A 114,347-nucleotide genomic window follows, 5' to 3' on the forward strand; every position below is an offset into this window, starting at 1 on the left:
CCACCTCGCAGCCGCGGTGGCGCGCATCGGCCAGCACCCGTGGCCGCTGGCCCTGACGCCCACGGTCGAGAGGCTGCTGCGCGGTGTCGCCGACCTCACGGGCCTCCCGTTCGACCCCCACGACCCGCAGACCGTGGACCGGCTCGTGCACGCCCTGGGCCCGGCCTCGCGCTTCGTCGGCGCCACGCTGCGCAACACCGCGAACCCCACCCAGCTCAGCGCCGGGTACAAGGCCAATGTGATCCCCGGCCGAGCGGAGGCCGTGATCGACGGCCGCTTCCTGCCCGGGCACGAGTCGCAGCTCATGTCGACCCTGCACGAGCTGGCGGGCCCGGAGGTCCGCATCGAGGTGCTGCACCGGGACGTGGCGCTCGAGGTCCCGTTCGAGGGCGAGCTGGTCGACGCGATGGCCGCCGCGCTGCTCGCGGAGGACCCAGGCGCCGCGGTGCTGCCCTACACGCTCTCCGGCGGCACGGACAACAAGTCGCTGTCCGTGCTCGGCATCACCGGCTACGGGTTCGCCCCGCTGCGGCTGCCGGGGGCGATGGACTTCTCGGCGATGTTCCACGGAGTGGACGAGCGGGTGCCGACGGACGCGCTGCGGTTCGGCGTGCGGGTGCTCGACCGCCTGCTGCAGACCGCCTGAGGCCGCTCGCCTGCGGCCGCGTCAGTCGACGTCGGCGGCCAGGTCGAGCGTGCTGCGCACCCGGATGATCTTGCGCCGGAGCCACACCTTCCGCTCCCCGCCGGCGTACAGCCGGGAGCGGGCGAGCTCCCACCGCCCGTACTCGGCCTCCTCGGTCAACCGCCGGCGGGTGTCGCCGCGGCTGACCGATCCGGGGAAGGTGAGAACCCGGTACTCGAACTGCGGGCCGGGGACGTTGCTGAGCCGCCGGCCGGGACGTCCTGTGAGCCTGTCGGTCATTCGCACCACCGTTCTCTGACAGACCGGGACAACGGCGACCGCCCCCGATCGATTCAGTGCCATTGTGCACGCAGCGGCGCTACCGTCGTGGCATGACCGCCGACCCTCGTGCTGCGCTTGACCGCTTGATCGCCGCCCTCGAAGCCCATTACCTCGCACTGGCCACCCGTCGAGGCGAGGACGACCCGGCGGTGGACGACGCCTACGACATCCTGGCGGACGCCTTCGAGGTCTACGACGACGCGCTGGCCACGGTGTACGGCGAGGCGACGCCCTTCGAGCTCGCCGACGACGATGATGACGATGACGATGACGAAGACGACGAGGATGAGGACGACGAGTCCTTCGGCGGGGCTCGCAGCGACGTCCACGTCACGGACGACGATGAGGACGACTACGACGACCTCGACCTGATCGACGGCCCTCGGAGCCAGGAGTCCTGAGCCCTCCGGTCAGCGGCGCTCGGGATACCCCAGCTCGGGCGCGCTGACCTCGTCCAGCGCGCGCAGGATCTCCGGCGGGAGCTGGACGTCCTCCGCGGCGAGGGAGGCGCGCAGCTGCGCCGCGGTGCGCGCCCCGACGATGGCGGACGACACCTGCGCCCGCACTCGCAGCCAGGCCAGCGCCACGTCGAGCGGGCTGCGGTCCAGGCCCTGCGCCGCGATCGCGACGGCCTCCACCACCGCCAGCGAGTCGGCGCCCAGGTAGGGCTCCACGAACCCGGCCAGGTGGGGGGATGCCGCGCGGGAGTCAGCGGGGATCGTGCGCCGGTACTTGCCGGTCAGGACCCCCCGCCCCAGGGGCGACCAGGCGAGCAGCCCGACGCCCAGGTCGGCGGCCGCGGGCAGCACCTCGCGCTCGATCCCGCGCTGCAGCAGGGAGTACTCCGCCTCGACGGCGGCGAGCCCCACGTCGTCGGCCATCAGGGTCGCCGCCCGGGCGACCTGCCAGCCCGCGTGGTTGGAGAGTCCGACGTAGCGGGCGCGCCCGCTCGTGACGGCGAGCCGCAGGGCGGAGATCGTCTCCGTGAGCGGCGTGCGGGGGTCGGGGGTCTGCACCAGCCACAGGTCCACGTGGTCGGTGCGCAGCCGGGCCAGCGAGGCGTCCAGCGTGTTCAGCAGCCCGCCGCGGGAGGCGTCCACGACCCCGCCCCCGGCTGTGCGACGGACGCCCGCCTTGGTGCACAGCACGACGTCCTCGCGGGACACCACGTCGCCGAGCAGGGAGCCGATCAGCTCCTCGGCGCCGCCGTCGGCGTACGACGCCGACGTGTCGACCAGCGTGCCGCCCGCGTCGACGAAGTCGCGGAGCTGCTCACGGGCCTCGTGCTCGTCCGTGTCGCGGCTCCACGTCAGCGTGCCCAGGCCGAGATGGGAGACGCGAAGACCCGTGCGGCCGACCTGGCGCTGTTCCATGAGGCGCAAGGGTAATCGTCGGGAGGTCCGGGGCGGCTATCGTTCACGCTCGTGGAGTCCGGCATGGGTACATGGGAAGCAATCGTCCTCGGGCTGGTGCAGGGGCTCACCGAGTTCCTCCCGGTGTCGTCGAGCGCGCATCTGCGCATCGTCGGCGAGCTCATCGGCTCGGCTGACCCGGGAGCGGCCTTCACGGCGATCACCCAGATCGGCACCGAGACCGCCGTCCTGATGTACTTCCGGCGGGACATCGCGAGCATCTGCCGCGCCTGGTGGCGTTCGGTGCGCGGGGACCGGGGGGCCGACCTGCGGGCCCGGCTCGGCGCGCCGCGCGGCCAGGCCCCCGACCACGAGGCCCTCATGGCCTGGTTCATCGCGCTCGGGTCCGTGCCCATCGTGGTGCTGGGCCTGGCCTTCCAGGACAAGATCGAGGGCCCGTTCCGCAACCTCTGGCTCGTGGTGCTCACCCTCGCGGCGTTCGCCCTCGTGCTCGGCTGGGCGGACAAGGTCGGAGCCAAGCAGCGCCCCCTCACCGAGCTCAACACCAAGCACGCGGTGCTGTTCGGGTTCGCCCAGGCCATGGCGTTGATCCCCGGCGTCTCCCGCTCCGGGGGCACCATCACCGGTGGGCTGCTGATGGGGTACACCCGCGAGGCAGCGGCCCGGTACTCGTTCCTGCTCGCGCTGCCCGCGGTGTTCGGCTCGGGCCTGTACCAGCTCGCGAAGAGCGTGGGGGAGTTCGGGCAGAACGGCACGCCAAGCTTCGGCGCGACGCTGGTGGCCACCGTGGTGGCGTTCGCGGTGGGCTACGTCGTGATCATCGCGTTCCTCAAGATCGTCTCCACGTTCAGCTACCGCCCGTTCGTGGTCTACCGGCTGGCGCTCGCCGCGATCGTCGCGATCCTGCTGCTCACCGGGGTGCTCGACCCGATCGGCGCCCAGCCTCCCGCGGCGCTGTAGGAGGGGCCCACGCACGGCGGTTAGGCTTCCGGCGTGCTCACCTGGCCGGCCCCGCAGATCCCCCAGCTCCCCGGACAGGGAGGCCCCGTCCGAGTGCGGGACACCACCACTGGCGAGCTCGTCGTCGCAGCCCCCGGGCCCACCGCCTCGTTGTACGTCTGCGGGATCACCCCGTACGACGCCACGCACCTGGGGCATGCCGCCACCTACGTGGCCTTCGACCTGCTGGTGCGCGCCTGGACCGACGCCGGGCAGCGCGTGCGGTACGCGTCCAACGTGACCGACGTGGACGATCCGCTGCTCGAGCGCGCCACCGCCACCGGCCAGGACTGGCGCGAGCTGGCGCGTGATCAGACGGCGCTCTTCGCCGAGGACATGACCGCGCTCGGCGTCGTGCCTCCTGACGTGTACACCGGCGCCGTCGAGTCGGTCCCGGCCGTCGTCGAGGCCGTCGAGCAGCTGGCGGCCGCCGGCGCCGCCTACCGCGTGGGCGTCCCGGACGGGACCGGCCACGGCGCGGACGACGTCTACGCCGACCTGTCCGCCGACCCCGCCTTCGGCGCGGTGGCGGGCCTCGACCCGGAGACCATGCGCGACGTGTTCGGCGAGCGCGGGGGAGACCCGGACCGGCCGGGCAAGCGCCACCCGCTGGACCCCCTGCTGTGGCGCGCGGAACGGCCCGGCGAGCCCTCCTGGGACGGCGGCTCCCTCGGGCGCGGCCGTCCGGGCTGGCACATCGAGTGCGCGGTGATCGCCCGTGACGGGCTCGGCCTGCCGTTCGACGTGCAGGGCGGCGGCGTCGACCTGCGGTTCCCGCACCACGAGATGAGCACGTCCCACGCGCGCCTGCTCGACGCCGGCCAGGGCGCCGCGCGCCACGTGCACGCGGGGATGGTCGGGCTCGACGGCGAGAAGATGAGCAAGTCGCGCGGCAACCTCGTGCTGGTCTCGCGGCTGCGCGAGGCCGGTGAGGACCCGATGGCCATCCGCCTCGCGCTGCTCGCCCACCACTACGCTGACGATTGGAGCTGGACCCGCAACGACCTCGTCGTGGCCCGCCAGCGACTCGAGCGGTGGCGTGCGGCGGTCGCGGGGAACGGCGGCCCCGACGCCACCGCGACCCTCGAGGCGATGCGCGCGGCGATCGCGAACGACCTCGACGCGCCCGCGGCGCTCGCAGCGGTCGACGCGTGGGCCGCCGAGTCGATCTCCCGGGGCAGCACCGACGACGCCGTCGAGGGGGCGCCCGGCGTGATCGCCCGCGCGGTCAACACCCTGCTGGGCGTCCGCCTCTGACCTGAGGCGGGCGGGGGCGTCCTAGCCGCCGGTGCCCTTGTCGCGACGGCGCAGGTACCGCTCGAACTCCTGGGCGATGGCCTCGCCGCTCGCCTCGGGCAGCTCGGCGGTGTCCTTGGCCTCCTCGAGCTGCTGCACGTACTCGGCAATCTCGCTGTCCTCGGCGGAGAGCTCGTCCACCCCGTGCTGCCAGGCGATCGCGTCGTCCGGCAGGTCGCCGAGCGGCACCGGTTCGCCGATCAGGCCCTCGATGCTGGTGAGCAGCGACAGCGTCGCCTTGGGGGACGGCGGGTGGGCCACGTAGTGCGGGACGGCCGCCCACAACGACAACGCGTTCAGCCCTCGCGCCTCGGCCTCGTGCTGCAGCACGCCGACGATGCCCGTGGGCCCCTCATAGCTGTTGGTCTCCACGCCGAGGCGCTGGCGCACATGCGCGTCCTCGCTCGTGGTGGTCACCGGGATGGGCCGGGTGTGCGGCACGTCGGCCAGGAGGGCACCGACGGTGACGACCGTGCGCACGCCCAGCCGCTCGGCGATGTCGAGCAGCTCGGCGCAGTAGCGGCGCCACCGCATCGACGGCTCGATGCCGTGCACCAGCACCACCTGGCGGCCGGTGCGGGGCGCCGACGCGACAGCCACCGACGTGGTGGGCCACGTGATCTCCCGGCGCCCGTCCGGCCCGGGGCCGACGATCGGCCGGTTGACCTGGAAGTCGTGGTAGTCCTCGGGGTCGAGCTCCTCGATCTGCTCCGCCGCCCACACCTCGTGCAGGTGCTCGAGGGCCTGGGTCGCCGCCGATCCGGCGTCGTTCCAGCCCTCGAAGGCGGCCAGCATGATCGGGTCCCTGGTGGGGACGTCGGTCGGGCCTTGTTCCTGCGCGGTCATCACCCCAGCCTAGGGGCGGCGTCGAGGGCCGACTGGGCAGCAGGGCCGATCAGCGTGGCCCCGCCGCCTCCGAGCAGGTCGAGGGTCCGGGCTACCATCGGCCAGGTGCCTGATCCTCTCGACACCGCCCAGCCCGCCCAGCCAGCCCAGAACCCGCGCGTGAGCCACGTCGCCGGGAGCCGGGCCGGGGCCTCGCCGGCATCTGTGACCGCACTCCCCGCAGCCGTGCTGTGGGACATGGACGGCACCCTCATCGACTCCGAGCCGTTCTGGATCGCCGCGGAGCTCGAGCTGGCCGCCGCCCACGGCGCCGTGTGGACGCACGCCGACGGGCTCGCCATGGTCGGCAACCCGATGACCACCAGCGCCGCGGCGCTGCGCAGCCGTGGCGTGGACCTCTCCGACGCGGAGATCTCCGCCTTCCTCAACGTGCGAGTGGCGGCCGGGGTCGCCGCGGGCACGCCGTGGCAGCCCGGCGCGCAGGAGATGCTCGCCGCGCTCGTGGCCGCGAAGGTGCCAATGGCGCTGGTCACGTCGTCCCACCGGGAGCTCGCCGAGCCGTTCGTGCGGTCCGCGGGCGTGTTCGACGTCTCGGTGTGCGGTGACGAGGTGGCTCGGCCGAAGCCGGATCCCGAGCCGTACCTGACCGCCGCGGCGTTGCTCGGCGTGGACATCGCGGACTGCGTGGCCGTCGAGGACTCGCCCGCGGGGATCGCCTCGGCCAGCGCCTCGGGCGCGCACGTGATCGCCGTCGAGGTGATGGTGGGACTCGAGCCGCGGCCCGGTGTCAGCAGGGTGCGGTCGCTGGCCGATGTGACCCTCGACGACCTCGGCCGGGTGCTCGGCGGCGAGCTGCTCGTGCCGCGCGAGGTCGACAGCGTCTGACGCGGACGCGCCCCTCCGGGCGCGCCGCATCCGGCGGCGGCGGGCGTGGACCGCCCGGTCGGCTCAGACCGCCGAGGCGGGCTCCACGCCGAGGGCCAGCCGCACGGCCCCCTCCGGGATCTCCGGCGGGGCGCCGCCGAAGGCGGGGCACAGGTCGCGGTGCGCGCACCAGTCGCACAGCCTCGACTTCCGGGGGCGCCAGTCCCCGCTGCGCGCGGTCTCCTCGATGCCCGACCAGATCGACCGGACGCGCGCCTCCAGGCTGAGCATCTCGGGCTCGGTGGGCTCGTGGCGCAGGATGGTGCCGTCGCCCAGGTAGACGAGCTGCAGCATGCGGGGCAGCTCGCCGCGCTCGCGCCACAGCATGAAGGCGTAGAACCGCATCTGGAACAGCGCTGTGCCCTCGTAGCCGGCCCGGGGCGAGCGGCCCGTCTTGTAGTCCACGACCCGCATGGCGCCGCCCGGGGCGACGTCGAGCCGGTCGACGATGCCCCGCAGCTGAGGGCCGTCGTCCAGCTGGGTGCGCACCGACATCTCGCGCTCATGCGGCTGCAGCCGGTTCGGGTCCTCGAGGGTGAAGTACGTGTCGAGCAGGCGCCCAGCACTCGCCAGCCACTCGTCCCACTCGGCCTCCTGAGCGAAGAGCTCGGCGTGCCGGGGCTGCTCGGTGAGCAGCTCGTGCCAGCGTTCGGGGAGCATCGCGTGCGCCGCCTCGAGGGTGCGCTGCCCCGCGGGCAGGTCGAACAGGTGCTCCAGCACCGCGTGGACCAGGGTGCCCCGCACCGCTGCCGCGCTGGGCGGCTCGGGCAGCCGGTCGACGACCCGGAACCGGAACAGCAGTGGGCACTGCAGGAAGTCGTTCGCGCGCGATGGCGACAGGCCGGGCACGGACCGCCGCACCGGCGCCTCTTCCATGACCGGCTCGGCCCCCACCGCCTCAGCCTCGGCAGATGCGGCCTCGACAGTCACCGGTCCGGGCACGCCGGGCACGAGCCCATCGGATCCCGGCGTGCTGCGCTCGGGCGGCTGGAGGGGGGTCTGCGTGGTCGGCACGCGGCAAGCCTAGGCGCCGGTCCTGACATGCCGGCTGCGCGCGCCCGGGTGACCGCTCGGGCGACTACGGGCACCTAGGCTGACCGGGTGAGCAACAGCAAGCGCCCTGGCTCCCAGGGCTGGGTGATCGGCCGCGCCGCCGGGGCGCCCATCATCCTCACCCCCACCTGGGGGCTGGCCGCCGTGGTCCTCACCCTGGTCTTCGCGCCGACGGTCGACGCCTGGGCCCCGCGGCTCGGCGCCGGCAGCTACGTCGTCGCCTTCGGCTTCGTGGTGCTGCTGTTCGGCTCGGTGCTGGTCCACGAGCTGGCGCACGGCCTGGTGGCGCGTGCCCGCGGCCAGCACGTCGAGGAGTTCGCCCTGACCGTGTGGGGCGGCCACACCACCTTCAGCCGGCCCGCGCCCACCGCGGCGACGAGCGCACTGGTCGCGGTCGTCGGCCCGCTCGCCAACCTCGCGCTGGCCCTGGTCTTCTGGCTGGCCGCCCAGACGGCCCCGGCGGGCGGCCTGCTGGCCCTGCTGCTCTTCGCCGGCGCGATCTCGAACGGGTTCGTCGGCCTCTTCAACCTGGTGCCCGGGCTGCCGCTCGACGGCGGGCAGATCCTCCAGGCCGGTGTGTGGCAGGTGACCGGCGACCGGCACAAAGGCGCCGTCGCCGCGGGATGGGCCGGGCGAGTCGTCGCCATCGGGGTGCTCGTCTGGGCGCTGGTGGTCCCCGTGGCGCAGGGCCGCCAGGGCGACCTGTTCTCGGTCGTGTGGGCGGCGCTCATCGGGGCCTTCCTGTGGAGCGGCGCCTCCGCCGCGATCGCCTCCGGGCGCACGGGCAGGTCGCTGGACCGCCTCACCGTCGAGTCGGTCGGGCGGCGCGCCACGTGGGTCTCCGCGGACGCCACCCTGGCGGACGTCGACCGCGCCCGCGGGCTCGCGCAGGTGGACGAGGTCGTCGTCCTGTCGCCCGACGGCCGCCCGGCGGCCTACGTCGACCAGGCAGCGTCCGCCGCCGTCCCCCCCGCGCACCGGGCCGTCACACCCGTGACGGCCGTGGCCGTGGTCATACCCGTGGGCGCCGTCGTGGACGCGCGCCTGCGCGGCGCCGACCTCGTGCGGGCGGTCGGGCAGGTGACCCGCGCGTCAGGGGTCGTCGCCGCCGTGCAGGACGGGCGCGTCACCGCGATCGTCCGGGCCGCGGACGTGATCGCCGCGTTGCGCTCCTAGACTCGACCCCCGTGACCGACCAGACGCCCACAGCCCACACGACCACCAGCACCGGAGCGGCCCAGCGACGCGGCCCGCTGCGGGAGGGCGACCGCGTCCAGCTCACAGACCCGCGCGGCCGCCTCCACACCATCACCCTCACGCCCGGCGGCTCCTTCCACACGCACAAGGGCTACTTCACGCACGACCAGCTCATCGGGGCCCCCGAGGGCACCGTCGTGCGGAACACCGCGGGCATCGAGTACCTGGCGCTGCGGCCGCTGCTGAGCGACTTCGTGCTGTCCATGCCGCGCGGGGCCGCTGTCGTCTACCCCAAGGACGCCGGCCAGATCGTCGCCATGGCGGACATCTACCCGGGCGCCCGGGTGGTCGAGGCCGGCGTCGGGTCGGGCGCGCTGACCATGTCCCTGCTGCGCGCCGTCGGCGACGGCGGCTCCCTCCACTCGATCGAGCGGCGCGAGGACTTCGCCGAGATCGCGCGAGGCAACGTCGAGTCGTTCTTCGGCGGACCGCACCCGGCGTGGCGGCTGTCCGTCGGCGACCTGTCGGACGTGCTCCCGACCGTCGCCGAGCCCGGATCCGTGGACCGCGTCGTGCTGGACATGCTCGCCCCGTGGGAGAACCTCGAGGCGGTCGCCGACGCGCTGGCGCCGGGCGGTGTGCTGATCGCGTACGTCGCGACCACCACGCAGCTGTCCCGCCTCGCCGAGGACCTCCGCGCCGACGGGCGCTACACCGAGCCCGAGGCGTGGGAGTCGATGGTGCGCGGGTGGCACCTGGAAGGGCTCGCCGTCCGCCCCGAGCACCGGATGATCGGGCACACCGGCTTCCTGCTCACCACTCGCCGCCTGGCAGACGGCGTCGACGCGCCGCTCCGCCGTCGGCGACCCTCGAAGGGCGCGTACCCGGCGCCCGGCTCGGAGGACGCGGCCGCCAGCAGCGCCTCCGCCGTGCCGGACGAGGCGTGGACGCCCGAGGCGCTGGGCGAGCGGCCCATCTCCGACAAGAAGATCCGCCGCGTGCGGCGCGACGTGGGGCGCGGCCCGGCAGTCGACTGACCGGCGCGGCGCTGCCGCCGACGGTGCGACACGCGTCGGCGGCAGGGCTGGGCGAGGCTGTTCGCGCAGGCTGCGCGGCTGAGGCGACCACCAGGAGAGAAACGCTCGGCACCCTGCTGCCGTAGAAGTTAGGGTCGTCAGACCAGCACATCGGTGTGCACCTCGGCGGTCGACCCTCAGGAGGACCACACGATGACGGAACCGGCAGCGACTGGCCACGACCTGCAGCGTGAGATCAACCTGCTCGCCGCGCGCAACGAGCGCATCGCCGAGGCGCTGATGGCGGCCCGCGAGCAGATCGTCGAGCTCAAGCGTCAGCTCGACGATCTGGCAAAGCCCCCCGGGAGCTTCGCGACGTTCCTGTCCGCGCGGTCGGACGGCACCGTGGACGTCATCTCCTCCGGGCGCAAGATGCACGTCGGCGCGAGCCCGACGCTCGACGTGGACCGGCTGCGCCCCGGCCAGGAGGTCATGCTCAACGAGGCCCTGACGGTCGTGGAGGCCGGCGGGTACGAGGACGTCGGCGAGCTCGTCACGGTCAAGGAGCTGCTCGGCGCCAACCGCGCGCTCGTGGTGGGCCGCGGCGACGAGGAGCGGGTGGTGAGGTTCTCCGGCCAGCTCCTCGAGGACTCGGTGCGCGTCGGCGACGCGCTCACGGTCGAGACCCGCTCCGGGTTCGTGCTCGAGCGCATCCCCCGGGCCGAGGTCGAGGACCTCGTGCTCGAGGAGGTGCCCGACATCGACTACTCGGACATCGGCGGGCTCGGGCCCCAGATCGAGGCGATCCGCGACGCCGTGGAGCTGCCGTTCCTTCACCCCGACCTCTTCCGCGAGCACGGGCTCAAGCCTCCGAAGGGCGTCCTGCTCTACGGCCCGCCGGGATGCGGAAAGACGCTCATCGCCAAGGCGGTGGCCCGCTCCCTGGCGCTCACCGCGGCCAAGGCGCGGGGCGAGGACGGGAACGAGGCGCGCAGCTACTTCCTCAACGTCAAGGGCCCCGAGCTGCTCAACAAGTACGTGGGGGAGACCGAGCGCCACATCCGGCTCATCTTCGCCAGGGCGCGCGAGAAGGCGTCGCAGGGGCATCCCGTGGTGGTGTTCTTCGACGAGATGGAGTCGCTGTTCCGCACCCGCGGCACCGGCATCTCGAGCGATGTCGAGACCACGATCGTCCCCCAGCTGCTCAGCGAGATCGACGGCGTGGAGCGGCTGGACAACGTCATCGTCATCGGCGCCTCGAACCGCGAGGACATGATCGACCCGGCGATCCTGCGCCCCGGGCGGCTCGACGTGAAGATCAAGATCGAGCGGCCCGACGCAGAGGCCGCCCGCGAGATCTTCGCGAAGTACCTGACGTCGTCCCTGCCCATCCACGCCGACGACCTGGCCGAGCACGGCGGCCAGGCGGGCGCCGCCGTCGACGCGATGATCACCCGCGTGGTGGAGCGCATGTACTCCGAGACCGAGGAGAACCGCTTCCTCGAGGTGACCTACGCGAGCGGTGACAAGGAGATCCTCTTCTTCAAGGACTTCAACTCGGGGGCGATGATCCAGAACGTCGTCGACCGCGCCAAGAAGTCCGCGATCAAGGACCTGCTGGCCACCGGCCAGCGCGGCGTGCGCGTCGACCACCTGCTCACGGCGTGCGTGGACGAGTTCAAGGAGAACGAGGACCTCCCCAACACGACCAACCCGGACGACTGGGCGCGGATCTCCGGCAAGAAGGGCGAGCGGATCGTGTTCATCCGCACGATCGTCCAGGGGAAGAAGGGCGCCGACGCGTCTCGCACCATCGAGACCGTCACCAGCACCGGGCAGTACCTCTGACACCGGGGGCGGCACGGGCGGCGCTCATGAGGCGCCGCCCACTCGGGCCGGGGCGCCGCGCACCCGGACCGACGCCCTGCTCGACTGACCCGACGCCTAGGGTGTGCCTGTGAGCGTGCGTCGTGTGATGGGCATCGAGACCGAGTACGGAATCCTCCAACCGGGGCGGCCCAACGCCAACCCCATGCTGCTGTCGAGCCACGTCGTGGCCGTGCACGCCGCAGCGCGCGAGGGAACGCGCACCCGCGCCCGCTGGGACTACGACGACGAGGACCCGCTGCTCGACGCCCGCGGATTCCACCTCCAGCGGGCGGCCGCGCACCCGTCGTTGCTCACCGACGACCCGGCGCGGCCCGCGCCGTCCGGCGACGGGCCGCAGGAGCTCGCCCGGTCGCTCGTCGATGAGTACGAGGACCCGGGCGCCGCGAACGTGATCCTCACGAACGGCGCCCGGCTGTACGTGGACCACGCGCACCCGGAGTACTCCTCCCCGGAGGTCACCGGCCCACTCGACGCCGTCCGGTGGGACAGGGCGGGGGAGCTCGTCATGCTCGCGTCCGTGCGAGCCCTCGCGTCGACGCCCGCGCTGCCCGACGTCGCGCTGTACAAGAACAACGTCGACGGCAAGGGAGCCACCTACGGCACCCATGAGAACTTCTTGGTGGACCGGGCCGTGCCGTTCACTCAGCTCGCCTCCCGCCTCATGCCGTTCCTGGTGACCCGCCAGGTGTTCACCGGCGCCGGCCGGGTGGGCCTCGGGCAGCGGGGGGAACGCGCCGGGTTCCAGGTCTCCCAGCGCGCGGACTACATCGAGGCGGAGATCGGGCTCGAGACGACATTGCGGCGGCCCATCGTCAACACGCGCGACGAGCCGCACGCCGACCCGGACCGCTGGCGGCGGCTGCACGTGATCTTCAGTGACGCGAACCTGCTGGAGGTGGCGACCTACCTCAAACTCGGCACCACCTCGCTCGTGCTCTGGCTGATCGAGCAGGCGGAGGCCGGTGGGGCCGACGTCGGCCCCATGCTCGCGACCGTCGACGCGCTGACGTTGCGCGACCCCGTCTCGGCGACGCGCATCGTGAGTCATGACGTCGCGCTGACCGCGCGCCTGGAGCTCGCGGACGGGCGTCAGATGACGGCGCTGGAGATCCAGGGCGCCTACCTCGACGCGGTGCGCCAGGCGCTCGCCAGCGTCGGCGGCGAGCCCGACGACGAGACGCGCGACGTGCTCGACCGTTGGGGGTCGCTGCTGACCAGGCTCGCCGATGACCCGGCCAGCTGCGCCCGAGAGGTGGAGTGGCTGGCCAAGTTGCGGCTGCTCGAGGGCCTGCGCCGCCGCGACCACCTGGAGTGGGACAATCCCCGACTCGCGGCCGTCGACCTGCAATGGTCCGACGTGCGGCCCGAGCGCGGCCTCTACCACCGGCTGCTGGCGGCGGGCGCCGTGGAGACGCTCGTGACTCCTGAGGAGGTCGAGGAGGCCGTCAGCCACCCGCCGCGCGACACCCGCGCCTACTTCCGCGGCGAGGCCATCGCGCGATTCGGCCCGCAGGTCTCGGCGGCGAGCTGGGACTCGGTGATCTTCGACGTCCCCGGCGCGCCGACCCTGCAGCGCGTCCCCATGCGCGACCCGTTGCGCGGCACCGAGGCGCATGTGGGCGCCCTGCTGAAGGCGAGCCCGGACGCGGGGAGCCTGCTCAAGGCGCTGGAGACGTGAGCCCGTCCGGGCGCTGACCCGCGTCAAGCAGGCAGGCGAGTCCGCCTCGCTCACAACGGGCAGACGCCTAAGTCGAGCGTGACGGCATGGGGTCGCACGACGACCGCCGCAGCACGCCGTCAGCGCATCGCCCCGACAAAGCGCACGGCGTCGCGGGCCTCCCGCAGGCGGCGCTCGTACGTCAGGCCGAGTCCGAGGAGAAGTGCTCCGCCGAATGCGAGCACCGCCCACCACTCGACGACCCGCATCGCGGCGACGGCCGCCGGGGATGCCTGGATCAGCGCGACCGCGCCCAGCACGAGGCCGCCCAGCAGGAACGGCGCCTGCCAGCGCAACACAGCGCCCGCGATCACCGCGAGGAGGGCGCCCACGGTGACGAGCAGCAGGCGCCACATGGTGGGGCTGGCCCATGCGGTGGCGAACGGCACTACGAGCATCAGCACCAGCCCGATCGTCAACGTGGCCCAGCTGTGCGCGTCCGTGTCACGTCGCAACCGGACCACGCCCAGGGCCAGCACCACGACGCCCAGGAGCACGACATAGACGTCAGCGGGCACACCCGAGGCCGAGGCCGACGCCGCGCCCGCTGCCGCCGCGACACTGGCGCTGACGACGCCGGTGGCTATCGCGCGCCCTCGTGCCGCGCCTGCCTCCACACGCACGCTCACGACGAGGGCCAGAGCGCTCCCGGCAGTCAGCACGGCCAAGGCCCGGAACGATCCGGCGCTGGTCCCGTCCACGGCCAGCACGCTCGGCGCCAGCGTCACGGCGGCCAGCAGCGGAAGCCCCCACTGTCGTGGCCCGCTGGCCGTGAACGGCCACCGCCGAGCGGCCAGGATCAGCGTGAGGGCGAGGAGCGTGCCACCCGGCAGCGACCACACCTCGACGTCGCCGACTCCAGGGGCCACCCCGTCTGCTCTGCCCGCCGCGGGAACCGCGGCGTGGCGCACAGCGACGAGGACGGACAGCAAGGCCGCGCCGAGCAACGGACCGGCGCTTGCCCGCGCCGCCCGGTCGTCATCTCGCCTGGACAGCATCAGTGCGCCCGCGACGATCAGCACCGTGGAAGCAGCGAGTGCGAGGGGCCCCCGCCAGCCAGCGGCCGGGCCCAGCGCAAGGCACGCGAGCAATGGCGGGCCGACCACCAGCCACCCGCCGCCCGCGCGTCCACTGGACGCCCACAGCGCTCCGGTGACGGTGACGACGACCCCGCATGCCACCAGCGGAAGCTCCACGCTCGGGAGGACGCCATGCTGGAGCGCGCCTGGAGTCGCCAGCGCGCAGGCGGCGACCCCGATCGCGACGAGCTGGGCGGCCCGGCCACCAGCGGGCGGCGACCACGCCGCCCACCACGCTGTCGCCGCTCCAGCGCACATGACGCAGGCCCAGCGCAGGACGCCGGGCATGTCGGGCCCCACCGCGAGCGCGGTGGGAAGCACGAGCACGAGCATGACCAGCCACGGCGCGATCTGCGTGACGGCCTGGGCGTTCCGGCCGTCGTCGGCGCGGCGCAGCGCGCGGGTGGCGGCGACGATCACGCCGCTGGCGGCGATCGTCCACAGCTCGATGTCGACCGCGGACGGTGTGTGAGGCCCGAGCGCCGCGATGGCCGCTGACCGCGCGGGCCCGGCGAGCACCAGCGCGCCACCGACGAGCACGGTCAGGCGCGAGGCCGAAGGACGGCCGAGTCGTGTGGCCGCGGCGACCAGCGCAGCGCCGACCAGGAGGGCGGCGAGCATCCGCCACGCGTCGCCCTGGAGCGCCGTCGGCAGGAGCAGGAGCCCGCCCACGCTGAGCCACGAGGCATCCCGGGCCCCGCCGCGGAGCAGCAGTGCGCCGCTGACGACGAGCAACAGCCCGAGCAGCGAGAAGGGGATGTCCCAGAGTGTGGAGGCGGATGCGGACCCCGTCAGCGCCGCGAGCCCGGCGAGCGCGAGGCCCACCGGCACTGTCGCGATGCCACCCGGCGTGCGCCAGGATCCCCGCATCGCGCCCCGGAGGGCGAGCATGGCGCACGCGGCGAACACCAGGGACCAGCGAGCGACTCCGAGCGTCGACGTGTCGACAGCCATCAGGCTGGGAATGGCCGCCGCGCTGGCTATGACTGGCAGCCCGACGACCACTGCCGCGCGACGGCTGACGGAGGTCGCGGTGGTGAGCCGCCACCAGGCGAGGCTGATCAGGGCCGCTGCCGGCAGTGACCAGGGCTCCACGTCGGGCAAGCCCTGCTGCGCGTGGAGGGCGGCGACCGCGGCATGCCACGTCGGGCCGACGAGGAGCACGAGCGCAGCCAGACACAGCAGCACGTCACGACGCGGGCCGGCGAGGGCGGGAGTCGGCTTCTTCCATGTCCCGCAGGCGACCAGCACGGCCCCAGCGCCCAGCGCGAGCGCGGGGCGGGGCAGGTCCCAGAGTGGGAGGCTCCCGCCGAGCAGAGCAGTCGGCAGTGTCGCCAGTGCTAGCCCTGAGGCGAGCAGGGGGACGTCGTCGTCTCCGCCCAGGCGACGGCGGCGCAGCGCCACGACGAGGAGGACGGCCCCTGTCGGGGCCACATACGCCTCGGGGACGCCCACGCCGCCGTGCAGCAGAAGCACCCACGTCGCCGTGACGCCGAGGCCGAGCGCCCACCATCGGGCCCACTGGCGGTCGGGTCGCAGCGACCACGCGCCCGCCACCACAGCCGCGACCACCACTGTCAGCGCCAGGCCCCCGGCGCCACCCTCGTCTCCGACAGTGGCGGCGGCCGCGAGCAGCTGGGTGCCCGCCATCGCCCACGCTGTGACCTCGGCAGCACGGCGCGCGTCCTCGTGGCCGGCGGCCATCAGCCCGGCGAGGAGGACGCAGGCTCCCGCGGCGGCCGTGACCACCACGGGCAGGGACACGCCAGGCAGGGAGCCACGGGTCGCCATCGACAGGGTGAGGAGGGTCCCCGGCATCAGCACGCCGCACGCCCCGGCCGCGGCCACCTGCCATAGCGGCCCGAGTGCGGATCGGCCGCGCCGGGCCATGGCCACCGCGGCGAGTGCCGCGGTGGCGGTGACGGCGACGAGCGTCGCGCGGTCGAGCCCGGCGGGTCGAGCAGGCAGGGTGAGGGCGCCCCATGTCCATCCGATGACGGAGATCGCCGCCGCGAGGCTCAGAGCCGAGAGACAGTCGGCGCGGGTCCACGACGACCGGCGCGCCAGTGCCATGGTGACGACGGCCGTCAGCAGCGGCACGGCGAGGGCCGCCGCCGCCGTCCCGACCGTGAGCCACTCTGCGAGGAGGACTGTGCAGCCCAGCCACAGGAGCGCGAGCGAGGCGGCGAGCAGCGCCGCCCGAGCCGCTGGCCGGCCAGACGCCCATCGACGCGCGACCCCGCCAGCGACCGCACAGGCGAGGAGTGCGAGGCCGGCCGTCAGGGCGTCGCGCGACCCGATGAGCGCCACCGCGGGCGCGAGCATGACCAGCGCGCGCAGGGGCGCTCGACCGTCGCCGTCGAGGCGCAGGCCCGCCCCGTCCGCGACATGGGCGAGGGCGGCCACACCGGCGAGCATGAGCACGAGGCCGACGGCGCCCGTCCCCGGCCGACTGGAGACGACCAGGCCGGGCAGCACCAGCACGGCGAGCGCCGTGGCCCATGCGCTGCCCGTCCTGGCTGCGCGCCACGGCGAGGCGAAAGTCGTCGCCGCGTGGAGCGACAACGCGCCCACGACGATCGCCGTCGCCGCGAGGGGACGCGGCAGCAGGCGCGCGTCGAAGAGCAGCGCGCCGAGCATTGAGAGGAGCATCACCGCCGAGGGCGTGGCAAGGAGCAGGGTGACGACGAGGGCGCCCCGCGTCGCGTGACCGGCCGACGCAGGCGCCTTCGGGGGCGTGCCGCCCAGTGCCGCGCCGACGTCCGCAGGGTCGTTGGGCTCCGCGTGAGCCGGGGTCTCGCCCACCGGCCGCCTCCCCGCCTGCGGCCTGTGAGCCCGGGAGAGGCTGATCGTGACAGCCGCTGCGCCGACCGGCCCCCACGCCCACAAGACGTCGGCCGGGAGCCCTGTGCGGACGCCCATCGCCGCGACGCCCAGCGCGAGCAGCCCGCCCGCCGTCGTCTCCCACGCCAGCGCGCCGCGCGGATGCCCGCCACGAGACCAGCGGCCCTGAAGTGCGGCGAGCATGGCGAGCACGAGGAGCGCCGCGACCGGGGACATCGGGGCCGCCGGGGATCGCAGCACGTCGATCGCGGCGACGACTGTCGCCGAGCCAGTCGCCATCCAGGCGACGCACGCCATGATCCCGCGCTCGAGGCCGCTCCATCCCCGCACCCGCTCGCCGTCCCGCGCCGTGCCGGGCGGGTGGCCGCCGGCTGCGGCGGTGACGCGCATCGCGAAGCGCGACGAGGCGAGCAGCGCGCTCCCGGCGAGGAGCCATGCGGTGTGCCCCGGCAGGAGTGGGGCCAGCAGCACCGGCGCCACGGGGAGCAGCACCGCGGCCACGGCGGCGCCGGTCCTGATCCGAGCCAGGTGTCCCCAGGCCCCGAGTAGCAGCGCGCACACCAGGCACGCGGCGCCTGCGTACAACGCGCCGCTGCTCGGGGCGACGAGCCCGGTGGCGTGCACGGCCCACGCGTCGAGCAGGAGCATCACCGTGCCGATGCCGCCCACAGCCTCGGCGCTCGACCCCAGTCGCGCCCGTCGCAGGGCTGACGCGGCGACGAACACCACGACGGTGCCGACCCCGATGACAGCCGCACGGCCGACCAGGCCCAGCCATCCCCAGCTGAAGAGCAGGAACACGACGCAGGCGGCGGCGATGAGGAGGGCGCCGAGCACCTGGAGCACAGTCTGGACGCGCCACGCCGCCCGTGCGGGCGCTGGCGCCAACGGGGGAGTGGCCGGATGCGAGGAGGTCGGGCGCACCGGCATGGGCGGGCCAGAGGAGGACGACGGCGGCGGGGGAGTCGGCGAGGGGGCCGTCGCGACGACGGACGGCAGAGGCGCCGGCAGTGACGGGGTGGCCCACGCCGCTGGCGAGGCCACCGCAGCGGCCGAGGCGGGCGCCAGCTGGGCGGCGCGGGCGGCACGGCGCCGATGCTGCTCGGCCCGCATCTCGTCGAGGTGCTCGGCCCGGCGGTCGAGCGCGCCGATGGCCTCCTGCGAGAGGTCCCAGAGGCGGCGCCCGGCCGGGCCCGTCAGATCGAGGCCGCACGCGTCGCATGTGCCCGTCGTGAGCCAGGCCCCGCAGGACGGGCAGGCGGTGGCGTTGGCCAGCGCCCCGCGAGCCACCTCGATGAGGTCGCGTGGCTGGTCAGGGCGCTGCGGTGAGGGCATGTGGCACATCGTGGCGCACGCCGGGGGCCCGCTGTGCGGGTATTCCACAGGCGTCGTCTGCGGGGCTGTCCGCAGGGTGGACCGCTTCAGTCGGACCGGGTGCGGGGCAGGGCCTAGTGTGGGAGCAGCACGACTCGCTCAGCACACCGGGAGGTCACGATGGCTGGTCAGGAACATGGTCGGGTCCGCCGCGACGAGGACGAGCCGGTCGACGGCCCGGAGGTCCCCACGCCGTCGGCGCCTGCGGCCCAGACCCGCGACGCCGAGGTCGACGCCCTCCTCGAGGAGATCGACGAGGTCCTGGAGTCCAATGCGGAGCAGTTCGTGCGCGGGTTCGTGCAGAAGGGCGGTCAGTGAGCGCCGATGGGCATGGACCACGCTGCCTCCCCGGGGAGGTTGCCGGGCGCGTTCATGACGCCGGGCTCCTCGTCGTTCGTCGACTTCCTGCAAGGGCACGCGCCCACACTGCTGCCTGGCATGCGGGACCTCACCGGGGGTGAGGCCCCGGCCACCCCGCACGGGACCACGATCGTCGCGCTGGCCTTCGACCGCGGCGTCGTGATGGCGGGGGACCGCCGCGCCACGATGGGCTCGATGATCGCCCACCGGGAGATCGAGAAGGTGTTCCCCGCGGACGAGTTCTCCGCCGTGGGCATCGCGGGGACCGCCGGGCTCGCCGTCGAGCTCGTCCGCCTGTTCCAGCTCGAGCTCGAGCACTACGAGAAGATCGAGGGCACGCTGCTCTCGCTCGACGGCAAGGCCAACCGGCTGTCCACGATGATCCGGGGCAACCTGGGACTGGCCATGCAAGGCCTGGCGGTCGTCCCGCTCTTCGCGGGCTACGACCTGGACCGGGGCGTGGGACGGATCTTCTCGTACGACGTGACCGGCGGCAGGTACGAGGAGCGCGACCACCACTCGGTCGGGTCGGGGTCCGTGTTCGCCCGTGGCTCGCTCAAGAAGCTGTGGCGGCCCGGCCTCGAGGCCACCGCGGCCGTGCGGGTCGCCGTCGGCGCGCTGGTCGACGCGGCGGACGACGACTCGGCCACCGGTGGCCCGGACGAGTCCCGCCGGATCTTCCCGGTGGTCGCGAGCGTGACCGCCGCCGGATACGTCCGGGTGCCGCAGGACGAGTTGGGGCGCATCGTGGAGGACGTGCTGGACGAGCGTCGCGCGGAGCACCGACGTGACCGCCGCGAGACAGGGGGCATCGACCGATGAGCATGCCGTTCTACGTCTCGCCCGAGCAGCTCATGAAGGATCGGGCGGACTACGCCCGCAAGGGGATCGCCCGCGGTCGGTCCGTCGTGGTGCTGCAGTACGAGGACGGCATCGCATTCGCGACAGAGAACCCATCGCGCGCCCTGCACAAGATCTCGGAGATCTACGACCGCATCGCGTTCGCCGCGGTCGGCAAGTACAACGAGTTCGAGAACCTGAGGGTCGCCGGGGTGCGTTACGCCGACCTGCGCGGGTACTCCTACGACCGCAAGGACGTCAACGCGCGAGGGCTGGCGAACGCGTACGCGCAGACCCTCGGCACGGTGTTCACCACCGAGTCCAAGCCGCTCGAGGTCGAGCTCGTGGTCGCGGAGGTGGGGGACAGCCCTGCGGGGGACCAGATCTACCGGCTGTCCTACGACGGCTCGGTGGCTGACGAGCACGGGTACGGGCACGTGGTCATGGGGGGCCAGGCCGAGCGGCTCGGCACCGTGCTCGCCGAGGAGTGGCGCGCGGGGATGTCGCTCCCAGAGGTGCTGTCCGTGGCCGTCCGGGTACTGGGATCGGCCGGCGAGGGCGAGCAGGGCGAGCCGCGGGCCATCGCCGCCAGCCAGCTCGAGGTCGCGGTGCTCGACCGGACACGGCCCCGGCGGGCATTCCGCCGGTTGACCAGCTCGCTGCTCGAGGAGCTGCTCGCGGTGGCGCCGCCGCCCGCGTGAGCCCTCAGCTCGCGCGCAAGCCAGTCTGACCACAGGGGGGCGAACCATGGACCGTCGGATCTTCGGGCTCGAGACCGAGTACGGCGTGACGTGCGCGTCGGATGACGGGCGCGGGCTGTCCGCGGACGAGGTCGCCAGGTACTTGTTCCGCAAGGTCGTCTCCTGGGGCCGCTCGTCCAACGTGTTCCTGCGCAACGGGTCGCGGCTGTACCTCGACGTCGGCTCGCACCCGGAGTACGCCACCGCCGAGTGCGACGACGTGCGACAGCTCGTGGCGCACGACAGGGGCGGCGAGCGGATCCTCGAGGGCCTCGTGCAGGACGCCCAGCAGCGGCTCGAGCACGAAGGGCTGAGCGGGCGGATCCACCTGTTCAAGAACAACACCGACTCGGCGGGCAACTCCTACGGCTGCCACGAGAACTACCTGGTGCGGCGGCAGGGCGACTTCGCGCGACTCTCCGACGTGCTGGTGCCGTTCCTCATCACCCGGCAGGTCCTCACCGGCGCCGGCAAGGTGCTGACGACCCCTCGCGGCGCCGTCTACTGCCTCTCGCAGCGCGCCGACCACATCTGGGAGGCCGTCTCGAGCGCCACGACCCGTTCGCGGCCCATCATCAACACGCGTGACGAGCCCCACGCCGACGCGGAGCACTACCGCCGGCTGCACGTGATCGTGGGCGACTCGTCGATGTCCGAGACGACGACCATGCTCAAGGTGGGCTCGACCGACCTCATCCTCCGGATGATCGAGGCGGGCGTTCCGATGCGTGACATGGCGCTCGAGAACCCGATCCGCGCCATCCGCGACATCAGCCACGACATGACGGGGACCCGTCCCGTGGTGATGGCCAACGGGCGCACGGTCACGGCGGTCGAGCTCCAGGAGGAGTACCTGGCTCGGGTCAAGGACTTCGTGGACAGCGAGGTGGGCCCCACCCCGGTGGTCAAGCAGGTGGTGGACCTGTGGGAGCGCGGCCTGGTGGCGCTGCGCACCGGGGACCTGGCCCTGGTCGAGCGCGAGCTGGACTGGGTGATCAAGTACCGCCTGATCGAGCGCTACCGCGCCAAGCACGGCCTGGACCTCTCGGACGCGCGGGTGGCCCGGCTCGACCTGGCCTACCACGACATCTCCCGCACCGAGGGCCTGTACAACCTGCTGGCCGCCCGCGGGCTGGTCGAGCGCGTCACCACGGACCTGGAAGTCTTCGAGGCCACCGCTGTGCCGCCGCAGACCACCCGGGCGAAGCTCCGCGGCGACTTCGTGCGGAAGGCACAGGAGGCCCGGCGCGACTACACGGTCGACTGGGTGCACCTCAAGCTCAACGACCAGGCGCAGCGGACGGTGCTGTGCAAGGACCCGTTCCGGAACGTCGACGAGCGGGTGGAGCGGCTCATCGAGTCGATGTGACGCGTCGTCGTGGACCCTGCTCGGGGCTCTAACGCCCCGCCCCGTACAGTGGGTGCGGATTTCACGACGGAAGGAACACTGTGCGACGTCAGGTTGTCGCGTGCCTCGCTGCCGCGATGCTGCTGCTCACAGGGTGTGTGTCATCGCCGGACGAGCCGCCCGAGGTGGTGGTCTCCGGGAATCCCGGCGAGAAGCCGACGGTGACGTACCGCACCCCCCTGGCGGTCAGCGAGACGCTGACCCAGGAGGTCTGGCCAGGCACCGGCCCTGAGCTCGTCGAGGGCAGCCCCGTGCTGGTGGACTTCTGGCTCGAGAACGCCACCGACGCGAGCGTCGTGACCGAGAGCTATTCCTCGAACCCGACGCCGCGGGTGCTGACCGCCGAGGACCTGGGCAAGGACCTCTACGAGATGCTCCGCGGACAACGGGTCGGCGCGCGCCTCGTGCAGATGAGCCCGGCGCCGGGGAGCGGCTCGGCCAACTACCCGACCGTCACCGTGATCGATGTGCTGAACACCCGCGCCGACGGGGAGCCGGTTCCTCCGCGCGAGGACCTGCCGGCCGTGACGCTGGCCGAGAACGGGGCGCCGTCGATCACGCCGCCTGCCGTCGATCCCCCCACGGACCTGGTGATCCAGCCGCTGCTGCGGGGCATGGGGCAGCAGGTCGCCGCCGGCGACTCGATCACGGTGCAGTACACAGGCTTCGCGTGGTCGACCGGCGAGGGCTTCGACGGGACGTGGGAGAACGGCGTGCCCGCCATCTTCCCGCTCGAGAGCGTCGCCGTGTGGTCGGAGCTCGTGGAGCAGCCGGTGGGCAGCCAGGTCATGCTCGTGGTGCCCCCGACCTACCCGATGGGCGCGACCGACAGCGAGGAGCTCGCCGGCCAGACCATCGTCTTCGTGATCGACATCCTCGCGACGGGCCCCGCCTCGGGCGCCGGGACGGGTGGCTGACATGGGTGTCGCGCTGCGGGTCATCCCGTGCCTGGACGTGGACGCGGGCCGTGTCGTCAAAGGGGTCAACTTCGAGAACCTGCGCGATGCCGGCGACCCCGTCGAGCTCGCGCACCGCTACGACGCCGAGGGCGCCGACGAGCTGACTTTCCTGGACGTCTCCGCATCCTCCGGCAACCGGGAGACCACGTACGACGTGGTGCGCCGCACCGCCGAGGAGGTCTTCGTCCCGCTGACGGTCGGCGGCGGCGTCCGCTCGACCGACGACGTGGACCGGCTGCTCCGCGCCGGCGCGGACAAGGTGGGCGTCAACACCGCGGCGATCGCGCGCCCGGAGCTGATCGCCGAGATCGCCGAGCGATTCGGCAGCCAGGTGCTCGTGCTCTCGGTCGACGCGCGCCGGGTCACCGGTGGCACGCGCACCGACTCGGGCTACGAGGTGACGACCCACGGGGGCCGGACCGGCACCGGGATCGACGCCGTCGAGTGGGCGGCTCGCGCCGCGGAGCTCGGGGCCGGGGAGATCCTGCTCAACTCGATGGACGCCGACGGCACCACGGGCGGCTTCGACCTGGACATGCTGCGCGACGTGCGGCGCGAGGTCCGCGTGCCGTTGATCGCCAGCGGGGGAGCGGGAACCGTCGAGCACTTCGCGGAGGCGGCGCGTGCCGGCGCGGACGCGGTGCTCGCGGCCTCCGTGTTCCACTTCGGCGCGCTGACGGTCGGCCAGGTCAAGGACCACCTGCGGGCGGTCGGGATCACCGTCCGGTAGTCGCGCCACCGCCCGGGAACGCGCCCTGGAGGGCCTCGACCGACAGGGGATCGCCCTCGACGGCCACGTCGGCCCGGGCCCCGCGACCGAAGGCGTGCAGCACCAGCTCGCCCACCTCGCCCCGGACCACCACGGCGCCCTGGTCGCCGGTGGGCCGGCGCACCGCGCGTCGGACGCCGTCGGGCCGCACGAGCACGACCCCCGCGCCCGCGCGCCGGTAGGCGAGGGGGGCCATGCGCAGCAGGTGGCCCCACAGCGCCTCGACGCGCTCCGGGTCCAGCGCGCGGGGCTCGATCTGGCCCGCGCCGCGGCGCACGTCCTCGGTGTGCACGAAGAACTCCAGCACGTTCGCCAGCTCGGCCGCCCACGACAGCGGGTGCCACCGGCGAGGGCCCTCCGCGATCTGCGCGACGAGGGCGTCGAACCCGTCGGCCGTGGCGGCCCGCGCGGCGGCGTCCTCGATCGCCTGATCGGACCGCTCGGCGAGCCGCCCACCGCCGACCGGCACGAGCAGCGAGCGCTCCCGCAGCACCACGTGGGCGGCGAGGTGGCGGCCACGCCATCCCTCGCACAGAGTCGGCGCGTCCGGCCCCGCCTCGGACAGTGAGCGGACCAGGTCTGCGCGCTCCAGCGCGTGCCACGACGTCATCCGCGCATCGTCCCACGCCAGCAGGCCTTCCGGGTCGGTGTCGGCGCCGCGTGAGAGGATCCTCAGACCCCGCCCGCCGGTTGGAAGGACAGTCGTGCCCGCGCGCCCCGCACCACCGCGTCAGGTGGCGCTGACCGGATCCCTCGCCCGACGATCTGTCCTCCTGCTGTGGCGTGGCATCGCCTCCCAGCCGCGCACGTACGTCCTCGCGATCGGCGCCTCGGCGGTGTTCGGCGCCTCGACCGTGGCGGTGAGCACGGTGCTGGGCATCGTGACGGACGATGTCGTGGTCCCGGCCCTCGGCGGATCGGCGGAGGCCCGCTCGCGGATCTGGCTGGCCGGCCTCGCGCTCGCCGCCGTGGCGGTGACCCTGGCGTTGAGCGTCGCCGGCCGTCGGGTATTCGCGGGGATCGGCGTGGCTGATCAGCAGGCCGGGTTCCGCACCCGGGTCACCCGTCAGTACCTGCGCCTGCCCTTGCCCTGGCACCGCCGCCACCCCACCGGCCAGCTCCTGTCGAACGCCAACGCGGACGTCGAGGCCGCGACGTCGGTGTTCAACCCGCTGCCCTTCGCGCTCGGCGTGGTGGTGATGATCGGCGTCGCGGCGGTGCAGCTGCTGCGCACCGACCTGTGGCTCGCGCTCGCCGCCCTGGTCGTCCTGCCGCTCGCGCTCGCCGCGAACGTGGTCTTCGAGCGCAAGATGTCGCCGGCCGTCACCCGCGCGCAGCAGCTGCGCGCCGAGGTCTCCGACATCGCGCACGAGAGCTTCGAGGGCGCCCTGCTGGTCAAGTCCCTCGGCGCCGAGGACCGCGAGGAGCGGCGCTTCACCGCCAGTGCGCAGACCCTGCGCGACGCGAACATCCGCGTCGGCGTCATCCGCGCGTTCTTCGACCCGGTGATCGACATGCTCCCGGGCCTCGGCACCCTGCTCGTCCTGCTGGTCGGCACGGTCCGCGCCGCCGACGGCGCCGTGGGGCCCGGCGACATCGTCTCCGCCGCCTACCTGCTGACGCTGATGGCCGTGCCCGTGCGGGCGTTCGGCTGGGTGCTGGGCGACCTGCCGCGCACGCTCGTGGGCCACGACCGGGTCGCGCGCGTGCTCGACGCGCGCAGCACCCTGGAGCCCGGCGACGGCACGCTCGAGCCGTCCACGGCCGGCGCCCGGGTGACGCTGCGCGACGTGGGGGTGAGCGTGCCGGTGGGCAGCGGCAGCGCCGAGCTCCTGACCGGCGTCGACCTCGAGCTCGCGCCCGGCCGCACCGTCGCGCTGGTGGGGCCCACCGGCGCCGGCAAGACGACGCTCGCCTCGATGCTGAGCCGGCTCGTGGACCCGTCCAGCGGGGTGGTCGAGATCGACGGGCACGACCTGCGCACGCTGCGCGCCGACGCCATCACCTCGCAGGTGGCGCTCGTGGCACAGACGACCTTCGTGTTCGAGGACACCGTGCGCGCAAACGTGACGCTGGCCGACGTCGACGAGCCCGGCGCCCCGAATGACGACGAGGTGTGGGCGGCGCTGCGGCTCGCACGGGTCGACGACGTCGTCCGAGCGCTGCCAGGCGGGCTCGACGCCCCGCTCGGCGAGCGCGGCTCGAACCTGTCGGGCGGCCAGCGCCAGCGGCTCGCCTTGGCCCGGGCGCTCGTCCGGCGCCCCCGGCTGCTGGTCCTCGACGACGCCACGTCGGCGGTCGACCCCGGCGTCGAGCAGCAGATCCTCACCGGCCTGCGCGCAGGGGCCACGCCCGCGGGCACGGCGTTCGCGCCGACGGTGCTGATGGTCGCCTACCGGATGTCGTCGGTGAGCCTCGCCGACGAGGTGGTGCACCTCGAGGGCGGCAAGGTCGTCGACCGGGGCACGCACGCCGAGCTGCTCGCCCGTGACCCCGGCTACCGCGAGCTGGCGACTGCCTACGAGCAGGAGACGGCGCGGCGCGCCGCGGAGCTCGATGACGCTGCCGCCGACCAGACGACCGGAGGCGGACGATGAGCACCACCACCACCGAGAAGGCCAAACCCGCACGGCCTGCCAGCGCGGACGCCGGCGGGATCGGCGCCTCGACGCTCGGGGTGTGGGGGACGCTGCGCCGCGGCGTGCAGGTCTCACCCGAGCTGCTCGACGGCATCACGCTCACCTTGTTGCTGGCCCTGGCCGCGGCGTCGGGGCGCATCGTGGTCCCGATCGCCGTGCAGCAGACCATCGACTCCGGGATCCTGTCCGCCGGCGGACCCGACGTGCGTCGCGTCGTCACGCTCGTGGCGCTGGCGGTGGCCGGCCTGCTGGCCGGCGCGGCGTGCTCCGCGGTCGTCAACGTGCGGCTGTTCCGGGCCAGCGAGCGGGGCCTGCTGGCCCTGCGCACCCGGGCGTTCCGGCATGTGCACGACCTGTCCGTCCTCACCCAGAACACCGAGCGGCGCGGCTCTCTCGTCTCCCGGGTCACCTCGGACGTCGACACCATCTCGATGTTCGTCCAGTGGGGCGGCATCATGCTGCTCGTCTCGCTGCTGCAGCTCACCGTCGCGACCGTGCTCATGGCCGTGTACTCGTGGCAGCTGACGATCCTGGTCTGGCTCTGCTTCCTCCCGTTGCTGGTCGCCCTGCGGCCCCTGCAGAAGCGGGTCAACGCGGCGTACACGGCGGTGCGCGAGCAGATCGGCGCGATGCTCGGCGCCATCTCCGAGGCCGTCGTCGGCGCGGAGACCATCCGGGCCTACGGCGTGCAGGCGCGGACCCAGCGCAAGATCGACCGCGCGGTGCGGGGCACGCGGAACGCGATGGTGCGGGCGCAGAACACCGTCGCCCTCGTCTTCTCCAGCGGCGTCCTGGTGGCGAACCTGGTACTCGCCGCGGTGGTCGTCGGCGGGACCCACCTGGGCCTCGCGGGCGACCTGAGCGTCGGGCAACTGCTCGCCTTCCTGTTCCTCGTGCAGCTCTTCACCGGTCCCGTCCAGATGGCGACCGAGGTGCTCAACGAGCTGCAGAACGCGGTCGCGGGCTGGCGGCGCGTCCTGGCCGTCATCGAGACCCCGGTGAGCGTGGTCGACGCCGGCCCGGACGCGCCGCGGTCGCCGCGCGGCCCCGCGGCGGTGACGCTTCGCGACGTGGGATTCGCCTACCCAGGCGGCCCGCCGGTGCTGCATGGCGTGGACCTGGAGCTGCCGGCGCGGACCTCGGTGGCCGTGGTGGGCGCGACAGGGTCGGGCAAGACGACGATCGCGAAGCTCGTCGGACGCCTCATGGACCCGACCTCCGGCCAGGTGCTGATCGACGGCGTGGACGTGCGCGAGATCGGGGTCGCGAACCTTCGCGAGCGGGTGGTCATGGTGCCCCAGGAGGGGTTCCTGTTCGACACCACGCTCGGGGAGAACATCGCGCTCGGTCTGCGCGGCGTCGACGCGCCGGCACGCGAGGTGTGGGAGCCGGCGGCGCGCGACGCGCTCGAGGAGCTCGGGCTGGGCGACTGGCTCGCGGAGCTGCCCCAAGGCCTGAGCACGCCAGTGGGCCAGCGCGGCGAGTCGCTCTCGGCGGGGGAGAGGCAGCTCGTGGCGCTCGCCCGGGCCTACCTGGCCGGCGCCGACCTGCTGGTGCTCGACGAGGCCACCTCCGCGGTGGACCCGGCCACCGAGGTGCGGATCGCCCGGGCGCTGCGCTCCCTGACCCACGGCCGCAGCACCCTGACGATCGCCCACCGGCTGTCCACCGCTGAGGCCGCCGACCTCGTCGTCGTGGTCGACGCGGGCCACGTCGTCGAGGTGGGATCCCATGCGGAGCTCGTCGCGCGCGGCGGCGCCTACGCGGCGATGCACGCCAGCTGGGTGTCGCAGACCCGCTGAGGCGCCGGCCCGGCGTCCGGGCGTCGGACCCCTCGGCGGGCGCTCGGACCCGCGTGGGAAGATCCAGGGGTGCCCGACTCGACCCCGAACTCTCCCGACGCCGTCCCCGCCCCGGAGACCGGCCTGGACCCGGCCGTCGCGGCCCGCCTCCGGCGCGACCCGGCTGGCCTGGTCGCCGCCGTGGTCCAGCAGCACGACTCCGGCGAAGTGCTCATGGTCGGGTGGATGAACGACGAGGCGCTGCACCGCACGTTGACCTCCGGCAGGGTGACGTTCTGGAGCCGCTCGCGCCAGGAGTACTGGCGCAAGGGCGACACCTCCGGCCACGCGCAGTTCGTGAAGTCCGTGAGCCTGGACTGCGACGGCGACGCCCTGCTCGTGCGCGTCGACCAGGTCGGGGCTGCGTGCCACACCGGCGCCCGGACCTGCTTCGAGGCGGGCGGGGACCTCTCCGCCGTCGTCGGCAGCCGTCCTGCCCCCAGCGGCGATGAGTCCCTTCCCGGCCAGCCCGACACTCGAGGAGCCCGATGAGCGCCCCCGCCCTCCCCACCGAGATGACAGGCGTCGAGGTCCCCTGGGGCGCGACGTGGCCCAGGGTCGACGAGTTCCGGGCCCTCGCCGCCGGGCGCCGCGTCGTTCCCGTGGTGCGGCGCCTGCTCGCGGACGACGTCACCCCGGTCGGGCTCTACCGCACCCTGGCGCAGGGGCGGCCCGGCACGTTCATCCTCGAGTCGGCCGAGTCCGACGGCGCCTGGTCGCGCTACTCGTTCATCGGTGTGCGCTCGCGCGCGACCCTGACCTCCCGTGACGGCAGGGCCGTGTGGCACGGCGACGTCCCGGTGGGGGTCCCCCTCGAGGGCGACCCCGTCGAGGTGCTCGCCCAGACGCTCGAGGTGCTGCGCACGCCCGCCGTGCCCGGCCTGCCCCCGCTGACCGGTGGACTGGTGGGCGCCCTGGGCTGGGACGTCGTCCGGCACTGGGAGCCGACGCTGCCCGCGCGCGCGCCCGAGGAGCTCGGGGTGCCCGAGCTGACGATGTGCCTGGTGAGCGACCTGGCCGTGGTCGACCACCACGACGGCTCGGTGTGGCTGGTCGCCAACGCGATCAACTTCGACGACACCGACGCCCGGGTCGACGAGGCGCACGCCGACGCGGTCGCGCGGCTCGACGGCATGCAGGCGGCCCTGCTGCACCCGGCGCCCCCCGCGGCCGCCGGGCTGGCCGACCTGCCCGAGCCCGCCCTGGAGTTCCGCACGGCCCGCGCCGACTTCGAGGCGTCGGTGCGCGCCGGCCAGGAGGCCATCCGCGACGGCGAGGTCTTCCAGGTGGTGCTCTCCCAGCGCCTCGACCTGGACTGCCCGGCCGACCCCATCGACGTCTACCGGGTGCTGCGCACCATCAACCCGAGCCCGTACATGTACTACCTGCAGCTCTCGGACGCCGATGGCGCCGAGTTCGCGGTGGTCGGCTCCAGCCCGGAGACGCTGGTCAAGGTCACCGACGGGCGGGTGGTGACGTTCCCGATCGCCGGCTCGAGGCCGCGTGGCGCCGACCCCGACCACGACCGGCGGCTGGTCGACGAGCTGCTCGCCGACCCCAAGGAGCGCGCCGAGCACCTGATGCTGGTCGACCTCTCTCGCAACGACCTGGTCAAGGTCTGCGAGCCGGCGAGCGTGGAGGTGGTGGAGTTCATGGAGGTCAAGCGCTTCAGCCACATCATGCACATCTGCTCGACGGTCGTGGGACGGCTGCGCGAGGGCGCCACAGCGGTGCAGACCCTCATGGCGACCTTTCCGGCGGGGACGCTGTCAGGCGCCCCGAAGCCCCGGGCGATCGCGCTCATCGATGAGATCGAGCCCGCCAGGCGGGGCATCTACGGGGGCACCGTCGGCTACTTCGACCTGGCCGGCGACATGGACATGGCCATCGCCATCCGCACCGCGCTGATCCGCGGGGGGCGTGCCAGCGTGCAGGCGGGCGGGGGCATCGTCGCGGACTCGGTGCCCGCGCTGGAGTACGAGGAGTCGCGCAACAAGGCGGCCGCAGCGGTCCGCGCCGTGCAGGTGGCCGCGCGTCTGCGCGGAGTGCGCCCATGACCGCACGACAGGGCGGGGCCGGGCGATGAGCGATCTCGCCGACGTGGCCGGTCAGCCGACCTCGCCCGGGGCTGGGGCCCGCCGTCGGGGACGCGGGCCCGCGGCGGCCCTGCTCGTCCTGCTCGCGGCCCTCACCGCCGGCGCGGCCCTGCCGGTGTGGTTGCGGAGCACCGGGACGAGCGCCTTGCACGGCGAGGTGGCGGTCGAGGTGACGGGCACGCAGGCCGCGCCCGGGGTCGTCGCCGCGGCGCTGGTGCTGCTCGCCGCCACCGCGGCGGTCGGCCTGGTCGGCCGGGCCGGGCGGTGGGTCGTGGTCGTGGTCGTGGCCGCGGCGGGCGCCGTGGTCGTCGCCTCGGCCGCGGGAGCCGTCGCGGACGCCGCGGGGGCCGCTGAGGCCGCCGTGGCCGAGCTGACAGGCGTGGGGGTGCTCACGGCGCCTGTCGAGATCACCGTCTGGCCGTGGGCGGCGCTGCTCGCGGGCTGCGCCGACGTCGTCGCCGCCGTCGTGCTGGCCGCGCTGTCCCGCTCGTGGCCGCAGCCGAGCCGCAGGCACGCCAGCCCGGCCGTCGCTGCCGCCGTCCCGCAGCAGGGCGCCCCGGTCGACGACCAGGCCGCGTGGGACTCCCTGACCCGCGGCGACGACCCCACCTGAGCGCGGCCCGGACCAACGTCCCAGCATGGCGGACCGCGCGCGTGCTCTCGCTGGTCGGATAGGCTGTCCGGCAGAATCCCTGACCAGAAAGAAGCTGCCACCATGGCCGAGCAGACAGTTGAGCGCCGCCCCGGGAACGGGGCCACCGGCTCCTCGTCCGAGGAGACGGTCACCCTGCCCCTCAGCACTCCGCCGACCAACCACGGGCACACCAACGCCTCGTGGACGCTCGTGGTGTTCGTGCTCGTCGGCTTCACGATGTCGGGCCTCGCGCTCGTGTTCTCCACGCCGTGGGTCTTCTGGGCCGGCATGGGCGTCATCGTGCTCGGGGTCATCGTCGGCAAGGTCCTGCAGATCCTCGGCCACGGGCAGGGCGGCGCGGCAACGCTCGCGAAGCAGGCGGGTCAGAGCGCACACTGACAGTGCGAGTGGGTTGAGGCGCTCGTCCCGGCCGCCTTCGCCGTGAGTGGCTGGCTCGCATCCGGACGTCGCGTCGTGCGGCGGCGGATGTCCCACCGGCACTAGGCTGCGCGAGCGGCAGGTGGACCGCCCTGCCGGAGTACGACCGTTCCCGACCGATGGTGCGTGCCGTCGGTGTGACCTCAGGAGACATGATGTCGACCCCGAACGAGCCGCAGAACCCGTACGGCGCCGGTGACCAGCCCGAGCAGCCGTCGAGCCCGTCGGGCGAGGGCGCCCAGCAGCCCGGTGGCTACCCGCCCGCGCCGCAGTACCCGTCGGACCCGTACTCGCAGCAGCCGGGCAGCGCCCAGCAGCCCGGTGGGGCGCAGTACCCGCCCGCGCCCCAGTACCCGGGCGCGCCCCAGTACCCGGGCGCCGGCCAGTACCCCGGTGCTGGCGGCTACCCGCAGCAGGGCTACGGGTACCCCAAGAACACCCTCGGCGTCTGGTCGCTGGTGCTCGGCATCGTGGGCCTCCTGTTCTGCGGGCTCCTCACCGGCATCCCGGCGGTGATCGTCGGGTCGAAGTCCAAGAAGGCCGTCGCCGCGGGCGAGGCGAACAACGGCGGCATGGCGACCGCGGGCATCATCCTCGGCTGGATCGCGATCGCGTGGACGCTGATCGCGATCATCGGCTTCATCGCGATCGGCGGGATCGCCGGCTACAGCGACTGGCTCAACGACATGAGCAGCACCTCCGGTTACTGAGGCGCCCTATGCCAGGCCCGCAGCACCGCCCGCTCCCGGTCTCGGGGGCGGGCGGCGCTGCGTCCGGGCCCCGCGCCCGGCTCACCCGGCTGCGTGCGCCCGGGGCCGTCGCCGTCGCGATCGCCGGCGCGACGTGCTGGCTCGCCCTCGTGGACCCGCACACCCCCGGCGAGTACGGCGTGTGCCCGCTGCTCGCGCTCACCGGGTTGTACTGCGCCGGGTGCGGAGGTCTGCGCGCCACGCACGACCTCGCCCATGGCGACCTGGCCGGCGCCTGGGCGATGAACCCGCTCCTCGTCCTGGCCGTCCCGCTGGTCGCCGTGCTCTGGGCGCGGTGGGCGGCCCGCCGATGGCGCGGCGCCCCCGTGCCGCCGCGCGAGCAGCCGCGGCTGTGGCCCGCGTGGTCGCTGCTCGTGGTGGTGGTCGGGTACTCGGTGCTGCGCAACGTCCCCGCGCTGGCTCCCGTGCTCGCGCCCTGAGCCCTTACGCTCTGGCGACCCCACAGATCGAGGACCCGTCAGATGAGCGTCAGCTCCACCCCGCCTGCCCACGACGGCGCGGCTAAGCCGTCCGCGGGCCAGGCGGGCCCGCACCAGGCCCAGCCGCAGCACCCAACGCAGCAGTACCCCGCGCAGCAGCACCCCGCGCAGCAGTACGGAGCCGGCTCCGGCGGCTACTACCCCGGCGGCCCTTTCATGTACCCGCGCAACGAGCTCGCGGTCTGGTCGCTCGTGCTCGGCCTCGTGTCGTTCGTGCTGGGATGCATGTTCGTGACCGGCATCCCCGCGATCATCCTTGGCAACAGGGCCAAGCGCGCCGCGGAGGCGGGCGAGGCGGACAACCCCGGCCTCGCGACCGCGGGGATCGTCCTGGGGTGGACCTCGGTCGTCCTGGGTGCTCTGCTGACCGTGGCGCTCGTCGTGGTGTTCGGCATGACGGCCGCATTCGTGCAAGGGCTTCGCGACGCGTTCTGACCTGCTGACGGGGGGCGAGGGTCCAGAAGGTGGCCGGTTGTCGGTGCCTCGCGGACTCGCCTCTACGATGGCGAGACGTGGGGCCGTTGACCGGACGGCGACATGCGCGCCGAAGGGGGAGACATGACAGTTCTCGACGACATCGTCGCCGGGGTGCGGCAAGACCTCGCCGCACGCGAGGCGGCCACGCCGCTGGCAGCGCTCAAGGAGCGCGCCGCGCGGACGCCGGAGGCCAAGGAGTGCCTGTCGCTGCTCCGGGTCGAGGACGCCGTGACCGTGATCGCCGAGGTCAAGCGCTCGAGCCCGAGCAAGGGCGCACTGGCCTCGATCGCGGATCCCGCCGCCCTCGCCGCGGAGTACGAGAAGGGCGGCGCCGCCGCCATCTCGGTCCTCACCGAGCAGCGGAAGTTCAACGGCTCGCTCGCCGACCTCGACTCGGTCCGCGCGGCGGTCGACATCCCGGTGCTGCGCAAGGACTTCATCGTCACCCCCTACCAGGTGTGGGAGGCCCGTGCCCACGGCGCCGACCTCGTCCTGGTGATCGTGGCGGCCCTCGAGCAGACGGTCCTGACGTCGCTCATCGAGCGCGTCCACTCGCTGGGCATGACCGCGCTGGTCGAGGTGCACGACACCGAGGAGGTCGCGCGCGCGGTCGACGCCGGCGCCCGGGTGATCGGCGTCAACGCGCGGAACCTCAAGACCCTCGACGTGGACCGCAACACGTTCGCCCGGGTCGCCCCCGCGATCCCCTCCGGCATCGTGCGGATCGCCGAGTCCGGGGTGCGTGGGCCCCTGGACGTCATGGACTACGCCCGCGCCGGCGCGGACACCGTGCTGGTGGGGGAGGCCCTCGTCACGGACGACGCGCCGCGGGAGTCGGTGGCAGACCTGGTCGCCGCGGGCGCGCACCCGTCGCTGCGGGCGGTGCGGCAGTGAGCGCCCCCGAGCTGTCGGGCGGCCCGCTGGGCACGCACGCGGGACCGTACTTCGGCCAGTTCGGCGGCCGCTTCGTGCCCGAGGCGCTGATCGCGGCGCTCGACGAGCTCGAGACCGAGTACCACAAGGCCCTGGCCGACCCGGCGTTCGGGCAGGCGCTCGCGCGCCTGCACCGCACGTACACGGGCCGGCCGAGCATGCTGACCGAGGTGCCGCGGTTCGCGGAGCACGTCGGCGGCGGCGCCCGGGTGTTCCTCAAGCGCGAGGACCTCAACCACACCGGGTCGCACAAGATCAACAACGTGCTGGGGCAGGCCCTGCTCGTCAAGCGCATGGGCAAGAAGCGCGTCATCGCGGAGACGGGCGCGGGCCAGCACGGCGTGGCGACCGCGACGGCTGCCGCCCTGATGGACCTCGAGTGCACCGTGTACATGGGCGAGGAGGACACCCGGCGCCAGGCGCTGAACGTCGCCCGGATGCGGCTGCTGGGAGCCGAGGTCGTCCCCGTCGCGATCGGCACCCGCACGCTCAAGGACGCCATCAACGAGGCGCTGCGCGACTGGGTCGCCAACGTCGAGACGACCCACTACCTGCTGGGCACGGTCACCGGCCCGCACCCGTTCCCCGAGATGGTCCGCGACTTCCACAAGGTCATCGGCGAGGAGGCGAAGCAGCAGCTCGCCGAGGAGGTCGGCCGGCTTCCGGACGCCGTCGCCGCGTGCGTGGGCGGCGGCTCGAACGCGATGGGCATCTTCAACGCGTTCCTCGACGACCCGCAGGTGCGGCTGTTCGGCTTCGAGGCGGGTGGCGAGGGCGTCTCCTCGGGCCGCCACTCGGCCAGGTTCAGCGGCGGCGCCCCCGGGGTGCTGCACGGCGCGCTGTCCTTCCTGCTGCAGGACGAGGACGGCCAGACGCTGCCCAGCCACTCGATCTCCGCGGGGCTCGACTACCCGAGCGTCGGCCCCGAGCACGCGTGGCTGAACGAGATCGGCCGGGTGTCCTACCAGCCCGTCACCGACACCGAGGCGATGGACGCGTTCCGGCTGCTCTGCCGCACCGAGGGCATCATCCCGGCGATCGAGTCCGCGCACGCTCTCGCGGGCGCGCTGCGGCTCGGCGCCGAGGCGGCCACGTGGGACGTGCCCGACGGGCAGGCTCCGGTGATCCTGGTGAACCTGTCCGGCCGTGGGGACAAGGACGTGGCCACGGCCGCGCGCTGGTTCGGGCTGATCGACGACGAGACCGGCACGACGTCAGACGAGGGAGTGCAGCTGTGAGCGTGCTCGACACGACGGACCGCGCTGACGCTGCCGTGAGCCCCACGGGCTCGCGGCTCACCGCCCTCGCGGAGGGCGCGGACGGGTCCCCGGGCCGCGCGGCGCTGATCGGCTACCTCCCCGTGGGCTACCCGGACGTCGCCCGCTCCGTCGAGGCGGCGCGGACCATGGTGGGCGCCGGCGTCGACATCGTCGAGCTGGGCGTGCCGTACTCCGACCCCGTGATGGACGGGCCCACCATCCAGCACGCCGTCGAGCACGCGCTCGCCGGCGGCGTCAAGGTGCGTGACGTCCTCTCCTCAGTCGAGCAGGTGGCCGAGGCCGGCGCTCCCGTGCTGGTGATGACGTACTGGAACCTGGTCATGCGCTACGGGATCGAGGCGTTCGCGCGCGACTTGGCAGCGGCCGGCGGCGCCGGCCTCATCACCCCGGACCTGATCCCCGACGAGGCGTCGCGCTGGATCGCCGCCTCGGACGAGCACGGCCTTGACCGCGTGTTCCTGGTCGCCCCGAGCTCCACCCCCGAGCGACTGGCGCGCACGGCGGCGGCGTCACGAGGCTTCGTGTACGCGGCCTCCACGATGGGTGTCACGGGGGAGCGCGCCACGGTCGGCGACCGGGCCGCCCAGCTCGTCGCCGACACCCGGAGCGCCGGGGCCGGGCACGTGTGCGTCGGACTCGGCGTCTCGCGCGCCGAGCAGGCGGCCGAGGTGGCCTCCTACGCCGACGGTGTCATCGTCGGGTCCGCACTGGTGCGCGCGGTGCAGGAGGTGGAGTCCGACCCGACGCGCGGGATGGACCGCCTCGCCGAGGTCACCGCGGAGCTGGCCGCCGGCGTGCGGGGGGCGCGCCGGTGACGACGCTCGCGGCCTTGATCGCCCCCGCGGCCATCCCCAGCCCTCCCGTCGCGGAATGGCACCTGGGGCCGTTCCCGCTGCGCGCGTACGCGCTCGCGATCCTCGCGGGGATCGTCGTGGCGGTGCTCATGACCCAGCGGCGGTGGGTGGCTCGGGGCGGCGACGCGGACGACGTCCTCGAGATCGCGTTCTGGGCGGTGCCCTTCGGCATCGTCGGTGGGCGGATCTACCACGTGTTCAGCTCGCCCGACGCTTACTTCGGCGCGGGCGGCGACCCCTGGAAGGCGCTCGCCATCTGGGAGGGCGGGCTTGGGATCTGGGGCGCCGTCGCGTTCGGCGCCGTGGGCGCCTGGATCGGCTGCCGCCGGCAAGGCGTGCGGCTGGCCCCGTTCGCCGACGCCGTCGCCCCCGGGCTGCTGGTCGCGCAGGCCATCGGCCGGCTCGGCAACTGGTTCAACCAGGAGCTGTTCGGCGCGGAGACGACGCTGCCGTGGGGCCTGCGCATCGACGACGCCCACCTGCCGCTCGGGTACGAGTCCGGCACGCTGTTCCATCCGACGTTCCTCTACGAGCTGTTGTGGAACCTCGCGGGCGCCGCGGTGCTCATCTGGGCCGACCGGCGGTGGCGGCTCGGCCACGGGCGGGTCTTCTGGCTGTACGTGATGATCTACACCACGGGCCGTCTGTGGATCGAGCTGCTGCGCATCGACCCGGCCGAGACGATCGGGCCTTTCCGGCTGAACGTCTGGACGTCGCTCGTGGTGGGGGTCGGCGCGCTGGTAGCGTTCATCCTGGTCGGACGTCGGCATCCTGGACGCGAGACGACTCTCCTGCTGAGGACCCCCGCAGCGCAGGAGGAAGAGGACAACGCATCAGAGAACGCCCGCTGACCGCAGGCGCGTGGTGCGGGATTCTCGCCGCGACGATGTGACCTGCCTCTCGCGAGGGGATATCGTCGCGTGACGTTCGGGCCAATGGCGACCCCACGTTTCCCTTCATGTTGTCGCTACGCCCCGAACTCGGGGTCTTTGAGGACGGTGCTGATGTCCACGTCGCCCGTGACCCCCGGCACGCTCCGCGCGCCGGTGTCGCAGGGTCTCTATGACCCCGCGGCCGAGCACGACGCCTGCGGGTTCGCCTTCGTGGCGACCCTGCGCGGCACCCCCGGCCGCGACATCGTCGACGCCGGGCTGACGGCCCTGCTCAACCTCGATCACCGTGGCGCGGTCGGCGCCGAGAAGGACTCCGGCGACGGCGCCGGCATCCTCACGCAGATTCCCGACGCCTTCCTGCGGGACGTCGTCGACGCCGAGCTCCCGCCCGCCGGGCACTACGCCATCGGGATGGCCTTCCTGCCGGTCGAGCCGGCCGAGCAGGCGGCCGCGGTGCGCGCGATCGAGGCGATCGCCGCCGAGGAGAAGCTCGACGTGCTGGCGTGGCGCGACATCGCGGTCACCGCCGACCTGGTGGGGCCCACGGCCCGCGCGTCGATGCCCGCCTTCAAGCACCTGGTGGTGGCGGACCCGTCCCGCGAGCTGTCGGGGCTCGAGCTCGACCGCCGCGCGTTCCGGCTGCGCAAGCGCTCCGAGCGGGAGCTGGGGGTGTACTTCGCGTCGCTCTCGGCGCGGACCCTCACCTACAAGGGGATGCTCACCACCGCGCAGCTCGAGCCGTTCTTCGCCGACCTGTCGGACCCCCGGTACGCGAGCGAGCTGGCGCTGGTCCACTCCCGCTTCTCCACGAACACCTTCCCCTCGTGGCCGCTCGCGCAGCCCTTCCGGATCGTGGCGCACAACGGCGAGATCAACACGGTGCGCGGCAACCGCAACTGGATGGCGGCGCGCGAGGGCATGCTCTCGAGCGAGCTGCTCGGCGACCTCACCCCGCTGCTGCCCGTCTGCACGCCAGGCGGGTCGGACTCGGGGAGCTTCGACGAGGTGCTCGAGCTGCTGCACCTCGCGGGCCGCTCGCTCCCGCACGCGGTGATGATGATGATCCCGGAGGCGTGGGAGAACCACGCCCAGATGGACCCCGAGCGCCGGGCGTTCTACGAGTACCACGCGTCCTTGATGGAGCCGTGGGACGGCCCCGCGGCGATGACCTTCACCGACGGCACGCTGATCGGCTCGGTCCAGGACCGCAACGGCCTGCGCCCCGGCCGGTACTGGGTGACCGAGGACGGGCTCGTCGTGATGGCCTCCGAGGCCGGCGTGCTGGACCTGGACCCGGCGTCGATCGTGCGCAAGGGCCGGCTCGAGCCCGGCCGCATGTTCCTGGTGGACACCGGCAGGGGCCGGATCATCGAGGACGAGGACGTCAAGGCCCAGCTCGCGGCCCAGCGGCCGTACGCGCAGTGGGTGCGGGACAACTCGATCTACCTGGACCAGCTGCCCGAGCGCGAGCACGTGGCGCACTCCACCGCGTCGGTGCGGCGCCGGCAGCGCGCCTTCGGCTACACCGAGGAGGAGCTCAAGGTCATCTTGAGCCCAATCGCGGCCACGGGCGCCGAGCCGCTGGGCGCGATGGGCTCGGACACGCCGGTCGCGGTGCTGTCGACCCGCCCGCGGCTGCTGTTCGACTACTTCACGCAGATGTTCGCGCAGGTCACGAACCCGCCGCTCGACGCGATCCGCGAGGAGCTGGTCACCGCGATCGGCGGGGCCATCGGGCCGGAGCCGAACCTGCTCGAGGACCTCCCCGAGCACGCGCGCAAGCTCGTCCTCCCGTTCCCGGTCATCGACAACGACGCGCTCGCGAAGATCGTCCGGATCGACAAGGACCCGCGGCTCGCCGGGATCTTCCGCTCGGTGATCGTGCGCGGCCTGTACAAGGTCGACGGCGGGGGAGCAGCCCTCGAGCGGCGCCTCGAGGAGATCTTCGCCGAGGTCGACCAGGCGGTGGCCGACGGCGTCAGCTTCATCGTGCTGTCCGACCGCGACGGCGACGCCGACCTGGCCCCGATCCCGTCTCTCCTGCTCTCGAGCGCGGTGCACCACCACCTGCTGCGCCGGCACACCCGCACGCAGGTCTCACTGGTGGTCGAGTCGGGCGACGTCCGCGAGGTCCACCACGCGGCGCTGCTGATCGGCTACGGGGCGGCCGCGGTCAACCCGTACCTCGCGATGGAGACCGTCGAGGACCTGGCGCGCAGCGGCTACCTGCCGGGGGTGAGCCCGGAGCAGGCCGTCAAGAACCTGATCAAGGCGCTCGGCAAGGGCGTGCTGAAGGTCATGTCGAAGATGGGCATCTCGACGATCGCGTCGTACCGCGGCGCCCAGGTCTTCGAGGCCATCGGCCTGTCGCACGCCCTGGTCGACCGCTACTTCACGGGCACCACGAGCCGCCTGGGCGGCGTGGGCCTGGACGTCATCGCGGCCGAGGTCGCGGCCCGCCACGCCGACGCGTACCCGGCCAGCGGGAACCGGCAGCCGCACCAGCGCCTCGCGGTGGGCGGCGAGTACCAGTGGCGACGTGACGGCGAGGAGCACCTGTTCGACCCGGAGACGGTCTTCCGGCTGCAGCACTCGACGCGGACCCGCCAGTTCGACGTGTTCCGCGAGTACTCCCAGCGGGTGGACGAGCAGTCCGCGCGCCTGATGACGCTGCGCGGCCTGCTGCGTTTCAAGGAGGGCGAGCGCGCGCCGGTGCCGATCGACGAGGTCGAGCCCGTCAGCGAGATCGTCAAGCGGTTCAACACGGGCGCCATGTCCTACGGCTCGATCTCGGCCGAGGCGCACGAGACGCTCGCGATCGCGATGAACCGGATCGGCGCGCGCTCGAACACCGGCGAGGGCGGCGAGGACCCCGAGCGGCTGCACGACCCCGAGCGGCGTAGCGCGATCAAGCAGATCGCGTCGGGCCGGTTCGGCGTCACCTCGGAGTACCTGACGTTCGCCGACGACATCCAGATCAAGCTCGCGCAGGGCGCGAAGCCCGGCGAGGGCGGGCAGCTGCCCGGGCACAAGGTGTACCCGTGGGTCGCCAAGACCCGGCACTCGACGCCGGGCGTGGGGCTCATCTCGCCGCCCCCGCACCACGACATCTACTCGATCGAGGACCTCGCCCAGCTCATCCACGACGCGAAGAACGCGAACCCGTCGGCCCGGATCCACACCAAGCTCGTGAGCGAGTTCGGGGTGGGCACGGTCGCCGCCGGGGTCGCGAAGGCGCACTCGGACGTGGTCCTCATCTCGGGCCACGACGGCGGCACGGGCGCGAGCCCGCTGACGTCGCTCAAGCACGCGGGCACACCGTGGGAGATCGGCCTGGCCGAGACCCAGCAGACGCTCGTCCTCAACAACCTGCGCGACCGCGTGGTGGTGCAGGTCGACGGCCAGCTCAAGACGGGCCGGGACGTGGTGATCGGCGCGCTGCTCGGCGCCGAGGAGTTCGGCTTCGCGACCGCGCCGCTGGTGGTCTCGGGCTGCGTGATGATGCGCGTGTGCCACCTGGACACCTGCCCGGTGGGCGTCGCCACGCAGAACCCCGAGCTGCGGTCACGGTTCACCGGCAAGCCGGAGTTCGTGGTCACGTTCTTCGAGTACATCGCCCAGGAGGTCCGCGAGATCCTCGCGAGCCTCGGCTTCCGGAGCATCCTCGAGGCGGTGGGCCACGTCGAGCTGCTCGACACCCGCACGGCCATCGAGCACTGGAAGGCGGAAGGGCTCGACCTGGGCCCGGTGCTGGCCGTCCCGGAGCCTGTCGAGGGCTCGGCGCTGCACCACACCCGCCTGCAGGACCACGGTTTGGAGCGCGCGCTGGACAACCAGTTCATCGCGCTGGCCGCCGACGCGCTCGAGAACCGCACGCCGGTGCGGATCGAGCTGCCGGTGCGCAACGTCAACCGGACGGTCGGGACGATGCTCGGCCACGAGGTCACCCGTCGGCACGGAGGAGCGGGCCTGCCCGACGGCACGATCGACGTGACGCTGACCGGATCGGCCGGGCAGTCGTTCGGCGCCTTCCTGCCGCGGGGCGTCACGTTGAGGCTGTTCGGCGACGCGAACGACTACGTCGGCAAGGGCTTGTCCGGCGGGCGGATCGTGGTGCGCCCGGACCGCAACGCCGTGCTCTCGGGCGGCAACAACGTGGTCGCGGGCAACGTGATCGGCTACGGCGCGACCTCGGGCGAGATGTTCGTCCGCGGGCTGACCGGTGAGCGCTTCGCGGTGCGGAACTCCGGGGCGACGCTCGTCGTCGAGGGCGTCGGGGACCACGGCTGCGAGTACATGACCGGGGGCGTCGTGCTGGTGCTCGGGCCCACCGGCCGCAACTTCGCGGCGGGGATGTCCGGCGGCAGCGCGTACCTGCTGGACGCCGACCCCGCGCTCCTGAACACGGCGGCGTTGTCCTCGGGCGAGCTGTCGCTCGAGCCCTTGGGCGACGAGGACGCCGCACTCGTCGAGGAGCTGCTGCGCCGCCACCTGGCGGAGACCGGGTCCCCGGTCGCGGAGGAGCTGCTGGCCGACCCGGAGGCGACCCGGGCCCGTGTCACGCGCGTCCTGCCGACGGAGTACGCCCGCATGCGCCGCGCGCTCGCCCAGGCGGAGGCCGACGGCCTCGACCCTGCGGCGCCCGGCGTCTGGAACGAGATCTTGGAGGTGGCACGTGGCTGACCCGCATGGCTTCCTGAAGGTGCGGGAGCGCGAGCTGCCCGCCAACCGTCCCGTCCCGGTGCGCCTCATGGACTGGCGTGAGGTGCATGAGCACCGCGCCGGTCACCCCGAGGACACCGCAGTGCTGACCAGCCAGGCTGGCCGCTGCATGGACTGCGGCATCCCGTTCTGCCACAACGGCTGCCCCCTCGGGAACCTGATCCCCGAGTGGAACGACCTGGTGTGGCGCGAGCAGTGGGCCGACGCGAGCGAGCGTCTGCACGCGACGAACAACTTCCCGGAGTTCACCGGCCGGATCTGCCCCGCGCCGTGCGAGAGCAGCTGCGTGCTGGGCATCAACCAGCCGCCGGTGACCATCAAGAACGTCGAGGTCTCGATCATCGACGAGGCGTTCGACCGCGGCCTGGTGCACCCGCAGGTGCCGCAGCGCCTCACCGGACACACCGTCGCCGTCGTGGGCTCAGGTCCTGCCGGCCTCGCGGCCGCGCAGCAGCTGACCCGCGCGGGCCACACCGTGGCGGTGTTCGAGCGGGACGACGCGATCGGCGGGCTGCTGCGCTACGGCGTGCCCGACTTCAAGCTGGAGAAGCGGCACATCGACCGCCGGCTGGACCAGATGCGCGCCGAGGGCACCCGGTTCCGCCCTGGCGTGGAGATCGGACGCGACATCACGTGGGCCGACCTGCGGGCCCGGTTCGACGCGGTGGTCGTCGCGACCGGCGCCACGGCGCCTCGCGAGCTGCGCGTCCCGGGCGTCGAGCTCGACGGCGTGCACGTCGCGATGGACTACCTGCACCAGGCGAACGCCGTGGTCGCGGGGCACGAGGTCCCCGACCAGATCGTCGCCACCGGCAAGCACGTCATCATCATCGGCGGCGGTGACACGGGCTCCGACTGCCTGGGCACGGCGCTGCGCCAGGGCGCCGCGTCGGTGACCACGTTGGCGATCGGCAAGCGCCCGCCCTCGGAGCGCCCCGAGAACCAGCCGTGGCCCACCGACCCGATCCTCTTCGAGGTCTCCACGTCGCACGAGGAGGGCGGGGAGCGCGACTACCTGGCCTCCACCGTGGCGTTCCTCGGCGGTGAGGGCGAGGACGCCGGCCGCGTCCGCGCGCTCCGGCTCGCCACGACCGAGTACCTGCCTGACGGCCGACGGGTCCCGACCCCCGGCACCGAGCGGGACATCCCCGCCGACCTCGTGCTCATCGCGATGGGCTTCACCGGGCCGGAGACGGCTGAGATCGTCGAGCAGACCGGCGTCGCGCTGACCCCGCGCGGGCTGGTGGAGCGCTCGGAAGACTTCGCCACGTCGCTTCCCGGAGTGTTCGTGGCAGGCGACGCCGGGCGCGGTCAGTCGCTCATCGTCTGGGCCATCGCCGAGGGCCGTGCGGCCGCGGCGGCCGTCGACACCTATCTCGCAGGCAGCACCGAGCTCCCTGCTCCGGTCACCGCGCGCACCATGGCGCTGCGACCGTAAAACCCCTGATCAACGTCATTACCGGTCGGTGGGAACGCAGACCGGGACGTTCGGTCCCGAACCAGTTCCCCACGAAAGGCCTAGGCTTGCCCCATGCGTAGAGCAAAGATCGTCTGCACCATTGGACCCGTCACGGAGTCCGCCGAACAGATCCAGGCGCTTGTCGACGCCGGCATGGACGTCGCGCGACTGAACCGCAGCCACGGTGACACCGAGGTGCACCAGCGGGTCTACGAGAACGTGCGCGCCGCCGCTCAGGCGTCCGGGCGTTCCGTGGCCGTGCTGGTCGACCTCCAGGGCCCCAAGATCCGTCTGGGCCGGTTCGCCGACGGCAAGCACGAGCTGGCCGAGGGTGACATCTTCACCATCACCACCGAGGACGTGCCCGGCACCAAGGAGCTCGTCTCCACCACGCACAAGGGCCTGCCGAACGACGCCCGCGTGGGCGACCCCATCCTCATCGACGACGGCCGCGTGCTCGTGCGCGTCATCGAGGTCGACGGCCCCCGCGTCGTCACCCGCGTCGAGGTCGGCGGCCCCGTCTCGAACAACAAGGGCCTGAACCTCCCGGGCGTCGCGGTCTCCGTGCCCGCGATGAGCGACAAGGACGAGGCGGACCTCCGCTGGGCCATCCGGATCGGCGCCGACATCATCGCGCTGTCGTTCGTGCGCAGCGCGGCCGACTACGACGACGTCCGCCGGATCATGGAGGAGGAGGGCCGCGTCCTCCCCGTCATCGCCAAGATCGAGAAGCCGCAGGCCGTCGAGAACCTCGTCGAGATCGTCGCCGCGTTCGACGGCATCATGGTCGCCCGTGGCGACCTGGGCGTCGAGCTGCCGCTCGAGCAGGTCCCGCTGGTGCAGAAGCGCGCCGTCGAGCTGGCCCGTCGTTCGGCCAAGCCCGTCATCGTCGCCACGCAGGTGCTCGAGTCGATGATCTCCGCGCCGCGTCCGACGCGCGCCGAGGCCTCCGACTGCGCCAACGCGGTGCTCGACGGCGCGGACGCGGTCATGCTCTCGGGCGAGACCAGCGTCGGCGAGTACCCGATCGAGGCCGTGCGCACCATGGCGCGGATCATCGAGAACACCGAGGAGCTGGGCCGGGAGCGCATCGCGCCCCTCGGCTCGACCCCGCACACCCGGGGCGGCGCCATCACGCGTGCCGCCGCGGAGATCGGCGAGACGCTGGACGTCAAGTACCTCGTGACGTTCACGCAGTCGGGCGACTCGGCCCGTCGCATGTCCCGTCTGCGCTCCTCCATCCCGCTGCTGGCGTTCACGCCGGAGCGCCCGGTGCGCAACGTGCTGTCGCTGAGCTGGGGCGTCCAGTCCTACGAGGTGCCCTCGGTCGAGAGCACCGACGCGATGGTCAAGCAGGTCGACACGACGCTGCGCGCCAACGGACTCGCTGAGGTCGGCGACTACGTCGTCGTCGTCGCCGGCACGCCGGTGGGCGAGGTCGGCTCGACGAACTCGATCGTCGTGCACAAGATCGGTGACGAGGAGAGCGGCTCCGGCCGCATCGCCTGACCCACCGCTCCACGCTGACGCGAGCCCCCCGGGACCTGTCCCGGGGGGCTCGCCTCGTCTGGAACGGCCAGCGCGGGGCTCAGCCGGGCGCGACCCCGGCCTCGGCGGCGCCCGCCGGCTCGCGCCGCTGCGCGCCCGCGCCGGGCACGGACCGGCGGTCGGGGCCGGTGTACACGCTCAGCGGCCGGATCAGCGCGTTGCTGGCGACCTGCTCGCGCACGTGGGCGGTCCAGCCCACGACCCGGCTGGCGGCGAACAGCGGGGTGAACGTGGGGGTGTCGAACCCCATGAGGTGGTAGGCGGGCCCCGTCGGGTAGTCGAGGTTCGGCAGGATGCCGGTGCGCTCGGCCATCCCCCGCTCGAGGGCCGCGTACATCGCGCCGAGGCCCTCCGGGTCGTCCAGGGCCAAGAGCTCGTCGAGCGCCGCCTTCATCGTCGGCACGCGGGAGTCGCCCGAGCGGTAGACGCGGTGGCCGAAGCCCATCACCTTCTGCTTGCGGGCCAGCGCCGCGTCGAGCCACTCCTCGACCCGGTCGGGGGAGCCGATCTCCCTGAACGTCGCCATCACCGCCTCGTTCGCCCCGCCGTGGAGCGAGCCCTTGAGCGCCCCCACGGCCGCGGTGACCGCGGAGTGCAGGTCGGAGAGGGTCGAGGCGACGACCCGGGCGGTGAAGGTCGACGCGTTGAAGGAGTGCTCGGCGTACAGAACCATCGACACCTCGAACGCGTTGACGACCGCCGCCGGCGGCACGTGCCCGAAGGTCATGTGCAGGAAGTTCTCCGCGTACCCGAGGTCGGGCCGGGGGTCGACCGCATCGAGGCCGTGCCGGCGGCGCTGGTCGAGGGCCACGACGGTGGGCAGCTGCGCCATGAGGTCCTGCGCGCGGGCGAGGTCGGCCTCGGGGGACCGGTCCTCCCACGTGGCGTCGTGCGCCCCGATGACGCTGACCGCCGTGCGCACCACGTCCATCGGGTGGGCGGTGAGCGGCAGGGCGAGGACAGTCTCCATGACCTCGTCGGGGAGCGAGCGGCGGGAGCGCTCCGCCAGGCGCATCCGCTCGAGCTCGGCGGCGTCAGGCAGCTCGCCGTGCCAGAGCAGATAGGCGACCTCCTCGAAGGACCGGTGGCCGGCGAGCTCCTGGACGGGGTAGCCGCGGTACAGCAGGGAGTTGCTGGCGGGGTCCACCGAGGAGATCTCGGTGGAGTCCACCGTGACCCCGGCCAGGCCCCGGTGGATCTGGGGCTCGGGGGGTGCGGTGCTCGGGGCGGGGGGTGTGGTGCTCTCGTCGGTCATCGGGGCCTCCATCGTCGTGGTGACGTCGCGGTGCGCCTGAGCTGTTAGAGCCGGAAGTGGTCGATCTCGGTGTCGAACGCGTCGTAGCCGGTGTAGTCGACGAGCTCGTAGAGCTCGCGGCGGTGCTGCATGCGGTCCAGCAGCGCGGCTTGCGTGCCCGACTCGCGGATCTCGTCCAGGCCGGCCGCCGCGGCGCCCATGGCGAGGCGCAGCAGCGTGACCGGGTAGATCACCAGGTTGTACCCGAGGTCGGCGAGCTGCTCGGCGGTGAGGAGCTCGCCCTTGCCGAACTCGGTCATGTTCGCGAGCAGCGGGACGTCGACCGCGGCCCGGAAGGCCTCGAGCTCGCGTGGCCCGAGCAGCGCCTCGGGGAAGATGGCGTCGGCCCCCGCCTCGACGTACGCGCGGGCGCGGTCGATCGCCGCCGGAAGCCCCTCGACGGCGCGCACGTCCGTGCGAGCCATCACCAGGAAGTCCGGGTCGCGGCGGCCGGCCACGGCGGCGCGCACGCGCTGCACGGCTGTGGCCAGGTCCACCACCTGCTTGCCGTCGAGGTGCCCGCACCGCTTCGGGTTGACCTGGTCCTCGATGTGGCATCCCGCGACGCCGGCGTCCTCGAGGGCCTGCACGGTCCGGGCCACGTTCATCGGCTCCCCGAACCCGGTGTCGGCGTCGACGAGGGTGGGCAGCGACGTCATCCGGGCGATCTGCCCGGCGCGGGTCGCGACCTCCGTGGCGGTGGTGAGCCCGATGTCCGGCAGCCCGAGGTCCGCGGCGATCACGGCGCCGGACACGTACACGCCGTCGAACCCCTTCGCCTCGATCAGCCGGGCGGCGAGCGGGTTGAACGCGCCGGGCATCTGCAGCAGTTCGCCGCTCGCGAGGCGTTCGCGCAGGGCCCGTCGCCGCGCGCCGGGGGTGGCGTCCGTGTAGAGCATCAGAACAGCCCTCCTGGGGTGGGGAGCCCGTCGAGCAGCCCGGGCGGGGCGGTGAGGTGCACCCCGGCCAGCTCCGAGGGGCGCAACGAGGGCAGGCGCTCGACCGCGGCGAGGAACCTCTCGACCTCGGCCTCGTCCACGCTGTGCCGTGCGAGGTCGCGGAGCTTGCCGATGTACTGCGGCCGGGCGAACGGCCTCGCTCCCAGGGGGTGGGCGTCGGCCACCGCGATCTCCTCGCTGATCTGCGACCCGTTCGCGAGGTCCACGACGAGCCTGCCGCCGAACGCCTTCTCCCGCGGGTCAGTGGCGTGGTAGCGCCGGGTCCACTCGGGGTCCTCCACGGTGGTGATCCGCTGCCACAGCGCCACCGTGTCGGGGCGGTGCGCGCGGTCAGGGCTGTAGGAGTCGACGTGGTGCCAGGCGCCGTCCTGGAGGGCGACGGCCAGGATGTAGGGGATCGAGTGGTCGAGCGTCTCGCGGGAGGCGTCCGGATCGTACTTCTGCGGGTCGTTCGCCCCCGACCCGATCACGTGATGGGTGTGGTGGGAGGTGTGCAGCACGATCGAGCGGACCTGCTCGGGGTCGGCTGCCTCGGGGTGCTCGCGGTTCAGGCGCCGGGCCAGGTCGATGAGCGCCTGCGACTGGTACTCGGCCGAGTGCTCCTTGGTGTACGTCTCGAGGATCGCGCGCCTCGGCTCGCCGGGGGCGGGCAGCCGCACGTCGTACTCAGCCGTGGGCCCGTCGAGCAGCCACGCGATCACCCCGTCCTCGCCCTCGTAGATGGGGGTGGGCGAGGTCTGGCCCCGCATCGCGCGGTCGACCGCCTCGACGGCGGCCTTGCCCGCGAACGCGGGCGCGTAGGCCTTCCACGAGGAGATCTCGCCCTTGCGGGACTGGCGGGTGGCCGTCGAGGTGTGCACCGCCTGCCCGATGGCCTGGAACGTCGCCTCGGGCGGCAGGCGCAGCAACGCGCCCAGCCCGGCGGCCACCGCCGGCGCGAGGTGGGCGACGTGGTCGATCTTGTGGCGGTGCAGGCTGATCGACCGCACGAGCGCGACCTGGACCTCGTACGCGGTGGCGATCGCGCGCACCAGGTCCGCGCCCGACGAGCCGACGTGATGGGCCACCGCGAGCAGCGGCGGGATGGTGTCACCCGGGTGGGAGTAGTCGGCGGCGAGGAAGGTGTCGTGGTAGTCGAGCTCGCGTACGGCGACCCCGTCGGCCCACGCCGCCCACTCGGGGCTGGTGCGCTGGGCGGGGTCGACGCCGAGCACCGGCGAGCCGGCGCCGCCGCGGGACGGGAGGTGGCTCAGGGCCTGGGCGCGCGCGGCGGTGACGGGCGGGCGGGCCAGCGATGCGGCGGCGACGGCCATGTCGTCGATGACCCGGTTCACCACCATGTCGGCGACGTCGTCGTCGACCGGCGTCAGGTCGGCGGCGACCAGGGCCAACGCCCAGGCGAGCTGGTCCTCGCGGGCGAGCCGGTCGCTGCTGGGACGCACACGGACGCTGTGCGCGATCACGCCGACGCCCCCGCGTGCTCGCGGCGTGGGCTCGTCGCGCGGGGATGGCCGCCCGGGTCGTGATCGTGGGACGCGGAGGCGAAGGCGGCGAGGACTTGGCGCAGGCTGTGGTGCAGGTGGACGGCGATCGCCTGCGCGGCCAGCGTCTCGTCCTGGGCCAGGATCGCCCGCACCACGACCAGGTGCTCGGCGGCGGCCGCGCGCAATCGGTCGGGGTCGTCGCGGGAGACCCGCCGGACGCGGACCAGGTGGGTGCGCACCCCGGCGAGGCTGGCCGTGAGGTACGGGCTCGCGGCTGCGTGGTCGATCGCCGCGTCGACGGCCTCCGCGACGGCGTAGTACGCGGCGTGGTGCGGGTCCGCGTCGTGCTGGAGGGAGCGGGGCGCGTCGTCGAGCGCCCGAGCGAGACGCTCGAACGGCGCAGGGTCCCGGCGGCGGGCAGCGAGCCGGACGGCGCGGTCCTCCAGGGCGCCGCGCAGCTCGAACAGCGCGCGGACGTCGGCCGCGCCCAGGTCCGCCACCACCGCGCCACGGGCGCCGTCGGCCCGGACCAGGCCCTCGCCGCGCAACCGGCTCAGCGCCTCGCGCAGCGGCGTCCGGGAGACCCCGAGGCGGGTGGACTGCTCCACCTCGCCGAGCGGGGTGCCGGGCGGCAGGGTCCAGTCGAGGATCTCAGCACGCAGCTGTGCGTGCGCCTTGCCGCTCGCGCGCATCCGGTCCTCCTCGATCGGGTGGACGGAACGTACCAACTTCGCGGTTCGGTGTATACAGCCCAGGGATGCCGGCGCGGGTCGCCCTCCCCGGGCCAGGGCCTCACGGTCGTGCGGGCCGCGGCTGGCGGGCCACGGCTGGCTGCGTTGTATACCGATCGGGGTGCGCCCGTCGGTGTCCATCGCCTGCAGGCCGTCGTCAGGGGGCGGTGAAGCCCACAGCCTTGTGGCTCCCGTCGCAGAACGGCTTGATCGCCGAGACCCCGCACCGGCACAGGGCCACCGTCGACCGCCGCCGTGGCGCCGGGTTCCCGTCCCCGTCCAGGATCTCGACGTCGCCGCGCACCAGCAGCGGGCCGTCGGGGCAGGCGGTGATGCGCGCCGCGGCACGCGGAGGGGGATCGGACGGGGTGGCCCCCGCGCGGGCGCTCACGCGCCCACCCGGGCGGCGGCCGCGAACGCGGGGGCGCCGGGCCGCAGCGAGGTCTCGCCGCGGCCCCACGCGTCGAGCATGTGCTCCGCCACCAAGTCGTCCAGCAGCAGGCACGCCGCGGCCCCGAACAGGATGTCCGGCAGCAGCGCCGGCTCGTCCTGCGCCAGCCGGCCGGCCAGGTCGCGGCCCGCGATCTGCTCGTGCACCGCGTCGGCCTCGACGTGCTCGTCGAAATAGTCGGTGGTGCCCTCGTCGTGGCCGAGTCGGCGGAACCCGTTGCCGTACAGGCGGTTGGGGAGCGAGGACGTCATCTCGAACGCGGCGAGGTGGCCCGCTATCGCCCCCCGCAGTCGGCGGTGCAGGCCGAACAGCGACATCGCGTTCACCGACGCGAGCGTGATCGCGGGCGCGCGATCGACGTACCGCCCGTAGGAGTCGTCGAGGCCGAGGCCCCGCATGGTCCGGGCGAACAGGGCCGAGTGCATCCGCGCGGGGTTCCCGCCGCCGTACTCGTCGGCCTGGATCTCCACCAGCGCGGCCTTCGGGTGGCCGGCGAGCCGGGGGATGGCCCACGTGTGCGGGTCGGCCTCCTTGAGCTGGTACACCGACCGGTGCATCAGGAGCTCCGCGAGCTGTCCCTCGTCCGCGTGCTTGGCGATGTGGGACGCCAGGCCGGGCTTGCCCGGGGCGGTGAGCTCGAACAGCGCGGCCGCCACGGCGGCTGCCGTGGGCTCGACGCCCTGGGGCGGCGTCGCGCGTCCGCGCAGCACAGCCTCGAGCTCCGCTTCGATGAGGGCGCGTGACCGGATGAGGCGAGGCTCCCACTCCCAGCGGTCGTCGACGTGGTCGAACCCGCGGTAGTGCAGCTCGTACAGGCAGTACAGGGCCAGCTGGAGGTCCTCGTCGCGCAGCAGGTCGGGCGAGGCGTCCACGGCGTCGCGGACCAGGTCCTCGGGCAGCGGGGCGGCGGCCGCCCCGGGCGGGCAGCTCAGTGCCTCGATGAGGGTCTCGCTCACTGGTCCACGGGGCGGGGGGATGCGCATGGGGTCTCCACAGGGTGCGTTCTCGCCGGTCATGCGGTCGACCGGGTCGGTCCTCCAGGGTGGCGCAGTCTGCCCGGCGCGCAACCGGGGGCGACGGACGGCCGCGGTGTTCACCCGGCCGCTCATCCGAGCGCCGCGGCGGAGCACTGGCGGCGGCTCAGCGGGCGAGCCGCTCCACCACCGCGCCGTACACGCGGGGGAGCGCCACCGCGGCCGGGACGATCCCGGCCCTGAGCGGCGAGTGCGCCGCGCGCAGCAGGCCCGAGGTCAGCACGCGGTAGTCGTGCGTCGCCTCCGACCATGCCGCCTCGTAGGCGTCGGGGCCCTCGTCGAGCGTGGCCACCGCCGCGCGGGCCTGCGCGAGGCCCACCCGGATGCCCTCGCCGGTGAGGGCGTCGACGTAACCGGCGGCGTCACCGACCAGCCGCACCCGACCCGCTGTGCGCCGCCGCGCGACCTGGCGCAACGGCCCCGCGCCGCGCAGCGTGCCGACCGGGACGGCGTCGCGCAGGCGCGCCGCCAGGTCCGGAAGGCCGGCGAGTGACTCCTGGTAGCCCGTGCCGGGCGGCCCGAGCAGCGCCACCCCGACCAGGTCCGGGCCCACAGGTGTCACGTACGCCTCCGAGGACCGCGACCAGTGCACCTCGACGACGTCGCTCCACGGCGCCCTGCGGTAGTGCCGGCGCAGCCCGAACCGCCGCACGGCGCGATCGGCCGCGGCTCGGTCGTCGAGCCCCACGAGCTGGCGCACCCGCGAGTGCAGCCCGTCGCACGCCAGTAGCCAGCGCGCGTCGACCCCGCCCGCGCTGACCGTGGCCGGTCCCTGCTCGATCCGCGTCACCCGCTCATGGCGGACGATCACGCCGAGCTGCACCGCGCGCACGGCCAGCGCGACGTGGAGCTGGGTGCGCCTGGCGCCCAGGCCGGGCCCGTCGGCGAACCGGTGCTCGGCACGCCGCGCGCCGCTCACGTAGGCGATGCCCGCGAGGGGGAACCCCATCGGGCGCACGCCGAGCCGCTCGAGCGCCCGCACGGCCCCGGGCATGAGGCCCTCGCCGCACGCCTTGTCGATCACCCCGCGTCGGGCCTCCAGCACCACGACGTCCAAGCCCGCCAGCCGCGCCTCGATCGCCGCCGCGAGGCCCACCGGGCCGCCGCCGACGACCAGCACGTCGACGAGCGGGCTCACCGCGCCGCGGAGGCCGCCGGGGCCGCGGACAGCGCCCGCTCCTCGGCGGGGATCCGGAACCCGAGCAGCAGCACCGCGTTGAGCACCGTGAAACCGGCCGCCGTGATCCAGGCGGAGTGGACGAGCGGGAGCGCCGCGCCCTCGAGGGCCACCGCCACGTAGTTGGGGTGCCGCAGCCACCGGTACGGTCCGCGCGCCACCAGCGAGAGCCCTGGCACCACGATGATGCGCGTGTTCCACTGCGGCCCGAGCGTGGCGACACACCACCAGCGCAGCGCCTGGCTGGCCAGCACCGCCACGAGGGCGGCGAGCCCCCACCGTGCGTCGAACTCCCGTCCCGACCAGAACGCCTCCGCCACGCACGCCGCCAGGAGCCCGGTGTGCAGCACCACCATCGGCGGGTAGTGGCCGCGTCCCGACTCAACCCCTCCCCGGGCGAACGCCCACGCCGCATTGCGTTGCGCGACCGCCAGCTCGATGAGTCGCTCGACGGCCACGGCCGCCACCAGGAGCGTGAACAGGGCGAGGGGGGTCATGACAGTCCTTCCCATCGGAGCAGCAGGAGCTCGGAGCTGACGCCCGGGCCCAGGGCGAGCAGCACCACCGGTGACCCCGGGGGCGCGCATGAGGTGGAGGAGAGCGCGTCGGCCAGCACGTGCAGCACGCCGGACGACGAGAGGTTGCCCGCGCGCGAGAGCACACCGCGGCTGAGGCGCAGGGCGTCCGGCTCCAGGCCGATCGCGCGGCCCACCGCGTCGAGGATCTTGGGGCCGCCGGAGTGCACCAGCCACGCCGCGACATCCGAGGCGACCAACCCGTGAGCGCCCAGGAACTGCTCGGTCGCGTGCCCGAGCGACGCCTCGACGACCGCTGGCAGCGTCGGGGACAGCACGATCCGGAAGCCGGAGTCGACCACGTCCCAGCCGAGCAGGTCCTCGGTGCCGGGGAACAGCCAGCTGCGGGTTGCGGTGATCTGGGGGCCGGTGAGGCCCGCGCTCGCCGCCCGCTCGTCCCCGGCCACGACCACGGCCGTCGCGCCGTCGCCGAACAGCGCGCACGAGACGACGTTCGCCAGCGAGTCGTCGCCACGTTGGAGTGTGAGCGAGCACAGCTCGACCGAGACGAGGAGGGCGATGTCGGAGGGGTGGCCCAGCAGGTGGTCGTGCACCCGGGCCAGGCCCGCGGCGCCCGCCACGCAGCCCAGCCCGAAGACGGGGATGCGCTTGACGTCCGGCCGCATCCCGATGCGGCCCACGAGCAGCGCGTCGAGAGAGGGCGCCGCCACCCCGGTGATCGAGGTGAACATGATGAGGTCGACGTCGTCGGGCGCCAGGGAGGCGGACTTGAGCGCCTGCCGGACGGCCTCCTCGGCCAGGTCCAGCCCGACCGAGATGAACAGGTCGTTCGCCTGGCCGAACGACGTCAGGCCCGCGTACTGCTCGATGGGCAGGGCGAGGTGCCGGGTGGCGACGCCGCTGGCGGCGTTGAGCCGTCCGATCGCCCCGCGCCGGGCGGGATCGGCGCTCAGCAGGGGGCCGATGTGCTCCGTCACCGTCGCCTGCGAGTAGGCGTGCTCCGGGAGGACGGGCGCGACCGCGACAATCCGGGACATTCCGGCATCGTGTCACGACACGGCCCGGACGGCGCGCGCGGTCGTCGTGCCCCTACTCTCGGTGCCGGGGGTGGTGCGGATGTCGGAGGGCCTGGGAACCTCGAGCCCGGTGCGCGGTGAGCCCACGCGGGAGCCTCGCGCGGCGGGCGCGACGGGCGCGAACTCCGCCCCGGACCTCGGCGCTCGCGGCCTGCGGCGGCGTGCCGTGGCGCTGATGCTGGCCAGCCACCTGGGCCCGACGCTCGCGGTGACGTTGTTCGCGACCGCGCTGTGCGCCGGGATGGGGGCGCCGGCGACCACCTGGCTCGCGATGGCGGCCGCGGTGCTCGCCGGGCAGCTGTCGGTGGGCTGGTCGAACGACTGGGTCGACCATGCCCGGGACGTGCGCGCGGGCCGCGCCGACAAGCCCCTCGCGACCGGGCGGCTCGGGGTCGGCGCCGTCCGGGCGGCGGCGTGGAGCGCGTTGGCCGTGTGCGTCCCGCTGTCGTGGTCGCTGGGCTGGCGCTCGGGGGGCCTCCACCTGGTCGCGGTCGCGGGGGCGTGGGCCTACAACCTGTGGCTCAAGCGGACGGCTTGGTCCTGGCTGCCCTTCGCGGTCTCGTTCGGCCTGATCCCGGTGTTCACGGCGTTGGCCGTGCCCGGGCGGCCCACCCCGCCGTGGTGGGCGGTCGCCGCCGGCGCCCTGCTCGGGGTCGGGGCCCATCTGGTCAATGTGGTGCCCGACCTCGAGGACGACGCCGCCACCGGTGTCCGCGGGCTGCCCCACCGGATGGGGGCCCGCGCGTCGACCGTCATCGCGGCCCTGACCATGCTGGCGGCGACCGCCTGCCTGGTGCTGGTCCCCGGGCGCGGGCTCCGCGGAGCCGCCGGGGCAGGGCTCGCCGTGGCGGTCCTGCTTGTCGTGGCCTGCGCCGTCGTGGCGGCGGCGCGGCCCCGCAGCAGGCTGCCGTTCGCCCTGGCCATGGCGGTGGCCGCGGTCGACGTGGTGCTGCTGGTGGGCGCCGCTGAGCTGCTGGTGTGAGGCCGGCCACTCAGGCCGACAGCTCAGTCAGCACCAGCGGCAGCTCGTCGAGGAGCTCGCGGGCCAGGTAGCCGCGATGCCCGATGTGCGCGGCGAGCCGGTCGCCCGCCGCGCCGTGCAGGTGCGTGCCCCAGCAGGCGGCCTGGTCGGGGCCCGCGCCGCCGGCCAAGACGCCCGCGACGGCGCCCGCGAGGACGTCTCCGCTGCCGGAGGTCGCGAGCCCGCCCGTACCTGTCGACGCCTGCCACGCCGAGCCGTCCGGCGCGGCGATCTCGCCCCGCAGCGACACCACCGCGCCGTGGCGCGCGGCGATGCGCGCGGCGGCGCCACGGAGGTCCTCGAGCGCGTCCGAGTCTGGCTCGACGCCCAGGAGGCGCGCCGCCTCGCCGGTGTTCGGGGTGAGCACGAGGCGCCCGCGCAACGTGTCCCGCAAGTGCCCCGGCAGCTCGGCGAGCACCCCGAGCGCGAACGCGTCGAGCACGACGGACGTGTCCGGGCCGAGCCGGGGGATGAGCGCGGTGAGCATGGCCAGCGTCTCCTCGGCGCCGTCGAGGCCTGGGCCGACCAGGACGGTCGCCGCGCGTTCGAGCTCGGCGTCGAGCACCGCGACACCCGTGCCGTCCAGCAGCCCGTCCGCGGTCTCGGGCAGGGCGATCGCCGCGCACTCCGGCGCCGCCACCGCCACGGCGACCGCGACCGAGGCGCCGACGGCCAGGGTCAGCCGACCGGCGCCGACGCGCAGGGCGGCGAGCCCTGCCAGCATGGCGGCGCCCGGGGTGCTGCGGGCGCCGCCCACCACGAGCACCGCGCCGCGGGAGTCCTTCGAGTCGGCGTCGCCGGCCAACGGCCAGCCCCGGAGCAGCGCGGGCGTCACGGCGGGGGGAGGGGTGCTCGCGTTGGCGCCGTCGGTGTCAGGCGTGGTCACGGATGCTCTCCAGGGTGCTCGGTGGCGGGGACGTCGAGGTCGTCGAGGTGGTTGACTCGGTTGAAGTCGTGGACGGCCCAGGGCTGGTCGGTCCGGCCCTGCCGCAGCGTGGTCACGGACGCGTTCCGCAGGGGGGTCCGCCGGTTGATCTCCAGGACCTCCGACTCCGTGAGCCCTTCGCACACGTACCGCGCCACCATCACCACCGCGTCGTGGCAGACGACGAGCACCCGGCGGCCCGCCTCGATCCGCGACACGTCGTCCACGAGCGAGCGCACCCGCAGCGCGACGTCGGCCCACGACTCGCCGCCAGGGGGCCGGTAGTAGAACTTGCCGACCCACCGGCGCCGCTGCGCCTCCGCCGGCATCCGGACGTCGACCCCGTGGGCGGTGAGCGCGTCGAGGACCCCCAGCTCGCGGTCGCGGAGGCGTTCATCGACGCGGACGGGCAGGGACAGCCCAGCGTTCTCCAGGGCGATCCGCGCGGTCTGCCGCGCCCGCGCGTACGGCGAGCACCAGACCGACTCCGGGCGCTGGTGCTCCGGGAGCCGGCCGAGCCACACGCCCAACGCCGCCGCCTGGGCGGCGCCGAGGTCGGACAGCAGCACATCGGCGTCACGTGCGGGGACGTCGATCGCCTCCGCCCCAGCGGCCTCGGCGGTCGCAGCCGCGAGGTTCGCCTGGCTCTCGCCGTGCCTGACCAGCAGCAGCGTCGTGGTGTCCATGCACACAGAACCTAGAAGGCCCCGGGCCGGCGCGCAGGACGAGGACGGGCGAGCCGGGCAGAGCGGGCATACCGTGGAGGCGCTGGTTCAGACGTTCTCTGACAAGGGGGTCACGATGACTGAGGGAATCTCGCGCGACACCCAGGGCCCGATCGCCCAGGTCCGGGAGGGGATGAAGGTCGTCGACGCGGACGGCGACGACGTCGGCAAGGTCGGCGCGGTGCGCATGGGGGACCCCGAGGCCGTCACGGCGCAGGGCGAGGAGCCGCCGGGCGAGGGCGGCATCATCGGCGCGGTGGCGACGGCCATCACCGGGGGCGAGTCGCTGCCGGAGCAGGCGAGGGAGGAGCTCGAGCGACTCGGCTACGTGCGGATCGACCGCCACAAGCTGGCGGGGCGCCACCTGTACGCCTCATCCGCCCAGGTGGCGCGCGTCGCCGACGACGTGGTCCACCTGGGCGTGCGCGAGGCCGAGCTGGTGCGCTGAGCGCCGAGCGGCGTCGGCGCCACGGCGCGCTCTTAGACTGAGCAGGTGGGGACAGCGGGTCCCCCTGTGAGAAGAGACGCGTGATGCAGCTGATGGCCCGATGATCGAGATCCTCGCAGCGTCACCCCTCCTGACGATCTTGCTCGTGCTGGCGCTGGGCTCGCTGCTCGGCGCCGTGCCTTTCGGGCCGCTCCGCTTCGGCGCCGCGGGAGCGCTGTTCGTCGGGCTGGCGGTCGGGGCCCTGGATCCACGGCTCGGCGAGGGGCTGGGCCTGCTGCAGAGCCTGGGCCTCGCCCTGTTCGTCTACACGGTCGGGCTCGCCGCCGGTAACAGCTTCTTCCGCGACCTCCGTCGCCAGCTGCCGATCATGGCGGTGTCGGTGGTGATCCTGGTCGCCGCCGCGGCGATTGCCATCGTCCTGTCAGGCGGCTTCGGCATCGCCCCGTCCATCGCCTCAGGCATCTTCACCGGCTCGCTGACCAGCACACCGGCGCTCGCGGCCGCGACTGAGGCGGCCAACGGCAGCCAGGAGCCCGCGGTCGGGTACGCGTTGTCCTACCCGGTGGGCGTCGCCATCTCGATCATCGTGGTGGCGCTCACGGTGGGTCGCACGTGGCGTGCCCGGCGGGACCCCGAGGCCGCGGCGCGCCAGGGCCTGATCGACATCAGCGTCGAGGTGCACCGCCCGGGGCCGCTCGGCCAGGTGCCGGGGTTCAGCGATGGGTCGGTGCGGTTCTCGTACCTGGCGCGTGACGGGCACACCCGCGTGGTCACCGCCGACGAGGAGCTCCGCGAGGGCGACGTGGTCGTGGTTGTGGGCCCGCAGCCCGACGTGCGGCGCGCTCGGGAGTTCCTGGGCGAGCGGGTCGGCCAGCACCTCGCGCACGACCGGAGCGTGGTGGACTTCCGCCGCTTCCTGCTGTCCAACCCCAAGGTCGCCGGGCGCACCATCGGCGAGCTCGACATCCCCGGCAGGTTCGGCGGGATCGTGACCCGCGTGCGCCGGGGCGACCTCGACCTGCTGGCGTCGGACGACTTCGTCCTCGAGCTGGGCGACCGAGTGCGCGTCATCGTGCCGCGCGAGGAGATGGCCGCCGTCTCGGCGCTCTTCGGCGACTCCGAGCGGAAGGTCAGCGAGATCGACGCGCTGTCCCTGGGCGTCGGCCTGGTGATCGGCCTGCTGCTCGGCCTGGTCCAGGTGCCCCTGCCAGGCGGATCGACGTTCGCGCTCGGCGCGGCCGCAGGCCCGCTCGTGGTCGGCATGGTGCTGGGCCGGATCGAGCGGACCGGGCCGCTGGTGTGGGGACTGCCCCAGTCGGCGAACCTGACGATCCGGCAGTTGGGCCTGCTGCTGTTCCTCGCGGCCACGGGCCTCGCGTCCGGCCAGGCCTTCGCCGGCCAGGCGTTCTCGAGCGTCGGCCTCAAGATCGTGCTGGTGGCGGTGGTCGTGGTGGGCGCGGCCTCGGTGCTGTTCGTGGTGCTGGCCAAGATGATCGGCGTGAGCTCGGCTCGCGCGGCGGGCGGGCTCGCGGGCTTCGTCGGCCAGCCCGCGGTGCTGGCGTACGCGAACAGCCGCACCGTGGACGAGCGGGTCGACGGCGGCTACGCGGCGATCTTCGCCCTCGGCATCATCGTGAAGATCGTCCTCGCGCCCCTCGTGGTCCTGTCCTAGGAAGCCGCGTCCGGCGCTCCCCGGCCGCTGCGGGCGGCGTCGACCGCAGCGTCGATGGCCTGCGCCCGGTCCCGCTTGATGGCCACCAGGGGCGAGTCGCCGGCCAGGGCCGGGTTCGCCGCCAGGAACCAGGCGCGCGTCGCCGCGTCGCCGCGGGAGTCCGCGACCTGCCGCCACACGCGGTGTGCGAGGCGCAGCCGGCGCGCGGCGTCGGGAGCCGGCGCCGGGCCGTCCGGGGCCGCCCAGGCGGCCACGTGGTCCTTGCTCGCAGCCCCCGCGACGGCCGCGACGTAGGTGGCCCCGAGCCCGGCGACGAGCTCGCGCACGGCGGTCCGCGCGCCCGCCCCCCGCGCGGCCAGCGCCTCCCGGATCGGGTCCTCCGGGTCGCCGGCGTCTCGGGCGGCGTCGAGGGCGTCCTGCAGCGCCGTCTCGGCCTGCTCGGCAGCGGCGACGGCACGTGTGATCGCGAGCAGCCGCTGCTGCTCCGGGGAGGGATCGCTCGACTCTGGCATCCGCTCATCGTCCCATCCGGCCGCGCGTGGAGCCGGGAGCGGCGCGACGCGGCCGGCCCGTCTCACCGGTCCACCGGCTCTGTCGCCCCCCACCCAGGCCTGCTCTCGCGCGTGGGCTCGTCGCCGCGGCTGCGGTAGACCACGTACGGGCGCCACAGGTAGAACAGCGGCGCGCTGAACACGTGCACCAACCGGGTGAACGGCCACAGGGCGAACAGGATCATGGCGACCAGGGCGTGCGCCTGGAACCCGATCGGGGCCTCGGCCATCAGCTCGGGCTGCGGTCGCAGGGAGAAGATCCCGCGCCACCACACGGACACCCCCTCGCGGTAGTTGTAGTCGCCCTCGATGCTCGGCGCGGCGCCCGAGGCGGTGTTGAACACGCCGAGCACGATGACGAGCGCGAGGAAGAAGTACATGACCTTGTCCATGCGGGTCGTCGCACGGAACACGGGCCCCACGGTGGCTCGGCGGTAGATCAGGAGCGTGAGCCCGACAAGGGTGCAGAACCCGGCGATGGATCCCACACCCACCGCGAACGCGTGGTACGCGCCCTCGGAGATGCCGATCGCGTCGGTCCACGACTCGGGGATGACGAGCCCTGCCACGTGGCCCACCAGCACCGCGAGGATGCCGAAGTGGAACAGCGGGCTGCCCCAGCGCAGCAGCCGGCTCTCATAGAGCTGCGAGGAGCGGGTCGTCCACCCGAACTTGTCGTACCGGTAGCGCCAGATGTGCCCGGCGATGAAGATCGCGAGGGTCACGTAGGGCAGGACCGCCCACAGCAGGAGGTCGTCCGAGCTCATCGTCGTGCTCCTTCGCGTGGCGGCCCGGGGAAGCTCGGGTCGGGCATGGGCAGGGTCGTCGGCGGGCGCAATGCCGGGTCGTGGAGCCCGTAGGGCTCGAGGCCCACGGACTCGTCGGGCGGCCCCTGCGCGACGAGACGGGCCACCGCGTCGCGGTCGTCGCCGGCGAGCGGCGGCAGCGTGGCGCACACCGCCGCGACAGCCCCGGCGTACGGCGAGCCCGCGTCCTGCAGGGCGAGGCGCAGCACCTCGAGCCCGGCGCGGTGCTCGAGCAGCAGCGCGGTGCCCGCCGCGAGGTCCTGGGTCGCGGAGAACTCCAGCACCACGCACAAGTGGTCCGGCAGCTCGTCCTCGTGGAGCAGCAGGCCGGCGGCGCGGTACGCCTGCTTGAACGCGAGCAGGGCGACGCCGCGCTGGCGGGTGTCGCCGTGCGCGTAGTAGGTCAGGTAGAGGCAGGCGCGCCGGCGCAGGTCGAACGTCTCGACGTACCCCGCCCCGGCCTCCTGGGGCGGCGTCGCGGCCAGGTGGTCGACGACGCCGAGGAGGTGGTCGCGCACAACCTCGGGCAGGGTGGCCGCGGCGGCGCGCACGGCCGGCAGCCGGCGCAGCAGCTCGTCGTCGGGATAGTCGAGCAGCAGCGCGGCCAGCCGGTGCGCCAGCGCGCGCTGGCCGTCGTCGGCGCCTGAGCGGCGCCCGGGGCCCCGGCGGAGCCGCCCAGGCGCCCGGCTCATCACCGCGCCTCCGGATCGGGCCGCGGGTTCGGTCGGGGCCCGGTGTCCGTGTCGGGCTCGGCGGGGCCGGTCGGCTCTGCCCGCGGCGGGAACATGCCCGGCGCCACCCCTCGGCCGTCCCAGTTCAGCAGGTTCACGCGGGCGCCGGTCTCGGTGGTGTCCGCGACCCCGCCCGACGTCTGCCTGTCCTGCAGGGCGCGGAAGTTCTCGACGGCGAGCGGGGTGCCCGTGCCCGAGCCCTCGCCGAACGGCCCCGAGCCGCCCATCCCCGGCCCGCCCTCGTAGTCGAGGCTGCACTCCGTGGCCAGCTCCTCCAGGTTGTGCGCCTGCTCCGCGTGGGCCGGGGGGATGACATACCGCTCGTCGTACTTCGCGAGCGCCAGCAGCCGGAACATCGCCTCCATGTCCTGGGCGGACATGCCGACGGCGCCCGGGATCGACGGATCGCCCTCACGGCCCATGTTCAGGTCGCGCATGTAGGACCGCATCGCGGCGAGCTTCTTGAGCACGTCGGTGACGGGCCCCGGGTCGCCCGCGGTGAACAGCTCGGCGAGGTACTCCACGGGGATGCGCAGCGTGTCGATGGCGGCGAACAGGTTGTCGGCCGCCTCGGCGTCCTCGCCCGTCTCCGCGACCACGTCGACCACGGGGGACAGGGGCGGGATGTACCAGACCATGGGCATCGTCCGGTACTCCGGGTGCAGCGGCAGCGCCACCCGGTAGGTGTTGACGAGGGACCAGATCGGGGACCTCCGCGCGGCCTTCATCCAGTCGAAGGGGATGCCCGCCTCCTCGGCGGCACGGGCGACAGCGGGGTCGTTCGGGTCCAGGAGGACGCTGCGCTGCGCTTCGAGCAGGTCGTGCGGGTCCTCCACCGCGGCCGCCTCCAGCACCCGGTCCGCGTCGTACAGGACGAGGCCGATGTAGCGCAGCCGCCCCACGCACGTCTCCGCGCACACCGTGGGCAGTCCCACCTCGATGCGGGGGAAGCAGAACGTGCACTTCTCGGCCTTGCCGGTGCGGTGGTTGAAGTAGACCTTCTTGTACGGGCAGCCGGTGACGCACTTCCGCCAGCCCCGGCAGCGGTCCTGGTCGACGAGGACGATGCCGTCCTCGGCGCGCTTGTAGATGGCGCCCGACGGGCACGACGCGGCGCACGACGGGTTGAGGCAGTGCTCGCAGATCCGCGGCAGGTAGAACATGAAGGTCTGCTCGTAGGACAGCTTGACCGTGTCGGAGACCTTCGCGAGGACCGGGTCCTGGTCGAGCATGGTCGACCCGCCGAGGTCGTCGTCCCAGTTGGCGCTCCAGGTGATCGCGGTGTCCTCGCCGGTGATGAGGGAACGCGGGCGCGCGACCGGGGTGTGCTCCTGGCTCGGGGCGTCGGTCAGCACCGAGTAGTCGTACGTCCACGGCTCGTAGTAGTCGTCGATCGACGGCATCTTGGGGGACGCGAAGATCGTCAGCAGGTTCTTGAACCGCCCGCCGGCGCGGAGCTGGAGGCGGCCCTTGCGGTTGAGCTCCCAGCCGCCCTCCCACGTCTCCTGGTCCTCGTAGCGGCGGGGGTAGCCCTGGCCGGGCCGGGTCTCGACGTTGTTGAACCACACGTACTCGGTCCCCGAGCGGTTCGTCCACGCCTGCTTGCACGTCACCGAGCACGTGTGGCACCCGATGCACTTGTCGAGGTTCATCACCATCGCCATCTGGGCCATGACGCGCATCAGTACTGCACCTCCTGCGAGCGGCGGCGGATCACGGTGACCTCGTCGCGCTGGTTGCCGGTGGGCCCCAGGTAGTTGAAGGCGAACGACAGCTGCGCGTAGCCGCCCACCAGGTGGCTGGGCTTCATGAGGATGCGGGTCAGGGAGTTGTGGATCCCGCCGCGCTTGCCCGACGCCTCCGCGAGCGGCACGTCGATGAGGCGGTCCTGCGCGTGGTGCATGTACACGGTGCCCTCGGGCATCCGGTAGGACACGACGGCCCGGGCCACCACGACCCCGTTGCGGTTGACCGCCTCGATCCAGTCGTTGTCCGCGACGCCGATCTTCGCCGCGTCCTTCTCGCTCATCCAGATCAGCGGCCCGCCCCGGGACAGGCTCAGCATCAGCAGGTTGTCCTGGTACTCGGAGTGGATGGACCACTTGTTGTGCGGCGTCAGGTACCGCACGGTGATGCCCAGCTCGCCGTGGGACCCGAGCTGCGGCTCCCCGAACAGCGCGCCCATGTTGAGCGGAGGCCGGAACACTGGCATCTGCTCGCCCAGCTCGATGAGCCAGTCGTGGTCGAGGTAGAGGTGCTGCCGCCCGGTGAGGGTGTGCCACGGCTTGAGGTGCTCGGTGTTCGTGGTGAACGGCGAGTACCGCCGGCCGCCTGTCTCCGACCCGGACCACTCCGGGGACGTCAGGACTCCCACCGGCGCCGCCTGCACGTCCGCGAACGTGATGTGCCGCGACTCGTTCTCCGCAGCGAGCTCCTCGACCATCGGCTGCCCCGTGAGGCGCTCGAGGTCTCGGAAGCCCTGCGCCGCCAGCGCGCCGTTGGTCGCCGCGGACTGCGCCAGGATCGCCTCGCAGGCGTGCACGTCACGCTGCAGGGACGGCCGGCCGTCAGCGACCCCGCCACGGATCACGCCGTTCTTCCGCGCGAGGTAGGCCACCGCCTCGGCGAGGTCGTAGGTGACGGCCTTGGTGGTCGCGCCGAGCTTGTCGGCGAGCGGGCCCAGCGCGCCGAGCTTGTCGGCGACCGCCGCGTAGTCGCGCTCGACCACCACCAGCTTCGGCATCGTCGTGCCCGGCACGGGGTCGCACTCACCGAGCTTCCAGTCGCGGACGCGGCCCGACGGGTTCGCCATCTCGTCGGGCGTGTCATGCATGAGCGGCACAGCGACGACGTCCTTGCGGGTCCCGAGGTGCGTCGCCGCCAGCTCGGAGAACCTGCGGGCGATCGTGTGGAACGCGTCGAAGTCGGTGCGGGTCTGCCACGGCGGGGCGATCGCCGGGTTGAACGAGTTCACGTACGGGTGCATGTCGGTGCTGCTCAGGTCGTACTTCTCGTACCAAGTGGCGGCGGGGAGCACCACGTCCGAGAACAGGGTGGTGCTCGTCATCCGGAAGTCCAGGGTCAGCAGCAGGTCCAGCTTGCCGGTCGTGGCGTGCTCCGGCCACGCCACGTCTCGAGGCCGCATGCCGGGCGGGGCCTCCTCGGCGCGCAGCGAGGAGTCGGTGCCGAGCAGGTGCCTGAGGAAGTACTCGTCCCCCTTGCCGGAGCTGCCCAGCAGGTTCGAGCGCCACACCGTCAGGAGCCGCGGATGGTTGGCCGGGGACTCCGGGTCCTCGCCCGCGAACTTCAGGCTGCCGTCCAGCAGCGCCGCCGGGACGTACTCGTCGACCGGGACGCCCGCCTGCTCGGCGTCATCCGCCAGCGTCAGGGAGCTCCTGTCGAACGTGGGGTACGAGGGCATCCAGCCCATCCGCGCCGACTTCGCCAGCACATCGGCCATGGCCATGCCCGCGAACGCGCCGGTGCGGCCCGAGGCGAGCGCGTCGGCGCCGAACGAGTCGTAGCGGTACTGGCCCGAGTGCAGGTACCAGTACGCCGTCTGGATCATGTGGCGCGGCGGACGGGACCAGTCGAGCGCGTTGCCGTACTGGTTGTTGCCCGTGAGCGGGCGCACCTTCTCCTGGCCGACGTAGTGCGCCCACCCGCCACCGTTGACGCCCTGCGTTCCGCAGAGCGCGGTCAGGGTGAGGAACGCCCGGTACATCGTGTCGGCGTGGAACCAGTGGTTCACGCCCGCCCCCATGATGATCATGGACCGACCGCCGGACTCGGCCGCGTTGGCGGCGAACTCCCGGCCGACCCGGGCCGCCTTGGACGCCGCGACGCCGGTGATGGCCTCCTGCCAGGCGGGGGTGCACGGCTGGGACGCGTCGTCGTACCCGGTCGGCCACTCGCCCGGCAGGCCGGGCCGCCCCACCCCGTACTGCGCCAGCAGCAGGTCGTACACCGTGGTGACGAGGCGCCCGGCGACGACCCGCATCGGGACCCCGCGCCGGATCGTCGCGGCGGCGCCGTCGACCCCGTCGAATCGCGGCAGCTCCACCTGGACGCCCCGCGAGCCCTCGCCGGCGAGGCTGAGCATCGGCACGATGTCGCCCAGGTCGAGGTTCCACCGTCCCTCGCCCTGGGCGCCGAACCGGAAGCCCAGGGAGCCGTTGGGGGCGATGGGGCGGCCAGTGGCCTCGTCGAGGACCACCGGCTTGAAGTCCGCGTGCTCGCTCACCGAGCCCACGTCGGCCTCCGTGAGGAACTTCCCTGGGGCGAACCCGTCGCCACGCGGCTCGAGGGTCACCAGGAACGGCAGATCGGTGAAGCGCCGCACGTACTGCTCGAAGTGCGGGGTGGCGCGGTCCACGAAGAACTCCTTGAGCACCACGTGCCCCATGGCCATCGCCAGGGCGCCGTCGGTGCCCGGATGCGGGGCGAGCCACTCGTCCCCGAACTTCACGTTGTCCGCGTAGTCGGGGGAGATCGCCACGACCTTCTGCCCCCGGTACCGCGCCTCCACCATCCAGTGCGCGTCGGGCGTGCGGGTCACCGGGACGTTGGAGCCCCACATGATCAGGTAGCCGGCGTCCCACCAGTCGCCCGACTCCGGCACGTCCGTCTGGTCGCCGAAGACCTGCGGGGACGCGACCGGGAGGTCTGCGTACCAGTCGTAGAACGAGAGCATCGCGCCGCCGATCAGCGCGAAGAACCGGGATCCCACACCGTGCGACACCATCGACATCGCCGGGATGGGGGAGAAGCCCGCGATCCGGTCCGGGCCGTGCTCCTTGATGGTGTGCACGTGGGCGGCCGCCACCATCTCCACGGCCTCGTCCCACGTCGCGCGCACCAGGCCGCCCTTGCCGCGCGCGGCCTTGTACGCCCGGCAGCGCTCGGGGTCGGCCATGATGTCCGCCCACGCGAGCACCGGGTCGCCGGTGCGGGCGCGTGCCTCGCGGTACATCTCCAGCAGCACGCCGCGCACGTACGGGTACCGCACACGGGTGGGGGAGTACGTGTACCAGCTGAACGCGGCGCCGCGCGGGCAGCCGCGGGGCTCGTACTCGGGGCGCCCCGGCCCGGTGGTCGGGTAGTCGGTCTGCTGCGCCTCCCAGGTGATGATGCCGTCCTTGACGAACACCTTCCACGAGCACGAGCCCGTGCAGTTGACGCCGTGGGTCGAGCGCACCACCTTGTCGTGGCTCCAGCGGTCGCGGTAGAAGACGTCGGCCTGCCGGCCGCCCACCTCGTGCAGTGTGCGCAGGTCGGGCGACACCTCGTCCTTCTGAAAGAAGCGGCGGGTGCGCAGCAGCGCGCGGACGACGTCGTCGTCCATCTGCGGCGTGGTCGCGGGGTCGTCCTGGATCGACACGGGGGTCCTCTCCAGCGCATCCGGTCGAGCGGCGGTCAGGGTGTGCGGCGTGCGGCGGAGCGGCGCAGCGGCCCCCAGGTGAAGAGGGCCGTCGCGGCGCTCGTGAGCGCGAGCAGCGCCAGGCCTGGCGCGTAGCTGCCCGTGGAGCTGTAGAAGCCGCCCATGATCAGCGGAGGCACGAACCCGCCCAGGCCGCCCGCGGCTCCCACGACACCGGTCACCGCGCCCACTTTCGCGGCCGGCGCCAGCCGTGCCACGAGCGCGAACGTCGCGCCGGCGGCCGCTCCGAGCGCGGCGGCGAGCCCGAGGAAGGCGATCGTGCCCACGGGGGCGAGGGGAAGCTCGAGCGCGGCCACCGCGGCGAGCGCTGCCGCGACCACGAAGCAGGCTCCCAGCACCGGGATCGGGTCGAACCGGTCGGACAGCCAGCCGCCCACCGGCCGCATCGCCACCGCGAGGACCACGAACCCGGCGGTCCGCAGCGCCGCGTCCGCGGGGGTCAGGTCGTACGCGTTGGCGAGGTAGGTGGGCAGGTAGACGCTGAATGCGACGAACCCGCCGAAGCCGATGGCGTACGGCCACGAGAGCTGCAACGTGGCGGGCAGCTTGAAGGTCTCCCACGTGCGACGAACGAATGAGCCCGACGGGGGCGGGGGACGCCCCGGGGCGTCCCTCAACCACAGGGCCGCGACGACCGCGTAGGCGACCAGGATGGCCGAGACCAGCACGAACGGGGCGCCGTCGCCGAAGCGCTCGACCAGGTCCACCGTGGAGAACGCCGAGATGGCGGTGCCGCCCATCCCGACGCCGAAGATCCCCAGCGCGGTCCCGCGTCTCGCCGGTGGGTACCAGGCGTTGACCAAGGGCACGCCGATCGCGAACGTGGTGCCGCCCAGGCCCAGGAAGAAGCCGCCGACGAGCATCGCGAGGTAGCTCTGCGCCACGAACCCCACGTAGAGCACCGGGAGCACGGTCAGCAGGCTGATCAGCGGGAACATCAGCCGGGCGCCGTACCGATCGGTCAGCGCCCCCACGGGGATGCGCCCGAGGGACCCGACGATGACGGGCACAGCGACGATCATCGACTGCTCGAAGACGGTGAGGCCGAGCGACTCTCGGTAGCTCGGCGCGAGCGGGCTGATCAGCGCCCAGGCCCAGAAGTTGACCGTGAAGCCGACGGTGCCAAGGAGCAGCATGAGCGCGGCCGGCGACGACCCGCCCGCCTCGACACGTGAACGCCCTACCTCGGACACGGCCGCCCCCCGGCGATGGACCTCACCCGTTCGGGCGAGATGTCCTTGTTCGGACGCTAGCAGCGGGCGCCTCGTCCTGCGACAGCGCCAGGCAGTCCGCCCCGCGGGACCGGGCGCCCGCCCGGCTAGCGTGGGCGCCCCCGTCCCCACCAGCCTGGAGCGTCCTCCCACGTGGTCACCACATTCCTCGTCACCCACCGGTGGGTGTCCGTCACGGTCTTCGGCGTCATCGTGCTGCTCGGGCTGCTCGCCGGCCGGTGGCTAGCAGGCCGCCGGCGGGTGTCCTGGACGCTGTTCGGGCTGACGCTCGTCCCGGTGGTGCTGCTGACGCTCGTCCCATCGAGCCGCGAGGTGTTCGAGCGCTGCGCGGTGGGCTGGGCCCTGCCGACGCCCGGGCGGGTCGAGGTCCTCGCGAACGTCAGCTTGTTCATCCCGCCCGTGCTCCTCGCCGCGGTGGGTGGCGATGGCGGGCTCTCGGCGACGGGCCCCTGAGCTCGAGCCGGCCGTCGACTAGGAGGACGCGACACCGGGTCGGAGGACCGCGGCCCCGCGCAAAGTCCGAAATGCGAGATCACTCATGTTTGGCGCCGGACTTCTCGGGCCCGCGGGTGAGAGTGGTGCTGTGAGCGATGACCTGCGGCATTCCGGGCCGGGCGTTCCAGCGGAGGACCGGCGCGACGACCAGGCCGCGGGGGGCGTGAGCGCGCCCGCCCCGGAGCGTGCGCCGGTGCTGGTGGCCTGCTCGCACGGCACGGACGACGTCCGAGGGCGGCACGCGATCCGCGGGCTCGTGGCGAGCGTCCGGGCCGCGCGCCCAGGGCTGGACGTCCGGGAGGCGTTCGTCGACGTCCAGGAGCCTCGGGTCGACTCCGTCGTCCGGGCGGCATCGGACGAGGGCCGTGACGTGGTGGTCGTGCCGCTGCTGCTGTCGGCCGGCTTCCACGTCCACGTCGACATCGCCGCCGCGGTGGCCGCGCCCCGCGCGGTGGCCGCGCACGCGTTGGGGCCCGATCCGCGGCTCGTCGAGGTCCTGGCCCGGCGTCTTCGCGGTGCGGGCGCCGGCGCCGGAGACGCGGTGGTGCTCGCCGCCGCCGGGTCGAGCGACCCCCGGGCCGCGCGAGACGTCGAGGCTGTGGTGGCGCGCCTGCGGTCGGCGTGGACGGCGGGGCCCGTCACGGTCGGCTACGGGGCGGGGTGCGCTCCCCGGGTGCCGGAGGCTGTGGCCGCCGCCCGGCTGGCGGGGGCCCGTCGGGTCGTGCTGGCCTCCTACCTGCTGGCGCCGGGGTATTTCCACGGCCGCCTGCTCGAGGCGGGAGCCGACGTCGTGGCGGCCCCGCTTGTCGGCGACGGTGCGCTCGTGGATGTCGTCCTGGACCGCTTCGACGAGGCGTCGCGGGCCCTCCCGACGCGGGAGCCGGGCTGACGGCGTCAACCGCTGCGATATCGATTTTTCACCTGCCCTCCGCTCGCCTCGGAACTCATCGGAGCCCGCCTCCGGCCGATGAGGAGGAGGTGCCGACCCGAGCTGAGGAGCCGCGCGAGACATCGGGCGTGACTACGACCCTGATCTTGCGCTACGTGGAGGAGCGTGGCGGCCCGCAGGCCGTCGCCGAGACCGTCGCCGCAGCGCGGGTCCCGTTCACCGTCGAGGAGCTCGACCAGGCGTCGCTCTGGATCGGCTACGACACGCGCATCCGGCTGTTCGAGGCGGCGACGGCCGTCCTCGGCGACCCGCGCACGGCCTTCGGGATCGGCGTCACCGGGCTCAAGCACGGCATCCACCACGCCATCGTGCCGCTGCTGCGCGCATTCGGGTCCCCGCGCGAGGTCTACCGCCAGCTGCCGAGGGCCGTGCCGAAGTTCACGACCACCTCGACCATGGACCTCGTGGAGTGCGGCCGCAACGAGGCGACCATCCACTTCCGGCTGCACGAGGGGTACACCCACTCGCGGCTGGACTGCGAGTACGCCCAAGGGCTCGTCGCGACGGTGCCCGTGATCTTCGGCCTGCCGCCCGCGCGGGTGCGGCACACGGAATGCGAGTCGGACGGCTACCCCGTGTGCGTCTACCACGTGACGTGGTCAGGGAGGCGACAGCGGTGGTGGCGCGCAGGGCATGACGAGGTCGGGTTGGCCGCCCTGCGCGTGCAGCTCGAGGAGTTCCAGGACGCCGCCGCCGACCTGGTCAGCAGCGACGACCTCGACGAAGTCCTCCAGCGCATCGTCAGGCGGGCTGTGGCGGCGATCCTCGCGCCGTCGTACCTGCTGGTCCTGGACGGCGCGGACGGTCCGCCGTTGGTGCGCCACCACGGACTCGACCCGGACCAGGCCGGCGCCCTCGCCCAGCGGCTCGTCGCCGGGGAGTCGCTGGGGAGCTCAGCGGTCGTGGTGGACATCGCCTCCTCCCGCCGAGACCACGGCCGGCTCGCGGCCATCTACGCGGAGGGCCATCGGCCCCTCGAGGGCGACCACTCACTGCTCCAGGCATACGCGCGCCACGCGGCGGCCGCGCTCGACCTGCTCACCGCCCTCGAGGGCAGCCGGCTCGAGCAGAGCCGCACCGCCGCGCTGCTCGGCCTCGCGCACGACCTCGCCGCCGCGGACTCCGCCGCCGACGTCGCCGCCGTCGTCGCGAGGGAGGCGCCCGGCATCACCGACTGCAGCGCCGTGGGCGTCCTGTTCTGGGACCAGGAGGCCGGCGCGCTGGAGCTCGTCGCCTCCTCGGGGCTCGAGGAGGGCACCCGGGACCGCCTCGCCAAGACGCCGTTCCGGGCGGACCGCACGCCCGAGATCATCGAGCTCCTCACCCAGCACAGCCCGCGGATGGTGCGGCGGCAGGACGCCAGCCGCGAGGTCGCGGCGGCGATGCACCTGCTCGGCTCCGCGAACCTCGTCGTCGCGCCGATGCTGGCCGGGGACACGCTGCTCGGGGTGGCGGTCGCGGGATGGACCACGGCGCGGACCCCAGCCGCGCAGCAGTCGATCCTGGCGCGGCTGACGGGCGTCGCCGACCAAGCGGCCGCGGCCCTGCAGAACGCCCGGCTGCTGAGCACCGTGCGGCGGCAGGCCCACCACGACTCGCTCACCGGGCTGGCGAACCGCGTGCTGTTCTCCGAGCAGCTCGACGCGGTGCTGGAGGAGGAGCAGGACGGGTGGACGACCGTGCTGTTCTGCGACCTGGACAACTTCAAGACGGTCAACGACGGGCTCGGCCACGGAGCCGGGGACGAGTTGCTGCGCCAGGTGGCAGTGCGGCTGCGCGAGGCGATCGGCCCCGAGCACGCGGTAGCCCGGCTGGGCGGCGACGAGTTCGCGGTCGCGATGCGGGTCGAGGACGAGCGGGCCGCCGCCGCCGCCGGCCGCCGGTGCGTGGAGGCCGTCAGCGCCCCGTTCCGCATCGACGGCAACGAGCTGCGGGTGACTGTGAGCGTGGGCGTGGCCCTGCACCACGGCCCGGACGGGCGCGGGGAGCGGCTCTTGGCAGCCTCCGACCGGGCGATGTACCAGGCCAAGCAGCGGGGCAGGAACCAGGTGGCTCTTGCCACCGACGCGACCCAGGGGGCGCCCGGCCCGTCGCTCCAAGCCGAGCTGAGGACGGCCCTGCAGGAGGACCAGCTGCGCCTGCACCTGCAGCCGGTGGTCGACGTGTCGGCGCCAGGCCTGGCCAAGGTCGTGGGGGCCGAGGCGCTGGTGCGCTGGCAGCACCCCCGGCTCGGGCTGCTGGCCCCGGCGGCGTTCCTGACGCTCGCCGAGGAGACCGGCCACATCACCGCGATCGACCTGTGGGTCCTCGAAGCGGCCTGCCGATGGCTGGCCGCGACGCCGCCGGCCGCGGCGGCTCCCCTGCACGTGGCGGTGAACCTCGCGGGCCGCACCCTGGTGGACCCGCGCTTCCTGGCCACCGTCCGTGGAGCGCTGCGCCGTCACGGGCTGACGCCTGGACAGCTCGTGCTGGAGATCGTGGAGAGCCGGTCCTTGGTCGATCTCCCTGGCGTCGTCGAGCGCCTGGCGGAGTTGCGGCAGCTCGGCGTGCGGGTCTCCCTCGACGATTTCGGCACGGGGTTCTCGACGCTGTCGTGGCTCAAGAACCTGCCGGTCGACCAGATCAAGATCGACCGCAGCTTCATCACGGCCTTGCCCGACAAGGCGTCGGTCGCCTTGGTGCGAGGCGTCTTGGCGCTGGCCAAGGAGCTGGGCGTCGAGGTCGTCGCGGAGGGCGTCGAGCTGTTCGAGCAGCTCGAGGCCCTGCGGAGCGCCGACTGCCACCTGGTGCAGGGCTACCTGATCGGCCGGCCGGAGCCCGAGCCCAGCCTCGAGACCAGGAGGGTGGGCGTGGGCGCGACAGCCTGACGCGGCCGCCTGGCGGTAGCCGGCTACCGCGCGTCGCGCAGGGCGCCGTCGGGATCCTCGAGGTGGGCGCGGACGAACCACTGGTACAGCTCGATCCGACGCAGCTGGCGGATCATCACGGACCGTGAGACGTCGTCGAGGCCCTCGAGCCGGCGTGCGGCGGCGCGATGGGAGGACGCCACCCCGTCGTAGACCGTGTCCAGGGCCTGCAGGTGCTCGATGACCGTGGACCGGCCGAGCGGGTAGTCCGCCCAGGGGCGCCGCCGCACCACCGAGCCCGGCGTGCCGTGGGGGACCGCGCCCAGCGTCGCGATCCGCTCCGCGACCTTGTCGGCCATGCGGTGCGCCGACGCGACCTGGGGGTCGAGCATCTCGTGGACCGCGATGAACCGTGGCCCCACCACGTTCCAATGGATGTGCTTGAGGGTGAGGGCAAGGTCCACCAGCGCCGTCAGTCGCTCTTGGAGGACGCTCGCAGCCTCACCGCCTTGCGCGAGGCTCAGGCCCGGCGCCGTGTACTTGGGCTCGTCGTACGTGGGCTCGTCGTCGCTCGGCATCGCGCCCCCTCTGGTCGCCCGGCCCTGCACGGGGCCGCACGGCCAACGTGCCTCAACGGCGCGGCGCCCGCATCCCGGGCCCGCGGGCCGGCGCTCACTCCGCGACGGGCGCCTCGTCCGCGTGCGCCACGTGCCGCATCTGCTCCCACAGCAGCACCAGGGCCACCGCGGAGCCGACGAACGCGAACCAGAACGGCGCCGTCAGCCCCCACCGCTCCGCGAGCAGGCCGCCCACGCCGGACCCGACGACCAGGCCGCCGAACGAGCCCATCAGGTTGACGCTGCCGACCCGACCTTGGAGGTGGGTGGGAACCGCGCGTTGGCGCACCGTGACGGAGGTGGTTCCCCAGATGAAGGCGTGCGCGCCGAAGACGAAGAAGATCGACATCGCGACCCACGCCTGCCGGGTGAGCGCCAGGCCCAGGTGCGTGAGCGTCTCGACGACCAGCCCGACCCGCATCAGGCTGCCGAGGCTGATCCGGCGGGTGATCCAGCCGTAGGCGCCCATCCCCACGAGGCCGCCCACCGCGCTGACCGTGGTGAGCAGGCCGAACCCGATCTCCCCCATGCCCAGGCGCTGGGTGGCGTAGAGCACCAGCACGGACCACGCGGCGCCGAAGGTGACGTTGAAGACGAGGATGGTCAGCACCAGGGTGCGCACGGCCGCGTGGCCCAGCACCCAGGCGACGCCCTCGGCGATGTCCTGCCGCACCCGTGTCCGGGCGTCGCCGGTCCTGCCGTGCGGCGGCAGCGTGATCCGCGAGACCATCAGCGCCCCGAGCGCCACGGCCAGCGCCTGGGTGGCGAAGGGCCACACCGCGCCCACCGCGAACAGGGCGGCGCCGATCGGCGGTCCGGCGAGCTGGTTGACGGTGACGAACCCGGCCTGCATGCGGGAGTTCGCGACGGCGAGGTCGTCGCGCGAGACGAGCATGGGCAGCAGGGTCTGCGAGGTGTTGTCCGCGAACACCTCGCAGACCCCCACAGCGAACAGCGTGCCGAGCACGACGCCGATGGACACCCGGTCGGTGACGACGACCAGGGTCAGCACCACGAGCACCGCGGCCCGGAGCAGGTCGACGGAGACCACCAGCAGCCGTCGGTCGAGCCGGTCGGAGAGCGCCCCGGCGAGCAGGCCGAAGAGCAGCGGGGGCAACCACTGCAGCGTGGCGGCCAGCGCGACGAGGCGGGGGTCGTCCGTGAGGGACGCGACCAGCAACGGCCCTGCGGCCAGCGCGATGCCGTCCCCGAGGTTGCTGGTCCACGAGGAGGCGAGGAGCCAGCGGAACCCTGTCCCGAGGCGCGCCGGGGCGACGATCTGGCCGAGTCGGGACACGTCGGAGATCGTAGCGACGCCCCTGCGCAGGGCGGTGGGGCGTCCGCGTCTGGCGGCCCTGGCGCCCCGCGGTCAGCGCAGGCGCAGGGCCATGCCGACCGACCCGGGCGCGGTCTCGGCGAAGCCATGGCGCGCGTACAGCCGCCTGCCCGGCGGGTCGGCGAAGAGCGTGACGTGAGCCCCTGGCGGCGCCTGGTCGCGGATCTCCTCGAGGAGGGAGGCCAGCACCGCGTCGCCGAGCCCGCGTCGCTGGTGCGCGGGCAGCACGGCCATGTCCACGACGAGGAAGCACCAGCCCCCATCGCCGAGCACCCGTCCCATCGCCACGGTCTCCCCGGATGGGGTGTGCACGACGTGGCGCGCGGCCCAGCTGCCCGGCAGCCCTGCGGCGGCCTGGTCCTGGTTCTTCGGGGTGAGGCCCGACTCCCGGCGCAGGGCCAGGTAGTCCCCGACCTCGGGCGTCGTGTGGACGAGCTCGTACCCCTCGGGCAGCGTGGCGGTCATACGGCATTGTCGCGTGCGAGGGTGGGCGCATGGAGACCGCGCCGATCCTGCGACGCCTCGCCCCCGACCTGGGCGCTCCGCCCATCCCGGCGCCCTGGTACGCCGAGATCCCCGCGATCGCGCAGGTGCTCCGGGAGGGGTGGGACCTGTCGGCCGCCACCGTCCTGGTCGGCGACAACGGCACGGGCAAGTCGACGTTGGTCGAGGCGTGCGCGCTCGCGAGCGGCACCGGGCCGGAGGGCGGGTCCCGGGGCTCGGGCTTCAGCACCAGGCCCAGCGAGTCCGACCTGTGGCGCCGCCTGGTGGTGGAGCGGCGGGCGGGGGCGCCACGGCGGGCCTTCTTCCTGCGGGCCGAGACCGCCCACTCCTTCTACACGTACCTCGAGGACAACCCAGGCGCCCGCCCGGAGCCGGTGTTCCACGAGATGTCGCACGGCGAGTCGTTCCTCGCGCTGGTGGGGGAGCGCATGAGGCGTCCCGGCCTCTACCTGCTCGACGAGCCGGAGTCGGCGTTGTCCTTCCACGGGTGCCTCGCGCTGCTCGCCCGCCTGCACACGCTCATGGCCTCCGGGTCGCAGGTGATCCTCTCCACGCACTCGCCGGTGCTCGCGGCCCTGCCCGGAGCGCGCATCTGGGAGCTCGGGGAGTGGGGGATGCGCCCGTGCGCCTGGGAGGACCTCGACCTGGTGCGCGGCTGGCGGGGGTTCCTCGACGAGCCGGCGCGGTACCTGCGCCAGGTCCTGGACGGGGCCTGACCTCAGCCCGGTCCCGCCGCCCGGTCCTGGGACCGGTCAGCCCGCCGGTCGGGCGGCCGGGGTCGTCCCCGGCGTTGCTCGGCCGTCCGGCGAGCGGTCGTCAGACGAGGCCCTGACCAGCCCCACGCCCGCCGCCACGGGGTCTGCGCGGGCCAGTGCAGCAGCACCGTGCGCATGCCCGCCCTCCATCGGCGGCGCCGCCCGATGGACAACGGCTGGGGCGAGATCCCCACCCGCAGGCTCCAGTCGAACCGCATGCGCCCCGCCAGGTGGTAACTGAGGTCCGCGTCGTCGTGGACGTCGTCGTGCGTGCGGTGCACGCTGTCCCGCGCGCGGCGCCAGGCCTCGTTGCGCATCGCGAGGTTGGAGCCGAACACGGGCGGATGGGCCAGCGCCAGGGTCATCGCCGCGACGTAGGAGCGCATGTAGAGCCAGGAGGCCGATCGGCCCAGCGGTGGCCACAGGCCGTAGAAGTCGCCTGGCCCAGAGATCACCTGCAGGTCCGGGTCGAGCTCGAACGCCCGCACGATCCGCTCGAGCCAGTCCCGCGGCAGCACCGAGTCCGCGTCGCACCGGGCGATGAGGTCGCCTCGCGCCGTGTCGTACCCGGTGGCGGCGGCGGACCACACGCCGGGCACCGGCTCGGGGACCACCCGTGCCCCCGCACGCGCGGCGATCGCGGCGGTGTCGTCCCGGGAGCCGTTGTCGACGACGACCACCTCGAGCGGCGGGATCGTCTGGCGTGCGAGCGAGGCGAGGCAGCCGGGCAGGCGATCGGCCTCGTCGCGGGCGGGGATGACCACGGTGACGCTCACCCGCCCGGCCCGGCGGCTCTCCGGCGTCGGGTCGACGCGTGGCGCTTGGCCTGTCGTCCGCGTCACGGGTGACTCACCCCCGCGCGCGCAGCCATGCCCCGCACAGGATCCCGCTGCCTGTACCACGCGGCGAACAGCAGCGTCGCGAGCAGGATCTCCGCACCGTCGCCGCCGTAGTACATCCACCGGGCGGCCTCGGCGAGCGAGCCGTGATGCAGGCCGCCGTCCTCGGTGGCGCGAGCGAACAAGGTCTTCGCCAGGTAGGCGTGCGCGCCGGCGGCGACGACGAGCACCGCGAGGCGGGTGGCGAAGGCTGGGCGGTGCGGCGCGGGGTCGGCGCCCGCGATGGACCAGGCGAAGAGGTAGCCGGCTAGCAGGAAGTGGACCAGGACCGCCCAGCCGAGGGCGGGGTGGGCGTGGCTCAGGGCGTAGAGGGGAGTCAGGTACAGGGCGAAAAGCGCGCCGACGGAGAGCACCGCCCCGGTCACGGGGTGGGTGGCGCACCGCGCGAGCCGGCTGCGGAGCACGTGGCTCATCCGCCGGCCGACGTGCGCCGGAGTGGACCCCAGTGCCAGGGCAAGCGGCACGCCGGCGACGAGCGCCACCGGCGCGTACATGCCCAGCACCAGGTGCTGGGCCATGTGCGCGCGGTGGTCGTTGTGGGCGAGCGCTGTCACCACAGGGGAGACGGCGGCCGCCGCGAGCGTCGCGCCGCAGACCCAGGCCGCGGTCCGCCACGGCGGGTGGGGGCGCAGCGTCGCCGGCCGGAGCCGGAGCGCTGCGAGGTAGGGCGCGAGCAGCATCGCGGCCAGTGCTGCGGACGGCGCCCACGCCACGATCCGTGTCGTCATGGGATCCGCGCCTCCCGCCTGCCCCGTCGGCCGACGAGGACGCCCGCGGCCATCAGCAGCACGCCCGCGAGGATCCATGCCACGTCGTACGGCAGCAGGTCGACGTCGTACCTCACCTGGTGGACGCGCAGCACCTTGTGGTGCACGACGCCGTCGAAGACCTGGAACGCTCCCGCTCCGAGCAGTGTCCCGCTCGACAGCCCCACCCGGGACAGCGCGCTGCGCCGCGCGAGGTCGGCCACGAGGAAGATCCCGGCCACCAGGACGACGAGCTCGGCCGCGTGCAGCAGGCCGTCCGAGAGGAGCGCGATCTCCGGGGTCCCGCGGTCGTAGAAGTGGTGCCATGCCAGCATCTGGTGGAAGACGATCTCGTCGACGGCGGCCATCACGCCGATCCCGATGAGTGCTCCCACCCACCGGGACCGGCGCCGGTCCACCACCCCGGCTGGCGCGGTCACCGTCTCGCGGTCCTCACAGCAGTGCACCGGAGGGGCTGAACACCGCGCGCACGCAGCCGTCAGCCTTCGACTTGAAGAGCTCGTAGCCCAGCGGCGCGTCCTCGAGGGACATTCGGTGCGTTGCCAGGTGCCGAGTCGTCAACGAGCCGTCCTCCAGGCGGCGCAGGACCTCGGGGATGTACCGCGCTCCGTGCATCTGCGCGCCCTGGACGGTGAGGCCCTTGTTCATCAGGGCGCCCGCCGGGAACCCGTCGACCCAGCCGACGTAGACGCCCAGGATGAAGACGCGGCCGCCCTTGCGGCACCCGTGCACCACCTCGCGCAGCACCCCCGGGCGGTCGGTCTGGAGCCGTAGCTGCTGCTTGACCATGTCGACGGCGCCCATCACGCCGGCGGGGTGGGGCTCCATGCCGACGGCGTCGATGCACACGTCGGGGCCACGCCCGCCGGTGCGGTCACGCAGCTCGCGCGCCACCTCGCCCTTCTCGGCGTCGATCGTCTCAGCGCCGATCACGTCGGTGACCTGCGCGAGGCGCTCCGGCAGCCGGTCGATGACGATGACCCGCTCGGCGCCGCGCAGCATCGCCGCCCGGGCTGTCATCTGGCCCACGGCGCCAGCGCCCCACACCGCGACGACGTCGCCGGGCCCCACGCCCGACTGGTCGACGGCAGTCCACCCGGTGGGCGCGGAGTCGGAGGCGAACAGGGCCGACTCGTCGTCGACGCCGTCGGGGATCGCGAAGGCGCCCACGTCGGCGTACGGGACGCGCACGTACGCCGCGTGGCACCCGGCGTAGCCGCCCATGGCGTGCGAGTAGCCCAGGCACCCGCCTGGCGCGTACCCCCAGAGGGCCTCGGTGATGGCCGGGTTCGGGTTGCCGTCGTCGCACAACGAGAACAAGCCCTGCTGGCAGTACCAGCAGCGGCCACAGCTCACGAACGAGCTCACCACCACCCGGTCGCCGACCTTGTGGGTCCTGACGCCTGGCCCGACCTCGACGATGGTGCCCATGAACTCGTGGCCGAGCACGTCGCCCGAGCGCATCGCCGGGATGTACCCGCCGATCAGGTGCAGGTCCGAGCCGCACGTGGTGCTCAGGCCGACCTCGACGATCGCGTCGCCGTCGTTGAGGATCTGCGGCTCGGCGACGTCCTCGACGCCGAGCCGGTTGACCCCTTGCCAACAGAGCGCGCGCATCACAGCACCCCCTTCGTCCGCGATCGGGAGACGAGGGCGTCCATCGCCCACCCGGAGGGCGTGGCCTTACGCCGTCCGTGCGGTGGCGTCCCCAAGGCGAGCACCTCGCCGGTCTCGGCGATCTGCTTCGCCTCCCGCAGCAGCCCGCGCACCGTGTCGGCCACCTCGGTCTGGGCGAGGTCGGGTCCGCTCACGGCGACCTCGGTCCCGCGGTCGCCGGGGGCGGGGGTCAGCTCGACGCGCAGGCTCGCGGGGATGTCGAGCAGCGGGGCCGGCAGCGGGTCCAGCTCCTCGGCGGACCGGTACACCGTGACGACCATGCGCTGGGCGGGCCCACGGGCCGCTGGGCGGCGTCGTACGGCCCACACCGCGGCGACGGCCGCGGCCACGAGCACGACGGCCGCGGAACTCTTGCGCGCGCTCATGACGACCTCCGCCATCCGCTGGCCGGGCTCCTGGTGTCGATGGCCACGATCCCCCTGGCGCGGGCGTCAGACGGGGTGCGCCCCAGCACGACGCCCAGCAGCCCGATCGGCGCGCACGGGGCCCCGATCACCAGCGCAAGCCACGGGTAGGACCTGCGTGCGTTCTGGCCGGGAAGTCCTGCGCCGCCGGTCGGGGTGGTCATGGCATACGTCCTCAATCGCGACTATTGGGCGATGCCACCTTCTCGTGTCTTGCCGCAGGCCGCATCAGGAGCACCCGTGCGGCCCCGGGGCCGCCCCGGCGCCGCGGGCCTGGCCCTCTCGCGACGACGTCAGCAGTTCTCGCCCGTGGGGACGCTGCTCTCGTGTGGGCTCCGTAGGCGAAGCCGTCGACCTGTCTATGGCGCCGGGCTCGTGCGCGCAGGGCTCGCGCCCGCCGACCCAGATCGCCCGCGCCTTCGGGGAAGGGGGCCCGGCGGATGTCCCGGCCTCCCGGACGGGGACGGCGCCTGGACGCGGCTGGGCGGCCCGCGAGCGGGTCGACCAGCCATGCTCGACGAGCGAGCACGAGGAGTGCCCCGAGTGGGATTCGAACCCACACTGGATCGGGTTTGAGCCGAACGCCTCTGCCGATTGGGCTATCGGGGCCCGGGCAGCAGAGTACCGTGCGGCGCGCCCAGTGCTGCGCGGGCGCCAGGAGCACACCGAGGATCGGCGCGATCTCCCCGCCGATGGACGTGGCGTCCGGCCACGTCATCCCCCGCGCGGCATTAGGCTGACGATGTGAGCACGAATGAGGAATCCCCGAGCACGACGCCCAGCACCGAGGGTGCTGGAACCCCGCTGGACCTGAGCGGCTCTGCCGCGCCGTCTGCCCAGGAGGCGCCGGAGCAGGTGCAGACGCGCCCGGCGCGCCGCGCCGTCGTCGCCGAGGACGAGGCGCTGATCCGGATGGACGTCGTCGAGACGCTCCGCGAGGCGGGCTTCGAGGTCGTGGGCGAGGCCGGTGACGGCGAGACTGCCGTGGCCCTGGCGCTCGAGCTCAAGCCCGACGTCGTCGTGATGGACGTCAAGATGCCCGTGCTCGACGGTATCTCCGCCGCCGAGCGCATCGGCAAGGCGCACGTGGCGCCGGTCGTGCTGCTCACGGCGTTCTCCCAGACCGAGCTGGTCGAGCGCGCGCGCGACGCCGGCGCGATGGCGTACGTGGTGAAGCCGTTCAGCCCCGCGGACCTCCTGCCCGCGCTGGAGATCGCCATCTCCCGCTACGCGCAGATCTCCGCGCTCGAGTCGGAGGTCGCCGACCTCGCCGAGCGCTTCGAGACCCGCAAGCGCGTCGACCGGGCCAAGGGCCTGCTGATGGCCAAGATGGGCCTCACCGAGCCGGAGTCGTTCCGCTGGATCCAGAAGACGTCGATGGACCGCCGGCTGACGATGCGCGAGGTCGCCGACGCGGTGATCGAGCAGGTGGGCGGCAGCGGCAGCTGACGGAACCAGCACCCGAGCCCGGACCTCCCCACAGGCGTGGAGGGCCGGGCTTTCGGCTGCGTGGGTGACTTCACACGGCCATCTAGGTTACAAATAGGCCACAACCGGGCTGAGTGGTATCCAAGTCACGCAATGGACACAAAGGATGGCTAGGTTTCCCGCACAGTTCGATCCGCCCTGCCAGCAGATGGGCGGGACCGTAACCGAAGGGGTACCGCGCATGATTCGCTCGTCGCATGGATTCCGAGTCGCCGCCCTCGCGGGCGCCGTCGCACTGGCACTGACAGCTTGCTCCTCCGACTCGGAGACGTCAGCGGGGGAGACCTCGGGGAGCTCAGGAGGCTCCGGTGACGCTCTGATCATCGGCACCCTGTTGCCGCAGACCGGGGCGCTGGCATTCCTCGGGCCGCCCGAGATCGCCGGCGTGAACCTGGCCGTGAGCGAGATCAATGAGGCGGGAGGCGTCCTGGGCAAGGACGTCGTGGTCGAGCACGCCGACTCCTCCGACGCCGAGCACGCCGAGGTCGCGACCCAGTCCGTCACCGACCTCATCGGTAAGGACGTGCAGGTCATCATCGGCGCCGCGGCCTCCGGGGTGACGCGCAACGTGGTGGATGACATCACCAACGCGGAGATCGTGCAGATCTCGCCGGCGAACACGGCCACCGACCTCTCCGGACGCGATCCGTTCTACTTCCGGACCGCGCCGTCCGACCTCCTGCAGGGCGCCTCGCTCGGCAACCTCATCCTCAATGACGGTCACCAGAACGTCGCGGCCATCGTCTTCAACGATGACTACGGCACGTCACTACGTGACGTGCTCCAGGACACGGTGGAGTCTGCGGGCGGCACGTTCACCTACGGGGCCGCGGGCCAGGAGTTCGACCCCGCGGAGCAGAACTTCAACACGATCGTCAGCAGCGCGCTGGCCACGAACCCCGACGCCATCGCGGTCATCGCCTTCGCTCAGACCAAGCTCATCGTCCCCGAGCTCGTGGCCCAGGGCTTCGACACGTCCAAGTTGTACTTCGTCGACGGCAACCTCGCCGACTACAGCGCCGACTTCGCTCCGGGCACCTTGACCGGCGCCCAGGGCACGACGCCGGGCGCGTACCCGGACGACGCGTTCAAGGCGCGGCTGCTCGAGGTTGACAGCGGCCTGAAGGACTTCACCTACGGGCCCGAGTCCTATGACGCCACGATCCTCGCGGCGCTGGCCGCCGTGAGGGGCGGGGCCACCGACGGGCCGACGATCCAGAAGAACCTGGCGGCAGTCTCTGGCGCGAACGGCGGGACCGAGGTCTCGACCTTCGCCGAGGGCGTCAAGGAGCTCGAGGCGGGCAACGACATCGCGTACAAGGCGGTGTCCGGCGCTGGCCCGTTCAACGACAAGAACGACCCGTCCTCCGCCTTCATCGGGATCTTCCAGTTCGGCGAGGACAACACGTACAAGTGGATCAAGGCGGAGTACGGCGAACTGTGACGCTCTGACCTCACGCACGAGAAGGGCCCGGCGGGTTGGGCGGGTTCCAAGGGGCCTCGCAACACCTGTTGACCTAAGTGGTTGTCAGTGGATCACGCAGACGCTCGGCTGGAGTCTTCCAGTCGAGCGTCTTGCGTGGTCGGCCGTTGAGCTGTTGAGCGACATGCTCGAGGTCGGCCGCACTGTGGATCGACAGGTCGGTGCCCTTGGGGAAGTACTGGCGCAGCCGCAGCATCCCGGCGACCGATCCCGGCGCGCGAAGCCTGTCGTACTCCGCCCGGCCAGGATGCCCACTCGTGCCCGGCTTGCCACGCCCACGAACACCCGCCTTGCGCGCCCACCCGAACGCCGTGTAGTTGCTGACACCGACCACACGAGCAGCAGCCGAGACGCTGCCACCCTCACGGTCCAGCGCCTCGAAGAACCTCGCCCTCAACTCCCCAGAAACCACGATCCCCGCAACTCCCTGAATCCAGGGTGTTGCGGGGATCGGTAGAACCCGTCTTGACCGCCGGGCCCTTCTCGTCGCACGTGGGGGAGGGGGCCCGTCAGGCCGACTCGGCGCCACCCTCGACGTCGGTGGCCAGCGTCCCCAGGTAGAGCTCGATGACCTTGGGGTCGTGCATGAGCTCCCGGCCCGGGCCGGAGTAGGCGTTGCGCCCCTGGTCCAGGACGTACGCGCGGTCGCAGATCTGCAGGCACCGGCGGGCGTTCTGCTCGACGATGACCACCGAGACCCCAGCCCGGTTGATCTTGCGGGTGCGGATGAACGTCTCGTCCTGGCGGACGGGGGACAGGCCGGCCGAGGGCTCGTCGAGCAGCAGCACCGACGGGTCCATCATCAGCGCCCGCGCCATGGCCACCATCTGCCGCTCACCGCCCGACAGGGAGCCGGCCCGCTGGCGCCGCCGGTCGCCCAGGGTGGGGAACAGGTCGACGATGAACTCGAACCGCTCATCGAAGGACTTCGGCGCCTGGAACACGCCCATCTGCAGGTTCTCCTCGATGGTGAGCGAGGGGAACACGTTGTTGTTCTGCGGGACGAAGCCCACCCCATGCCGCACGAGCGAGTCCGCGCGGCGGTTCGTGATGTCCTCACCCTTGAGCGTGACGGAGCCCGACCGGATGCTCACGAGCCCGAACAGGGCCTTGAGCAGCGTCGACTTGCCGGCGCCGTTGGGCCCGATGATTCCGACGAGCTCGCCCGGGTGGACCACCAGGTTGCAGCCGCCGAGGATGTCGACGCCGGGCACGTACCCGGCGACGAGATCGGTCGCGGCGAGCAGCGGCTCGCCCTCGGGGGCGCCGCGATGGACGTCGGCGGGCGCGCCGACAGGTCCTGGCTGGGTGCTCATCGCTGCTCCTCCTCGGCCTGCGCCTCTGCTTCGAGCTGTTCGGCCACGTCGTCCTCCAGGAGGCGGTCGTCGCCCAGGTCGGTGTCGTGGTGGGCGCCCAGGTAGGCGTCGATGACGGCCTGCTCCTGCATCACCGACTCGGGCGGGCCCTCGGCGACGATGCGGCCCTCGGCCATCACCACCACCCAGTCGGAGATGTGCCGCACCATGTGCATGTCGTGCTCGACGAACAGCACGGTGGTGCCCTCGTCGCGCAGCGCCTGGATGTGCCCGAGCAGCGACTGGGTCAGGGCGGGGTTCACCCCGGCCATCGGCTCGTCGAGCATCACCATCGTGGGCTTGCTCATCAGCGCGCGGGCCATCTCCAGGAGCTTGCGCTGGCCGCCCGAGAGGCTGCCCGCGAAGTCGTCCTTCTTCTCGAGCAGCTTGAAGCGCTCGAGCAGCTCGAGGGCCTGCTCGGTGATCTCGGCCTCACGGCGGCGCCACAACGGGGGCGCGAGCGCGACGAACAGGTTCTCGCCGCTCTGACCGGTGGCGCCGAGCCGCATGTTCTCCATGACGGTCATGCGGGACAGGGCCTTGGTGAGCTGGAACGTGCGCACCATGCCGGCCTGGGCGACCTTGGCCGCGGGCACCCGGGCGAGCGAGCGGCCCTCGAAGGACCACGAGCCCGAGTCGGGCCGGTCGAATCCGGTGAGCAGGTTGAACAGCGTCGTCTTGCCGGCGCCGTTCGGCCCGATGAGCGCGGTGATGGCGCCGCGCTGCACCTCGAGGTGGTCCACGTCGACGGCGGTCATGCCGCCGAAGGTCCGGGTCACGTCCTGGGCGCGCAGGATCGGGTCGGGCTTCGCGGAGCCGGGGACGCGCTCGACGCCCGCGAGTGCGGGCCGGGCCGCGGCGCGGCCGGGAGGGGTGTCAGCGGACATCGATCGCCAGCTCCTTGCGGTCGCCGAGGATTCCTTGTGGTCGGAAGATCACCAGGAGCATGAGGGTCACGCCGACCAGCACCCAGCCGAGCATCTCGATCTGCTCGCTGCGCAGCACGGTGGCGGGGATGACGTCGCGCAACACCGTCTTGACCAGCATGAGGGTGGTCCACAGCAGGATCGAGCCGAGCACCGGCCCGAAGACCGTGGCGGCGCCGCCGAGCAGCAGGATCGTCCAGACGTAGAACGTCATGGGGCGGCCCATCGAGTCGGGCTGGACGGCGCGTGGCAACGCGTACACGATTCCGGCGATCGCGCCGATGGCGCCGCCGAGCACGAGCGCCTGCATCTTGTAGGCGTACACGTTCTTGCCGAGGGAGCGCACGGCGTCCTCGTCCTCGCGGATGCCCTTGAGCACCCGGCCCCAGGGGCTGTTCATCCACCGCCACACCAGGAAGCAGGCGAGGGCCACGAGCGCCCAGCCGACGATCCGCACCCACCACGAGTTGGACAGGTTCATCGAGTACGACCACGGGCCGATCGCGAAGTTCCCGTCCGGCAACGGGGACAGTTCCTGGAAGGAGCCCTTGAAGCCGTCGCCGGCGAGGCCGGCGTTGCCGCCCGTGACCTCCGTCATCGAGGTGGAACGCCCGATCATGCGGATGATCTCCGCCGCGGCGATCGTCACGATCGCGAGGTAGTCGCCGCGCAGCTTCAGCGTCGGGATGCCGAGGATGAGGGCGAACACCACCGCGCAGGCCAGCGCGACCAGCACTGCCGCCCACACCGGCCATCCGGCGATCGACGCGATGGCGTAGCCGTAGGCGCCCAGCAGCATGAAGCCGGCCTGCCCGAAGTTGAGCAGCCCTGTCATGCCGAAGTGCACGTTGAGTCCGATCGCGGCGAGCGCGTACGCCGCGGTGGTCGGGGCGATGATCTCGCCCGCGACGTTGGTGAGGATCTGCTGCCAGTCCATGGTTGGCCTCCGTCAGCCGATGCGCTCGGCCCGGCCCAGGATGCCCTGGGGTCGGACGAGAAGGACGAGGATGAGGATGACGAGCGCGCCGGCGTAGCGCATGTCGCTCGGGATGACGAAGGTCGACAGCTCGACGACGAGACCGATGACCAGCGAGCCCACGAGGGCCCCCCATGCGGTGCCGAGCCCGCCGAGCGTGACCGCCGCGAACATGAGCAGCAGGATCGCCCCGCCCATGTTCCAGTTCGTCGCGTTGAAGTACAGGCCGAGCAGCACCCCGCCAAGGGCGGCGAGCCCTGCGCCGAGCGTCCACACGATCCGGACGATCCGCTCGACGGTGATGCCGGACGCCGCGGCGAGCGCCGGGTTGTCCGAGACCGCCCGGGTGGCGCGTCCTGTGCGTGTCCTCACGAGGAAGAAGGCCACCGCGCCGATCGCGATGATCGCGATGCCGGCCGAGATCAGCGACTGCTGCGTGAACAGCATCCCGCCGATCCGCACAGGCTTGGGGTTCGCCGTGACGATGCGCAGCGGGCTGCCGCCGAAGAAGAACTGGTAGGTGTACTGCAGTGCCATCGACAGGCCGATTGTGACGATCATCTGCTGCGTCGTCCCGATCCGGCGCGTGCGCAGCGGGTGCCAGATGGCGGCGTCCTGCAGCCACCCGGACGCGGCGCCCACGAGCACCGCCACCGTGCCGGAGACCAGCAGCGGCAGGTCCAGCAGCTGGCAGCCCACGTAGGCGAGCAGCGCGCCCAGGGTGACCTGCTCGCCGTGCGCGAAGTTGCTCAGCCCCGTGGTGCCGTAGATCAGGGACAGGCCGACCGACGCGAGCGCCAGCAGGAGGCCGAAGACGATCCCGTTTATGACCTGCTGCGCGACCCGCTGCCCGGTGATGCTGCTGGGCTTCGAGCTGTCCGGCGCGGCGACGGCGGGGTCGGACCCCGGCGCGTCGCTCGGCTCGCCGCCGGTGGGCGTTGATCCGCTCCCACCGCCAGCTGTGGGAGCGCCGAGCGGGAACAGGGCCCCGACGCTGGAGCCCAGCCGGACGGTCACGGTCCGCGGGTTGGCGGCCGGGTCCCGCAGCGTCTCCCCGGCGGGGAGGGTCGTGTCGTCGACGGCCACCTCGTAGTCGCCGGCGGTGGTCACCGGGACGGACCATCGGCCGTCTGCGCCAGTGGCGGCCTCGAGCGTCAAGCCCTGGCCTGTGATCGTCAGGGCGATCCCGGCCGCTGGCTCGCCCGCGGCGGTCCGGATCGTGCCGCCGATGCACCCGGTGGCGGGATCGGCCGCGCAGGCCACGGCGGCCGCCTGGGCAGGGCTCGCCGCCAGGAGGGCGGCGAGGACGCTGAGCAGCACGGTGAGCAGTGGGAGGAGCGCCGCCCCAGGAGGGCGCCGGTTCCGTGTGCGCGGCGAGCTGGTGATTCGGTCCGGTGTCGCGGCTCGGCGCACAGGGACCTCCGTCCGGTCGTTCGATCGGTGGTTCACGGTCTTCGGCGCGGTGCCGAGGGGAGCAGGGCTCCGAGTGGGGAGGAGACTAGGAGCGGATTGTGTCCGGTGCATTACGCACAGCGCGAGAGTATGCAGGACCAAAGGGGCATCATTCACTATTTGGGGTGATCGCCCGCGTGGCGTGCGGTGTGGCGGGCCCTCGCCGACGCCGCGACTAGGCACACGGGCTCGGCTTTGCGATGATCAGATCGCGCGACGGTGTGCCGCCGCGGTGGCGAGGACGACAGGACAGGAGGCCGGCGCAGGTGCGTCCAGGTGCCCAGGTGCGACCCGCGGAGCCCGCGGACATCCCTGCCCTCGTCGAGCTCTGCCTGGCGGCGCGGAGCGAGTCCACGATGGGCGCGCAGTTGTGCAGCGACGACGGCGAGCGCCTGCGGGACCAGCTCGGCGCCCTGCTCGCCTCACGCGGGGGACAGCTGCTGGTCGCCCTGCTCGACGGGGAGCCCGTGGGCCTGCTGCTCGGTCAGCTCGTCGGCCCGGGGCCGTTCACGGACTTGGTGAGCCTCAACCTGGAGGCCATCTACGTCGCCCCGCGAGCACGTCGGCGGGGCCTGGGCCACGCCCTGATGGCCGGCGCCCTCGAGGTGGCCGAGGCCGGCGGCGCCACCGAGGTGTACGCGGCGCCGTTGCCCGGGGCGCGCGGGATGCAGAGGTTCTTCGTCCGGCTCGGCTTCGCGCCGGCCGCCGCGCACCGCGTGGTCAGCACGTCGGCCCTGCAGCGCCGACTGGTCGCTGAGACCGCCGGCGCACAGTCCCGCCGCGGCGCCGGGCGGGGCATCGAGGACCTGATCGCCCGCCGCCGCCAGGTGCGCGCGGCGTCCCGCGACGCCGGTGTGGCCCGCACCGCGCAGGCCGCGGCCGGTCAGCGGTCGCGCGCCGCCATCACCATGCAGGTCAACCGCGCGGTGCAGACCCGACGCGACTCCGAGTCCTCGACGACGATCTCGTAGGTCGCGACACGCGACCCCAGGTGCAGGGCGCGCGCCGTGCCCGTCACGCTCCCCGACGTCACACCGCGGTGGTGCGTCGCGTTGAGCTCGATCCCCACGGCGATCCGGCCCTCGCCCGCGTGCGCCATCGCCGCCACCGAGCCGAGCGTCTCGGCCAGCGCCGCGGACGCCCCGCCGTGCAGCAGCCCGTAGGGCTGGGTGTTCCCCTCGACCGGCATGACGCCCACCACCTTGTCCGGCCCCACCTCGAGGATCGTGATCCCCATCCGCTCGATGAGGGTTCCCGCATAGCTCGGTCGCACGGCGTCGTCAGTCATGGCAGATAGGTTGGCACCCGTGAGCGACGTTCAGCCAACTGCCGACCAGACGACAGCCCTCGACACCGCATCGGCTGCTCCGCCGAGTGGCGCCGCCCCCGCACGCCTGCTGCTCATCGACGGGCACTCGATGGCGTATCGGGCCTACTTCGCGCTGCCGGTGGAGAACTTCTCCACGTCCACGGGCCAGCCCACCAACGCGGTGTACGGCTTCACGTCGATGCTCACCAAGATCCTCGCCGATGAGCAGCCGACCCACCTGGCCGTCGCCTTCGACATGGGCCGCACCACGTTCCGCACCGAGAGGTACCCGGAGTACAAGGGCACGCGCGACGAGACGCCGCAGCCGTTCCGCGGCCAGGTCCCGCTGATCCGCGAGGTGCTCGAGACGATGCGGGTGCCCGTCATCGAGCGGGAGAACTACGAGGCCGACGACGTGCTCGCGACGCTCGCCACCCAGGCCCGGGCCGCCGGGATGCAGGTGCTCGTGTGCTCGGGCGACCGCGACGCCTTCCAGCTCGTCAACGACGACGTCACTGTCCTGTACCCCATTCGCGGCGTCTCCGAGCTCACCCGCATGACCCCTGACGCGGTGCGCGCGAAGTACGGCGTGGGCCCCGAACGCTACTCCGACCTCGCCGCGCTCGTGGGCGAGACCAGCGACAACCTGCCGGGCATCCCCGGCGTGGGGCCGAAGACCGCCGCCAAGTGGATCACCGCCTACGGCGACCTCGACGGCATCATCGCCGCCGCGCCCGACATCAAGGGCAAGGCGGGGGAGTCCCTGCGGGCGCACCTCGACCAGGTGGTGCTGAACCGCGAGCTCAACCACCTGCTCACCGACCTCGAGCTGCCGCTCGGCCCCGCCGACCTCGCCGTCCAGCCGTGGGACCGGGAGGCCATGCACCGGGTCTTCGACTCGCTGCAGTTCACCGCCCTGCGCGAGCGGCTGTTCGCGGCCATGCCCGGCGAGGCGGCCGCCCCCGTCGAGGCCGGCGAGCCTGTCGACGTCGCGGAGCTGGCGCCCGGCGGCCTGGGCGGGTGGCTCGCGGCCCGTGCCGGGCGCACGCTCGGCATCGACGTGCGCGGGGCGATCCGGCCCGGCAGCGGCGACGCATGGGGCCTGGCGATCGCGGATGACGGCGCGGCCGCCGTCTCGCTCGACCTGACGACCATCGACCCGCGCGACGAGGCCGCGCTCGCGGCGTGGCTCGCGGACGCCTCGGCGCCCAAGGCCGTGCACGGCGCGAAGTCGGCCTGGCACGCGCTCACCGGTCGCGGCCTGCCGATCGCGGGGGTGGTGTTCGACACCGAGGTCGCGGCGTACCTGTGCCACCCCGACCAGCGGTCCTACGACCTGCCCTCGTTGTCGGTGCGCTACCTGCACCGTGAGCTCACGTCGGGCGCCCCGGCCGCCGGCTCGCAGGGGGCGCTCGACCTCTCGCTCGACGGCTCCGACGAGCACCAGCACGCGGCGGCCCGGGCGGCCGCGGTGGGCGAGCTCTCCGGGGTGCTGGCCGACGCGTTGGCCGACCGCGGCGCCACGGACCTCCTCGCACGCCTCGAGCTCCCCCTCGAGGACGTCCTCGCCGCCATGGAGCACCGGGGCGTCGCGGCCGACGTGGACTACCTCCGCGAGCTCGAGAAGCTGTTCGACGCGCAGGTGCAGACGGCGGCCACGGAGGCCTACGACGTGATCGGCCGCGAGGTGAACCTCGGGTCGCCGAAGCAGCTCCAGGAGGTGCTGTTCGACCAGCTGGGCATGCCGAAGACCAAGAAGATCAAGACGGGCTACACCACTGACGCGGCGAGCCTCGCCGACCTGTACGCGCGCACCCAGCACCCGTTCCTCGCCCACCTGCTCGCGCACCGTGACGCGATCCGGCTGCGCCAGACCGTCGAGGGCCTGCTGCGCTCCGTGGCGGACGACGGGCGCATCCACACCACGTTCCAGCAGACCATCGCGGCGACCGGACGCCTGTCCTCGACCGACCCGAACCTGCAGAACATCCCGATCCGCACCGAGGCCGGCCGCCAGATCCGACGGGCGTTCGTGGTGGGCGAGGGCTACGAGACGCTGCTCACCGCGGACTACTCGCAGATCGAGATGCGGATCATGGCCCACCTGTCCGGGGACGAGGGGCTCATCGACGCGTTCCGCTCGGGCGAGGACCTGCACAACTACGTCGGCTCGCGGGTGTTCTCGGTCCCGACGGACCAGGTCACGCCCGCGATGCGCTCCAAGATCAAGGCGATGAGCTACGGCCTGGCGTACGGGCTCTCGTCCTTCGGGCTCTCGAAGCAGCTGAGCATCGAGGTGGGGGAGGCCACCCGGTTGATGGACGACTACTTCTCGCGCTTCGGCGGCGTGCGCGCCTACCTGACCGGCGTCGTCGACGAGGCCCGCGCCACGGGCTACACGGCGACGATCATGGGCCGCCGGCGATACCTGCCCGATCTCACCAGCGACAACCGCCAACGCCGGGAGATGGCCGAGCGCATGGCGCTGAACGCGCCGATCCAGGGCAGCGCGGCCGACCTGATCAAGGTGGCGATGCTGGGTGTGGAACGCGAGCTCACCGCTCGCGGCCTGCGCTCGCGCCTGCTGCTGCAGGTGCACGACGAGCTCGTCCTCGAGGTGGCGCCGGGGGAGCGGGAGGAGGTCGAGGCCATCGTCCGGGCCCAGATGGGGTCCGCGGCGGCGCTCGACGTGCCGTTGGACGTGTCGGTCGGGGTCGGCGCGAGCTGGCACGAGGCCGGCCACTGATCGGTCCCTCCGGGGCGGGCGGGGGGATTGATTCGCTCGTTTGTCGTATTCACGGCGATTTACGTGACTTACGGGCATGGTGTGCGTCACAGTGGGTCGCGGCGGCAACGGGGCCGCCACGACCCACGGAGGCACGATGTCCGAGGTTGCCCAGCAGAACGAGACCGACTACGAACGGGTGCAACGCTCTCCGGAGTTCCAGGCGCTGCGGCACCGGTTCCGCCGGTTCGTCTTCCCCATGACCGCGCTCTTCCTCGCCTGGTACCTGCTCTACGTCCTCCTGGCCGACTACGCCCACGACTTCATGAGCACGCGGGTGTCGGGCAACATCACCGTCGGCCTGCTGTTCGGGCTCGGCCAGTTCGTCTCCACGTTCGTCATCACCATGGTCTACGCCCGATGGGCCAACAAGCACCAGGACCCCGTGGCCGCTGAGCTCCGCGCCGAGATCGAAGACGGGAAGCTCGCATGAGCGCCCGGGTCATGGCCGCTGCCGAGACCGCCCAGATCGGCGATCCGGCCGTCAACATCGGCATCTTCCTCGCGTTCGTCGCGGTCACCCTGGTCGTGGTGTTCCGCGCCTCCAAGTCGAACCGCAGCGCCGCCGACTACTACGCGGCGGGCCGCTCCTTCACCGGCCCCCAGAACGGCACCGCGATCGCCGGGGACTACCTGTCGGCGGCGAGCTTCCTGGGGATCTGCGGGGCGATCGCCATCAACGGGTACGACGGGTTCCTCTACTCGATCGGCTTCCTCGTGGCGTGGCTCGTCGCGCTGCTCCTGGTCGCCGAGCTCATGCGCAACACCGGCAAGTTCACGATGGCGGACGTGCTGTCGTTCCGCCTCAAGCAGCGCCCGGTGCGGATGGCGGCGGCGCTCGCGACGCTCGCGGTCGTCTTCTTCTACCTGCTCGCGCAGATGGCCGGCGCCGGCGGGCTCGTCGCGCTGCTGCTCGGCATCGAGAGCAGCGCGGGCCAAGGCCTTGTCATCGCGATCGTCGGCGCGCTGATGATCCTGTACGTTCTGGTCGGCGGGATGAAGGGCACCACGTGGGTGCAGATCATCAAGGCGGTGCTGCTGATCGCGGGCGCGGGCATCATGACGATCTGGGTCCTGGGCAACTTCGGCATGGACTTCTCGGCGGTGCTCCAGGGCGCCATCGACCAGGCGGGGCCTGACGGCGAGGCGTTGATCGAGCCGGGCAAGCAGTACGGCGCCACGTCGATGACCCGGCTGAACTTCCTGTCGCTCGCGTTGGCCCTGGTGCTCGGCACCGCGGGCCTGCCGCACGTGCTGATGCGCTTCTACACCGTGCCGAGCGCCAAGGAGGCCCGGCGCAGCGTGGTGTGGGCGATCTGGCTGATCGGCATCTTCTACCTGTTCACGCTCGTCCTCGGCTACGGCGCGGGGGCGCTGGTGGGGCCCGATGCGATCCGGTCGGCGCCTGGCGGGGTGAACTCCGCGGCGCCGCTCCTCGCCTTCGAGCTCGGCGGGACGGTGCTGCTGGGCCTCATCTCGGCGGTGGCGTTCGCGACGATCCTCGCCGTGGTGGCAGGGCTGACGATCACGGCGGCCGCCTCGTTCGCGCACGATATCTACGCCTCGGTCATCAAGGACGGGAAGGTCGAGCCGGACAAGGAGGTCCGGGTCGCCCGGATCACCGTGGTGGTGATCGGCCTGCTCGCCATCGTGGGGGGCATCTTCGCGAACGGCCAGAACGTGGCCTTCCTCGTCGCGCTGGCGTTCGCCGTCGCGGCGAGCGCGAACCTGCCGACCATCCTGTACTCGCTGTTCTGGAAGCGGTTCAACACGTCCGGGGCGCTGTGGAGCATGTATGGCGGCCTGATCTCCTGCATCGCGCTGATCGCGCTGTCGCCGGTGGTGTCCGGCAAGGTCGACCCCACCACCGGGCTGAGCCTGTCGATGATCAAGGACACGTCGGTGGACTTCGCGATCATCCCGCTGGAGAACCCGGGCCTGATCTCGATCCCGCTGGCCTTCGTGCTCGGCATCGTCGGCACATTCCTCAGCAAGACGCCGGCAGCCCCGGGCAAGTTCGCCGAGATGGAGGTCCGCTCGCTCACGGGCGCCGGCGCCGAGAAGGCGACGCCGCACTGACGGCGGGGCGCCGGGGGGCGTCAGCCCGGGAGGTGGGTCACGAAGATCGCCGTCCCGGGCAGGCGCTCCCCGCGCACCGGGCCCCAGCCGCCCCATGTGCGATCGTGGCCCGCGGGCCACTCGGGCTCGACCAGCCGGTCGAGCACCAGGCCCGCGGCCACGACGTCGCCGATGTGGTCCCCGAGCGTGCGGTGGTACTCGGCGTACAGCACGTTCCCCGAGGCCCCGAGCTCGACGTAGGGCCTGCGGTCGAAGTAGGACCGCGTCGCGGTGAGCCCGCCGGCGCCCGGGTCGTCGGGGAAGGCCCAGCGCAGCGGATGGGTCACCGAGAAGACCCATCGGCCGCCGGGTCGCAGCACGCGCGCGACCTCCCGGTGCACCCGGGCGGCGTCGGGGACGAACGGGATCGCCCCGAAGGCGGTGAAGGCGACGTCGAACGAGCTGTCGGCGAACGGCAGGGCCCGTGCGTCCGCCTGCGCCATGGGGGTGCGGACCCCGATGGCCTCGTCGTAGCGGGCGCCGGCGGCCAGCATGCCGGCGGAGACGTCGGTGGCCACGACCTGCGCGGCCCCGTGGCGCAGCAGCCAGCGGGAGCACTGCGCCGCGCCCGAGCCCACCTCGAGGACGCGGGCCCCCGTCACGTCGCCCAGCAGGCGCGCGTCAGCCTCCCGCACGCCCTCGGGGCACCAGCAGAACTCGTCGGGGCCGAGGAAGGCCCCGTGCTCGTCGAGGTACTCGGCGGCGTTCGCGTCCCACCAGCGCCGTCCGGCCCGGCCGCCGGCCTCGTCGGGAACGTCGCGATAGCCCGCTTCTGCGAGCCTGTCTTCGGAATCCATGGAAATCGCCCTTTGACACGGTAGGTTTCGGCAGATCCGAGGATGTACTCGGACGTAACACCCGCGTGACGTGGCGCGCCTACTGTCGGGGACTCTTCCCCCGGTGGCGCGATCATGCCACCGGCCCGTCGACGAGGGGTGATCATGTGAAGACCTTCCTAAGGGTCGCCGCACCGGGCGCAGTGCTGGCGCTGGCACTGACCGGATGCGCCGCCAGCGACCGTGACGCCGATGCGGCCCAGACGGAGACGGGAGGCGCCCGTGACACGTTCGTCTTCGCGGCCTCCTCCGACCCCGCTTCGCTGGACCCCGCGTTCGCCAACGACGGCGAGACGTTCCGGGTCGCCCGGCAGATCTTCGAAGGGCTCGTGGGAACCGTGCCGGGAACGGCCGACCCGGCCCCCCTGCTCGCTGAGTCGTGGGACGTGGCCGACGACGGCCTCGAGTACACGTTCCACCTGAAGGAGGGCGTCTCCTTCCACGACGGCACGGACTTCGACGCGGACGCCGTCTGCTTCAACTTCGACCGCTGGAACAACTTCACGGGTGTGATGCAGTCGGAGAGCCTGTCGTACTACTGGCAGAAGGTGAACGGCGGCTTCGCGTCGAGCGACGTCCCCGGCCTCGACGGCACCGGGAAGTACGAGAGCTGTGAGGCCACCGACCCGGCCACGGCCGTGATCCGCCTCGCGAGCCCGCTGCCGGAGCTGGTGTCGGCGCTGTCGCTGCCCTCCTTCTCGATGCAGTCGCCGACCGCGCTCGAGAAGTACGACGCCGACGGCGTCAGCGGCGGCGAGGAGGCGCCGGTGCTGCCGGAGTACGCAACGGCGCACCCGACGGGCACCGGCCCGTACGTCTTCGAGAGCTGGAGCCCCGGCGAGCAGGTCGTCCTGGCCTCCAACCCGGACTACTGGGGCGAGACGGGCCAGATCAAGAAGATCGTCTTCACGGTGATCTCCGACGCGACCGCGCGGCGCCAGGCGCTGCAGGCCGGCGACATCGACGGCTACGACCTGGTCGGGCCGGCGGACGTGGACGCTCTCGCGAGCGCCGGCTTCCAGATCGTCAACCGCGACCCGTTCAACGTCCTCTACCTGGCGATGAACCAGGCCAACCCCGAGCTGACGGATGTGCGCGTGCGGCAGGCGATCGCCCACGCGATCGACAAGAAGTCGCTGGTCGCGCAGACGCTGCCCGAGGGCACCGAGGTCGCCACGAACTTCGTCCCGCCGGCCGTTGACGGGTGGAACGCGGACGTGCCCACCTACGACTACGACCCGGAGAAGGCCAAGGCCCTGCTCGCGGAGGCGGGGAAGTCGAACCTGACGATCGACTTCAACTACCCGACCAACGTGTCCCGGCCGTACATGCCGACCCCCGAGCAGGTCTTCACCGCGATCTCGGCCGACCTCGCGGCCGTCGGCATCACAGTGAACCCGGTGCCCGAGCCGTGGAGCCCGGAGTACCTGGACCGGATGCAGGGCACTCCCGACCACGGCATCCACCTGCTGGGCTGGACCGGCGACTACAACGACACCTACAACTTCATCGGCGTGTTCTTCGGCGCTCCGGCGAACGAGTGGGGCTTCGACGACCCGGCGCTCTTCAAGGCCATCGGCGACGCTCGGTACCAGGCGGACAAGGAGGCCCAGACGGCCGCCTACGCGGCCGCCAACGCGCAGATCATGGAGCTGCTCCCCGGCATCCCGCTCGCGCACCCGGTGCCCTCCCTCGCGTTCAAGGCCGACATCCACGGGTACCCGGCGTCGCCGGTCCAGGACGAGGTCTACAACGTGATCACCATCGGCGACTGAGGAGCAGCACCCCCCGATGACCCGACTCGTCCTGCGGCGCACGGCGCTGCTCGTCCCGACCCTGCTCGGGTTGTCGATCCTGCTGTTCTTGTGGGTGCGCGCACTCCCAGGAGGGCCTGCCACGGCCCTCCTGGGGGAGCGCGCCACACCCGAGGCCGTCGATCGGATCAACGCCCTGTACGGGTTCGACCGCCCGGTGCTGCAGCAGTACACCGGCTATCTCGGCCAGTTGCTGCAGGGCAACTTCGGGGTCTCCACCAGGACCGGCCGCCCGGTCCTGGACGAGTTCCTCGCGCGATTCCCGGCGACGATCGAGCTCACGATCCTCGCCCTGGTGATCGCCGTCGGCGTCGGCATCCCGCTCGGCTACCTCGCCGCCCGGCGGCAGGGCAGCCTGGTGGACTCCGGGACGGTGGTGGTCTCGCTGCTCGGCGTCACCATCCCCGTGTTCTTCCTCGCGTTCCTGCTCAAGTGGCTGTTCGCCGTGCAGCTCGGCTGGTTCCCCTCGGCGGGCCGCCAGGACCCGACCATGGTCGCCACCCATCCGACCGGGTTCTACGTGCTCGACGGCCTGCTGACCCGCGAGTTCGACGCGAGCTGGGACGCGGTCATGCACCTGGTGCTGCCGGCGCTGGCCCTCGGCTCGATCCCGCTCGCGATCATCACGCGGATCACCCGGTCCTCGGTGCTCGAGGTGCAGGGCGCCGACTACGTCCGCACCGCGCGCGCCAAGGGCTTGGGACGCGTCAGGCTGCGCAACCGCGTCATCCTGCGCAACGCGATGCTGCCGGTCTCCACGACGATCGGCCTGCAGGTCGGGCTGCTGCTGTCTGGGGCGGTGCTCACCGAGACGGTGTTCGCCTACCCGGGAATCGGCAGCTTCCTGGCACAGGCGGTCTTCAACCTCGACTACGCGGTGCTGCAGGGGTTCATCCTCATCATCGCGATCGTCTACGCGGTGGTGAACCTCGCCGTCGACGTCTCCTACGGCCTGATCGACCCCAGGATGAGGACCCGATGAGCGCGATCGAGACCCCCGAGGCCCTCGCCCCGGCGAGCGGCGCCCCGGCGCCGTCCGACCACGCGGGAGACTCCGCGTGGCGCGCTGCGGCCCGCAGGCTGCGGCGCAACCCCGGCGCCATCGCGGGCGCCGCGATCGTTCTGGTCTTCCTGGCGGTCGCGACGTTCGCCCCCTGGATCGCACCATTCGACGCGGGCGAGCTCCCCGGCCGCAGCCAGGTGCGGCCCACGTTCATCCCCGGGCCGTCGGCCGAGCACCCGCTGGGACTCGACCGGTACGGCGCGGACCTGTTCTCCCAGCTGGTCTGGGGCGCGCGCGCCTCGCTGCTGATCGGCGTGCTGTCCACCCTCGTCGGACTGCTCGGCGGCATCATGCTCGGGGTGCTCGCCGGTGGGCTCGGAGGCTGGGTGGACACCGCGACGATGCGGCTGGTCGACCTGATGCTCTCGGTGCCGAGCCTGCTGCTCGCCGTGTCGATCGCCGCCCTGATCGGCCAGTCCGCGACCGCGGTGATCATCGCCATCGGCGTGGTGCAGGTGCCGATCTTCGCCCGGTTGCTGCGCGGATCGATGCTGGCCCAGCGCGGCCAGGACTACGTGCTCGCGGCGTCGTCGCTCGGGTTGAGCCGGCGCACCGTGACCATGAGCCACGTGCTGCCCAACAGCATCTCGCCGGTGATCGTCCAGGCCACCCTCATGCTCGCCACGGCGGTCATCGAGGCGGCTGCGCTGTCGTTCCTGGGGCTCGGGGGCGGGGCGCCGACGGCGGCGGAATGGGGCCGGATGCTCACCGCGGCGCAGAACGAGCTCGAGGTGGCGCCCCGCCTGGCGCTGTGGCCGGGGGCGTGCATCGCGGTCACGGCGCTCGGGTTCACGTTGTTCGGCGAGGCGCTCCGCGAGGCGCTCGACCCACGGACGAGGAAGCGGTGACCGGCATGGGCGTGACCACGCGGACGGAGGCTCAGCCGTTGCTGAGCGTGCGAGGGCTCGAGGTGGCGTTCACCTCCGACTCGGGGCGGACGGTCGCGGTCACCGGCGTCGACCTAGACGTGCACCCTGGCGAGACCGTCGCGATCGTGGGGGAGTCCGGATCGGGGAAGTCGACGACCGCGGCCGCCGTGATCGGGCTGCTCGCCTCGAACGGAGCGGTGACCGCCGGCAGCGTCCGGTTCGACGGACAGGACCTCACGGCTGCCGGGCCCGGGGCGGTGGCGCGCCTCCGCGGCGTCGAGATCGGCATGGTCCCGCAGGACCCGATGTCCAACCTGAACCCGCTGCAGCGCGTCGGCACGCAGGTGGTCGAGGCCCTCGAGGCTGGTGGGGTGGCACGGGGCCGCGCCGCCCGGGCGAGGGCCGTGGAGCTGCTCGAGGAGGCTGGACTGCCGGACGCGGAGGTCCGGGCCCGGCAGTACCCGCACGAGTTCTCGGGCGGCATGCGGCAGCGGGCGTTGATCGCGATCGGCCTCGCCTGCCGCCCGCGCCTGCTCATCGCGGACGAGCCGACCTCCGCGCTCGACGTCACTGTGCAGCGCACGATCCTCGACCGGCTCACCGGCCTGACGTCCGAGCTCGGGACGGCGGTGCTGCTCATCACGCACGACCTGGGCCTGGCCGCCGAGCGGGCGGACCGCGTCGTGGTCATGTACCGCGGCCAGATCGTGGAGCAGGGGCCGGCGCACGACCTGCTGCGGGACCCGCAGCACGAGTACACCCGGCGGCTGCTGGCCGCGGCGCCGTCCCTGGCCGCCCGCCGGATCGAGATCGCCAAGGCCGAGGGCGACGAGGCGGCGCTGGCCGAGGACCTGCTCGTGGTGGGGGCGCGCGACGAGCCCCAGGCAGCGGCGGAGGCCCCTGACGCCATCGTCGAGGTCTCGCACGTCAGCAAGGTCTACCGGCTTCGCGGGGCCCGCATGCTGTCCCGATCGGCATCGTTCACCGCGGTGGACGACGTGAGCCTGTCGGTGCCGCGCGGCCGCACCCTCGCCGTGGTGGGGGAGTCGGGCTCGGGGAAGTCCACGCTCGCGAAGATGATGCTGGCCCTCGTGGAGCCGACGTCGGGCTCGATCACCTTCGACGGCGAGCTCGTGGGCGGCGCCGACAGGGCTGCCGAGGTCGCGTTCCGGCGGCGCGTGCAGCCCATCTTCCAGGACCCCTACTCGTCGCTCGACCCCCTGTTCACCGTCTACCGCACCATCGAGGAGCCGCTGCGCGCGCATGGCGTGGGGGACGGCGCGTCGCGCAGGGCCCGGGTCGAGGAGCTGCTCGACGAGGTGTCCCTGCCCGTCGACGTGCTGCGCCGGTACCCGGCCGAGCTCTCCGGCGGGCAGCGCCAGCGTGTCGCGATCGCCCGTGCGCTCGCGCTGCACCCCGAGCTGGTGGTGTGCGACGAGGCGGTGTCGGCGCTCGACGTGATCGTGCAGGCGCAGATCCTGCGGCTGCTCGCCGACCTGCAGCGCAGGCTGGGGCTGAGCTATCTGTTCATCAGCCACGACCTGGCCGTGGTGCGCCAGATCGCCGACACGGTCTGCGTGATGCAGAACGGCGCCGTGGTCGAGCACGGTCCTGTGGACGCCGTGTTCGACACCCCCCAGACCGACTACACGCGCACGCTGCTCGCGGCCATCCCGGGGCGGGGCCTGGAGTTGGCGACCGGTCCGCGGTGACGCGCGGCGGGGTCCGGGGCGTCTCGCGTGGGACCCAAGGCCCGGCGGTCCAGGCCGGAGGTGGATACGCTGACCTGGACGGGGGCGCGACGACGCGTGTGATCCTGTCTCCAGGCAACTTGAAGGAGTGCTCGCGTGCGTGTCGGACTGCTCACCGGAGGCGGGGACGTCCCCGGTCTGAACGCGGCCATCCGGGCCGTCGTCAAGCGAGGCGAGGGCGAGCACGGGCACTCCATCGTCGGCTTCCGCAACGGCTGGCGTGGGGTCGTGGACGGCGACGTGATGCCGCTCACCCGCCAGCACATCCGCAACGTCCTCCCCGTGGGCGGGACGCTGCTCGGCACGGCCCGGTACCACCCCAAGGCGTCGGACGGCAGCCTTGACGCCGTGATGCAGACCCTCGAGGCCGAGCGCATCGAGGCCCTGATCTGCATCGGCGGCGACGGCACGCTGCACGCGGCGAGCAAGGTCGCCGAGGCCGGCGTGAAGATCGTCGCGATTCCCAAGACGATCGACAACGACGTCTGGGGCACGGACCGCTCGATCGGCTTCGACACGGCGGTGACCATCGCCACCGAGGCCATCGACCGCGTGCACACCACCGCGGAGAGCCACAACCGCGTCATGATCGTCGAGGTCATGGGGCGGCACGCCGGCTGGATCGCGGTCACGTCGGCGATCGCGGGCGGGGCCGAAGTCGTCCTGACGCCCGAGGAGCCCTTCGACATCGACAAGGTCATCCGGTTCCTCAAGCACCGCCACCGCGCGCACGCGAGCTTCTCGATCGTGGTCGTCGCCGAGGGCGCCGTGCCCGCCGAGGGCACGTCCATGTCGTACGAGGCGCCGGTGGGCAAGTTCGGCGAGATCGTCGCCGGCGCCATCGGCGAGCGGGTCAAGGCCGAGATCGAGCAGCGCACCGGGTTCGACACGCGCGTCACCGTGCTGGGCCACGTGCAGCGCGGTGGCATCCCCACACCGGAGGACCGCATCCTGGGGAGCCGGTTCGGCGTGGCGGCGATCGACGCGATCACCCGCGGCGAGTCCGGCGTGATGACGGCCCTGCGCGGGGAGGACGTCGTCCTCACGCCGCTGACCGAGATCGCCGGCAAGGTCAAGCACGTGCCCGCCTCGCTGATCCAGGTCGCCCAGGCGCTCGCCTGACCGGCGGGCCGTCCGCGCTGGCTTTGACCCGCCTGCCGGTCAAAGATAAGGTGGAACGCGGTGTCGCACGTCTGTCTGCTGCTGGTTCGCCGGCGTCGGCGATGTGCACTCACAACACCACACATCCGCCGGGATCCTTGCCCGCACTACTTCCTGTCCGCATCGGAGTCCATCACTACATGAGCATTTCCACCGCGAAGCCCGCCACGCCGCAGGTCGCGATCAACGACATCGGCTCGGCCGAGGACTTCCTCGCCGCCATCGACGCCACCATCAAGTACTTCAACGATGGTGACATCGTCTCGGGCACCATCGTCAAGGTCGACCGCGACGAGGTGCTGCTTGACATCGGTTACAAGACCGAGGGCGTCATCCCCTCCCGCGAGCTGTCCATCAAGCACGACGTGGACCCCGGAGAGGTCGTCCAGGTGGGCGACGAGGTCGAGGCCCTGGTCCTCCAGAAGGAGGACAAGGAAGGCCGTCTGATCCTGTCCAAGAAGCGTGCGCAGTACGAGCGCGCCTGGGGCACGATCGAGAAGATCAAGGAAGAGGACGGCGTCGTCACCGGCACCGTCATCGAGGTCGTCAAGGGCGGCCTCATCCTCGACATCGGCTTGCGCGGCTTCCTCCCCGCGTCGCTCGTGGAGATGCGTCGTGTCCGCGACCTCCAGCCCTACGTGGGCAAGGAGATCGAGGCCAAGATCATCGAGCTCGACAAGAACCGCAACAACGTCGTCCTCTCGCGCCGTGCCTGGCTCGAGCAGACGCAGTCCGAGGTGCGCTCGACCTTCCTGCAGACGCTGCAGAAGGGCCAGGTCCGCCCCGGTGTCGTCTCCTCGATCGTCAACTTCGGCGCGTTCGTGGACCTCGGCGGCGTCGACGGGCTCGTCCACGTCTCCGAGCTGTCCTGGAAGCACATCGACCACCCCTCCGAGGTCGTCGAGGTCGGTCAGGAGGTCACCGTCGAGGTCCTCGACGTCGACTTCGACCGCGAGCGTGTCTCCCTGTCGCTCAAGGCGACGCAGGAGGACCCGTGGCAGGCCTTCGCCCGGACGCACGCCATCGGCCAGGTCGTCCCCGGCAAGGTCACGAAGCTCGTCCCGTTCGGCGCGTTCGTGCGCGTCGAGGACGGCATCGAGGGCCTCGTGCACATCTCGGAGCTGGCCGTGCGCCACGTCGAGATCCCGGAGCAGGTCGTCCAGGTCGGCGACGACGTCTTCGTCAAGGTCATCGACATCGACCTCGAGCGTCGCCGTATCTCGCTCTCGCTGAAGCAGGCGAACGAGGGCCTCGACCCGACCAGCGACGACTTCGACCCCGCGCTGTACGGCATGGCGGCCGAGTACGACGAGCAGGGCAACTACAAGTACCCCGAGGGCTTCGACCCGGCCACGAACGAGTGGCTCGAGGGCTTCGAGGCTCAGCGCGAGGTGTGGGAGGCGCAGTACGCCAAGGCCCACGAGCGCTGGGAGGCCCACCGCAAGCAGGTCGCCGAGGCCAGCAAGGCCGACGCCGAGGCCGCGAACAACGAGGGCGTGGTGAGCAGCAGCAGCAGCAGCAGCTCCTCCTCGTCCGCCTCCTCGTACTCCTCGACCCCCGCGGAGGAGGCCACCGGCACCCTCGCGTCCGACGAGGCCCTCGCCGCGCTGCGCGAGAAGCTCACGGGCAACTGACGCCGGGCGCCTCGGCGCCATCGTCACGCTCTGACCAGCGGGCCGGTCACCTTCGGGTGGCCGGCCCGCTGTGCTGTCCCCGGGGGCCGAGACCAAGGCCCACTGCCAAGATCCGTCGGTCTTGAGGCGGCTCGGCCCTCGCGCAGCGCCGACTCGGAAGGACTCGGGCAGGATGGGGCAATGCAGCGCATTGGACTGACCGGTGGGATCGCAGCGGGCAAGTCGGCCGTGTCGGCACGGCTCGAGGAGCTGGGCGCCGTGGTGATCGACCACGACCTGCTCGCCCGGGAGGCGGTGGCGCCCGGCACAGCGGCGCTCGGCGACATCGTCGACGCGTTCGGGCCGGAGATGCTCGATGCGGAGGGCGCCCTCGACCGCGCGGCGCTGGGGAGCTTCGTCTTCGCGGACCTCGACGCGCTGGCCAGGTTGAACGGAATCGTCCATCCGGCCATCCGCCGGCTGTCGGTCGAGCGCGAGGCGGCTGCGGCGACCGCCGACCCCGGCGCCGTGGTGGTGCACGACATCCCCCTGCTAGTCGAGACCGGGCAGGCTGACGCCTTCCACGTGCTGGTGGTGGTGCACGCGCCGGCCGCGCTGCGCGTGGCCCGGCTCGTCGAGCTGCGCGGCCTGAGCCGGGACGAGGCCCAGGGACGGGTCGCGGCGCAGGTCGACGACGAGGCGCGGCTGGCCGTCGCCGACGTGGTCCTCGACGGCTCCGGCGCGGTCGAGGACCTGCGCGCCCAGGTCGACGAGCTGTGGCAGCGGCTCGCGGAGGTGCGCGCCGCCGAGCTGGCGGCGGAGACCCCGTGACGGCTGCCGCTCGACGCGCCCGGTCCGGGCGTGGACCCGCCCGTCGGGCCCGGGTCTAGTCGTGTCAGCGGGACGACGTACGGTGGTGGCATGCGCCCTGTGACGGATCTGGAGCGAACGGTCGCGCCGTTCAAGGTGGTGTCCGACTACTCGCCCTCGGGCGACCAGCCGACTGCCATCGCGGACCTGACGCGCCGCATCCAGGCGGGGGAGAAGGACGTGACCCTGCTCGGCGCCACCGGCACCGGCAAGTCGGCGACCACGGCATGGCTGATCGAGCAGCTGCAGCGGCCCACGCTGGTGATGGCGCCGAACAAGACCCTCGCCGCGCAGCTCGCCACCGAGTTCCGCGAGCTGCTGCCCAACAACGCGGTCGAGTACTTCGTCTCCTACTACGACTACTACCAGCCCGAGGCGTACATCGCGCAGACGGACACCTACATCGAGAAGGACTCGTCCATCAACGACGAGGTCGAGCGCCTGCGGCACTCGGCCACGAGCTCGCTGCTGACGCGACGCGACGTCGTGGTGGTCGCGTCGGTGTCGTGCATCTACGGCCTGGGCACCCCGCAGGAGTACGTCGACCGCATGGTGCGGCTGGCGGTCGGCGACCAGGTGGACCGGGACCAGATGCTGCGCCGGTTCGTGGCGATGCAGTACACCCGCAACGACATGGCCTTCACCCGGGGCACCTTCCGGGTGCGCGGCGACACGGTCGAGATCATCCCGGTGTACGAGGAGCTCGCGATCCGCATCGAGTTCTTCGGCGACGAGATCGAGTCGATCCAGACCTTGCACCCCCTCACCGGGGACGTCGTCCGCGCCGAGGAGTCGGTCTACCTGTTCCCCGCGACGCACTACGTCGCCGGCCCCGAGCGCATGGAGCGCGCGATCGGCACCATTGAGTCCGAGCTGGCCCAGCGGCTCGAGGAGTTCGAGCGGCAGAACAAGCTGCTCGAGGCCCAGCGGCTGCGCATGCGCACCACCTACGACATCGAGATGATGCGCCAGATCGGGTCGTGCTCGGGCATCGAGAACTACTCACGGCACATCGACGGCCGCGCGCAGGGCACCCCGCCGCACACGTTGCTGGACTACTTCCCCGAGGATTTCCTCCTGGTCATCGACGAGTCGCACGTGACAGTGCCGCAGATCGGCGCGATGTACGAGGGGGACATGTCGCGCAAGCGGAACCTGGTGGACCACGGGTTCCGCCTGCCGAGCGCCATGGACAACCGGCCGCTGCGCTGGGAGGAGTTCGTCGAGCGGATCGGCCAGACTGTGTACCTGTCCGCGACGCCCGGCGCCTACGAGCTGTCCATGTCGGATGGCACGGTGGAGCAGATCATCCGCCCCACCGGGCTCGTGGACCCGCAGGTGGTGCTCAAGCCGACCACGGGTCAGATCGACGACCTGCTGGACGAGATCCGCACCCGCACGGAGAAGAACGAGCGGGTGCTGGTCACCACGCTCACCAAGAAGATGTCCGAGGACCTCACCGACTACCTCCTGGAGAAGGGGGTCCGGGTGCGGTACCTGCACTCTGAGGTCGACACGCTGCGCCGGGTCGAGCTGCTGCGCGAGTTGCGGCTCGGAGAGTTCGACGTGCTGGTCGGCATCAACCTCCTGCGTGAGGGCCTGGACCTGCCCGAGGTCTCCCTGGTGGCGATCTTGGACGCCGACAAGGAGGGCTTCCTGCGCTCCGCGACCTCGCTGATCCAGACGATCGGGCGTGCCGCCCGCAACGTCTCGGGCGAGGTGCACATGTACGCCGACAAGATCACTCCTGCGATGGCGATGGCCATCGACGAGACGAACCGGCGGCGGGAGAAGCAGGTCGCGTACAACGTGGAGCACGGCATCGACCCGACGCCGCTGCGCAAGAAGATCGGCGACATCACCGACATGCTCGCGCGCGAGGACGTCGACACCAAGGAGCTGCTCGAGGGCGGCTACCGCCAGCCGCCGCAGCGGGGGAAGGCTCCCGTGCCGAGCGGAGGCAGCGGCTCCCGCGCGAGCCTCGCGGGCGCGGCCGCGGGCGACCTCGCCCAGTTGATCCAGGAGCTCAGCGACCAGATGCACGCGGCCGCCGCCGAGTTGCAGTTCGAGCTCGCGGCGCGCCTGCGCGACGAGATCTCCGGCCTCAAGAAGGAGCTGCGGCAGATGCAGGCCGCCACCGCCTGAGGGGCGGCGGACGGCCGCGATGCGGACGCGCGGTTGTGCTTTATGCTGGGGCACTTGGTGGAGGGGAGTATCCCGACACGGCTTCCTCGTCATCACGGCCAGCTCAGCAGCGGCCCGGGGGGCCGGCTGGCCGACTCGGCTGGTGGGAGAGACCTCCGGTACCCGATCTCGTACCGGAGGTACGCCTGTGTCTGTTCCGTTGTGGGTCTGGGGCGCGACTGCCGCGCTCGTCGTGGGAATGGTCCTCTTCGACTTCTTCTCGCACGTGCGGACGCCGCACGAGCCCACGTTCAAGGAGTCCGTGCGCTGGTCGGTGTTCTACATCGCGCTGGCCATCATCTTCGGCATCGGGCTGGCCCTGGTGTGGGGCGGTGGTCACGGCACCGAGTACTTCGCGGGGTACATCACCGAGAAGAGCCTGTCTGTCGACAACCTCTTCGTCTTCCTCATCATCATGACGAAGTTCAAGGTGCCCCGGATGTACCAGCAGAAGGTCCTGCTGGTGGGCGTGGTCATCGCCCTCGTGCTGCGCACCGTGTTCATCCTCGCGGGCGCCGCGGCCATCGAGCGCTACTCGTGGGTCTTCTACATCTTCGGCGCGTTCCTCATCTACACGGCCCTCAAGCTCGCCTTCGAGAAGCACGAGGACGAGGACCCGGAGGCGGCGGCCGCCGCCCGCAAGGACGGGCTCGCGGTCCGGATGATGAAGAAGGTCGTCCCCACCACGGACGTCTACCACGGCGACCGTCTCACCACGGTCATCGACGGCAAGCGGTTCATGACGCCGATGCTGGTGGTCATGGTCGCGATCGGCAGCACCGACGTGCTCTTCGCCCTGGACTCGATCCCCGCGATCTACGGCCTCACCAAGGAGCCGTTCATCGTCTTCACGACGAACGCGTTCGCGCTGCTGGGCCTACGCCAGCTGTACTTCCTGCTCGGCGGCCTGCTCGAGCGGCTGATTTACCTGGCTCAGGGCCTGTCGGTCATCCTCGCGTTCATCGGCGTCAAGCTGGTGCTCGAGGCGCTGCACACCAACGAGCTCTCCTTCATCAACGGCGGCGAGCACGTGGCCTGGGCCCCGGAGATCCCCATCTGGCTCTCGCTCAGTGTCATCCTCGGCACGCTGGCCGTGGCCACCGTGGCGAGCCTCGCCAAGACCCGCAAGGACGCGCGCCTCGCCGCCCAGCCCGGCGAGTGACGTCCGCGTGACCTGCCGGCAGGTGGCGGGGAGCGGCTAGGGTCGGTCGCATGCCCGACCGCGCCCCGACCATCCTCGCCACCTCCGGCGGTCTCGCCCCTGGCCTGCGCACCCGGCTGGAGCTCGGCCCGCTGATGCGCCACGCGGTGGACCTCTCAGGCGCCGCCGGGCGCCCGCGGGTGTGCCACTTGGGCACGGCCGGCGGGGACCAGCGGTGGTTCAACGCCGAGCTCGACGACGCCGCGCGCGTGGCTGGCGTCGAGCTGACCCACCTCAACCTCTTCCCGATGCCGAACGTCGAGGACATGGAGGCGCACCTCCTGGCCCAGGACGCGGTGTGGGTGGGCGGCGGGTCGGTCGTGAACCTGCTTGCCGTCTGGCGGGCGCACGGCCTGGACGCGGTCTTCCGGCGCGTGTGGGAGGCCGGGGTCGTGCTGGCGGGGGTGAGCGCGGGCTCGATCTGCTGGCACGTCGGAGGCACAACCGACTCGTTCGGCCCGGAGCTGCGCGCCGTGACGGACGGCCTCGCTCTGCTGCCCTACGGCAACGGCGTGCACTACGACTCGGAGGCGGGGCGGCGCCCGCTCGTCCACCGGCTCGTCGCGGAGGGCGTGCTGCCGCAGACGCACTGCACCGACGACGGGGTGGGCCTCGTGTACCGCGGGACCGAGCTCGTCGAGGCGGTCGCAGAACGCCGCGGCGCCGGCGCCTACGTGGTGGTCCAGGACGGCTCGGGAGCGGTCGTCGAGGAGCGCGTCGAGCCGCGGGTCCTGCCGGGCGCCCGCTGACGCGGGCCAGGCCTCGTCAGGCCTCGGCCGCCCAGGGGCCGAGCACGATGTTCCACGGCCGCACCCCGACCGAGTTGATGACGCCGGCGCCGGCGAAGGGATCGGCGTCGAGCAGCGCGTCGAGCTGGGCGCGGTCCTCCACACGGAACACCAGGAGGGCCCCGGGCTCGCCCGCGGTGTACGGGCCAGATCCGAGCAGCAGGCCCTGGTCGGCGAGGCCTCCCAAGTAGGCGCGATGGGCGGGGCGCACCTCGTCCTGCAGGTCGCGGCGGTCGTCGTAGGCGTACTGGACGGCGTAGATGGGCATGGGGCCATCCTGCCGCACGACCGTCGGCCTGGTCCGCGGGCGCCCCCGGCCCGTCGCGAAGCGGGGACCCCGCAGATGAGAGCATGAGGGAATGACCTCCGCACCAGCCCTTGTGCCCGATGTGACGCTGCTCGACGGGAGAGCGATCCCCCAGCTCGGCTTCGGCGTCTTCAAGGTGGACGACGACACCGCCGAGACGGCCGTCGCCCACGCCCTCGCCGCCGGCTACCGGCTGATCGACACCGCCAAGCTGTACGGCAACGAGGCCGGCGTCGGCCGTGCGGTGCGCGCCTCCGGCCTCCCGCGCGAGGACGTGTACGTCACCACGAAGATCTGGAACGACGACCACGGCCGCGAGCGGACGCTGCGCGCCTTCGACGCGTCGGTCGAGCGCCTCGGCCTCGGGGTCCCGGACCTGGTCCTGATCCACTGGCCGTTCCCTGGCCAGGACCTGTACTCCGAGACGTGGAGCACGCTCGTGGAGCTGCGGGACGCCGGACGGGTCCGCTCCGTGGGCGTCTCCAACTTCCAGCCGGCCCACCTCGCGCGGATCATCGCCGACTCGGGCGTGACGCCTGTGGTCAACCAGGTGGAGCTGCACCCCTACCTGCAGCAGCGCGCGCTGCGCGAGATCCACGCCGAGCTGGGGATCGCGACCGAGGCCTGGTCGCCGCTGGGCCGCGACACCGGCCTGCTCGACGACCCGGTGCTCGTGGCCATCGCCGCACGGCACGGGGTGACCCCGGCACAGGTCGTGCTGCGCTGGCACCTGGACATCGGCAACATCGTGATCCCCAAGTCGGTGACCCCGTCCCGCATCCAGGCGAACCTCGACGTGTTCGACTTCGCGCTCACCGAGGAGGACCACGAGGAGATCGCGGGCCTGGACCGCGGCGCCCGCATCGGCCCTGACCCCGACGTGCTGGGAGCGTGACGAGCATGGCCGCGACGAGGACGGCGGTGCTCGGCGAGCACCTCCTGGCGAGGATCGCCGAGAGGGCGCCGCTGCACGACAAGGCGAACACCTTCCCGCATGACGATCTGAGCGACCTCGTCGCGGCCGGCTACCTGCGCGCGTTCGTGCCCGAGCGGCTGGGCGGCCTCGGCCTGACCCTCGAGCAGGTCGCCGACGAGCAGGTGCGGCTCGGCGCCGCGGCGCCGGCCACCGCACTGGCGGTGAACATGCATCTCGTGGTGACCGGGATCGCTGCGGCGCTCGCCGCCCGCGGGGACGACGCGCTCGAGTTCGTGCTCGAGGACGCCGCCCGCGGCGAGGTCTTCGCCTTCGGGAACTCCGAGGGCGGCAACGACCTGGTGATGTTCGGATCCAGGACGCGCGCCGAGCCGCAGCCCGACGGCGGGTACCGGTACTACGGCACGAAGATCTTCACGTCGCTCTCGCCCGTGTGGACGAGGCTGGCGACGTTCGGGCGCGACGACTCCAACCCGGACGACCCCCGGCTGGTGCACGCCGTGGTCTCCCGCGAGGACGGCGGCATCGAGGTCCGCGACGACTGGGACACCCTGGGGATGCGGGCGAGCCAGTCCTGCACCACGGTGCTGGACGGCGCGTACGCCCGCCCTGAGCGGGTCTACCGGTCGCTTCCGCCGGGCCCGAGCGCGGACCCGTTCATCTTCGCGCTGTTCGCCACCTTCGAGATCTTGCTGGCGGCCGTCTACACCGGCATCGGGCAGCGGGCGGTGGAGCTCGCCGTGGCAGCCGCGCAGCGGCGCACGTCCATGAAGAACGACGGCCGCACGTACGCGCAGGACCCGGACATCCGCTGGAAGATCGCCACCGCCGCGATCGCCCAGGACGGCATGCTCCCGCAGATCCGCTCCCTCGCCCGAGACGTCGACGAGCGCGCCGACCACGGCAGCCAGTGGTTCCCCCAGTTGGTGGGGCTCAAGGTGCGGGCGACCGAGAACGCCCGGTTCGTGGTCGACCAGGCGCTGCGAGTCTCCGGCGGCGGCTCCTACTTCTCGGGGAACGAGCTCGGCCGGCTCTATCGAGACGTGCTCGCGGGCATCTTCCACCCCTCGGATGACGAGTCCGCGCACGCGACGGTGGCGAACGCCCTCCTCGGGCCGATCGAGCGCTGATCGTTTTCGCTCGCCACCCTGCCGTTCCCGCTGGCAGGGTGGCGCGATGACGATGACGACGACGACCGACGTGGCGGGGTGGCCCCTCGCAGGGTTGCGCGTGGCGCACCGCGACCTGGAGCTGAGGTACCTCTCTGACGAGCTGCTGCACGATCTCGCCGCGGTGGCCGCCGGCGGAGTCCACGCGCCTGACGTGATGCCGTTCACCAAGCCGTGGACGCGCGGGACGCCCGAGGAGGTCGCCCGGAACGTCCTCGTCTATCAATGGGGGCTGCGTTCTGAGCTGACGCCCGCGAAGTGGTCGATCGAGCTCGCCGTCGTCCTCGAGGGGCGCGTCGTGGGGGTGCAGGGGATGTACACCCGGGATTTCGCGATCACCCGCGAGGTGACGACCGGCTCGTGGCTGGGTCTGCCCTTCCAGGGGCGCGGCACCGGCGCCCGGATGCGCGCCCTCGTGCTCCAGCTCGCCTTCGAGGGGTTCGGCGCGCAGCTCGCGCGGACCGAGGCATTCGTCGACAACCCGGCCTCCAACCGAGTCACGCGCAAGCTCGGCTACCTGCCTGACGGCACCGTGACCTCCGTGCGCGACGGCCAGCGGGCGGTGTCGAACCGGTACCGGCTCGACCGGGAGGGCTGGGACCGCCGAGCCGCGGCGGGCGGCTTCGTGCTGGAGGGCGTCGAGCTCCACGGGGTCGACGAGGCGCGCCGGTTCCTCGCGATCGACGAGGGCGCGCACCTCGCCTGAGCCGCCTAACCCAGGATGTTGACCGCGCGCGCCACGACAAGCGCGATGGTCACCAGCGCGATCAGCGACTGCAGCAGCATGGCCAGCTTGGCCCAGCGGGTCAGCGGCTGAGTGTCCGCGGGCCCCCAGGTGGTCGCGTTGGTGAACGCGATGTACAGGTAGTCCACGAACGACGGCTCCCAGTGCGGATCGGCGACGTGCGGGGTCGCCATCTGCGGGAACAAGAAGTCCGGGAACGGTCGCGTGCCCGCCGCGCGCGCGGCCGGGCCACCGCGGTCGAGCTCCCAAAACCAGAGCGCGAACACCAGCACGTTCGTCAGGTAGACCGACGCGCCGGCCCACAGCAGCGAGCCCCCGGTGCGGGCGGGGCCGGACACGAGCAGGACGACCAGGTTCGCCGCGGCCACCCCATTCCCGAGGCTGACCAGCGCGATCAACACGAGCCCTGAGAGGCGCAAGGGGCCAGACGTCCGAGTGATGTGCCGGGGGTTCAGCACGAGCAGCACCACGAGCAGAAGTGCCTCGACTCCCGGCAGCAGGTAGCGCGGCTGCGGCATGACGTCGGTCGGCAGCGAGAGCTGCAACGCGATCGCGACGCCGATCGCGATCAGGACAGGCCAACGGACCTCGCCACGGGTGGCCCGCCGCCACGCGGGGACCACGGGCTTGCCGTCCTCGTGCACCACGGGGTTGACGGCGGCCGCCGCGCTGGCAAGGTGCTCGAGCCGTGCGATCTGGTCGCGGAGCGCCCGGGTCGTGGCGGGCTCCTCCGGGGTCGGCCCCGGCATCGGCTGCCGAGGTGGCAGGTCCGGCGGTGTGGCCCCCATGTCGTGCCCCTCACTCATCGGCCGGTGATCGCGGCACTGCTCACGATGCCAGCGGGTCGCGCACGGCTCACCAGCGCCGGGCGCGCCACTCCGCGAGGTGCGGGCGCTCGGCGCCCAGGGTGGTGTCCCGTCCGTGCCCCGGGTAGACCCACGTGTCGTCGGGCAAGGCGGTGAACACGCGCTGCTCGAGGTCGTCCATCAGGCTGTCGAAGTCCGGCCCGCCCGAGGTGCGCCCGGGGCCTCCCGGGAACAGGGAGTCGCCGGTGAACAGGTGCGCGCGCCCCGGCGAGGCGCCCGGGGCCCGCGCGTCGGAGGGCTCGCGATAGACGAGGGCGATCGAGCCCGGGGTGTGGCCACGCAGCGCCACCACCTCGAGCGCCAGGTCGCCGAGCGGCAGCATGGAGCCGTGGCGCAGCCGCCCGTCGACGCGGACCCCGGCCGCGTCCGCGATCGCGTGCGCGTCGTCCACCCCGGCGTGCGTCCTGGCGCCCGTGACCGCGACGACCGAGGCCAGGGCGCCGATGTGGTCGTGGTGGCGGTGGGTGGTCAGGATGCCGTCGAGCCGGGCCTCGCGCGAGCCCTCCCGGATGAGCGCCAGGAGCCGGTCCGGGTCAGCGGCGGCGTCCACGAGCAGCTGGGCGCCTGACCGGCGGCAGGTCAGCAGGTAGGCGTTGTTGTCCATCGGGCCCACCGACGCCTTGCGGATGGTCAGGGCGTCCAGCTCGCGCACGTCGGCGGGGCCGGCCGGGCTCACGTCGCCGGTGTAGGTCATCGTCATCCTCCGAGCAGGGGTCGGCGGGCAGGGGGAGGGTCGGCGGCCCGGCCCGTCGTCCGGCGGGCGAGCGCCCGTTCCACGCTCTGCGCGGCCTGGACCAGTGCCAGGTGCGACAGCGCCTGCGGGAAGTTGCCGACCATCCGCCCGCCGACGGGGTCGTACTGCTCCGCGAAGAGTCCCACATCGTTGCCGAGGCTGATCAACCGGCCCAGCAGCGCGTCCGCCTCGTCGGCCTCGCCGCAGCGGGCGAGGGCGTCCACGAGCCAGAACGAGCAGGCGAGGAACGGGTGCTCGCCGCTGCGCATCCCGTCGTCGACGCGATCGGCGCGGTAGCGCAGCAGCAGCCCTGGCGCGACCTCGAGCTCCTCGCGGATCGCCGCGACGGTGCCGCGCACACGGGGGTCGTCCGGCGGCAGGAACCCCACCTGGACCATCTGCAGGAGTGCCGCGTCGGTGTGCGAGGACCCGTAGTGCTGCGTGAACGCGCCCCGGCCGGCGTCGAAGCCGTGCTTGAGCACGTCCAGCCGGATCGCGGCCCGCTCCGCGCGCCAGCGTTCGAGCGGCCCGGGCAGACGGTGCTCCTCGACGGCGCGCACCGCCCGGTCGAGCGCCGCCCACGCCATGACCTTGGAGTGCGTGAAGTGCCGCGGCCGGCCCCGGACCTCCCAGATGCCGTGGTCCGGCTCGCGCCAGTGGCCGATGAGCTCTGCGACGAGGTGCTGCTGCAGCGACCAGGACTCCGTCGTCTCCCGCAGCCCCGACGCGCGGGCGGACTCGAGCGCGACCATGACACCGCCCAGCACGTCGTTCTGCCGCTGCCCGACGGCCGCGTTGCCGATCCGCACCGGGCGGGACGACGCGTAGCCGGCGAGGTGGTCGAGGGTGGTCTCCGGGAGGTCGCGCCGGCCGTCGGACCCGTACATGATCTGCAGGTCCGCGGGGTCGCCCGCGACCGCGCGCAGCAGCCAGTCCCGCCACGCGGTCGCCTCGGACCGGTAGCCGTACGCGAGCAGCGCGTCGAGCGTCATCGCGGCGTCGCGCAGCCAGCAGTAGCGGTAGTCCCAATTCCGCTCGCCCCCGAAGGACTCGGGCAGGGAGGTGGTGGGCGCCGCGACGATCCCGCCGGTCTCCTCGTCGGTGAGCATCCTGAGCACCAGCAGAGAGCGCACCACCGCCTCGCCGTGGGGCCCGTCGTACTGGCAGAGCCGCGACCACCGGGCCCAGCGCTGGCGCGTCTCGGCCAGCCGCTCGGTCACCGGGAGGCGGCGCGGCGCGCGACGCCAGGACCTGGCCCACGTGGACGCGAGCTCCACGACCTCGCCCTCGGCGAGCCGGAACCGGTCGACGTGGGCACGGCCGGCGCCGCGCGGCAGGCGCGTCCCGCGCAGCAGCAGCGAGTCCGGCCCCGCGATGGCACGGATCGAGTCGTTGCCCTCGTGGTCCTCGACGTGATGGACCCACGGGACGATCGTGCCGTAGCCGAATCGCACCACCCACTCGTGCAGCACGTCCACGGACCCGCTGAGGCACTCGATCCGCCGCACGAGGTCTGCCCGCCCGTCACCGAGCGGCATCGCCTCGGTGACCAGGGCCGTCCCGGTGGGCGAGGTGTAGGTGGTCTGCAGGACGAAGGAGTCGCCGAGGTAGGCGCGCCGCACGCCGGTGGCGTCGGGCACCGTCAGCAGCCAGCGGCCGCGGCTGGGCCCGCCGAGCAGCGCCGCGAAGCAGGCGGGGGAGTCGAAGCGGGGGAGGCAGAGCCAGTCGACCGAGCCGCGGCGGGACACCAGGGCAGCGGTGTGGCCGTCGCCGAGCACCGCGTACTCGCCGATCGGCTCGGACCCGCCGCGTGCCATCTCCCCATCATGGTCCGCGGCGGCCGGACGTGAGACCTCCGCCACACTTCGAACACCTGTGCGATGTCAGGGCCTCGCCTTACCATGTCCGGGTGAATGATCGACTGATCGTGCAAGGAGCCCGCGAGCACAACCTGCGCAACGTCGACCTCGATCTCCCCCGGGACTCGCTCGTCGTGTTCACGGGGTTGTCCGGGTCCGGGAAGTCGTCCCTGGCGTTCGACACCATCTTCGCCGAGGGGCAGCGGCGCTACGTCGAGTCGCTGTCCGCGTATGCGCGGCAGTTCCTCGGGCAGATGGACAAGCCCGACGTCGACTTCATCGAAGGGCTCTCGCCCGCGGTCTCGATCGACCAGAAGTCGACGAACCGCAATCCCCGCTCGACCGTCGGGACGATCACCGAGGTCTACGACTACCTGCGCCTGCTGTTCGCGCGCGCGGGCACCCAGTTCTGCCCGGTGTGCGGCGAGCAGGTCACGGCCCAGACGCCGCAGCAGATCGTCGACCGGCTGCTCGAGCTGCCCGAGGGCGCCCGCTACCAGGTCCTGGCGCCGGTGATCCGCGGGCGCAAGGGCGAGTACGCCGACCTGTTCAAGGAACTGCAGTCCAAGGGCTTCGCCCGGGCCCGGGTCGATGGCGAGGTCGTGCAGCTCACCGACCCGCCGGCGCTTGAGAAGAAGCTCAAGCACGACATCGAGGTCGTCGTCGACCGGCTGGTGGCCCGCGAGGGCGTGCAGCGTCGCCTGACCGACTCGGTGGAGACGGCGCTCGGCCTCGCCGGAGGCCTGCTCGTGGTCGAGATGGTCGACGCGGACAAGGACGACCCCGAGCGCGAGCGTCGCTTCTCCGAGCACCGCGCCTGCCCCAACGACCACCAGCTCGCGCTCGAGGAGATCGAGCCGCGCACGTTCTCGTTCAACGCGCCCTACGGCGCCTGCCCCGAGTGCACCGGCATCGGCTCACGGCTCGAGGTGGACACCGACCTGGTCGTCCCCGACGAGGACCTGTCGCTCGCCGACGGCGCTGTCGCCCCCTGGTCGCAGACGTCGAGCGAGTACTTCACCCGGGTGCTGACCGCGCTGGCGAGCGACCTCGGCTTCTCGATGGACGTGCCGTGGCGCGCGCTGCCCGAGCGGGCCAAGAAGGCCGTGCTGTATGGCGAGAACCATGAGGTCCACGTCCGGTACAAGAACCGCTGGGGCCGCGAGCGGCAGTACTCGACCGGCTTCGAGGGCGCGGTGACCTTCATCGAGCGCCGCCACAAGGAGACCGAGTCCGACTGGAGCAAGGAGCGCTACGAGGCCTTCATGCGCGAGGTCCCGTGCCCGGTGTGCCAGGGCGCGCGCCTCAAGCCCGAGGTGCTCGCCGTGCGGGTGGGCGGCCGCTCGATCGCCGACGTCTGCGACCTGCCCATCCGCGAGGCGCGCGACTTCCTCGACGGGCTGCGTCTCGGCGAGCGTGAGCGCGCGATCGCCGTC

100 protein-coding genes, 1 tRNA gene and 1 pseudogene (2 of these 102 only partly in view) are annotated in these 114,347 nt (G+C 72.8%); 58 read left to right on the forward strand and 44 right to left on the reverse strand.

Features of this window, described 5'->3' with window-relative positions; all coding sequences use genetic code 11:
- A protein-coding gene (locus NP064_RS06610) for a M20/M25/M40 family metallo-hydrolase (RefSeq protein ID WP_227568836.1) crosses the window boundary here: on the forward strand, nt 1-646 show its 3' end. Its footprint begins 728 nt before the window's first position; the window shows 646 of its 1,374 coding nt (coding positions 729-1,374); its start codon lies off the left edge, out of view; its stop codon occupies nt 644-646.
- Nucleotides 647-667: 21 nt separating this feature from the next.
- Here NP064_RS06610 and NP064_RS06615 read toward each other — a convergent pair whose 3' ends face one another.
- The gene (locus NP064_RS06615; protein ID WP_227568837.1) at nt 668-925 is read right to left on the reverse strand and encodes a DUF5703 family protein; all 258 of its coding nucleotides are present in this window, start codon (nt 923-925) and stop codon (nt 668-670) included.
- A gap of 92 nt (nt 926-1,017) precedes the next feature.
- On the opposite strand from NP064_RS06615, the gene NP064_RS06620 reads away from it, so the two are divergent.
- Nucleotides 1,018-1,368: a primosomal protein gene (locus NP064_RS06620; RefSeq protein ID WP_227568838.1), complete on the forward strand. Its 351-nt coding sequence runs from the start codon at nt 1,018-1,020 to the stop codon at nt 1,366-1,368.
- Between the two features lie 9 nt (nt 1,369-1,377).
- Here NP064_RS06620 and NP064_RS06625 read toward each other — a convergent pair whose 3' ends face one another.
- Nucleotides 1,378-2,340, reverse strand: a complete 963-nt coding sequence (locus NP064_RS06625) for an aldo/keto reductase (protein WP_227568839.1) — start codon at nt 2,338-2,340, stop codon at nt 1,378-1,380.
- Between the two features lie 63 nt (nt 2,341-2,403).
- Here NP064_RS06625 and NP064_RS06630 point away from each other — a divergent pair, with 63 nt between their 5' ends.
- Nucleotides 2,404-3,300, forward strand: coding sequence for an undecaprenyl-diphosphate phosphatase (locus tag NP064_RS06630; RefSeq protein WP_227568840.1), 897 nt, complete (start codon nt 2,404-2,406; stop codon nt 3,298-3,300).
- A gap of 33 nt (nt 3,301-3,333) precedes the next feature.
- Nucleotides 3,334-4,596 carry a cysteine--1-D-myo-inosityl 2-amino-2-deoxy-alpha-D-glucopyranoside ligase gene (gene mshC, locus NP064_RS06635; RefSeq protein WP_227568841.1) on the forward strand — a complete coding sequence of 421 codons (1,263 nt, stop codon included), beginning with the start codon at nt 3,334-3,336 and terminating at the stop codon, nt 4,594-4,596.
- A 21-nt stretch (nt 4,597-4,617) separates the two neighbouring features.
- Here the strand turns inward: mshC and NP064_RS06640 are convergent, their stop codons facing one another.
- Complete coding sequence (locus NP064_RS06640; RefSeq protein ID WP_227568842.1) at nt 4,618-5,481, reverse strand: PAC2 family protein; 864 nt, start codon at nt 5,479-5,481, stop codon at nt 4,618-4,620.
- Nucleotides 5,482-5,586: 105 nt separating this feature from the next.
- Between NP064_RS06640 and NP064_RS06645 the strand changes: the two genes are divergently transcribed.
- Complete coding sequence (locus NP064_RS06645) at nt 5,587-6,366, forward strand: HAD family hydrolase (protein ID WP_227568843.1); 780 nt, start codon at nt 5,587-5,589, stop codon at nt 6,364-6,366.
- Between the two features lie 63 nt (nt 6,367-6,429).
- On the opposite strand, the gene NP064_RS06650 is transcribed toward NP064_RS06645, so the two are convergent.
- Nucleotides 6,430-7,281 (reverse strand): RecB family exonuclease, encoded by an 852-nt coding sequence (locus NP064_RS06650; protein ID WP_227568939.1) that lies wholly within the window; start codon nt 7,279-7,281, stop codon nt 6,430-6,432.
- Nucleotides 7,282-7,506: 225 nt separating this feature from the next.
- On the opposite strand from NP064_RS06650, the gene NP064_RS06655 reads away from it, so the two are divergent.
- The 4 genes from NP064_RS06655 (at nt 7,507) to dop (ending at nt 13,239) form a co-directional block, all read left to right on the forward strand.
- Nucleotides 7,507-8,634 (forward strand): site-2 protease family protein, encoded by a 1,128-nt coding sequence (locus NP064_RS06655; RefSeq protein ID WP_227568844.1) that lies wholly within the window; start codon nt 7,507-7,509, stop codon nt 8,632-8,634.
- An 11-nt stretch (nt 8,635-8,645) separates the two neighbouring features.
- The gene (locus NP064_RS06660) at nt 8,646-9,692 is read left to right on the forward strand and encodes a tRNA (adenine-N1)-methyltransferase (protein WP_227568845.1); all 1,047 of its coding nucleotides are present in this window, start codon (nt 8,646-8,648) and stop codon (nt 9,690-9,692) included.
- A gap of 192 nt (nt 9,693-9,884) precedes the next feature.
- On the forward strand, nt 9,885-11,519 hold the full coding sequence (gene arc / locus NP064_RS06665) for a proteasome ATPase (RefSeq protein WP_227568846.1): 1,635 nt from the start codon (nt 9,885-9,887) through the stop codon (nt 11,517-11,519).
- 109 nt (nt 11,520-11,628) lie between these two features.
- Nucleotides 11,629-13,239, forward strand: coding sequence for a depupylase/deamidase Dop (dop, locus tag NP064_RS06670; protein WP_284439690.1), 1,611 nt, complete (start codon nt 11,629-11,631; stop codon nt 13,237-13,239).
- 119 nt (nt 13,240-13,358) lie between these two features.
- Here the strand turns inward: dop and NP064_RS06675 are convergent, their stop codons facing one another.
- Nucleotides 13,359-18,536 carry an SCO7613 C-terminal domain-containing membrane protein gene (locus NP064_RS06675; protein ID WP_227568847.1) on the reverse strand — a complete coding sequence of 1,726 codons (5,178 nt, stop codon included), beginning with the start codon at nt 18,534-18,536 and terminating at the stop codon, nt 13,359-13,361.
- 159 nt (nt 18,537-18,695) lie between these two features.
- Between NP064_RS06675 and NP064_RS06680 the strand changes: the two genes are divergently transcribed.
- The 6 genes from NP064_RS06680 (at nt 18,696) to hisF (ending at nt 23,612) form a co-directional block, all read left to right on the forward strand.
- The gene (locus NP064_RS06680) at nt 18,696-18,893 is read left to right on the forward strand and encodes a ubiquitin-like protein Pup (RefSeq protein ID WP_227568848.1); all 198 of its coding nucleotides are present in this window, start codon (nt 18,696-18,698) and stop codon (nt 18,891-18,893) included.
- A 12-nt stretch (nt 18,894-18,905) separates the two neighbouring features.
- On the forward strand, nt 18,906-19,757 hold the full coding sequence (gene prcB / locus NP064_RS06685) for a proteasome subunit beta (protein WP_372456355.1): 852 nt from the start codon (nt 18,906-18,908) through the stop codon (nt 19,755-19,757).
- A complete protein-coding gene (gene prcA, locus NP064_RS06690; protein ID WP_227568850.1) occupies nt 19,754-20,476 on the forward strand; it encodes a proteasome subunit alpha in 723 nt (240 codons plus the stop codon). Before prcB ends, prcA begins: the two co-directional genes overlap by 4 nt.
- Before the next feature lie 46 nt (nt 20,477-20,522).
- Nucleotides 20,523-21,884 carry a Pup--protein ligase gene (gene pafA, locus NP064_RS06695; RefSeq protein WP_227568851.1) on the forward strand — a complete coding sequence of 454 codons (1,362 nt, stop codon included), beginning with the start codon at nt 20,523-20,525 and terminating at the stop codon, nt 21,882-21,884.
- A gap of 80 nt (nt 21,885-21,964) precedes the next feature.
- Complete coding sequence (locus NP064_RS06700) at nt 21,965-22,840, forward strand: FKBP-type peptidyl-prolyl cis-trans isomerase (protein WP_227568852.1); 876 nt, start codon at nt 21,965-21,967, stop codon at nt 22,838-22,840.
- 1 nt (nt 22,841) lies between these two features.
- Nucleotides 22,842-23,612 carry an imidazole glycerol phosphate synthase subunit HisF gene (gene hisF, locus NP064_RS06705; protein WP_227568853.1) on the forward strand — a complete coding sequence of 257 codons (771 nt, stop codon included), beginning with the start codon at nt 22,842-22,844 and terminating at the stop codon, nt 23,610-23,612.
- On the opposite strand, the gene NP064_RS06710 is transcribed toward hisF, so the two are convergent.
- Complete coding sequence (locus NP064_RS06710) at nt 23,599-24,261, reverse strand: TIGR03085 family metal-binding protein (RefSeq protein ID WP_227568854.1); 663 nt, start codon at nt 24,259-24,261, stop codon at nt 23,599-23,601. The two genes, hisF and NP064_RS06710, sit on opposite strands and share 14 nt — an antisense overlap.
- Before the next feature lie 94 nt (nt 24,262-24,355).
- Between NP064_RS06710 and NP064_RS06715 the strand changes: the two genes are divergently transcribed.
- From NP064_RS06715 to pyk, 16 genes are all read left to right on the forward strand, one after another.
- Nucleotides 24,356-26,248: an ABC transporter ATP-binding protein gene (locus NP064_RS06715; RefSeq protein ID WP_227568855.1), complete on the forward strand. Its 1,893-nt coding sequence runs from the start codon at nt 24,356-24,358 to the stop codon at nt 26,246-26,248.
- Nucleotides 26,245-28,092: an ABC transporter ATP-binding protein gene (locus NP064_RS06720; protein ID WP_227568856.1), complete on the forward strand. Its 1,848-nt coding sequence runs from the start codon at nt 26,245-26,247 to the stop codon at nt 28,090-28,092. The genes NP064_RS06715 and NP064_RS06720 overlap by 4 nt, the downstream gene beginning before the upstream one ends.
- Nucleotides 28,093-28,161: 69 nt before the next feature.
- Nucleotides 28,162-28,623 (forward strand): phosphoribosyl-AMP cyclohydrolase, encoded by a 462-nt coding sequence (hisI, locus tag NP064_RS06725; RefSeq protein WP_227568857.1) that lies wholly within the window; start codon nt 28,162-28,164, stop codon nt 28,621-28,623.
- Complete coding sequence (locus NP064_RS06730; protein WP_227568858.1) at nt 28,620-30,188, forward strand: anthranilate synthase component I; 1,569 nt, start codon at nt 28,620-28,622, stop codon at nt 30,186-30,188. The genes hisI and NP064_RS06730 overlap by 4 nt, the downstream gene beginning before the upstream one ends.
- A 25-nt stretch (nt 30,189-30,213) precedes the next feature.
- Entirely contained in the window at nt 30,214-30,840 is a 627-nt protein-coding gene (locus NP064_RS06735; RefSeq protein WP_227568859.1) for a Trp biosynthesis-associated membrane protein, read from the forward strand.
- A 102-nt stretch (nt 30,841-30,942) separates the two neighbouring features.
- On the forward strand, nt 30,943-31,260 hold the full coding sequence (locus NP064_RS06740) for an HGxxPAAW family protein (protein WP_227568860.1): 318 nt from the start codon (nt 30,943-30,945) through the stop codon (nt 31,258-31,260).
- Between the two features lie 191 nt (nt 31,261-31,451).
- Complete coding sequence (locus NP064_RS06745; RefSeq protein ID WP_256813830.1) at nt 31,452-32,009, forward strand: DUF4190 domain-containing protein; 558 nt, start codon at nt 31,452-31,454, stop codon at nt 32,007-32,009.
- A gap of 8 nt (nt 32,010-32,017) precedes the next feature.
- The gene (locus NP064_RS06750) at nt 32,018-32,488 is read left to right on the forward strand and encodes a DUF2752 domain-containing protein (protein ID WP_227568862.1); all 471 of its coding nucleotides are present in this window, start codon (nt 32,018-32,020) and stop codon (nt 32,486-32,488) included.
- Nucleotides 32,489-32,530: 42 nt separating this feature from the next.
- Nucleotides 32,531-32,983, forward strand: coding sequence for a DUF4190 domain-containing protein (locus NP064_RS06755; RefSeq protein ID WP_227568863.1), 453 nt, complete (start codon nt 32,531-32,533; stop codon nt 32,981-32,983).
- 123 nt (nt 32,984-33,106) lie between these two features.
- Nucleotides 33,107-33,919, forward strand: coding sequence for an indole-3-glycerol phosphate synthase TrpC (gene trpC / locus NP064_RS06760; RefSeq protein ID WP_227568864.1), 813 nt, complete (start codon nt 33,107-33,109; stop codon nt 33,917-33,919).
- A complete protein-coding gene (gene trpB / locus NP064_RS06765; protein ID WP_227568865.1) occupies nt 33,916-35,196 on the forward strand; it encodes a tryptophan synthase subunit beta in 1,281 nt (426 codons plus the stop codon). The genes trpC and trpB overlap by 4 nt, the downstream gene beginning before the upstream one ends.
- Nucleotides 35,197-35,231: 35 nt before the next feature.
- Nucleotides 35,232-36,053, forward strand: a complete 822-nt coding sequence (trpA, locus tag NP064_RS06770; RefSeq protein ID WP_227568941.1) for a tryptophan synthase subunit alpha — start codon at nt 35,232-35,234, stop codon at nt 36,051-36,053.
- Nucleotides 36,050-36,943 carry a prolipoprotein diacylglyceryl transferase gene (gene lgt / locus NP064_RS06775; protein WP_227568866.1) on the forward strand — a complete coding sequence of 298 codons (894 nt, stop codon included), beginning with the start codon at nt 36,050-36,052 and terminating at the stop codon, nt 36,941-36,943. Before trpA ends, lgt begins: the two co-directional genes overlap by 4 nt.
- Before the next feature lie 153 nt (nt 36,944-37,096).
- A complete protein-coding gene (gltB, locus tag NP064_RS06780) occupies nt 37,097-41,668 on the forward strand; it encodes a glutamate synthase large subunit (protein ID WP_227568867.1) in 4,572 nt (1,523 codons plus the stop codon).
- The gene (locus NP064_RS06785; protein WP_227568868.1) at nt 41,661-43,145 is read left to right on the forward strand and encodes a glutamate synthase subunit beta; all 1,485 of its coding nucleotides are present in this window, start codon (nt 41,661-41,663) and stop codon (nt 43,143-43,145) included. The genes gltB and NP064_RS06785 overlap by 8 nt, the downstream gene beginning before the upstream one ends.
- Before the next feature lie 93 nt (nt 43,146-43,238).
- Entirely contained in the window at nt 43,239-44,675 is a 1,437-nt protein-coding gene (pyk, locus tag NP064_RS06790; RefSeq protein ID WP_227568869.1) for a pyruvate kinase, read from the forward strand.
- A 79-nt stretch (nt 44,676-44,754) separates the two neighbouring features.
- Here pyk and NP064_RS06795 read toward each other — a convergent pair whose 3' ends face one another.
- The 9 genes from NP064_RS06795 to NP064_RS06835 form a co-directional block, all read right to left on the reverse strand.
- Nucleotides 44,755-45,969, reverse strand: a complete 1,215-nt coding sequence (locus tag NP064_RS06795) for a bifunctional 2-methylcitrate synthase/citrate synthase (protein ID WP_227568870.1) — start codon at nt 45,967-45,969, stop codon at nt 44,755-44,757.
- Nucleotides 45,970-46,013: 44 nt separating this feature from the next.
- Nucleotides 46,014-46,907, reverse strand: a complete 894-nt coding sequence (gene prpB, locus NP064_RS06800; RefSeq protein ID WP_227568871.1) for a methylisocitrate lyase — start codon at nt 46,905-46,907, stop codon at nt 46,014-46,016.
- On the reverse strand, nt 46,907-48,430 hold the full coding sequence (locus tag NP064_RS06805) for an MmgE/PrpD family protein (RefSeq protein WP_227568872.1): 1,524 nt from the start codon (nt 48,428-48,430) through the stop codon (nt 46,907-46,909). The genes prpB and NP064_RS06805 overlap by 1 nt, the downstream gene beginning before the upstream one ends.
- A complete protein-coding gene (locus NP064_RS06810) occupies nt 48,427-49,323 on the reverse strand; it encodes a GntR family transcriptional regulator (protein ID WP_348519199.1) in 897 nt (298 codons plus the stop codon). Before NP064_RS06810 ends, NP064_RS06805 begins: the two co-directional genes overlap by 4 nt.
- A gap of 16 nt (nt 49,324-49,339) precedes the next feature.
- On the reverse strand, nt 49,340-49,573 hold the full coding sequence (locus tag NP064_RS06815) for a CDGSH iron-sulfur domain-containing protein (protein ID WP_227568874.1): 234 nt from the start codon (nt 49,571-49,573) through the stop codon (nt 49,340-49,342).
- Complete coding sequence (locus NP064_RS06820; RefSeq protein ID WP_227568875.1) at nt 49,570-50,616, reverse strand: iron-containing redox enzyme family protein; 1,047 nt, start codon at nt 50,614-50,616, stop codon at nt 49,570-49,572. The genes NP064_RS06815 and NP064_RS06820 overlap by 4 nt, the downstream gene beginning before the upstream one ends.
- 157 nt (nt 50,617-50,773) lie before the next feature.
- Entirely contained in the window at nt 50,774-51,805 is a 1,032-nt protein-coding gene (locus NP064_RS06825; protein ID WP_227568876.1) for an NAD(P)/FAD-dependent oxidoreductase, read from the reverse strand.
- The gene (locus NP064_RS06830) at nt 51,802-52,341 is read right to left on the reverse strand and encodes an isoprenylcysteine carboxyl methyltransferase family protein (RefSeq protein ID WP_227568877.1); all 540 of its coding nucleotides are present in this window, start codon (nt 52,339-52,341) and stop codon (nt 51,802-51,804) included. Before NP064_RS06830 ends, NP064_RS06825 begins: the two co-directional genes overlap by 4 nt.
- The gene (locus tag NP064_RS06835) at nt 52,338-53,417 is read right to left on the reverse strand and encodes a type III polyketide synthase (protein WP_227568878.1); all 1,080 of its coding nucleotides are present in this window, start codon (nt 53,415-53,417) and stop codon (nt 52,338-52,340) included. Before NP064_RS06835 ends, NP064_RS06830 begins: the two co-directional genes overlap by 4 nt.
- A gap of 79 nt (nt 53,418-53,496) precedes the next feature.
- Here NP064_RS06835 and NP064_RS06840 point away from each other — a divergent pair, with 79 nt between their 5' ends.
- Nucleotides 53,497-54,438 (forward strand): UbiA family prenyltransferase, encoded by a 942-nt coding sequence (locus tag NP064_RS06840; RefSeq protein WP_227568879.1) that lies wholly within the window; start codon nt 53,497-53,499, stop codon nt 54,436-54,438.
- 10 nt (nt 54,439-54,448) lie between these two features.
- On the opposite strand, the gene NP064_RS06845 is transcribed toward NP064_RS06840, so the two are convergent.
- Both NP064_RS06845 and NP064_RS06850 read right to left on the reverse strand, forming a co-directional pair.
- On the reverse strand, nt 54,449-55,363 hold the full coding sequence (locus tag NP064_RS06845) for an NAD(P)H-hydrate dehydratase (protein WP_227568880.1): 915 nt from the start codon (nt 55,361-55,363) through the stop codon (nt 54,449-54,451).
- Nucleotides 55,360-56,088: a histidine phosphatase family protein gene (locus NP064_RS06850; protein ID WP_227568881.1), complete on the reverse strand. Its 729-nt coding sequence runs from the start codon at nt 56,086-56,088 to the stop codon at nt 55,360-55,362. Before NP064_RS06850 ends, NP064_RS06845 begins: the two co-directional genes overlap by 4 nt.
- Before the next feature lie 115 nt (nt 56,089-56,203).
- On the opposite strand from NP064_RS06850, the gene NP064_RS06855 reads away from it, so the two are divergent.
- Entirely contained in the window at nt 56,204-56,575 is a 372-nt protein-coding gene (locus NP064_RS06855) for a hypothetical protein (protein WP_227568882.1), read from the forward strand.
- Between the two features lie 100 nt (nt 56,576-56,675).
- Nucleotides 56,676-58,247 (forward strand): aspartate:alanine exchanger family transporter, encoded by a 1,572-nt coding sequence (locus NP064_RS06860; protein WP_227568883.1) that lies wholly within the window; start codon nt 56,676-56,678, stop codon nt 58,245-58,247.
- Here NP064_RS06860 and NP064_RS06865 read toward each other — a convergent pair.
- The 6 genes from NP064_RS06865 to NP064_RS06890 form a co-directional block, all read right to left on the reverse strand.
- The gene (locus NP064_RS06865) at nt 58,244-58,759 is read right to left on the reverse strand and encodes a hypothetical protein (protein WP_227568884.1); all 516 of its coding nucleotides are present in this window, start codon (nt 58,757-58,759) and stop codon (nt 58,244-58,246) included. The two genes, NP064_RS06860 and NP064_RS06865, sit on opposite strands and share 4 nt — an antisense overlap.
- Before the next feature lie 62 nt (nt 58,760-58,821).
- The gene (gene narI, locus NP064_RS06870) at nt 58,822-59,565 is read right to left on the reverse strand and encodes a respiratory nitrate reductase subunit gamma (protein WP_227568885.1); all 744 of its coding nucleotides are present in this window, start codon (nt 59,563-59,565) and stop codon (nt 58,822-58,824) included.
- Nucleotides 59,562-60,296 (reverse strand): nitrate reductase molybdenum cofactor assembly chaperone, encoded by a 735-nt coding sequence (gene narJ / locus NP064_RS06875; protein WP_227568886.1) that lies wholly within the window; start codon nt 60,294-60,296, stop codon nt 59,562-59,564. Before narJ ends, narI begins: the two co-directional genes overlap by 4 nt.
- Complete coding sequence (narH, locus tag NP064_RS06880) at nt 60,296-62,017, reverse strand: nitrate reductase subunit beta (protein ID WP_227568887.1); 1,722 nt, start codon at nt 62,015-62,017, stop codon at nt 60,296-60,298. The genes narJ and narH overlap by 1 nt, the downstream gene beginning before the upstream one ends.
- Nucleotides 62,017-65,679, reverse strand: a complete 3,663-nt coding sequence (locus NP064_RS06885) for a nitrate reductase subunit alpha (protein WP_227568942.1) — start codon at nt 65,677-65,679, stop codon at nt 62,017-62,019. The genes narH and NP064_RS06885 overlap by 1 nt, the downstream gene beginning before the upstream one ends.
- A 71-nt stretch (nt 65,680-65,750) precedes the next feature.
- A complete protein-coding gene (locus NP064_RS06890) occupies nt 65,751-66,911 on the reverse strand; it encodes an MFS transporter (RefSeq protein WP_227568888.1) in 1,161 nt (386 codons plus the stop codon).
- Nucleotides 66,912-67,139: 228 nt separating this feature from the next.
- Here NP064_RS06890 and NP064_RS06895 point away from each other — a divergent pair, with 228 nt between their 5' ends.
- The 3 genes from NP064_RS06895 to NP064_RS06905 all read left to right on the forward strand — a co-directional run bounded on the left by NP064_RS06895 (nt 67,140) and on the right by NP064_RS06905 (nt 71,318).
- A complete protein-coding gene (locus NP064_RS06895; protein ID WP_227568889.1) occupies nt 67,140-67,460 on the forward strand; it encodes a hypothetical protein in 321 nt (106 codons plus the stop codon).
- A 235-nt stretch (nt 67,461-67,695) separates the two neighbouring features.
- A complete protein-coding gene (locus NP064_RS06900) occupies nt 67,696-68,391 on the forward strand; it encodes a sirohydrochlorin chelatase (protein ID WP_227568943.1) in 696 nt (231 codons plus the stop codon).
- Nucleotides 68,392-68,519: 128 nt separating this feature from the next.
- Nucleotides 68,520-71,318: an EAL domain-containing protein gene (locus NP064_RS06905; protein ID WP_227568890.1), complete on the forward strand. Its 2,799-nt coding sequence runs from the start codon at nt 68,520-68,522 to the stop codon at nt 71,316-71,318.
- 23 nt (nt 71,319-71,341) lie between these two features.
- Here NP064_RS06905 and NP064_RS06910 read toward each other — a convergent pair whose 3' ends face one another.
- The 3 genes from NP064_RS06910 to NP064_RS06920 form a co-directional block, all read right to left on the reverse strand.
- Nucleotides 71,342-71,875: a Dps family protein gene (locus NP064_RS06910; protein WP_227568891.1), complete on the reverse strand. Its 534-nt coding sequence runs from the start codon at nt 71,873-71,875 to the stop codon at nt 71,342-71,344.
- Between the two features lie 94 nt (nt 71,876-71,969).
- Entirely contained in the window at nt 71,970-73,211 is a 1,242-nt protein-coding gene (locus NP064_RS06915) for an MFS transporter (RefSeq protein WP_227568892.1), read from the reverse strand.
- 72 nt (nt 73,212-73,283) lie between these two features.
- On the reverse strand, nt 73,284-73,715 hold the full coding sequence (locus tag NP064_RS06920) for a GNAT family N-acetyltransferase (RefSeq protein ID WP_227568893.1): 432 nt from the start codon (nt 73,713-73,715) through the stop codon (nt 73,284-73,286).
- A gap of 29 nt (nt 73,716-73,744) precedes the next feature.
- Between NP064_RS06920 and NP064_RS06925 the strand changes: the two genes are divergently transcribed.
- Complete coding sequence (locus NP064_RS06925) at nt 73,745-74,470, forward strand: AAA family ATPase (protein ID WP_227568894.1); 726 nt, start codon at nt 73,745-73,747, stop codon at nt 74,468-74,470.
- A gap of 2 nt (nt 74,471-74,472) precedes the next feature.
- Here NP064_RS06925 and NP064_RS06930 read toward each other — a convergent pair whose 3' ends face one another.
- The 7 genes from NP064_RS06930 to NP064_RS06960 all read right to left on the reverse strand — a co-directional run bounded on the left by NP064_RS06930 (nt 74,473) and on the right by NP064_RS06960 (nt 78,865).
- Nucleotides 74,473-75,351 carry a glycosyltransferase family 2 protein gene (locus tag NP064_RS06930; RefSeq protein ID WP_227568895.1) on the reverse strand — a complete coding sequence of 293 codons (879 nt, stop codon included), beginning with the start codon at nt 75,349-75,351 and terminating at the stop codon, nt 74,473-74,475.
- Nucleotides 75,348-76,136, reverse strand: coding sequence for a cytochrome c oxidase assembly protein (locus NP064_RS06935; protein WP_227568896.1), 789 nt, complete (start codon nt 76,134-76,136; stop codon nt 75,348-75,350). The genes NP064_RS06930 and NP064_RS06935 overlap by 4 nt, the downstream gene beginning before the upstream one ends.
- Nucleotides 76,133-76,594, reverse strand: a complete 462-nt coding sequence (locus NP064_RS06940; protein WP_227568897.1) for a DUF2243 domain-containing protein — start codon at nt 76,592-76,594, stop codon at nt 76,133-76,135. The genes NP064_RS06935 and NP064_RS06940 overlap by 4 nt, the downstream gene beginning before the upstream one ends.
- 13 nt (nt 76,595-76,607) lie before the next feature.
- Entirely contained in the window at nt 76,608-77,792 is a 1,185-nt protein-coding gene (locus tag NP064_RS06945) for a zinc-dependent alcohol dehydrogenase (protein WP_227568898.1), read from the reverse strand.
- Nucleotides 77,792-78,217, reverse strand: a complete 426-nt coding sequence (locus NP064_RS06950; RefSeq protein ID WP_227568899.1) for a hypothetical protein — start codon at nt 78,215-78,217, stop codon at nt 77,792-77,794. Before NP064_RS06950 ends, NP064_RS06945 begins: the two co-directional genes overlap by 1 nt.
- Nucleotides 78,214-78,420, reverse strand: a complete 207-nt coding sequence (locus NP064_RS06955; protein WP_227568900.1) for a hypothetical protein — start codon at nt 78,418-78,420, stop codon at nt 78,214-78,216. Before NP064_RS06955 ends, NP064_RS06950 begins: the two co-directional genes overlap by 4 nt.
- 371 nt (nt 78,421-78,791) lie before the next feature.
- Nucleotides 78,792-78,865 (reverse strand) — tRNA-Leu (locus NP064_RS06960).
- Nucleotides 78,866-79,000: 135 nt separating this feature from the next.
- On the opposite strand from NP064_RS06960, the gene NP064_RS06965 reads away from it, so the two are divergent.
- Together NP064_RS06965 and NP064_RS06970 are read left to right on the forward strand one after the other, a co-directional pair.
- A complete protein-coding gene (locus NP064_RS06965; RefSeq protein WP_372456356.1) occupies nt 79,001-79,705 on the forward strand; it encodes an ANTAR domain-containing response regulator in 705 nt (234 codons plus the stop codon).
- A 220-nt stretch (nt 79,706-79,925) separates the two neighbouring features.
- Nucleotides 79,926-81,188, forward strand: coding sequence for an ABC transporter substrate-binding protein (locus NP064_RS06970; RefSeq protein WP_227568901.1), 1,263 nt, complete (start codon nt 79,926-79,928; stop codon nt 81,186-81,188).
- A gap of 73 nt (nt 81,189-81,261) precedes the next feature.
- Here NP064_RS06970 and NP064_RS06975 read toward each other — a convergent pair.
- The 5 genes and pseudogenes from NP064_RS06975 to NP064_RS06995 all read right to left on the reverse strand — a co-directional run.
- Nucleotides 81,262-81,414, reverse strand: a pseudogene (locus tag NP064_RS06975) (IS30 family transposase); the annotation flags it as partial.
- Between the two features lie 322 nt (nt 81,415-81,736).
- Nucleotides 81,737-82,543: an ABC transporter ATP-binding protein gene (locus NP064_RS06980; protein WP_227568902.1), complete on the reverse strand. Its 807-nt coding sequence runs from the start codon at nt 82,541-82,543 to the stop codon at nt 81,737-81,739.
- Nucleotides 82,540-83,469 (reverse strand): ABC transporter ATP-binding protein, encoded by a 930-nt coding sequence (locus tag NP064_RS06985; protein WP_227568903.1) that lies wholly within the window; start codon nt 83,467-83,469, stop codon nt 82,540-82,542. The genes NP064_RS06980 and NP064_RS06985 overlap by 4 nt, the downstream gene beginning before the upstream one ends.
- The gene (locus tag NP064_RS06990; RefSeq protein ID WP_227568904.1) at nt 83,459-84,445 is read right to left on the reverse strand and encodes a branched-chain amino acid ABC transporter permease; all 987 of its coding nucleotides are present in this window, start codon (nt 84,443-84,445) and stop codon (nt 83,459-83,461) included. The genes NP064_RS06985 and NP064_RS06990 overlap by 11 nt, the downstream gene beginning before the upstream one ends.
- 12 nt (nt 84,446-84,457) lie before the next feature.
- Nucleotides 84,458-85,804 carry a branched-chain amino acid ABC transporter permease gene (locus NP064_RS06995; protein ID WP_227568905.1) on the reverse strand — a complete coding sequence of 449 codons (1,347 nt, stop codon included), beginning with the start codon at nt 85,802-85,804 and terminating at the stop codon, nt 84,458-84,460.
- A gap of 416 nt (nt 85,805-86,220) precedes the next feature.
- On the opposite strand from NP064_RS06995, the gene NP064_RS07000 reads away from it, so the two are divergent.
- Nucleotides 86,221-86,907 carry a GNAT family N-acetyltransferase gene (locus NP064_RS07000; protein WP_227568906.1) on the forward strand — a complete coding sequence of 229 codons (687 nt, stop codon included), beginning with the start codon at nt 86,221-86,223 and terminating at the stop codon, nt 86,905-86,907.
- Here the strand turns inward: NP064_RS07000 and NP064_RS07005 are convergent.
- Nucleotides 86,820-87,224, reverse strand: coding sequence for a hotdog fold thioesterase (locus NP064_RS07005; RefSeq protein ID WP_227568907.1), 405 nt, complete (start codon nt 87,222-87,224; stop codon nt 86,820-86,822). The genes NP064_RS07000 and NP064_RS07005 overlap by 88 nt on opposite strands.
- Between NP064_RS07005 and polA the strand changes: the two genes are divergently transcribed.
- From polA to NP064_RS07020, 3 genes are all read left to right on the forward strand, one after another.
- Nucleotides 87,223-89,991, forward strand: a complete 2,769-nt coding sequence (gene polA, locus NP064_RS07010; RefSeq protein WP_227568908.1) for a DNA polymerase I — start codon at nt 87,223-87,225, stop codon at nt 89,989-89,991. The two genes, NP064_RS07005 and polA, sit on opposite strands and share 2 nt — an antisense overlap.
- A gap of 136 nt (nt 89,992-90,127) precedes the next feature.
- Nucleotides 90,128-90,463, forward strand: a complete 336-nt coding sequence (locus NP064_RS07015) for a DUF485 domain-containing protein (protein WP_227568909.1) — start codon at nt 90,128-90,130, stop codon at nt 90,461-90,463.
- Nucleotides 90,460-92,109, forward strand: coding sequence for a solute symporter family protein (locus tag NP064_RS07020; protein WP_227568910.1), 1,650 nt, complete (start codon nt 90,460-90,462; stop codon nt 92,107-92,109). The genes NP064_RS07015 and NP064_RS07020 overlap by 4 nt, the downstream gene beginning before the upstream one ends.
- Nucleotides 92,110-92,129: 20 nt before the next feature.
- Here NP064_RS07020 and NP064_RS07025 read toward each other — a convergent pair whose 3' ends face one another.
- Nucleotides 92,130-92,945 (reverse strand): class I SAM-dependent methyltransferase, encoded by an 816-nt coding sequence (locus NP064_RS07025; RefSeq protein WP_227568911.1) that lies wholly within the window; start codon nt 92,943-92,945, stop codon nt 92,130-92,132.
- A 146-nt stretch (nt 92,946-93,091) separates the two neighbouring features.
- Between NP064_RS07025 and NP064_RS07030 the strand changes: the two genes are divergently transcribed.
- From NP064_RS07030 to NP064_RS07075, 10 genes are all read left to right on the forward strand, one after another.
- On the forward strand, nt 93,092-94,759 hold the full coding sequence (locus NP064_RS07030; protein WP_227568912.1) for an ABC transporter substrate-binding protein: 1,668 nt from the start codon (nt 93,092-93,094) through the stop codon (nt 94,757-94,759).
- 16 nt (nt 94,760-94,775) lie between these two features.
- A complete protein-coding gene (locus tag NP064_RS07035; RefSeq protein WP_227568913.1) occupies nt 94,776-95,780 on the forward strand; it encodes an ABC transporter permease in 1,005 nt (334 codons plus the stop codon).
- Nucleotides 95,777-96,709, forward strand: a complete 933-nt coding sequence (locus NP064_RS07040) for an ABC transporter permease (RefSeq protein ID WP_227568914.1) — start codon at nt 95,777-95,779, stop codon at nt 96,707-96,709. The genes NP064_RS07035 and NP064_RS07040 overlap by 4 nt, the downstream gene beginning before the upstream one ends.
- 5 nt (nt 96,710-96,714) lie before the next feature.
- Entirely contained in the window at nt 96,715-98,442 is a 1,728-nt protein-coding gene (locus NP064_RS07045) for a dipeptide ABC transporter ATP-binding protein (protein ID WP_227568945.1), read from the forward strand.
- Nucleotides 98,443-98,577: 135 nt separating this feature from the next.
- Nucleotides 98,578-99,603, forward strand: coding sequence for a 6-phosphofructokinase (locus NP064_RS07050; protein WP_227568915.1), 1,026 nt, complete (start codon nt 98,578-98,580; stop codon nt 99,601-99,603).
- Nucleotides 99,604-99,782: 179 nt separating this feature from the next.
- Nucleotides 99,783-101,276: a 30S ribosomal protein S1 gene (gene rpsA, locus NP064_RS07055; RefSeq protein ID WP_227568916.1), complete on the forward strand. Its 1,494-nt coding sequence runs from the start codon at nt 99,783-99,785 to the stop codon at nt 101,274-101,276.
- A 180-nt stretch (nt 101,277-101,456) separates the two neighbouring features.
- Nucleotides 101,457-102,086, forward strand: a complete 630-nt coding sequence (coaE, locus tag NP064_RS07060; protein ID WP_227568917.1) for a dephospho-CoA kinase — start codon at nt 101,457-101,459, stop codon at nt 102,084-102,086.
- A 90-nt stretch (nt 102,087-102,176) separates the two neighbouring features.
- Nucleotides 102,177-104,270: an excinuclease ABC subunit UvrB gene (uvrB, locus tag NP064_RS07065; RefSeq protein WP_227568918.1), complete on the forward strand. Its 2,094-nt coding sequence runs from the start codon at nt 102,177-102,179 to the stop codon at nt 104,268-104,270.
- Between the two features lie 187 nt (nt 104,271-104,457).
- Nucleotides 104,458-105,471: a TerC family protein gene (locus NP064_RS07070; RefSeq protein ID WP_227568919.1), complete on the forward strand. Its 1,014-nt coding sequence runs from the start codon at nt 104,458-104,460 to the stop codon at nt 105,469-105,471.
- Between the two features lie 50 nt (nt 105,472-105,521).
- A complete protein-coding gene (locus NP064_RS07075; RefSeq protein WP_227568920.1) occupies nt 105,522-106,259 on the forward strand; it encodes a Type 1 glutamine amidotransferase-like domain-containing protein in 738 nt (245 codons plus the stop codon).
- 16 nt (nt 106,260-106,275) lie between these two features.
- Here the strand turns inward: NP064_RS07075 and NP064_RS07080 are convergent, their stop codons facing one another.
- Nucleotides 106,276-106,566: a YciI family protein gene (locus NP064_RS07080; RefSeq protein ID WP_227568921.1), complete on the reverse strand. Its 291-nt coding sequence runs from the start codon at nt 106,564-106,566 to the stop codon at nt 106,276-106,278.
- 91 nt (nt 106,567-106,657) lie between these two features.
- On the opposite strand from NP064_RS07080, the gene NP064_RS07085 reads away from it, so the two are divergent.
- Genes NP064_RS07085 through NP064_RS07095 form a run of 3 tightly spaced genes read left to right on the forward strand, consistent with a single transcriptional unit; the run spans nt 106,658 to nt 109,414 of the window.
- Nucleotides 106,658-107,500: an aldo/keto reductase gene (locus NP064_RS07085; protein ID WP_227568922.1), complete on the forward strand. Its 843-nt coding sequence runs from the start codon at nt 106,658-106,660 to the stop codon at nt 107,498-107,500.
- Between the two features lie 5 nt (nt 107,501-107,505).
- Nucleotides 107,506-108,669: an acyl-CoA dehydrogenase family protein gene (locus NP064_RS07090; RefSeq protein ID WP_227568923.1), complete on the forward strand. Its 1,164-nt coding sequence runs from the start codon at nt 107,506-107,508 to the stop codon at nt 108,667-108,669.
- Between the two features lie 46 nt (nt 108,670-108,715).
- The gene (locus NP064_RS07095; protein ID WP_227568924.1) at nt 108,716-109,414 is read left to right on the forward strand and encodes a GNAT family N-acetyltransferase; all 699 of its coding nucleotides are present in this window, start codon (nt 108,716-108,718) and stop codon (nt 109,412-109,414) included.
- 5 nt (nt 109,415-109,419) lie between these two features.
- Here the strand turns inward: NP064_RS07095 and NP064_RS07100 are convergent, their stop codons facing one another.
- Genes NP064_RS07100 through NP064_RS07110 form a run of 3 tightly spaced genes read right to left on the reverse strand, consistent with a single transcriptional unit; the run spans nt 109,420 to nt 112,869 of the window.
- Nucleotides 109,420-110,259, reverse strand: a complete 840-nt coding sequence (locus NP064_RS07100) for a DUF1345 domain-containing protein (RefSeq protein ID WP_227568925.1) — start codon at nt 110,257-110,259, stop codon at nt 109,420-109,422.
- Between the two features lie 49 nt (nt 110,260-110,308).
- Nucleotides 110,309-111,013, reverse strand: a complete 705-nt coding sequence (locus NP064_RS07105) for an MBL fold metallo-hydrolase (RefSeq protein WP_372456357.1) — start codon at nt 111,011-111,013, stop codon at nt 110,309-110,311.
- A gap of 2 nt (nt 111,014-111,015) precedes the next feature.
- Nucleotides 111,016-112,869: a glycoside hydrolase family 15 protein gene (locus tag NP064_RS07110; RefSeq protein ID WP_227568927.1), complete on the reverse strand. Its 1,854-nt coding sequence runs from the start codon at nt 112,867-112,869 to the stop codon at nt 111,016-111,018.
- Nucleotides 112,870-112,961: 92 nt separating this feature from the next.
- On the opposite strand from NP064_RS07110, the gene uvrA reads away from it, so the two are divergent.
- Nucleotides 112,962-114,347: the beginning of an excinuclease ABC subunit UvrA gene (gene uvrA, locus NP064_RS07115; RefSeq protein WP_227568928.1), read on the forward strand. Its footprint extends 1,476 nt past the window's final position; the window shows 1,386 of its 2,862 coding nt (coding positions 1-1,386); it begins with the start codon at nt 112,962-112,964; the stop codon falls past the right edge of the window.

It is taken from the genome of Cellulomonas chengniuliangii (genome assembly GCF_024508335.1).
Lineage (GTDB): Bacteria > Actinomycetota > Actinomycetes > Actinomycetales > Cellulomonadaceae > Cellulomonas_A > Cellulomonas_A chengniuliangii.

Excerpts from the sequence above, each read along its gene's own strand:
- NP064_RS06615 (WP_227568837.1), bottom strand. The coding sequence starts at position 925 with ATGACCGACAGGCTCACAGGACGTCCCGGCCGGCGGCTCAGCAACGTC.
- NP064_RS06620 (WP_227568838.1), top strand. The coding sequence starts at position 1,018 with ATGACCGCCGACCCTCGTGCTGCGCTTGACCGCTTGATCGCCGCCCTC.
- NP064_RS06625 (WP_227568839.1), bottom strand. The coding sequence starts at position 2,340 with ATGGAACAGCGCCAGGTCGGCCGCACGGGTCTTCGCGTCTCCCATCTC.
- NP064_RS06630 (WP_227568840.1), top strand. The coding sequence starts at position 2,404 with ATGGGTACATGGGAAGCAATCGTCCTCGGGCTGGTGCAGGGGCTCACC.
- NP064_RS06640 (WP_227568842.1), bottom strand. The coding sequence starts at position 5,481 with ATGACCGCGCAGGAACAAGGCCCGACCGACGTCCCCACCAGGGACCCG.
- NP064_RS06650 (WP_227568939.1), bottom strand. The coding sequence starts at position 7,281 with ATGGAAGAGGCGCCGGTGCGGCGGTCCGTGCCCGGCCTGTCGCCATCG.
- arc (WP_227568846.1), top strand. The coding sequence starts at position 9,885 with ATGACGGAACCGGCAGCGACTGGCCACGACCTGCAGCGTGAGATCAAC.
- NP064_RS06675 (WP_227568847.1), bottom strand. The coding sequence starts at position 18,536 with ATGCCCTCACCGCAGCGCCCTGACCAGCCACGCGACCTCATCGAGGTG.
- NP064_RS06680 (WP_227568848.1), top strand. The coding sequence starts at position 18,696 with ATGGCTGGTCAGGAACATGGTCGGGTCCGCCGCGACGAGGACGAGCCG.
- prcB (WP_372456355.1), top strand. The coding sequence starts at position 18,906 with ATGGACCACGCTGCCTCCCCGGGGAGGTTGCCGGGCGCGTTCATGACG.
- prcA (WP_227568850.1), top strand. The coding sequence starts at position 19,754 with ATGAGCATGCCGTTCTACGTCTCGCCCGAGCAGCTCATGAAGGATCGG.
- pafA (WP_227568851.1), top strand. The coding sequence starts at position 20,523 with ATGGACCGTCGGATCTTCGGGCTCGAGACCGAGTACGGCGTGACGTGC.
- hisF (WP_227568853.1), top strand. The coding sequence starts at position 22,842 with ATGGGTGTCGCGCTGCGGGTCATCCCGTGCCTGGACGTGGACGCGGGC.
- NP064_RS06710 (WP_227568854.1), bottom strand. The coding sequence starts at position 24,261 with ATGACGTCGTGGCACGCGCTGGAGCGCGCAGACCTGGTCCGCTCACTG.
- NP064_RS06720 (WP_227568856.1), top strand. The coding sequence starts at position 26,245 with ATGAGCACCACCACCACCGAGAAGGCCAAACCCGCACGGCCTGCCAGC.
- NP064_RS06730 (WP_227568858.1), top strand. The coding sequence starts at position 28,620 with ATGAGCGCCCCCGCCCTCCCCACCGAGATGACAGGCGTCGAGGTCCCC.
- NP064_RS06735 (WP_227568859.1), top strand. The coding sequence starts at position 30,214 with ATGAGCGATCTCGCCGACGTGGCCGGTCAGCCGACCTCGCCCGGGGCT.
- NP064_RS06740 (WP_227568860.1), top strand. The coding sequence starts at position 30,943 with ATGGCCGAGCAGACAGTTGAGCGCCGCCCCGGGAACGGGGCCACCGGC.
- NP064_RS06745 (WP_256813830.1), top strand. The coding sequence starts at position 31,452 with ATGATGTCGACCCCGAACGAGCCGCAGAACCCGTACGGCGCCGGTGAC.
- NP064_RS06750 (WP_227568862.1), top strand. The coding sequence starts at position 32,018 with ATGCCAGGCCCGCAGCACCGCCCGCTCCCGGTCTCGGGGGCGGGCGGC.
- NP064_RS06755 (WP_227568863.1), top strand. The coding sequence starts at position 32,531 with ATGAGCGTCAGCTCCACCCCGCCTGCCCACGACGGCGCGGCTAAGCCG.
- trpC (WP_227568864.1), top strand. The coding sequence starts at position 33,107 with ATGACAGTTCTCGACGACATCGTCGCCGGGGTGCGGCAAGACCTCGCC.
- gltB (WP_227568867.1), top strand. The coding sequence starts at position 37,097 with ATGTCCACGTCGCCCGTGACCCCCGGCACGCTCCGCGCGCCGGTGTCG.
- pyk (WP_227568869.1), top strand. The coding sequence starts at position 43,239 with ATGCGTAGAGCAAAGATCGTCTGCACCATTGGACCCGTCACGGAGTCC.
- NP064_RS06795 (WP_227568870.1), bottom strand. The coding sequence starts at position 45,969 with ATGACCGACGAGAGCACCACACCCCCCGCCCCGAGCACCGCACCCCCC.
- prpB (WP_227568871.1), bottom strand. The coding sequence starts at position 46,907 with ATGCTCTACACGGACGCCACCCCCGGCGCGCGGCGACGGGCCCTGCGC.
- NP064_RS06810 (WP_348519199.1), bottom strand. The coding sequence starts at position 49,323 with ATGGACACCGACGGGCGCACCCCGATCGGTATACAACGCAGCCAGCCG.
- NP064_RS06820 (WP_227568875.1), bottom strand. The coding sequence starts at position 50,616 with ATGCGCATCCCCCCGCCCCGTGGACCAGTGAGCGAGACCCTCATCGAG.
- NP064_RS06830 (WP_227568877.1), bottom strand. The coding sequence starts at position 52,341 with ATGACCCCCCTCGCCCTGTTCACGCTCCTGGTGGCGGCCGTGGCCGTC.
- NP064_RS06835 (WP_227568878.1), bottom strand. The coding sequence starts at position 53,417 with ATGTCCCGGATTGTCGCGGTCGCGCCCGTCCTCCCGGAGCACGCCTAC.
- NP064_RS06840 (WP_227568879.1), top strand. The coding sequence starts at position 53,497 with ATGTCGGAGGGCCTGGGAACCTCGAGCCCGGTGCGCGGTGAGCCCACG.
- NP064_RS06850 (WP_227568881.1), bottom strand. The coding sequence starts at position 56,088 with ATGGACACCACGACGCTGCTGCTGGTCAGGCACGGCGAGAGCCAGGCG.
- NP064_RS06855 (WP_227568882.1), top strand. The coding sequence starts at position 56,204 with ATGACTGAGGGAATCTCGCGCGACACCCAGGGCCCGATCGCCCAGGTC.
- NP064_RS06860 (WP_227568883.1), top strand. The coding sequence starts at position 56,676 with ATGATCGAGATCCTCGCAGCGTCACCCCTCCTGACGATCTTGCTCGTG.
- NP064_RS06865 (WP_227568884.1), bottom strand. The coding sequence starts at position 58,759 with ATGCCAGAGTCGAGCGATCCCTCCCCGGAGCAGCAGCGGCTGCTCGCG.
- narI (WP_227568885.1), bottom strand. The coding sequence starts at position 59,565 with ATGAGCTCGGACGACCTCCTGCTGTGGGCGGTCCTGCCCTACGTGACC.
- narJ (WP_227568886.1), bottom strand. The coding sequence starts at position 60,296 with ATGAGCCGGGCGCCTGGGCGGCTCCGCCGGGGCCCCGGGCGCCGCTCA.
- narH (WP_227568887.1), bottom strand. The coding sequence starts at position 62,017 with ATGCGCGTCATGGCCCAGATGGCGATGGTGATGAACCTCGACAAGTGC.
- NP064_RS06885 (WP_227568942.1), bottom strand. The coding sequence starts at position 65,679 with ATGGACGACGACGTCGTCCGCGCGCTGCTGCGCACCCGCCGCTTCTTT.
- NP064_RS06890 (WP_227568888.1), bottom strand. The coding sequence starts at position 66,911 with ATGCTGCTCCTTGGCACCGTCGGCTTCACGGTCAACTTCTGGGCCTGG.
- NP064_RS06910 (WP_227568891.1), bottom strand. The coding sequence starts at position 71,875 with ATGCCGAGCGACGACGAGCCCACGTACGACGAGCCCAAGTACACGGCG.
- NP064_RS06920 (WP_227568893.1), bottom strand. The coding sequence starts at position 73,715 with ATGACCGCCACGCTGCCCGAGGGGTACGAGCTCGTCCACACGACGCCC.
- NP064_RS06925 (WP_227568894.1), top strand. The coding sequence starts at position 73,745 with ATGGAGACCGCGCCGATCCTGCGACGCCTCGCCCCCGACCTGGGCGCT.
- NP064_RS06935 (WP_227568896.1), bottom strand. The coding sequence starts at position 76,136 with ATGACGACACGGATCGTGGCGTGGGCGCCGTCCGCAGCACTGGCCGCG.
- NP064_RS06945 (WP_227568898.1), bottom strand. The coding sequence starts at position 77,792 with ATGCGCGCGCTCTGTTGGCAAGGGGTCAACCGGCTCGGCGTCGAGGAC.
- NP064_RS06950 (WP_227568899.1), bottom strand. The coding sequence starts at position 78,217 with ATGAGCGCGCGCAAGAGTTCCGCGGCCGTCGTGCTCGTGGCCGCGGCC.
- NP064_RS06955 (WP_227568900.1), bottom strand. The coding sequence starts at position 78,420 with ATGACCACCCCGACCGGCGGCGCAGGACTTCCCGGCCAGAACGCACGC.
- NP064_RS06970 (WP_227568901.1), top strand. The coding sequence starts at position 79,926 with ATGATTCGCTCGTCGCATGGATTCCGAGTCGCCGCCCTCGCGGGCGCC.
- NP064_RS06980 (WP_227568902.1), bottom strand. The coding sequence starts at position 82,543 with ATGAGCACCCAGCCAGGACCTGTCGGCGCGCCCGCCGACGTCCATCGC.
- NP064_RS06985 (WP_227568903.1), bottom strand. The coding sequence starts at position 83,469 with ATGTCCGCTGACACCCCTCCCGGCCGCGCCGCGGCCCGGCCCGCACTC.
- NP064_RS06990 (WP_227568904.1), bottom strand. The coding sequence starts at position 84,445 with ATGGACTGGCAGCAGATCCTCACCAACGTCGCGGGCGAGATCATCGCC.
- polA (WP_227568908.1), top strand. The coding sequence starts at position 87,223 with ATGGCAGATAGGTTGGCACCCGTGAGCGACGTTCAGCCAACTGCCGAC.
- NP064_RS07005 (WP_227568907.1), bottom strand. The coding sequence starts at position 87,224 with ATGACTGACGACGCCGTGCGACCGAGCTATGCGGGAACCCTCATCGAG.
- NP064_RS07015 (WP_227568909.1), top strand. The coding sequence starts at position 90,128 with ATGTCCGAGGTTGCCCAGCAGAACGAGACCGACTACGAACGGGTGCAA.
- NP064_RS07020 (WP_227568910.1), top strand. The coding sequence starts at position 90,460 with ATGAGCGCCCGGGTCATGGCCGCTGCCGAGACCGCCCAGATCGGCGAT.
- NP064_RS07025 (WP_227568911.1), bottom strand. The coding sequence starts at position 92,945 with ATGGATTCCGAAGACAGGCTCGCAGAAGCGGGCTATCGCGACGTTCCC.
- NP064_RS07035 (WP_227568913.1), top strand. The coding sequence starts at position 94,776 with ATGACCCGACTCGTCCTGCGGCGCACGGCGCTGCTCGTCCCGACCCTG.
- NP064_RS07040 (WP_227568914.1), top strand. The coding sequence starts at position 95,777 with ATGAGCGCGATCGAGACCCCCGAGGCCCTCGCCCCGGCGAGCGGCGCC.
- NP064_RS07045 (WP_227568945.1), top strand. The coding sequence starts at position 96,715 with ATGGGCGTGACCACGCGGACGGAGGCTCAGCCGTTGCTGAGCGTGCGA.
- rpsA (WP_227568916.1), top strand. The coding sequence starts at position 99,783 with ATGAGCATTTCCACCGCGAAGCCCGCCACGCCGCAGGTCGCGATCAAC.
- coaE (WP_227568917.1), top strand. The coding sequence starts at position 101,457 with ATGCAGCGCATTGGACTGACCGGTGGGATCGCAGCGGGCAAGTCGGCC.
- uvrB (WP_227568918.1), top strand. The coding sequence starts at position 102,177 with ATGCGCCCTGTGACGGATCTGGAGCGAACGGTCGCGCCGTTCAAGGTG.
- NP064_RS07075 (WP_227568920.1), top strand. The coding sequence starts at position 105,522 with ATGCCCGACCGCGCCCCGACCATCCTCGCCACCTCCGGCGGTCTCGCC.
- NP064_RS07080 (WP_227568921.1), bottom strand. The coding sequence starts at position 106,566 with ATGCCCATCTACGCCGTCCAGTACGCCTACGACGACCGCCGCGACCTG.
- NP064_RS07085 (WP_227568922.1), top strand. The coding sequence starts at position 106,658 with ATGACCTCCGCACCAGCCCTTGTGCCCGATGTGACGCTGCTCGACGGG.
- NP064_RS07090 (WP_227568923.1), top strand. The coding sequence starts at position 107,506 with ATGGCCGCGACGAGGACGGCGGTGCTCGGCGAGCACCTCCTGGCGAGG.
- NP064_RS07095 (WP_227568924.1), top strand. The coding sequence starts at position 108,716 with ATGACGATGACGACGACGACCGACGTGGCGGGGTGGCCCCTCGCAGGG.
- NP064_RS07100 (WP_227568925.1), bottom strand. The coding sequence starts at position 110,259 with ATGAGTGAGGGGCACGACATGGGGGCCACACCGCCGGACCTGCCACCT.
- NP064_RS07105 (WP_372456357.1), bottom strand. The coding sequence starts at position 111,013 with ATGACCTACACCGGCGACGTGAGCCCGGCCGGCCCCGCCGACGTGCGC.
- NP064_RS07110 (WP_227568927.1), bottom strand. The coding sequence starts at position 112,869 with ATGGCACGCGGCGGGTCCGAGCCGATCGGCGAGTACGCGGTGCTCGGC.